This window comes from Pseudomonas sp. SB113, assembly GCF_040754745.1.
GTDB lineage: Bacteria > Pseudomonadota > Gammaproteobacteria > Pseudomonadales > Pseudomonadaceae > Aquipseudomonas > Aquipseudomonas grimontii.
Map to the genome: position 1 here is coordinate 1 of NZ_JBFMHW010000001.1, position 113,398 is coordinate 113,398.

Genomic DNA, 113,398 nt, shown 5'->3' on the forward strand with positions numbered 1-113,398 from the left:
GAGCCCGATCTACGTTACAGGCTAAAAGCCTAAGCAGCTGTGCGGCTTCCAAGCCCCTCCCTCGATGATCAGTCGAGAACTATTACTCCTGACGGAGCGATAGTCGAGATACAAGCAGCTGTCGAGCGCAAGCGAGGCTGCGTCAGGCGCGCTGCCGATTTAAGCTCGAGTCGCGGCCGACGCAGCCTCGCCGGGGCTCGACAGCTACGGAATTCACGTGTCGACCCTCTATTTCAGGTAACCATCCGCGCGCAGCAGGGTTTCCAGGCAGTGTTCGGAGATGTGATAGAACGCCTTGAGCGCCTGGATTTTCTCCAGCAACTGCGCGTTGTCCACCGGCTCCGCACGCTTGACCGCGAGAATCATCTTGTTCTTGTTGGTGTGCTCCAGGGAGATGAACTCGAACACTTTGGTCTCATAACCACAGGCTTCGAGGAACAATGCCCGCAAGCTGTCGGTGACCATTTCCGCCTGCTGGCCCAGGTGCAGGCCGTATTGCAGCATCGGCTTGAGCAGCGCCGGGCTCTGGATCTGCAGGCGAATCTGCTTATGGCAGCACGGCGAGCACATGATGATCGACGCGCCCGAGCGGATGCCGGTGTGGATTGCGTAATCGGTGGCGATGTCGCAGGCATGCAGGGCGATCATCACGTCGAGTTCGCTGGGCGCCACGCTGCGTACGTCGCCGCACTTGAACACCAGCCCCGGATGCTCCAGGCGCGCGGCGGCGGTGTTGCACAGGGTCACCATGTCTTCGCGCAGTTCAACGCCAGTCACTTCGCCCTCGGCCTTGAGGGTGTTGCGCAAGTAGTCGTGGATCGCAAACGTGAGGTAGCCCTTGCCCGAACCGAAATCGGCAACGCGCACCGGTTGGTCCAGCTTCAGCGGTGACGACGTCAGCGCATGGCTGAACACTTCGATGAACTTGTTGATCTGCTTCCACTTGCGCGACATCGACGGGATCAGCGCCTGCCTGGCGTCGGTCACGCCCAGGTCGGCGAGGAACGGCCGGCTCAGGTCGAGGAAGCGATTCTTCTCCCGGTTATGCTCGGCCGATGGCGCCTCGCGCAGTTGTTGCGGCTTGCTCCTGAACAGCGAGCTTTTGTTCTTCTTGCTGTATTCCAACTGGGCTTCGTCGGTCAGCGACAGCAGGTGCGCATTCTTGAACGACGCCGGCAGCAACTCGGCAATCGCCGCCACGCCATCGGCCAGCGCCAAGTTCTTGGTGATGTCGCGGGTCTTGTAGCGGTAGACGAAGGACAGGCACGGCTGCTCCTTGACCATCACCGCCTTGATAATCAGCCGCTGCAACTCGGCTTCGTCACCGACGTACTTGGCCAGCACCAGCTTGATAAAGGCGTTCTGCGCAAGGCTTGTGCTCAACAGTTCGATGAACTGGGCGTGATGATCCGGCGCAGGGCGGCCAGGTTGAGCGGTAACGGACATGAACAAAAACGCCTCGGACAGGGAATGCCGGGCATTTTAGGGGGGATGGGGGTTTAGGGCACGGGGTTATTTGATCAACGGTACTGCGCCTGACTACTTGGGACCCAATGTGGGAGGGGGCTTGCCCCCGATGGCGGTGTGTCAGCCAGCTCATTAGTGACTGATACTCCGCTATCGGGGGCAAGTCCCCTCCCACATTTGATCTCCAGTGTTGGATGTTCTATTCGAGTACGACCAGGCGGTTTGGCAACTCATTGCGGGTTTGTGTCACCGGTACATGCACCTTCAACAACTCTCCACACGCTTCAATGCACGCGATAAATCCCGCCAGCGTCTGCCCCTGTTTCACCTGCTGGGTAAACGCCTTGACGATCCCATCCCAATGACTGTCATCCAGGCGGCTGGAAATGCCGTCATCCACCAGGATCTCCACATAACGCTCGGCCTCGCAGACAAAAATCAGCACCCCGGTGCTGCCCAGCGTGTGGTGCAGGTTCTGCTCCAGAAACTGCCGACGCGCAAGGTTGGAGGCGCGCCAATGGCGCACCGAGCGTGGGATCAGGCGGGTGGTCACCTTGGGCAGGCGAAACAGCAGGCACAACACGATGAACGTCGCCCACTGCGCCAACAGCAAGGTGTACATGGTCAGGTAGCCCGACAGGTAATGCACCACGCCCGGCACCACCAAGGCGATCAGGCTGGCCCACAGCAAGGGGATGTAGGCGTAATCGTCGGCGCGGGCCGCCAGCACGGTGACCAGTTCGGCGTCGGTGGTTTTTTCGACCCGGGCGATCGCTTCGGCGACTTGGCGCTGCTCGTGTTCAGTCAGTAATGCCATGGTTGTAGATGCTCTTTTCTAGTTATTGTCATTACCAGCCGCCCGACGCGCCGCCGCCGCCGAAGCCACCACCGCCGCCTCGGAAACCGCCACCTCCACCTCCGCCGCCGCCGCGTCCACTGCTGCTGAGGATCGCCAGCAGGATCGCGCCCACCGGCAGGCCCATGCGATTGCACAGCCACAACACGCCGATCAGCAGGATGAACAGGCCGATGGAAAACCCGGGATTATCCTTGGCAAAGTTGGCATCCGCCACATGCGCCGGCACCGCCAGCGGTTCACCGCCGACCACTTGCACCATCGCCGCCACGCCGTCGCTGATGCCCTGGCTGAAATGGCCGGCCTTGAACTTGGGGGCAATCACCTGGTTGATGATCACCCAGGACTGCGCATCGGTGAGCACGCCCTCGAGGCCATAGCCGACTTCGATGCGCAACGTGCGCTCATCACGGGCGACGAGCAGCAACGCGCCGTTGTCCTTGCCCTTCTGGCCGATACCCCACTGGCGGCCCAGCTGGTAACCGTAGTCCTCGATGGGCACGCCCTGCAGGTCGGGCACCGTGACCACCACGATCTGGTCGCCACGGGTCTGTTCCAGCGCCTGCAACTGCTGGGTGAGGTGCTCGCGCGTGGCCGGGTCGATCATCTGGGCCGTGTCCACCACCCGTCCGCTCAACGCCGGGAACGTCAGCGCCGCCTGGGCCACACCCACGCCGGTCAGCAACCACAGCGCCAGCCCTATCCGTAATAAACGCATCGACACCTCAGTGCAGCCTTATTTGAACTTCACTTGCGGCGCTTTATCGGCATCGGCACTGGTGGCTTCAAAGGTGGCGCGGATCGGCAAGTCGCTGTACATCACGCTGTGCCACAGGCGGCCAGGGAAAGTGCGGATCTCGGTGTTGTACGCCTGCACGGCCTGGATGAAATCGCGACGAGCCACGGCGATGCGGTTTTCGGTGCCTTCAAGCTGGGATTGCAGGGCCAGGAAATTCTGGTTGGCCTTCAGGTCCGGGTAGCGCTCGGACACCACCATCAAGCGGCTGAGGGCACCGCTCAAACCGTCCTGGGCCTGTTGGAACTGCTTGAGTTTTTCCGGGTTATCCAGGGTGCTGGCATCCACCTGGATCGAGGTAGCCTTGGCCCGCGCCTCGATCACAGCGGTCAGGGTGTCTTGCTCATGGGCGGCGTAACCCTTGACCACTTCCACCAGGTTGGGGATCAGGTCGGCGCGACGTTGGTACTGGTTCTGCACCTGGCCCCAGGCGGCCTTGGCCTGTTCGTCCAGGGTCGGAATGGTATTGATACCGCAGCCGCTCAGTACTGTGCTGACCAATAGCAAAGCCGCGGCCTTGAAGCCCCAGCGGGAATAGTGTGCTGCTTGCATGGTGTTTCTCCTGCCCAAACTGGATGGAATGTGACGACTAACCCTAAAAACCACACGCTTGGGGCATAATCCGCCACCACTGGAATGCATCGAGCCAATCAGCTACAAAGATGCCCAGCGCGATAAAGAGTTCAGAGTGTGCTGCATTTATCTGAACAACACCCGAACAACAATAGACGCTCCCCACATTTTGGCCGATCAGCCTAATCGCTGTGCAGTGAGCCGAAAAAGGATATTCATGAAGAAGCTGTGTTTGCTCGGCCTTGTTGCCACTCTGGCCACCCACCCCGTCTGGGCAGAAACAAAGCCTGCTGCGCTCAAGGACAAGGACGCCTTCGTCAGCGACCTGCTCAAGCAGATGACCCTCGATGAAAAGATCGGCCAATTGCGCCTGATCAGCATCGGCCCTGAAATGCCCCGCGAGCTGATCCGCAAGGAAATCGCCGCCGGCCGTATCGGTGGCACGTTCAACTCCATCACCCGCCCGGAAAACCGTCCGATGCAGGACGCGGCCATGCGCAGCCGGTTGAAGATCCCGATGTTCTTCGCCTATGACGTGATCCACGGCCACCGCACGATCTTCCCGATCAGCCTGGCCCTGGCCTCGAGCTGGGACATGGACGCCATCGGCCGTTCCGGGCGCATTGCCGCCCAGGAAGCCGCCGCCGACAGCCTCGACATCACCTTTGCGCCGATGGTCGACATCTCCCGCGACCCGCGCTGGGGCCGCACGTCCGAAGGCTTCGGTGAAGACACCTATCTGGTCTCGCGGATCGCCGAGGTGATGGTCAAGGCCTTCCAGGGCACCAGCCCGGCGAATGCCGACAGCATCATGGCCAGCGTCAAGCACTTCGCCCTCTACGGCGCAGTGGAAGGCGGGCGCGACTACAACGTGGTCGACATGAGCCCGGTCAAGATGTACCAGGACTACCTGCCGCCGTACCACGCGGCGATCAAGGCCGGCTCCGGCGGCGTGATGGTGGCGCTCAACTCGATCAACGGCGTGCCCGCCACCGCCAACACCTGGCTGATGAACGACCTGTTGCGCAAGGACTGGGGCTTCAAGGGCCTGGCCGTCAGCGACCACGGTGCGATCTTCGAGCTGATCAAGCACGGCGTGGCCAAGGACGGGCGCGAAGCCGCCAAGCTGGCGATCAAGGCCGGCATCGACATGAGCATGAACGACTCGCTGTACGGCAAGGAACTGCCTGGGCTGCTCAAGTCCGGCGAGATCGAACAGAGCGACATCGACAACGCCGTGCGTGAAGTGCTCGGCGCCAAGTACGACATGGGCCTGTTCAAAGACCCGTACCTGCGCATCGGCAAGGCCGTGGATGACCCGGCCGACACCTACGCCGACAGCCGCCTGCACCGTGCCGAGGCCCGTGATGTGGCGCGCCGCAGCCTGGTACTGCTGAAGAACCAGAACGACACCCTGCCGCTGAAAAAGTCCGCGACCATTGCGCTCGTGGGCCCACTGGCCAAGGCGCCGATCGACATGATGGGCAGCTGGGCCGCTGCCGGTAAGCCTGCGCAATCGGTGACCTTGCTGGATGGTTTGAATGCGGTGATCGGCGAGAAGGGCAAAATCATCTACGCCCGTGGCGCCAACATCACCAACGACAAGGCCGTGGTCGACTACCTCAACTTCCTCAACTTCGACGCCCCGGAAGTCGTGGATGACAAACGCGCGCCGCAGGTGTTGATCGATGAGGCCGTCAAGGCGGCCAAGGATGCCGACGTCATCGTGGCCGCCGTGGGTGAGTCCCGTGGCATGTCCCACGAATCCTCCAGCCGCACCGACCTGAACATCCCGCAAAGCCAGCGCGACCTGATCAAGGCCCTTAAGGCCACCGGCAAGCCGCTGGTATTGGTGCTGATGAACGGCCGTCCGCTGTCGATCCTGGACGAGACCCAACAGGCCGACGCCATCCTGGAAACCTGGTTCGCCGGTACCGAAGGCGGCAACGCCATCGCCGACGTGCTGTTCGGTGACTACAACCCGTCGGGCAAGCTGCCGATCACCTTCCCACGTTCCGTTGGGCAGATTCCGACCTACTACAACCACCTGACCATCGGCCGGCCATTCACCCCAGGCAAGCCGGGCAACTACACCTCGCAGTACTTCGATGACACCACCGGGCCGCTGTTCCCGTTTGGCTATGGCCTGAGCTACACCACGTTCAGCCTGTCGGACATGGCGCTGTCGTCGACCACCCTGAACAAGACCGGCAAACTCGACGCCAGCGTCACGGTGCAGAACACCGGCAAGGTCGATGGCGAAACCGTGGTGCAGTTGTATATCCAGGACGTGGCGGGCTCGATGATCCGTCCGATCAAAGAACTGAAGAACTTCCAGAAGGTCATGCTCAAGGCTGGCGAAGAGCGCACCTTGCACTTCACCATTACCGAGGAAGACTTGAAGTTCTACAACACCCAGCTCAAGTTTGCGGCGGAACCGGGTGAGTTCAATGTGCAGATCGGGCTGGACTCCCAGGACGTACAGCAGCAGACGTTCGAATTGCTATAGGAGGCAGCTTCAAGTTGCAAGCTACAAGCGGCAAGGACGAGCAGTTCTGCTTTTAACTTGCAGCTTGCAGCTTGCCGCTGTTCCTAGCTCCTTCTGTCAAGAAGGTTCACCACCAACCGATCAATCCACCCCCACACCCGCTGCTTCACCCGCCGCCATAACGGCCGCGCCTTCCACGCCTCCAGGCTCATCGCCTGGCTCTGGGCAAAATCCCGTTCGAAACTGCCCGCCACCGCCGCCGTCAATTCGGGGTCCAACGCTTCGAGGTTGGCTTCCAGGTTGAAGCGCAGATTCCAGTGGTCGAAATTGCACGAACCAATGCTCACCCAATCGTCCACCAGCACCATCTTCAAGTGCAAAAAGCACGGCTGGTATTCAAAGATCTGCACGCCACCGCGCAGCAACCGCGGGTAATAACGGTGCCCGGCGTAGCGCACGGAGGGGTGGTCGGTGCGTGGGCCGGTGAGGAGCAAACGTACATCCACCCCTCGCCCTGCTGCCCGACGCAATGCGCGGCGCACACCCCAGGTGGGCAGAAAATACGGCGTGGCGAACCAGATACGCTGTTGGCTGTTGTTCAGCGCGCGAATCAGCGATTGCAAGATGTCGCGGTGCTGTCGGGCGTCTGCGTAGGCCACTCGGCCAAGGCCTGGCCCCGTCGCCGGCACCTTGGGCAAGCGCGGCAAACCGAAATGGGTGGCGGGCTTCCACGCACGGCGTGCGACATTCGCGTGCCATTGCCGCTCGAACAGCGCCTGCCAGTCCAGCACCAGCGGGCCGCTGATCTGCACCATCACTTCATGCCAGTCGGCGCTGTCTTGCCCCGGTGTCCAGAACTCGTCGGTGACGCCCGTCCCACCGACCACGGCGATTTCCTGGTCGATCAGCAACAGCTTGCGATGGTCGCGGTACAGGTTGCGCATCCAGCGGCGCCAGCTCAGGCGATTGTAGAAACGCAGCTCCACACCCACGTCGGTCAGGCGTTTACGCAGCCCGAGGGTAAAGGCCAGGCTGCCGTAATCATCAAACAAACACCGCACCCGCACGCCCCGCTCGGCCGCGAGCACCAACGCCTGCACCATCGCCTCTGCGCAGGCGCCGGCTTCCACCAGATACAACTCCAACTCCACTTGCCGCTCGGCCCGGGCAATGCCCACCAGCATCTGCGGAAAAAATTGCGGGCCGTCGATCAACAACTCGAAACGGTTGGCGCTGCGCCACGGGAACACTGCGCCGCTCACGTCAGCGCGCCGTAAAAATCAGCACCGCACCCACCGGCACCGACAAACTGATCGACGCCAGCCCCGCCGCCTTGCGCAACGCCGCCACCCCCGGCGCCAGCTCGAAGTCCTCGGCATGCAACACCACCGGTTCCAGGGTCACCACCTGGAAACGCCGATCATCCAGGCGCGTGGCCAACAACTCGGCGCTGTAGGTCTGGGTCTTGCCATGCAACGTGACGCTCATCGGCAGACGCAGCTCCAGTTGCGCGCCGGGGGCCAGGTCGTTGATGGGTTGCAGGTTGATCTGGGCACTGATCAGCGCCTCGGGGAAGGTCTTGATCTCGAACAGCTGATTGCGCATGCGCTCGTCACGCAGCGGGATGCCGCTGTTGACCGACTCCAGCTCCACCTCCAATTGCGCCGCGCCCTTGCTGTCGACCTTGCCATGCAGCACCAGGAAGCGATGGACCTCGGCGATCTCGGTGTTTTTGGTGGTGACGAACGACAGGCGCGAGGACTCGTTGTCCAGGTACCAGTCGGCGTGGGCAGGTACGGCGGCAGCGACCAGCAGGGCGAAGGCCAGGGATTTGATCAGGGGAGCGTTGAACATAAAGACTCGTAGGGAGGAAAAACCTGAACGAACCTTAACCGTGCCGCCAGCCAGGCGCAATGCACCTGCCACCGCGCCAACATGAGCGTTGTGGCACTTCAGGGATTCAGACGACAGCCCTGCCGATCCCCCAACCACCGCGCGCTGTGCGTACGCCCCAACCCACTGGCCGTTACTTCACTGCGCTCCGGGTTATCCCTGAACGCACTGGTCGGCACGTACTGCTTCACATAACCCCGGCAATAGTCGGCGGGATTATTCGCCACATACCGGCACGAGCAGTACTCCTTGGCCGTGTACGCCGCAATGATGTCGGGAAAGGCCTGCAGGTTGACGCGCTCGTGCCAAACCCAGCCCGACAGGGCGAGCAACAGCACCAGAAAAAGGCTGGTAAACGGCCGACGACGAATCATGGTTGCACCGCCGCAAGCACGCGCTTGAGCAGTTCGTTGTGGCGGTAGCTGCCGTCGCGATCATCGCCATAGCGCACGATGACCAGGTGTTCGTCGGGCATCACGTACAGCGCCTGGCCCCAATGACCGAGGGCGGCGAAGGTGTCGACGGGGGCGTCGGGCCAGGGTCTTGGGGCACCTTGGTTGAGCCACCATTGGCCGCCGGGGACGGCTTCGTCCTGGCCGGCGGTGTATTTGTCGAAGGGTTGGCGGTTGAAAGCGACCCAATCTTTGGGCAGCAATTGCTCGTCACCCCAGCGCCCGTCGCGCGCCATCAGCAGGCCGACACGCGCCAAGTCACGCGCGGTGAGGTAAGCGTAAGACGAGGCGACAAAGGTTTCGTCGGCATCGGTTTCCCAGGTGGCGTTGTGAATGCCCAGCGGCTTGAACAGCGCATCCCAGGGGTAACTCATGTACGCCTTGTGGCCGAGCATGCCCTTGAGCGCGGCGGACAGGATATTGCTGTCGCCGCTGGAATAACGAAAGACCTGGCCCGGTGCACTGAAGGATTCGGTGTTGGCGGCGAACTCGGCCATGTCCGCGCGCCCCCTGGTATAGAGCATCGCCACCACCGAGGATTTCAGCGGCGCGTATTCATAGTCTTCCTGCCAGTCCAGGCCCGAAGCCCAGTGCAGCAGGTCGGCCATGGTCACCTTGGGGTGTTGTTTCATCGGCGGGTAAAAGCGTGCTGCGGGGTCGGTCAACTTGAAGCGATTTTCACCGTAAGCCACGCCCAGCACGGTAGCCATCAGGCTTTTGCTGATGGACCAGGTCAGGTGTGGCGTGCTGGCCGTGGTCGGCGCGGCGTAGCGCTCATAGACAACCACGCCGTCGCGGATCACCAGCAGCGCATCGGTGCGAATGCCTTGGCGGGTAGTGTCGTCACGGGTTGGGAACGCATAGGCGTCAAGGGCTTCGACAGCGGGTCCTGCGAGCGGCGTGCCCTTGGCCCACTCCTTGTCAGGCCAGGTTTCGGCGCGGGCGATAACGGTGACGAACAACAGGGCAACGCACAGCAGGCCTCTGACCATGGACGCAAACTCAAGGGAGCATTCAAGCCCGCGAGCCTAGCCGAGGGCGATGACAGATTTGCTACAGGGGGGCTGTCATCCAAGCGTCACCATAACTTCATGGAGATGACACCGAGCCTACATAGCCTGAGTTTGGACAAACAAGTCGACCGGCCGGAACGTGGCTGGCACTCGGAGATTCGCCATGACTCAGATCGCCCGCATCAGCGACACCGGCAATGAACGCCGTCTGCAAGCCGAACGCCTGGTTGGCGCCAACGCTTTGCAGGAAGCCCAGGCCTTGCGTTTCAACGTCTTCAGCGGCGAGTTCAACGCCAAGCTGAAAGGCGCGGAACACGGCCTGGACATGGATGACTATGATGTTCACTGCAGCCACATTGGCGTGCGGGATTTGAACAGCGGTCGACTCGTCGCCACCACCCGTTTGCTCGACCACCAGGCCGCCAGCACCTTGGGCCGGTTCTACAGCGAAGAAGAATTCAGCCTGCATGGCCTGCTGCATTTGCAGGGCCCGATCCTGGAAATCGGCCGCACCTGCGTCGACCCGGCCTACCGCAACGGCGGCACCATCGCCGTATTGTGGGGCGAGTTGGCCGAAGTGCTCAACCAGGGCGGCTACAGCTACCTGATGGGCTGCGCGAGCATCCCGATGCACGACGGTGGTATCCAGGCCCACGCGATCATGCAGCGCCTGCGAGAACGCTACCTGTGCAACGAACACCTGCGCGCCGAGCCGAAAAAACCCTTGCCGGCGCTGGACCTGCCGACCAACGTGATCGCCGAGATGCCGCCGCTGCTCAAGGCCTACATGCGCCTGGGTGCGAAGATCTGCGGCGAGCCGTGCTGGGATGAAGATTTCCAGGTGGCCGACGTGTTCATCCTGCTCAAGCGCGATGAGCTATGCCCGCGTTATGCGCGCCACTTCAAGGCGGCCATGTGATGAGCCGCCTGCGCGTGTACGGGCGCATTGCCCGCGTACTGGTGGTCGTGGCGCTGGGCTTGAGCATGGCCAGTGTGTTTGGCCTGTTCGAACGCCTGGGCGTGGCCAACTCGATGGTACGGCGCCAGCGCTGGTCGCGGTTCTTCATGGCCAGGCTGACCAACGCCCTGCCCTTTCGCGTGACCGTGCACGGCGAGTTGCCGACGCAGCCAATGCTGTGGGTGAGCAACCACGTGTCCTGGACCGACATTCCGTTGTTGGGCGCAGTGGCGCCGATGTCGTTTTTGTCCAAGGCCGAAGTGCGTACCTGGCCGGTGGCCGGCTGGTTGGCGGCCAAGGCCGGTAGCTTGTTTATCCGTCGCGGTTCGGGTGACAGCCAATTGATCCGCAAGCAGATGACCCGCCATCTGGAACAACAGCACCCGTTGCTGATGTTCCCCGAAGGCACCACCACCGACGGCCGCAGCCTGCGTACCTTCCACGGGCGCTTGCTGGCCAGTGCGATTGACGCGGATGTGTCGCTGCAACCAGTGGCCATCCGTTATCTGCGCGATGGGCAGGTCGACCCGCTGGCACCGTTTATTGGCGATGACGATTTGCTCTCGCACCTGATGCGCCTGTTCGGCAATGACCAGGGCGATGTGGAAATCCACGTGCTCAAGCCGATTGCCTGCGCCGGGCAGGAACGCGCTGCGCTGGCGTTCCAGGCGCAGCAGGCGGTGCAGAAGGCGTTGTTTGGGCCGGTGCCGGAGACTGAACAAGTGCATGCTCGACCGGCTTTTGCAGCCTGAGATGTGAACACAGTTCAAATGTGGGAGGGGGCTTGCTCCCGATAGCAGTGGATCAGCCAGCATCAGTGGTGGCTGGCACACCGTAATCGGGAGCAAGCCCCCTCCCACATTTAGCTTTGTGTTGTCAGGTGGTTATGCGCGAAGGCTTGCAGTTCGGGGTAGAAGATCCGGAAGTCTTCACTCAACGGCTCATACAACTCACGCAATTCCTGCATCGCAAACCCTAATTCCTGGGGTTGCGTCAGCCGTCGCGAAATCCCGCGCAACACCTGCTCCATCACCGCAAACTCGCGGTACGCCCCCAACCAATCATCCGCGGCCATATACGGCGCAATCTGCGCCAGCCGTCCCGGCAACTGCGGTTCGGCCGCCAGCACGCGATACACCTGCGAAGTGAAGTGCTCCAGCGGCTGCTCGGCATACAGCGCCCAGTCCCGCGCCAGGCAATGGTCGAAAAACACATCAAGGACGATCCCGGCATAGCGCCGGCGGGTCAGGCTGAAGCGCGACAACGCCTCGCCCACCAAAGGGTGGCTGTCGGTAAAGCGGTCGATCGAGCGATGCAACTGGATCGCCGCTTCGATTTGCGGGCTGAACTGGCCCTGCAGGCGGCCTTTGACGAAGTCGCCATACAGGCTGCCCAGCAGTTGCGCAGGAAGTTGGCCGCCCAGGTGCAGATGTGCGAGATAATTCATGCCGCGCAGTTTAGCACTGCCACCAACGTATCGTTATAACCCGATATACCGATTTAGCCTGACCTCAGAGCAAAATCATATTGGTATATCGGGATATAACGATTTAAGGTTCGCCTCATCGCGATATAACGCTTTACGACACCGAGCACCTGCCATGTCCATCGACCTCGACGAAATAATAAAAGCCCTGGCACACCCAGTACGACGAGACATCCTCACCTGGCTGAAAGACCCGAAAGTGCAGTTCCCCGAGCAACTGCACAACCACGAATACGGCATCTGTGCCGGGCAGATCGACCAGCGCTGCGGCTTGTCCCAGTCGACCGTGTCGGCCCACCTGGCCACCTTGCAACGGGCGGGGTTGATCAGCAGCCAGAAGGCCGGGCAGTGGCACTTTTTCAAGCGCAATGAGGAAGTGATCCAAGCCTTCCTCGCGGCGCTTACCACTGAACTCAGCGCTGAAATCAGCGCGACGTTGTAACAAGGAAACGATAATGCCCCTCTCGCTACTCATACTGGCCCTGAGCGCCTTCGCCATCGGCACCACCGAGTTCGTGATCATGGGCTTGTTGCCCGATGTGGCAGCGGACCTCGGCGTGTCGATCCCCGGCGCCGGCTGGCTGGTCACCGGCTATGCCCTGGGCGTAGCCATCGGTGCGCCGTTCATGGCACTGGCCACCGCCAAGTTGCCACGCAAGGCGGCCCTGGTAGCGTTGATGGGCATCTTCATTATCGGCAATCTGCTCTGCGCCCTGGCCAGTGACTACAACGTGCTGATGTTTGCCCGTGTGGTCACTGCGCTGTGCCATGGCGCGTTCTTCGGGATCGGTTCGGTGGTCGCCGCCAACCTGGTGCCGGCCAACAAACGTGCTTCGGCCGTGGCCCTGATGTTCACCGGTTTGACCCTGGCCAACGTGCTCGGTGTGCCACTGGGCACCGCGTTGGGCCAGGAAGCCGGCTGGCGCTCGACCTTCTGGGCGGTGACGGTGATTGGCGTAGTGGCGCTGATCGGACTGATCCGCTTCCTGCCGGCCAAGCGTGAAGAAGAAAAACTCGACATGCGCGCCGAGCTGGCCGCCCTCAAGGGTGCCGGTATCTGGTTGTCGCTGGGCATGACCGCGCTGTTCGCCGCGTCCATGTTCACCCTCTTCACTTATGTTGCGCCGCTGCTCGGCGATGTCACCGGCGTGTCGCCCACAGGCGTGACCTGGACCCTGCTGCTGATCGGCCTGGGCCTGACCGTGGGCAACATCATCGGCGGCAAGCTGGCGGACAAACGCCTGGCGGCCACCCTGATCGGCGTGTTTATCAGCATGGCGGTGGTGTCCACCGCGCTGACCTGGACCAGCGTTGCCGTGATCCCGACCGAGATCACCCTGTTCCTGTGGGCCACCGCTTCGTTTGCCGCGGTACCTGCGCTGCAGATCAACGTGGTGACCTTCGGCAAGGCCGCACCGAACCTGGTGTCCACCCTGAATATCGGCGCCTTCAACATCGGCAACGCCCTCGGCGCCTGGGTGGGCGGCAGTGTGATTGCCCACGGTTTCGGCCTGACCAGCGTGCCGTTGGCGGCCGCAGCCCTGGCGATCCTCGCGCTGCTGGTGACCCTGATTACTTTCCGTCAGAGCGGCGATGCCGACCTGGCCCCTGCGACCAACTGATCAACTTCAAAGAGAAGGGTGTTTTCCCATGACGACTATTTTCGATCCGATCAAACTGGGCGACCTGGAATTGTCCAACCGCATCATCATGGCGCCGCTGACCCGCTGCCGCGCCGATGCCGGCCGCGTACCCAACGCGCTGATGGCCGAGTACTACGTGCAACGTGCTTCCGCCGGGCTGATCCTCAGCGAAGCCACCTCGGTGACGCCGCTGGGCGTAGGCTACCCGGACACGCCGGGCATCTGGTCCAACGACCAGGTGCGTGGCTGGTCTAACGTCACCAAGGCCATTCACGGCGCGGGGGGCAAGATCTTCCTGCAACTGTGGCACGTAGGGCGGATTTCCCACGAGTCCTACCTGAACGGCGAAACCCCGGTGGCGCCCAGCGCGATCCAGCCCAAGGGCCACGTCAGCCTGGTGCGCCCATTGGCCGACTACCCGACGCCGCGCGCCCTGGAAACCGCTGAAATCGCCGACATCGTCGACGCTTACCGCACCGGTGCCGAGAACGCCAAGGCCGCAGGCTTTGATGGCGTGGAGATCCACGGCGCCAACGGCTACCTGCTCGACCAGTTCCTGCAAAGCAGCACCAATAAGCGTACCGACAACTATGGTGGCTCCCTGGAAAACCGCGCGCGCCTGCTGTTGGAAGTGACTGATGCGGCCATCGAAGTCTGGGGCGCCGGCCGTGTGGGTGTGCATTTGGCACCGCGCGCCGATTCCCACGACATGGGTGACGACAACCTGGCGGAAACCTTTACCTACGTCGCCAGCGAACTGGGCAAACGTGGCATAGCGTTCATTTGCTCCCGTGAAAAGGAAGGCGCGGACAGCCTCGGTCCACAACTGAAAAAAGCCTTTGGCGGCGTGTACATCGCCAACGAACGCTTCACCAAGGACAGTGCCAATGCCTGGCTGGCCGAAGGCAAAGCGGATGCCGTGGCCTGGGGGGTGCCGTTCATTGCCAACCCTGACCTGCCAGCACGCCTGAAAGCCGATGCGCCGTTGAACGAAGCGCATCCGGAAACCTTTTACGGCCAAGGCCCGGTAGGCTACATCGATTACCCGACGCTGCCGCTGTAATCGCCCGAAACGCGAAACCAAATGTGGGAGGGGGCTTGCTCCCGATGGCGGTGCGTCAGTCACTGTATGTGTTGACTGAACCACTGCCATCGGGGGCAAGCCCCCTCCCACATTGTTGACACTATGTTGCCCTGGGAAACATTCCTTCACAGCCTTGCAACAAAATCCCTACAAAATACTTAGGCGGCTACCTATCAACCGCCCGCCAGCCCGTATATAAAGTCACCCCACCAATCAGGCAGAAGGACGATTGACTGTCCTTGGGCTTTACTGTTGACACACCCTGATGCAATTACGCATTTTGTCTTAATTGCGCAGGCTGGGGCTCCAGCGCAGCATGTCCAGCCCTGCATCTACCCAGCGCTCGGCTTCCTGATGTAACTGGAAGCTGTCGGGTACCAACAGCCACTGGCCAATCAGCCCGTTGATGTAGGCATGGATGCACACCGCGCCACGGGTGGTGTCGAGATTTTCCGGAAGTTGCCCGCGATGGACCGCATTACGCAGTGTCAGGCCGATACGCAGGTTGCATTCCAGGCTGTGGGTCTGGCGCTGTCGGCGCATGTCGCACATTTCATCGGTGAATTCGCACTTATGGAACAGGATCTCATTGATGCGCCGGGTTTTCGGGTCCAGGGCCACTTGATGAAACAGATGAATCAGCAGCTTGCGCATACAGCCCAGCGGGTCGATTTCGTCCTCGCTTTCGCTGGCCCGGGCCAATTCGTCCAACGGCTCGTGCAACGTATCGAGCAAGGCCTGCAACAGATCGGATTTATTACTGAAATGCCAATAGATGGCCCCCCGCGTCACACCGGCCAACGCGGCGATGTCCGCCAGCGTAGTGCGCGCAACGCCGCGCTCGTAGAAGGCTTGCTCGGCGGCATCGAGAATCTGGCTGCGCGTTTCCTGAGCTTCCTCTTTGGTGCGACGAACCATGGCAGTAAAACCTCAATCAGGACACTTGGGACTGACGTTAACGCAGCGTTAACTGGCGCTGACGATCATCTGAATAATTGTGGGACGACACCGTCATGGGCGCCGAACGTACTAAAATCGAGGCTTTGGGCGGTGCTTTGTCAGCATTGCGCGAAACCTGTCAAGAGTTTACAAACAACCATGAACGTAAGTATATTGCGTAGCAAGCTACTTATCCACTCACGGCTTGTTTTTTACCCTTCCACCCTTCTTGTGCGCACCCTGCGCGCCTGACCCGAGGATCTTCATGCAACTTAAGCCAGCTGTTACCGCTCTGGTCACTGCCGTCGCCCTGGCATCGCTGCTCAGCGGATGTAAAAAGGAAGAAGCGGCTCCGCCCGCTCAAGCCCCTCAGGTCGGCGTGGTCACCATTCAACCGCAAGCCTTCACCCTGACGTCCGAGCTGCCAGGCCGTACCACCGCCTACCGCATTGCGGAAGTTAGGCCGCAGGTCAACGGCATCATTCTCAAGCGCCTGTTCAAGGAAGGCGCGGATGTGAAGGAAGGCCAGCAGCTCTATCAGATCGATCCGTCGGTCTATGACGCCACGCTGAAAAGCGCACAAGCCAGCCTGACCCAGACCAAGTCCATCTCCGACCGCTACAAGCAGTTGGTCGATGAGCAAGCCGTCAGCCGCCAGGAATACGACACCGCCGTCGCCAACCGCATGACCGCGGAAGCAAACGTTCAAACCGCCCAGATCAACGTGCGCTACACCAAAGTGTTCGCGCCGATCTCCGGGCGTATCGGCCGTTCTTCGGTGACCGAAGGCGCGCTGGTCAGCAATGGCCAGGCCGATGCCATGGCCGTGATCCAGCAACTGGACCCGATCTACGTCGACGTTACGCAGTCTTCGGCAGAAATGCTGAAACTGCGCCGCGACCTGGAAAGCGGCCAGTTGGAAAAGGCCGGCGCCAATGCCGCCAAGGTCAAGCTGACCCTGGAAGACGGTAGCGACTACGGCCAGGACGGCAAGCTGGAGTTCTCCGAAGTGTCGGTCGACCAGACCACCGGTTCCGTGACCCTGCGCGCGGTGTTCCCCAACCCTGACCACACCCTGCTGCCGGGCATGTTCGTACACGCCCAATTGCAAGCCGGCGTGAACAGCAAGGCGATCCTGGCCCCACAGCAAGGCGTGACACGTGACCTCAAGGGCATCCCGACCGCGCTGGTAGTCAACGCCGACAACAAGGTCGAGCAGCGTGTACTGGTAGCCAACCGCACCTCCGGCGCCTATTGGCTGGTGGAAAAAGGCCTGAACGCTGGTGACCGCGTGATCACCGAAGGCCTGCAGTACGTCAAGCCGGGCGTGGAGGTCAAGGTCAAGGACGCTGACAACGCCAAGCCCGCCGGTTCCGCCGCTGCTCCTGCTGCCGCGCCTGGCCAGGGGGAGTAACCCATGTCGAAATTTTTTATCGACCGTCCCATTTTCGCCTGGGTAATTGCCCTGGTGATCATGCTGGTCGGGGCACTGTCGATCCTGAAGTTGCCCATCAACCAATACCCGGCCATCGCGCCAACCGCCATCGACATCCAGGTGACCTACCCAGGCGCGTCCGCACAAACCGTGCAGGACACCGTGGTGCAGGTCATCGAGCAACAGCTCAACGGTATCGACAACCTGCGTTATGTGGCCTCGGACAGTAACTCCGACGGCAGCATGACCATCACCGCGACGTTCAACCAGGGTACCAACCCGGACATCGCCCAGGTTCAGGTACAGAACAAGCTGAACCTGGCGACCCCACTGCTGCCGCAAGAAGTGCAGCAGCAGGGTATCCGCGTGACCAAGTCGGTGAAGAACTTCCTCATGGTGATCGGTCTGGTGTCGGAAGACGGCAGCATGACCAAGGATGACTTGTCCAACTACATCGTTTCCAACATCCAGGACCCGATTTCCCGGACCGCGGGTGTCGGTGACTTCCAGGTGTTCGGTTCGCAGTACGCCATGCGTATCTGGCTGGACCCGGCCAAGCTGAACAACTTCCAGCTCACGCCGGTGGATGTCAGCACCGCCATTGCCGCACAGAACGTGCAGGTGGCCACCGGTCAATTGGGCGGCCTGCCTGCCCTGCCCGGTAACCAGCTGAACGCCACCATCATCGGCAAGACCCGCCTGCAAACGGCGGAGCAGTTCGGCAACATCCTGATGAAGGTCAATGCCGACGGCTCCCAGGTTCGCCTGCATGACGTTGCGCGTATCGAACTCGGCGGCCAGAACTACAGCATCAGTGCACAGTTCAACGGCAACCCGGCTTCCGGTATGGCGATCAAGCTGGCATCGGGCGCCAACGCCCTGGACACCGCCAAGGCCATCCGTGCCACCGTGGCGTCCCTGGAACCGTTCTTCCCGCCTGGTATGAAGGCGGTGGTGCCGTATGACACCACCCCGGTCGTGACCGAGTCGATTTCCGGTGTGGTTGACACCCTGGTCGAAGCGATCGTGCTGGTGTTCCTGGTGATGTTCCTGTTCCTGCAGAACTTCCGCGCCACCATCATCACCACCATGACCGTACCGGTGGTACTGCTGGGTACCTTCGGGATCCTCGCGGCGTTCGGCTTCACCATCAACACCCTGACCATGTTCGGCATGATCCTGGCCATCGGCTTGCTGGTGGACGACGCCATCGTCGTGGTGGAGAACGTCGAGCGGGTAATGGCCGAGGAGCACCTGTCGCCGAAAGAAGCGACGGTCAAGTCCATGGGCCAGATCCAGGGCGCCCTGGTGGGTATTGCCCTGGTGCTGTCGGCGGTACTGTTGCCGATGGCGTTCTTCGGCGGCTCCACCGGTGTGATCTACAAACAGTTCTCCATCACCATCGTTTCGGCCATGGCCTTGTCGGTACTGGTTGCCCTGATCTTCACCCCGGCCCTGTGCGCCACCATGCTCAAGCCGATCGATCCGGAAAAACACGGCCAACCCAAGCGTGGTTTCTTCGGCTGGTTCAACCGCACCTTCGACCGTGGCGTACTCAGCTACGAGCGCGGCGTGGGCAACATGATCAAGCACAAGATCCCGGCGTTCCTGGTGTACGCACTGATCATCGCCGGCATGATCTGGCTGTTCATGCGCATCCCGGCTGCGTTCCTGCCCGATGAAGACCAGGGCGTGATCTTTGCCCAGGTGCAGACCCCGGTAGGTTCTTCGTCTGAACGCACGCAAAAAGTCATCGACGACATGCGCGCCTACCTGCTCAATGACAAAGAAGGTGAGCCAGGCGAAGGCAAAGGCGTGAAATCGGTATTTACCGTGAACGGCTTCAACTTCGCCGGTCGCGGCCAGAGTTCGGGCCTGGCCTTCGTGATGCTCAAGCCGTGGGACGAGCGTGATGCTTCCACCTCGGTGTTCGAGATTGCCAAGCGCGCCCAGGGTTACTTCATGCAGACCTTCCAGGACGCCATGGTGTTTGCCATTGTGCCGCCGTCTGTACTGGAACTCGGTAACGCCACCGGTTTCGACGTGTTCCTGCAAGACCAGGGCGGTGTCGGCCATGAAAAGCTGATGGCTGCACGTAACCAGTTCCTGGGCATGGCTGCCCAGAGCAAGATCCTGGCCGGTGTGCGCCCCAACGGCGTGAACGATGAGCCGCAGTACGAGCTCACCGTCGACGACGAGAAGGCCAGCGCCCAGGGCATCACGCTGTCCAACATCAACCAGACCCTGGCGATTGCCTTGGGTGGCAGCTACGTCAACGACTTCATCGACCGCGGTCGGGTGAAGAAAGTGTACGTACAGGGTGAAGCCGCCAGCCGGATGTCCCCGGAAGACCTGAACAAATGGTACGTGCGCAGCGACTCCGGGAAGATGGTGCCGTTGTCGGCAATCGCCTCGGGCAAGTGGATCTACGGCTCGCCGAAGCTCTCGCGTTATAACGGTGTAGCGGCGATGGAAATCCTCGGTACTCCGGCACCGGGCTACAGTACCGGTGACGCCATGGCTGAAGTCGAACGTATCGCCAAGCAACTGCCGGCGGGCGTGGGCTACGCCTGGACGGGCCTGTCGTATGAAGAACGCCTGTCCGGCTCCCAGGCGCCGGCGCTGTACGCGCTGTCGCTGCTGGTGGTGTTCCTGTGCCTCGCGGCACTGTACGAAAGCTGGTCGATCCCGATCGCGGTGATCCTGGTGGTTCCGCTGGGCGTGGTGGGTGCGTTGATCGCCACCAGCATGCGCGGCCTGTCCAACGACGTGTTCTTCCAGGTGGGCTTGTTGGTGACGGTGGGCCTGGCGGCGAAGAACGCCATTCTGATCGTCGAGTTCGCCAAGGAGCTCCACGAGCAAGGCAAAGGCATCGTCGAAGCCGCGATCGAGGCGTCCCGGATGCGTCTGCGGCCGATCATCATGACCTCCATGGCGTTCGTCCTCGGCGTATTGCCGCTGGCGATCTCCTCGGGCGCCGGCTCAGGCAGCCAGCACGCGATCGGTACCGGTGTCATTGGCGGTATGATCACGGCCACGGTATTGGCGATCTTCTGGGTGCCACTGTTCTTCGCAACCGTGTCCGCCATGGGCGAACGTAAAAAGACTGAACCTACGCACACTCCTAAAGAGGCTGGCCAATGAGCAAGTCGCTACTTTCCTTAGCCGTCACGGCATTCGTGCTCAGTGGCTGCTCGCTGATCCCTGACTACCAGCGCCCTGAAGCGCCGGTGGCAGCTCAGTTCCCGCAGGGGCCGGCGTATTCGCCGGCCCAGGCGCCGAACCAAGCCGCCGCCGAGCAGGGCTGGAAGCAGTTTTTCCACGACCCTGCCCTGCAACAGCTGATCAAGACCGCGCTGGAAAACAACCGTGACCTGCGCGTTGCGGCGCTGAACATCGACGCCTATGCCGCGCAGTACCAGATCCAGCGTGCCGACCTGTTCCCGGCCGTATCGGCCACGGGCAGCGGCAGCCGCTCGCGCACCCCGGCCAAGCTGTCGCAGACCGGCGAATCGACCATCACCAGCCAATACTCGGCCGGCCTCGGGATCAGCTCGTATGAGCTGGACCTGTTCGGCCGCGTACGCAGCCTGAGTGAAGAAGCGCTGCAAAAGTACTTCGCCACCGAAGAAGCGCGGCGCAGCACCCAGATCAGCCTGGTGGCCAGTGTGGCGACTGCCTACCTGACCTGGCAGGCCGACAAGGAACTGCTCAAGCTGACCCAGGACACCCTGGGTGCATACGAGCAGAGCTTCAAACTCACCTCGCGCAGTAACGAAGTCGGCGTGGCCTCGGCCCTCGACCTGAGCCAGGCGCGCACCTCGGTGGAAAACGCCCGCGTGGCACTGGCGCGCTACACCCGCCAGGTGGCCCAGGACGAAAACAACCTGACCCTGCTGCTGGGCACCGGCCTGCCGGCGAATATCGCCAGCAAGCCACTGTCGGATGACCTGCTCAGCGAAGTGCCGGCCGGTTTGCCGTCGGACCTGCTGCAACGTCGTCCGGACATCGTGCAGGCCGAGTACAACCTCAAGGCCGCCAATGCCAATATCGGCGCAGCTCGTGCAGCGTTCTTCCCGAGCATCACCCTGACGGCCAGCGCCGGCACCGCCAGCCCTACCCTGGGCGGCCTGTTCAAGGGCGGTTCGGGTACCTGGTCGTTCGCACCGCAGATCAACATCCCGATCTTCAACGCCGGCAGCCTGCGCGCCAGCCTGGATTACTCGAAGATCCAGAAAGAGATCAACGTGGCGAACTACGAGAAAGCCATCCAGACCGGCTTCCAGGAAGTCTCCGACGGCCTCGCCGCACGGGAGACCTACAAGCAGCAACTGGATGCCCAGCGCGGCTTCGTCGCAGCCAACCAGGATTACTACCGCCTGGCCGAGCGTCGCTACCGCATCGGGGTCGACAGCAACCTGACCTTCCTCGACGCCCAGCGCCAACTGTTCAGTGCCCAGCAATCGCTGATCACCGACCGCCTGGCGCAACTGACCAGCGAGGTCACCCTGTACAAGGCCCTCGGCGGTGGCTGGAGCGAGCAAACGGCGAAGAACGAGCCGTTGAAAGAAGAAGCACCGGCGTTGAAGTTGTTCTGATCACACCGCTGTAGACAAAACCGCTTCCCTCACTGGAAGCGGTTTTTTTATGCCTGGTCATCGGTGTTTGCCATGACCACAACGCTCTCCCGCCTTGCCTATCGCTCAACCTTTCAGGGTAAAATCAGTAACAGATTCTTACAGACCACAGAGGGAGCTTGTCGTAATGATCGTAGGAATCGACCTGGGGACCACCAACAGTCTTGCGGCAGTCTGGCGCGGCGATGCCGCCGAAATGGTGCCCAACGCCCTGGGCCAGTTGCTGACCCCAAGCGTGGTCGGGCTGGATGACCAAGGCCGCGTCCTGGTAGGCCAGGCCGCCAAAGAGCGCCTGCATACCCACCCGCACCTGACCACCTCGCTGTTCAAGCGCTACATGGGCAGCGCCACCGAAGTGCGCCTGGGCGACCGCTCGTTTCGCCCCGAAGAACTCTCGGCGCTGGTGCTCAAAAGCCTGAAGGAGGACATCGAGCGTACCTACGGCCAAACGGTCACCGACGCGGTGATCAGCGTGCCCGCCTACTTCAGCGACGGCCAACGCAAGGCCACGCGCATCGCCGGTGAATTGGCGGGGCTGACCGTTGAAAAACTGATCAACGAACCGACCGCCGCGGCCCTCGCCTACGGCCTGCATCAGCGTGATAAAGAAACCTCGTTCCTGGTTTTCGACCTCGGCGGCGGCACCTTTGACGTGTCGATCATCGAGCTGTTCGACGGGGTGATGGAAGTCCGCGCCAGCGCCGGCGACAACTTCCTCGGTGGCGAAGACTTCGACACCCTGTTGCTCGAACACTTTGTCGACAGCCAACGTAACGCCACGGGTTTCCCGCCCACCAGCACTGTGCTGCAAGCCCTGCGCCGCGAAGCCGAGCGCGTGCGCAAAGCCCTGGGCCAGGATGACAGTGCTGAATTTGCCCTGCGTGTCGACGGCCAGCAATGGGTGAAAACCATCACCCAACAGGAACTGGCCAAGCTCTACACGCCGCTGCTGGAGCGCCTGCGCGCGCCGATCGAACGCGCCCTGCGCGATGCGCGGATTCGGGTTGGCGACCTGGATGAAATCCTGCTGGTGGGCGGTACCACGCGCATGCCACTGGTACGTAAGCTTGCCGCAGGCCTGTTCGGGCGTTTCCCGTCCATCAGCCTCGATCCCGACCAGGTGGTGGCCCACGGCGCAGCGATCCAGGCCGCACTCAAGGCGCGCTCCGCCGCCCTCGAAGAAGTGGTGCTGACTGACGTTTGCCCCTACACCCTGGGCATCGAAACATCGAACCAGTACGGCGGCCATATCGAAAGTGGCCATTACCTGCCGTTGATCGAACGCAACAGCAGCGTGCCGGTGAGCCGGGTCAAAAGCGTGGTCACCCTGCACGATGACCAGACCCGTGTGCTGCTGAAGATCTACCAGGGTGAAAGCCGCCTGGTCAAAGACAACATCGAGCTGGGCCAACTGGATATTCCCGTGCCCAAGCGCAAGGCCGGCGAGGTCTCCCTGGACGTGCGCTTCACCTACGACAACAACGGTTTGCTGGAAGCCCAGGTGAATATCCCGCTGACCGGCGAGCAACATTCGCTGGTGATCGAGAACAACCCCGGCGTGCTCAACCCGCAGGAGATCCAGCAACGCCTGCAAGCCCTGGCGCAATTGAAGGTCCACCCGCGCGACCAGCAGGTCAACACCGTGCTCGTCGCCCGTCTCGAACGGCTCTACCAGGAAAACCTCGGCGAGCTGCGCGAACAACTCGGGCATTGGGCGGCGCAGTTCCAGCAGGTACTCGACACCCAGGACGAACGCCGCATCCGCGAAGCGCGCAGCGAACTGAGCCGTCAACTTGAGCAACTCGACAACGGGTTCTGGCGCTGAGGGAACACCGATGGATTGCTGGACCGTACTGCAACTGCCGGACGATGCCGACGAGCGCAGCATCAAGCGCAGCTACGCGCGCTTGCTGAAAAGCTGCCGCCCGGACGACGACGCCCAAGGCTTCCAGCGCCTGCGCGAGGCCTATGAACACGCCCTGAGTGAAGCACGCTGGCGGGCTGATAACGAAGAGGAAGAACGCGTCCAGGCGCCCGTGGCCGAAGCGGTCTACGCAAACCTGAATGACCTGGCCGAACTGATGAACATCAGCCCCGTCAGCCCTGCGCCCTTCGAAGCCCACACACCGGACCCGGCCCAGGCACTGCTCGACGACCTCAACGCGCGTAACCTCGATGAACGCTGGGTCCAGGCTCGGCAACAGGGCTGCACCGATGCGTTCCAGGCCGGCCTGTTGCGCCATTGTTTCGAAGCACCGGGTGAACGCAGCGCCATCGCCGGTTGGGCCGCCCAACACCTGGAATGGCTGACGCCCTGGCAGCAAGTGGCGATGACGTCCTGGCAATACGAAGCGCTGACCGGCGAACTGCTGCAAGACTACCGCCGCACCTTGCAGGAACTGCTGGAGCAAAAGGCCGAGCGCGAGTTCATCACCCAGCTCAATCAATACACCAACCAGCCCTGGCTGCGGGTGTTCGACCTGCAACAGCAGTGGCAGCGCATCGTCCTGCACCTGCTGCATGAAACCCAATGGAGCGTGCCGCTGTTCGAGCGGGTGTGCCAGGCATTCGGCTGGGACGACCAGAAAGGCGTCTACCCGGAACCGGCGTGGATATGGCGCGAATTGGTGTCGCGTTGCGAGCAGGAAAGTTTCTACGCCAACTTGCAAGACAAGGCCCAGGACACGCGGCGCACATCAGCCGATGCCCTGGCCGCGCGCCTGCTGCTGACGCCGATGTCCGCCACGCAACACAAACGCATGATCGATGGGTTTGGCGAAAACGAGTGGAACGCCTGCCAGCACCTGGCGCAAACACTGACCTGGCGCTATCCGCAACTGGTCGAGCGCCTGCCTCAAACAGACCTGTTCTTTTGGCGCAAATTCGTACCTCGGCCGATCTACACCCAGGTGTTTATCCGGCTATGGGCCGTCTTCGCCCTGGGGCTTGGCCTGAGCATCGCCCACGATAAGCCAGACAGAATGGACGGGATGTCGCTGGTCATTTTCATGCTGATGGCGTTCGTGCCGGCGGCCGTTGGCTTTCGCGTCACCCAAATGTGGGCCGGGATGAGTTCAACCTATCGGGTTCTGGATGTGTGGCTGAGCCAGTACCTGATCCCCAAGCGAATCAACCCCAATTACTACTGGCTGGTCATTCGCCACGGCGTACCGCAGGCGATCATGCTGGTGGCCTGCGGCTTGATGCTCGGCGTGCTGGGCATGTTCACCTACGCGGGTATGGTCCTGATCAACCTGTTGCACAAGACGCGTATCGGTCAGATGAGCCAGAAATTCAGCGAAGGCTACCCGTGGCTGAACGGTTTGCACTGGGCCTTCTGGAGCCCCCTGCAAGTGGTATTCCTGGTGGTGATGGTGGCGCTGATCGTAGCTGCGCAACACTACCTGCCAGCGGTGCCCTGGACCCACTTCGACCTGCCCAAACGATAACCCGCAAATGCCGGGCCTCAGCGCCCGGCAACTTGCGTTCGATCATCGCCCACAAACCGCCCACCCCCGATTGAACCGCCCCCGCACCGCCCCGCACCATGGCCGCCACCTGCATAACCCCAATAACAACAGGCCCACCACCATGAGCACTTTTCACCCGCGCCGGCTCCTGCTGGCCACCGCTATCGCCAGTCTTGCCCTGCCCGTCGTCGCCGAAGAACACGGTTTTCTCGAAGACGCCAGCGCCAACCTCAACCTGCGTAATTTCTTCTTCAACCGCAATTTCACCAACCCCACCAAAACCCAGGGTGGCGCACAGGAGTGGACGCAGAGTTTCATCCTCGATGCCAAGTCCGGCTTTACCCAGGGCACCGTAGGTTTCGGTGTGGACGTGCTGGGGCTGTACTCATTGAAGCTCGATGGCGGGCGCGGCACCGGTGGCACCCAACTGTTGCCGCTGGACCACGATGGCCGCCCTGCGGATGAATTCGGGCGCCTCGGCGTGGCGTTCAAAGCGCGTATTTCCAAGACCGAAGTGAAGGTCGGCGAATGGATGCCGGTGTTGCCGATCCTGCGTGCCGATGATGGCCGCTCCCTGCCGCAAACCCTGCGCGGCGGGCAGATCACGTCGAAGGAAATCGACGGCCTGACCCTCTACGGCGGCCAGTTCCGCGCCAACAGCCCGCGCGACGACAGCAGCATGTCGGACATGTCGATGGTCGGCAAAACCGCGTTCACCTCGGACCGCTTCAACTTCCAGGGCGGCGAATACGCCTTCAACGACAAACGTACGCAGATCGGCGTGTGGAACGCCCAGCTCAAGGACATCTACAGCCAGCAGTTCGTCAACCTGATCCACAGCCAGCCCCTGGGCGACTGGACCCTGGGCGCCAACCTCGGGTTCTTCTACGGCAAGGACGACGGCAGCGCCCGCGCCGGCGACCTGGACAACAAGACCTGGTCCGGCCTGTTCTCGGCCAAGTACGGCGGCAACACCTTCTACGTCGGCCTGCAAAAACTCACCGGCAACAGCGCGTGGATGCGCGTCAACGGCACCAGCGGCGGCACCCTGGCCAACGACAGCTACAACTCCAGCTACGACAATGCCCAGGAGAAATCCTGGCAAGTGCGCCACGACTACAACTTCTCCGCCCTTGGCGTGCCGGGCCTGACCTTGATGAACCGCTATATCAGCGGCAGCAACGTGCACACCGGCACGATCGCCGACGGCAAGGAGTGGGGTCGCGAAAGCGAATTGGGTTATACCGTGCAAAGCGGCGTGGTGAAAAACCTCACGGTGCGCTGGCGCAATTCGAGCATACGCCGCGACTACAGCAACAACGAGTTTGATGAAAACCGGTTGATCGTCAGTTACCCGATAAGTCTGCTGTAACCCGGCGCGGCACTTACTGTATCGTGCGCGCCTGCCGCTGCTGATTCGCCCAGCAGCGGCCTCTTATCCGAGCCTGCGCACATCATGAAATCCTTTGCCATCGCATCCGCCGTGCTTGCCCTGGCCTTGAGCCTCAGCGGCTGTATCAGCGCGCCCATCGCCCTGACAGCGCAGACCGAGCAACGCCTGCAAGCCCAGGCGCCGATCCGTTTTTTGCTGACCTTCGATGACGGCCCCAGCGCCTCGGGCTACAACAACCCCAGCCGTTCAGTGATCGCCGACCTGGCGCACAACCCGGTGCTGCCGGGGATCAAGGCGGTGTTCTTCCTGCAGACCGAAGCGGCCCGCTCCGGCGGCAGCTCCCGGGGGCGCAAGACCATGGAACGTGAGTATGCCGACGGCCATATCCTGGCCTTCCACACGGCCACGGCGTTTCATACCAACCATCGCTGGCTGAGCAATACCGAACTGGAAAGCACCCTCACCCAGGGGGCGGCGGATATCGCCTCGATCACCGGCGCGCCGCCCGTGCTGGTGCGCCCGCCGTTCTGGAACTACGACCGGCGCACCTTCGCCGCCTACCAGCGCCATGGCATGCAGGTCTTGCTGACCGACCTGAGCGCCAATGACGGCAAGATCTGGGGCTTCAACGGCAGCCCACGCCGCCGCGCCAACCTGTATCGACAACTGTCGGTGGTGCGCGAGCGCATCGCGCTGGGCGAGTTGCCCACGGTGGACGGCGTGATACCGGTGGTGGTGACCTTCCACGACATCAACCGCTACACCGCGCGGCATATGCAGGAATACCTGCAGATCCTGTTGGACAGCGCCCGAGTCAACGGCATGAAGACCGCAGCCGAACCGTTCTACACCGATACGGCCGCCCTGCAACGCGCGGCGCTGGCGCGTACGGTCAAAGACGTGAATGAAGCCGTGCATCTGCCGGGCGTGTGGAATTGGGTGTGGGACGCAGACTCCCACTGATCACTCACGCGACTCGACGCCCAATTCATCCCACACCGATTCAGCCAGGTGAAACGTGGCATTCGCCGCCGGAATCCCGCAATAGATCGCGCTCTGCATCAGCACTTCCTTGATCTCGGCGCGAGTCACGCCGTTACTGGCCGCCGCACGCAAATGCAGCTTCAACTCTTCACTGCGGTTCATGCCGATCAGCATGGCGATGGTGATCAGGCTGCGGGTATGACGAGGCAGCCCGGGGCGGGTCCAGATGTCACCCCAGGCGTGGCGGGTGATCATTTCCTGGAACTCGCTGTTGAACTCGGTCAAGGCATTGAGGCTGCGGTCGACATGGGCATCGCCCAGCACTTCGCGGCGCACTTGCAGGCCGTCGGCATAACGTTGTTTCTCGTCCACAAAAAACTCCCGGTTCAATTAGATTTCAGCTCGATTACCTGTGGCCAGCAGAAACTGGATCACCCGCTCACTGAACGCAGCACCGGCCTGTACGTTGGACAGGTGCGCGGCATAGAACTCGGCGTACTCGGCGCCCTGCACATGGTGCTGGATAAAGTGACCACCGGCCGGTGGGGTGACGGCATCTTCAGTGCCAGCAATCACCAGGCTCGGCGCCTTGATGTTTGCCAATTGCTCACGGAAATCCGCGTCACGCACGGCGGCACAGTTGGCTGCGTAACCCTCGGGCGAAGTCGCGGCAAGCATGTCAGTGATCTGCTTGGCCTGGTGCGGGTTGGTCGCGGCAAAATCAGCGGTGAACCAGCGCGCAATCGATGCATCGCGCAAGGCCACCATGGCTGCCGCGCCGTCGCGCAGGACCATCTCGATCCGTGGGTTCCAGATCTCCGGCGTGCCGATTTTGGCGGCGGTGTTGCACACCACCAGGCGGTGCAGGCGCTCACCGGCGTTAATCCCCAGCCATTGGCCGATCAAGCCACCCATGGATAGCCCGCAAAAATGCGCACGCTGAATATCCAGCGCATCCAGCAGCGCGATCACGTCGTGGCCCAGTTGCTCGATGCTGTAGGGTCCCTCAGTCACCAGGGATTTACCGTGGCCACGGGTGTCGAAACGCAACACCCGGAAATGCTCGGTCAATGCCGGGATCTGGATGTCCCACATGTGCAGGTCGGTGCCCAACGAGTTGGACAGCACCAGCACCGGCGCATCCACGGGGCCATCGAGTTGGTAATGCAGTTCGCCCTCGGCGAGTTGTACGAAAGCCACAGCGTTCTCCTTAGGCGGTCAATGCAAAGTGTTCGGTGACAGCGCGAGTGACCCAGGTGGTCGCCTGGCCCAGGTAGTGGGCCGGGTCGAGCAGGCGGTCCAACTCCGTGGCGGACAGCTCGGCGGTGACCTGCGGTTCGTCCGCCAGCACCGCGCGCAAGTGTCGCCCTTCTGCGACGGCGCGCTTGCAGCATTGCTCCAGCAGGTGGTGCGCGGTTTCCCGGCCCAGGCGTTGAGCCAGCACAATGCTGACGGCCTCGGCCAGCACCAGGCCCTGGGTCAGGTCGAGGTTATGCGCCATGCGCTCGGGGTCGACCTCCAACCCTTCGCTCACCAGCAGTGCTTGTTTCAAGGCCCCGGAAACCAGGCGGCAAATCTCCGGCAAGGTTTCCCATTCGGCGTGCCACAGGCCCAGGCTGCGTTCGTGTTCCTGGGGCATGGCGCTGAACATCGTCGCCACCAGGCCGGGCACGCGCGTGGCGGTGCTGATCAGCACAGCGGCGCCCACCGGGTTGCGTTTGTGGGGCATGGTCGACGAACCGCCTTTGCCGGGCGCCGACGGCTCGAAGACTTCGGCCGCTTCGGTTTGCATCAGCAGGCTGATATCGCGGCCCAGTTTGCCGAGACTGCCGGCGATCAGGCCGAGGACGGCGGCAAACTCCACCAGTCGATCCCGCTGGGTGTGCCAGGGTTGTTCGGGCACGCTCAGTTGCAACTCCGCCGCCAGCGCTTCGGCCACCGGCATGGCGTGTTCGCCGAGTGCCGCCAACGTCCCCGACGCGCCGCCGAATTGCAGTACCAGCAAACGCGGTTTCAGTGCTTCCAGGCGCTGGCGACTGCGCGTCACCGCGCCCAGCCAACCGGCAATCTTCATCCCCAGGGTGACCGGCGTCGCGTGCTGCAACCAGGTACGCCCGGCCAACGGTGTCGTCGCATAACGCTGGGCCTGGGCGGCGAGCACGTCGCCCAGACGCGCCAGGTCTGTTTCGATCAACCCCAGCGCCCGCCGCAGTTGCAGCACCAGCCCGGTGTCCATCACGTCCTGGCTGGTCGCGCCCAAGTGCACATAGCGCTCGGCACCCGCATCCTCACTGGCAATCAACTTGCCCAGGGCTTTCACCAGCGGAATCGCCGAATTCCCCGCTGTGGCAATTGCCACGCCGAGGGCATCCACGTCGTACAGCGACGCCAGGCACGCCTGGGCAATCGGCGCCACGGCGGCCTGCGGGATCACCCCGACCTGGGCCTGCGCCCGAGCGAGTGCAGCTTCGAAATCGAGCATGCCCTGCAAACGTCCCTGGTCGCAGAACACCTCGGCCATGCTGTCAGCGGTGAAGTAAGCGTCGAACAGTTGATTGCTCGTGCGCAGTGTCATAACTCATCCCTTACAAATCGTGATGCAGGTACGCCGCCTGTTTCGGCAGGCGCAAGCTGAACAGGAAAGCCACCGCCATCATCGCGGTGACGTACCAATAGAAGGTGTTTTCCATGCCGATGGATTTCAGGCTCAGCGCGACAACTTCCGCCGAACCACCAAACACCGCGTTAGCCACCGCATACGCCAGCCCCACGCCCAAAGCACGCACCTGGGGCGGGAACATCTCCGCTTTGACCAGGCCGCTGATGGAGGTGTAGAAGCTGACAATCGCCAGGGCCAGGGTGATCAGCACAAACGCCAGGAACGGGCTGGTGACGGTTTTCAAGGTCAACAGGATCGGTACCGTGAACAGGGTGCCGAGGCCTGCGAACCAGAGCATCGAATTACGTCGGCCGATCTTGTCCGCCAACATACCGAAGAGCGGCTGCATGCACATGTAGAGGAACAGCGCGCCGGTCATGATGTAGCTCGACGTCTTGGCGTGCATGCCCACGGTGTTCACCAGGTACTTTTGCATGTAAGTGGTGAAGGTGTAGAAAATCAGCGAGCCACCGGCGGTGTAGCCGAGCACCGTAACGAACGCTTTGCCGTGGTCGCGAAACAGCGCGACGATGCTGCCGGCGTCCTTGTCTTCACGTATTTCCTTGCTGGTGGTCTCCTTGAGGGTGCGGCGCAGCAGCAGGGAAATCACCGCTGCAATCGCACCGATCACGAACGGAATCCGCCAGCCCCAGGCGCGCAATTCTTCTTCGGTGAGGATCTGTTGCAGGATCACCACCACCAGCACGGCCAACAGCTGGCCGCCGATCAGGGTCACGTATTGGAACGAGGCGAAAAACCCACGCTGGCCCTTGAGCGCGACTTCACTCATGTAGGTCGCGGTGGTGCCGTATTCGCCCCCCACCGACAGGCCCTGGAACAGCCGCGCCACCAGCAGCAAGGCCGGGGCCCAGGCGCCGATGTCTTTGTAGGTGGGCAAAAAGGCGATGACCAGGGAGCCGGCGCACATCATCAGCACCGAGATCATCATTGAGTTCTTGCGCCCGTGCTTGTCGGCTACCCGGCCGAACAGCCAGCCACCGATGGGGCGCATCAGGAAACCGGCGGCGAACACGCCCGCAGTGTTGAGCAGTTGGACCGTGGGGTCGTCCGAGGGGAAAAACGCCGGAGCGAAGTAAATGGCGCAGAAGGCATAGACGTAGAAGTCGAACCATTCGACCAGGTTGCCGGAGGAGGCACCGACAATCGCAAAGATCCGTTTGCTGCGTTCTTCTCCGGTGTAGTGACTGGTGGTTGTTGTCATGGTTTTTTCACTCAGTGGGAACGGTTATAGCCTAGACATACTTTGCAACAACCGGAGGTAGTTGCAAGCAGCAAGCTATAAGCTGCAAGAGAAAAACCGACGCGGTCACTGCTCTTCCTTGTAGCTTGCAGCTTGAAACTTGCCGCCGCTACCGATCAATAATCGAAGAACACCGTTTCCTTATCTGTCCCCTGCAAAATCACATTCCACTGATGCACCCCAGCCGCATCCGGCTTGGCAATCAAAGTGCCGCGCCGCTCGGCAGGCACACACGCCAGCAACGGGTCATCCCCATTCAACGCCTCGCCATCGAAATAAATCCGCGTGAGCAGGTGCTTCACCAAGCCACGGGCAAACACCAGCACCACCAGGTGCGGCGCCTGGGTCGTACCTTGCAGTCCTGGCACGCTGCCCGGCTTGATGGTGGTAAAGCGGAAGCGCCCTTCGGCATCCACTGGCACCCGGCCAAAGCCTTCGAAGTTCGGGTCCAGCGCCTTGTCCTGCTCATCTTCAGGGTGGTCGTACTTGCCGGCGGCGTTGGCCTGCCAGACTTCGAGCATGGCGTCGTTGACAACATCACCGTTGCCGTCCACCACTTGCCCGCTGATCGCCACGCGCTCGCCAAGGGTGGCGGCGACGGTCAAGTCTTCGCGGTTCAGCCAGGTCAGGCCGATGTGGTAGTACGGCCCGACGGTGTGGGACGTGGTCGCGTTGAGTGTCATCTCATTTCTCCATCGGCGTGGCGTCGCGGCCGCGCAGGACGATGTCCCAGCGGTAGCCGAGGGCATAGGAAGGAATGGTCTTTTCCAGATCGAAACGGGCGATCAGGCGTTCCTTGGCGCTGGTATCCGGTACGCAGTTGTAGATCGGGTCATATTCCAGCAGCGGGTCGCCGGGGAAATACATCTGCGTCACCAGGCGCGTCAGTACGCTCGGGCCGAACAGCGAAAAGTGAATATGCGCCGGACGCCACGCGTTGTGGTGGTTGCCCCACGGGTAGGCGCCGGGCTTGATGGTCTGGAACTGGTACCAGCCATCGGCGTCGGTGACGGTGCGCCCGGTGCCGGTGAAGTTCGGATCCAGCGGCGCATCGTGCAGGTCACGCTTGTGGTTGTAGCGACCGGCGGCGTTGGCCTGCCAGATCTCCACGAGGATACCCGGCACCGGCAGGCCGTTTTCATCCAGCACGCGGCCGTGAATGATGATGCGTTCGCCCAGGGGCTCGCCGTCGTGTTGGGCGGTGAGGTCGTTGTCCTTCTCGCTGAGGCGTTCGGCGCCGATGGTCGGGCCGGTAATTTCCGACAACGAATGGGGCAGGAACACCAATGGCTGGGACGGCGAACGCAGGTTCGTCGACTGGTAGGCCGGGTGCAGGTAATCAGGCTGAGTGCCCGCTTGCGGGCGCCGGTAACCGGGCTTGTCACTCATGGAGCAGTCCTCTCTTATTAGATGCGTTCAATCGCCAGGGCCAGGCCTTGGCCGACGCCCACGCACATGGTCGCCAGGCCTTTACGGCCGCCGGTTTTTTCCAACTGATGCAGGGCCGTCAGTACCAGCCGTGCACCGCTCATGCCCAAGGGGTGGCCAAGTGCAATGGCGCCACCGTTCGGGTTGACCTGGGGTGCGTCGTCGGCGATGCCCAGTTCACGCAGCACCGCCAGGCCTTGGCTGGCGAAGGCTTCGTTGAGTTCGATCACATCGAAGTCAGTGACGGCCAGGCCCAGGCGCTCCACCAGCTTGCGCACCGCCGGCACCGGGCCCATGCCCATCACCCGTGGCGCGACAGCGGCACTGGCCATGCCCAATACGCGGGCGCGGGCAGTCAGGCCGTGTTTTTTCACTGCTTCGGCAGACGCCAGAATCAGCGCGGCCGCGCCGTCATTCACACCCGAGGAATTGCCGGCGGTGACGGTGTTGTCCGGGCCGTTGACCGGTTTGAGTTTGGCCAGGGCTTCCAGATGGGTGTCCCTGGGGTGCTCATCGTGCTCCACCACGGTTTCGCCTTTTTTATGGACGACCCGCACCGGTACGATTTCTTCGGCGAAGAACCCGGCAGCCTGGGCGGCGGCGGTACGTTGCTGGCTGCGCAGGGCAAAGGCGTCCTGGTCAGCGCGTGAAACCTGGTAGTCGTCGGCGACGTTATCGGCGGTCTGCGGCATGGCGTCCACGCCGTACTGGGCCTTCATCAACGGGTTGATAAAACGCCAGCCGATGGTGGTGTCTTCCAGCTTCATGTTGCGCGAAAACGCCGCATCAGCCTTGCCCATCACGAACGGCGCACGGGACATCGACTCGACGCCACCAGCAATCGCCAGCTCCATTTCGCCGCTGGCGATGGCGCGAAAGGCGGTGCCGATCGCATCCATGCCCGAGGCGCACAAACGGTTGAGGGTCACCCCCGGAATGCTCTCCGGCAGGCCGGCCAGCAACAGCGCCATGCGGGCGACGTTGCGGTTGTCTTCACCGGCCTGGTTGGCGCAGCCGAGGAACACCTCATCAACGGCCGACCAGTCAACCGAAGGGTTACGCTCGATCAGTGCCTTGATCGGCAAGGCCGCCAGGTCATCGGCGCGCACGGTGGACAGGCCACCGCCGAAACGGCCGATGGGGGTACGAATGGCATCGCAGATAAATACTTCGCGCATCAGGCTTCTCCCAGTGCTTGGCCATGGGCGGCGGCTGTGCGTGCTTCGAGGTCACGCAGGGCAGTCAACTCGACTTCGCTCGGCTCGGCGGTGGTGCTGACCTGCTCGGCAAATCGAATCGCCCAACCGGTGGCCGCTACGACTTGCTCGCGGGTCACGCCCGGATGGAGGGCGGTGACCACGAATTCATGGGTGCCCTCTTCCGGCTCCATGATGCACAGGTCGGTAATAATGCCGACAGGACCGGCACCCGGCAGCCCCAGGCGTTTGCGCGAATCGCCACCTTCGCCGTGGCCGACCGAGGTAATGAAGTCCAGTTTGTCGACAAACGAACGGGACGACTGCTTGAGGATAATCAGCACGCTCTTGGCCGAGCCGGCGATTTCCGGCGCGCCACCAGCACCCGGCAGGCGCACCTTGGGGTGGTGATAGTCACCGACCACGGTGGTGTTGATGTTGCCGAAGCGGTCGACTTGCGCGGCACCGAGGAAACCCACGTCGATACGCCCGCCCTGTAGCCAGTAGCGAAAAATCTCACCGGTCGGCACTACGGTGTCGGCGGTTTCCGCCAGCTCGCCATCACCGATCGACAGTGGCAGTACGTTGGGCTTGGCGCCAATTGGGCCGGACTCGTAGATCAGCACCACATCCGGCGACGAGGTCAGGCGTGCCAGATTGGCGGCCTTGGACGGCAGGCCGATGCCCACAAAGCAGACGGAGCCGTTCTTGAGGCGGCGCGCGGCGGCGACGGTCATCATTTCATTGGTCGAGTAAGCCATTACTTGGCCTCCTGCTGTGTGGTCAGCTTGGCCTGGAATTCACTGAAATCGGCAGTGCCGTGGATGTATTCGTCAATCCAGGCGGTAAAGGTCCCACGGTCGCGGGCGATTGGGTCCCACGCCTGGTAGAAGCGGTTATCACGCTCGTTGTAGCCGTGAGCGTAGGACGGATGTGCACCACCGGGTACATGGCACACTGAGGTCAGGGCCCAGGTCGGCAGCACGCAGCTGTTCATCGGCGCGTTCAGGTCATCGACGATTTCTTCCACGGTGACGATGCAGCGCTTGGCCGCCAGGGCCGCCTCCTTCTGCACGCCAAGGATGCCCCAGAGCAGCACGTTGCCCTTGCGATCAGCCTTTTGCGCGTGGATCACGGTGACGTCCGGACGCACCGACGGCACGGCTGCCAGCACTTCACCGGTGAACGGGCACGTCACGGTCTTGATCAGCGGGTTGACCTTGGGCAAGTCGGAACCCGCGTAGGCGCGCAGCACCGCGAATGGCAGGCCCGATGCGCCGGCGACGTAGGCATTGGCCAGGTCGGCGTGGCTGTGCTCTTCGATTTCCAACGGTTGCGGCCATTGCTTCTCGACCGCGTCACGCAGGCGATGCAGGGAGCCTACGCCGGGGTTGCCGCCCCAGGAGAAAATCAGCTTGCGAGCACACCCGGCGCCAATCAACTGGTCGTAGATCAGGTCAGGCGTCATACGCACCAGCGTCAGGTCTTTCTTGCCCTGACGAATGATTTCATGACCCGCTGCCGTCGGGATCAGATGGGTGAAGCCTTCCAGTGCGACAGTGTCGCCGTCGTTCACGAATTGCTTCACCGCGTCACGCAGCGCAAGAATTTCAGCCATGGGGTTGGGCTCCCGGTGTGGATCGAAAAGGCGCAGAAGTGGCGCCGAAGTGCTTGAAGATTAAGCCGGGGAAATGGGCCAAACAATCCGATAATCGACTCAGCGTTCGATTATCGAACAGATTGTTGTCTAGCTAATCTTCTAATGTGGGAGGGGGCTTGCCCCCGATAGCTGGGTGTCAGTTAACAAATTTACCGGCTGATCCAACGCAATCGGGGGCAGGCCCCCTCCCACATTTAAACCCTGCCAAGCTCAGGTGGCATCCGCATGGCTGACCATGCCTTTGATGACAACGGCTGCCGTGGCCAATGCGGCCGGAATCACCAGGGCGGTGAGCACCTGCTCGAAGTTCCAGCCCAGGCCCAGCAAGGTGGCGCCCATCCACGCGCCAAGGATCGCGCCGAAACGACCGATGCCGAGCATCCACGACACGCCGGTGGCGCGGCCTTGGGTCGGGTAGAAGCGTGCGGCCAGGGACGGCATCGCCGATTGCGCACCGTTGACGCACATCCCGGCGACCAGCACCAGGGTGGCCAATAGGGTGATATTGCCCAGGCTCTGCCCTACCGCGTAGGCAAACACCCCGGCCAGCAGGTAGAAGGTGCCGATGACCTTGTGCGGATTGAACCGGTCCATCGCCCATCCCACGCCGACCGCGCTCAATACGCCACCAAACTGGAACAGCGCCCCGATGAAGGCGGCCTGCTCCATGCTGGCGCCGCTGTCGCGCATCAGGGTCGGCAACCAGCTGGTCAGCAGGTACACGATCACCAGGCCCATGAAGTACGTCAGCCACAGCAGCAAGGTACCGGCGCTGTAGGTGCCCGAGAAAATCACCGCAAACACGTTGCGCGCCTTGACGGTTTTTTGTTCGGGCACGCTGAAGGCGCTGGCCTGGGCGACGATAGAGGGTTCGATGGGCAACAGGGTTTTGCGCACCTTGTCGGTACCGCGGTTGCGCACCACCAGGTAACGCGCCGACTCCGGCAGCCACACCAGCAGAACCACTGCGAGGATCAAGGGCAGGATTCCGCCGATCAGCAGCAGGCTATGCCAGCCGAACGCCGGGATCAGCTTGGCCGAGATAAACCCGCCACCGGCCATGCCCAGGTTGAAACCACAGAACATGCTGGTCACCAGCAGCGACTTGTGACGTTCGGGGGTGTATTCGGACAACAGCGTGGTGGCATTGGGCATACCCGCACCCAGGCCCAGGCCGGTGAGGAAGCGCAGCACCAGCAGTTGGTCGACATTACTGCTGTAGGCCGAAGCCAGGCTGAACGCGCCAAACACCAGCACTGCGCCCACCAGCACCACTTTACGGCCGAAGCGGTCGGCCAGCGGCCCGGAACCCAACGCGCCGAACACCATGCCGATCAACGCCGCACTCATCACCGGGCCAAGGCTGGCGCGGTCGATGCCCCAGTCCTGGGACAGCGCGGGCGCGATAAAGCCCATGGCAGCGGTATCGAGGCCATCGAGGAAGACGATCAGGAAACACAGGATCACCACGCGCCATTGATAACGGGACAGTGGCTGGGTGTTGATAAAGGACTGCACGTCCAGGGTGGTACCGACAGAAGGCTGATTCATTATTCTTATTCCACACCGATGGCGGGCCAACGGCCTGGGGCCGTCATTATTATTGGGGCGCCCTCAAGAGCGCTGCCGCACAGTAATAAGCCGGGGGAAACATCGTCAATTCATCAAGCGGGGATCTGTGCGGTCACCGAACACCTTAGGCAAACAGCTGCGCACTCAACTCACGGCTGGCACTGAGCATGCTCGGCAGGAAACGCTGCTCCAGCTCGCTGCGGCTGACCCGCCCAGCGTGGGTGCTGACATTGAGCGCTGCCAACACCTGGCCCGACGCGTCATACACCGGCACGGCGATGGAGCGCAGGCCCTGTTCCAGTTCCTGGTCGACAATGCACCAGCCCTGCTGTCGCACTTGTTGCAGGCATTCGAACAAGGCTTCGGGGGTGGTCAGGGTGCGGCTGGTCTTGGTTTGCAGGTCGGCGTGGTCGAGGTAGTCCTGCAGCGAGGCGTCATCCAATGCGGCGAGCAGGATGCGGCCCATGGAAGTGCAGTAGGCTGGCAGGCGCCCACCCACCGATAGATCCACGGAAATCAGGCGCTGGGTGGTGGCCGAACGGGCGATGTAGAGGATGTCGTCGCCTTCGAGGGTGGCCATGTTGCAGGCTTCGTGAAGTTGCTCGCTCATACGGTCCAGATAAGGCTGGGCCGACACCGCCAATGGCGTGGATGACAGGTAGGCATGGCCCAGGGTCAGGACTTTGGGCAGCAATGAATAGGTGCGCCCATCGGTGGTGGCGTAGCCGAGTTTGATCAGGGTATGCAGGCAGCGGCGTACGGCGGCGCGCGGGATCTCGGTGCGGTGGCTGATCTGGGCGATGGTCAGGTGGCGCTTGCGCTCCTGGAACGCCTGCACCACGGCCAGGCCGCGGGCCAGGGAGGTCATGAAGTCCGGGTCACCGGTAAACGCCTGGATACGCTTGGCTGGCGAGGCAACGATCGGTGGCGCCGCTGACGCGAAAGAGTTGCGCAATTGATCGTTCATGCCAGGTTCCTTTCTCTTATTGTCAACCGCAGGGGATTGGGCTGCTATTACAAGCCGCGCCGGCCGTGATGCACAAGGCAGGCCCAGCAACATCGGGCGATTATCGGACAATCATGCGATTATCGCAATTTGGCGCCGTATCTGCGCCGCCGGTTTCACGATCATGTGCCCTGGCAAAGTTAAGGCGGTCATTTAAATGGCCTGATCCCTTGTTGAGTTTATGACGCCAGAATTTCAGCAAATACTGACGTGTCCGTGTAACAAAACGCTCACACAAAGTTGACGCTTTTTAACTTTATGCCGATAGTGTTATTCAAATGCGCCGCTATAATGCACCCTATGCGGAGGTCAACCCGGTTTCATTATCGGGGCCGGATCTCGCAAAACCATGCACAGGCCGTGCATGGACGGTCGCAACTACCTGCCTGGAATGACTGCCACAACAGTGGCCTCTCGTTTCTATTTCAAACTTGAACACTTCATGGGTTCAATTTGGAACAGCCCGAGGACAGTATTCAGGCATAACGCTGCTACGTATTTACACTCAACTCAATTAGGTAACAATGTGACGAAAGATGAACTGCGCGCGGAACTTGAGCGCCAGGAACAACGTTACAAGGATGTTTACGGCGGAGAAGTCACCACCTACGCCGCCCAGCCTGAACCTGAACGCAAACCATGGCGCAAGCGAGCCAGCCTGCTCGACCAGGCATTTGCCCAGGAAATCCAAAAGATTGAACAGGAGCTCAAGGCCGAAGAGCCATAAGCGTTTCGGATTGAGCCCAGGGTCCCGTCTGGAATGCTGCCACTTAGCCAGCTTCCAGGCGACCTGAATCCCACCATCACCTGTAAAATTTCATACAAATGTTTCAAGTATGACGATTGGGTGACAAAACCGTGTCTTTTCAGCCCTGCACTTTATAAATCAAAGACTTGCCAAAGCCCCGAAAACCCTGGGATAGCCAGCTTTCGCCCATGCCGATTCAATGAAGATTGTTACCGATGAGCAGCTAGTGCATCGATTAGCGAGGTTTTCTGGCATAATCGCGCCCCCTTACGACCGGGTCAGAAAACCTTCATGATCGATTTATTCAGCGGACTGGATGCTTGGGTTCTCGTGAGCCTGTTGCTCGCCCTGGCCTTTGTCCTCGCCTTCGAGTTCATCAATGGCTTTCATGACACCGCTAACGCGGTGGCCACAGTCATCTATACCAAAGCCATGCCGCCGCATCTGGCCGTGTTCTTCTCCGGGGTGTTCAACTTCCTCGGCGTGTTGCTCGGCGGTGTCGGTGTTGCCTACGCCATCGTGCACTTGCTGCCCGTGGAGTTGCTGATCAATGTGAACACCGGCCATGGTTTGGCGATGGTCTTCTCGTTGTTAGCCGCAGCGATCACCTGGAATCTGGGCACCTGGTACTTCGGTATCCCCGCGTCCAGCTCCCACACGCTGATCGGTTCGATCCTCGGTGTCGGCCTGGCCAATGCCCTGATCAACGACATCCCCCTGGCTGACGGTGTGAACTGGCAGAAGGCCGTCGATATCGGCGCATCCCTGGTGTTCTCGCCCATAGCCGGCTTCCTGGTCGCAGCCCTGGTGCTGATCGGCCTGAAATGGTGGCGTCCGCTGTCGAAGATGCACAAGACCCCGGACCAGCGCCGCAAGCTCGACGACAAAAAGCACCCACCGTTCTGGAACCGCCTGGTCCTGGTGATTTCGGCCATGGCCGTGAGTTTCGTGCACGGCTCCAACGATGGCCAGAAAGGCATCGGCCTGATCATGCTGGTGCTGATCGGTATCGTGCCGGCGCAGTTCGTACTTGACCTGGGCAGCACCACCTACCAGATCGAGCGCACCCGCGACGCCACGTTGCACCTTAACCAGTTCTACCAGCGCAACCACGAGACCCTGGGAGAGTTCCTGGCCCTGGGCAAAAGCGTGAAAGACGACCTGCCAGGCAAGTTCCGCTGCAATCCGCAGCAGACCGAGCCCACCATCAATGCCTTGCTGGATACCTTGAAAGGCGTCTCCGACTACCATTCGCTGAGCGCCGATCACCGCATCGAAGTGCGTCGCTACTTGCTGTGCCTGGACGACACCGCGAAAAAAGTCGGCAAGTTGCCGGGCCTGGAAGCGCGTGAGAAGTCCGACCTCGACAAGCTGCGCAAAGACCTGACCGCCACCACCGAGTACGCGCCATTCTGGGTGATCCTCGCGGTCGCACTGGCCCTGGGCCTGGGCACCATGGTGGGTTGGAAGCGTGTGGTACTGACTATCGGTGAGAAGATCGGCAAGCAGGGCATGACCTATGCCCAGGGCATGTCGGCACAGATCACCACCGCCACCATGATTGGCTTTGCCAATATCTTCGCCCTGCCGGTCTCCACTACCCATGTGCTGTCTTCCGGCGTAGCGGGCACCATGGTCGCCAACAAAAGCGGTCTGCAAGGTGGCACGGTCAAGACCATCCTGATGGCTTGGGTGTTGACGCTGCCTGCGACCGTAGGCCTCTCGGCCGGGTTGTTCTGGCTGGCCTCCAAGGCACTGGGCAACTGATAGCAAGGCGCTGAAAAAAAGGTGCGGCCTCTGTGAGGACCGCACCTTTTTTTATGGATCAGAATTAACCGACTTCATTAAATACCAGGCAAAAAAAAGGGCGACCGAAGTCGCCCAAAATGCCTTGCGTGCTCATGTAACCCGGAAAGACCTAAGGTTTTTTACGCTTGTTTGCGTCTTTCCAGATAAAAAATCCAAACCCTACAAAAAACAGCACCATGAGGCCTACAGTCAGCACTCCGGCGAATACCACATTATCTATAAACATGACCGGCCTCCTGCACTTGCCTTGTTGCGATAGGGCTAAGTTAATGGAGAAGGCGGATTGAAAAATTGACGGGGATCAATGTCGCCCGCAACGGGGCGTAAAGAAGGGTAATAACTGACCTGCATCAATAGATGCAGGTCGTTTTAACGCTTTTTGGGTTTGTTCTTTGATTTTTTCTTGGCTTTGCCTAACGGCATCGCCTGTTCAAACGCCTGGCGCACTTCATTCAGGCGCTTGTCATTAAGGTCATGCACCCGCTTGGCGCGTTCGGCGTTCAGGTCGATCAGCTTGTCGTCATCACTCATGGCTTGGCTTACGTCGTGGCGAGTAAGGCTCAATAATGCGGGCTCCTGCGCCCGACGGCAAATCAACGCGCGACAAAAGGCAGGCCGTCGACCAAAATCGGCATTTCCCCCTCCAGGAAGCGCATTCAGGTGGCACTGCACAAGGATCTTCCGCCGTTGCTGGCCCTGCGCGCCTTTGAAGCCGTGGCCCGGCACTTGAGCTTTATCAAGGCAGCACAGGAATTGTCCGTGACCCAGAGCGCCCTGAGCCATCAGGTGCAGAAGCTCGAACAGCATCTGGGTAAACCACTGTTTATCCGACGCACCCGCGCGATCGATCTGACGGCAGACGGCCAACAGTACTACGACGAAGTCCGTCCAGCCCTTGACGCCATTGCCGCCGCGACCCGCGCCCAACGGGTGCTGCCCAGCGCCACGGTGTTACGGGTCGGCCTGCTGGCGTCTTTCGCCACCCTGTGGTTGGCGCCGCGCCTGGCCGGTTTTCTCAACCGCTATCCGCATATTCGGGTGGAGTTGCTGCCGGCGATTCAACTGGCCAACGTCGCCGCTGCTGAAGTCGACCTGGCCATTCGCTACGGCAAAGGCGATTGGCCCGACGTGCAGGCCACCCGACTGATGCCGGAAGTGATCTCACCGGTGTGCAGCCCGGCGTTCAAGGCCAGCCAACCGCACAACGGCGCACTGTTGATGGCGACTTCGCACCGGCCTTTTGAGTGGACGGATTGGTCTCGTCATTATCAAATCGACCTCAAGCAGCACCCTCGCGTCATGCTCCACGACTACAACATCGTGGTCGAAGCCGCTGTGGCTGGCCAAGGCATTGCCATGGGCCGTCACCGCCTGATCCAACGCAGGCTCGAGGACGGCAGCCTGGTGGAAGCCTTCGATTGGCCGCCCTATCACAGCGAGATAGGCTACTGGTTAATTGCGCCGCACGGCCCTGCCAGTGACGCCGCGCGGTGTTTCAGCGAGTGGTTGAAGGACATCTGCAGCGACACGTGAGTCATTTCGATACGTCGGATGAGATCTATCCGTTTGTCGACAATCCCCCTGCCCCACATGCTGAGACCTCCTGACCAAGAGGATTCACCATGAGCGACTCCCTGCGCCACCGCGTGCAAGCCCTTGGCCTGACGCTGCCATCTCCCAGCCAGCCGATTGCCAACTACATCAACCACGTGGTCAGCCAGAACCAGTTGTTTATCTCCGGGCAAATCCCGCTGATAGACGGCAAGCCCGCCTATGTGGGCCGCCTGGGCGAATCCCTCAGCGAGGAAGAAGGTGTCCAGGCAGCAGAGCTGGCTGCACTGGGCTTGCTCGCACAATTGAGTGATGCCCTGGGTGATGACCTGTCGCGCCTGGTGCGCATCCTGCGCCTGGGGGTGTTTATCGCCAGCAGCGGCGAGTTCCAGCGCCAGGGCGCGGTGGCCAATGGGGCGTCCAACCTACTGGTGAATGCCCTCGGCGAAAAGGGCCGTCATGTGCGCACAGCAGTGGGTGTTTCCAGTCTGCCGGCCGGCGTGGCGGTGGAGGTTGACGCGATTTTCGAGTTGCAGCCGTGAGCCCGCTTGAAGTGCAACATCTGCGCGAGGGTACTCCTGGCTGCCAATCGGGCATCGTGCACTTCAACCATGCCGGTGCGTCCTTGCCGAGCCAGGCAACCCTCGATGCCATCATCGATCAACTCCAACGCGAAGCCCGCGACGGCCCGATGGAGGCCGGCGAGCAGGGCGCGTTGCGGGTGGAAGAAGCCCGCCGCGCGGCCGGGCAGTTGCTCAACGCGCCCACCACTTCCATCGCCTTTGCCAGCAGCGGCTCGACCGCCTGGAGCATGGCGTTCCAGGCCCTCGGCCCGTGGCAGCCGGGTGATCGCATTCTGGTAGGGCGCCACGAATGGGGCGGCAATCTGGCGAGTATGCAGTTGGCGGTGCAAGCCGGCGCACGGGTGGAAGTCATCCCCTGCGATGCCTCCGGCGCGGCTTGCCCCGTGGCATTGGAAGCCATGATCGATTCAAGCGTAAAGCTGATCGACCTCACCTGGCTTCCCGCCAACGGCGGCCTGATCAACCCCGCCCAGGCCATCGGCGAAGTGGCCAGGCGTCATGCTATCGCCTACTTTATCGACGCCGGCCAAGCCGTCGGCCAGGTGCCGGTGGATGTGCAGGCGTTGCAGTGCGATGTGCTCAAAGCGGCCGGTCGCAAGCACCTGCGCGGGCCACGGGGGACAGCGTTGCTGTATGTGCGGCCGGATTTCCTCCCGCACCTGAACCCTGCCCAACGCGACGTGTTTTCCGCCCCCTGGACCGCCGACGGTTTCGACCTGCGCAACGACGCCCGACGCTTTGAAACCAGCGAGGTGTCCTTTGCCCTGTTGGCGGGCCTGGGCAATGCGCTGCAGGAGATGAATCGGTTGGGGATCGAGCGTGTGTGGGAAAGTGTCACGCAAACCAGCAGGCGAATCCGCGAAGCATTGCGTGAGATTGCGGGTATTTCCCTGCATGACCTGGGCACGGTTCAATCAGGCTTGATCGCCTTCAACCTCGCCGGCTGGGATGCCTTCGAACTCAAACGGCAATTGGGGTTGAAACGGATCAATATCGGCGCCAACGGCATGGCCTATACCCCGTTGGATATGCAGGCCCGTGGCCTGACCAGCATTGCGCGGATCTCCGTCAGCCCGCTCAACAACGATCACGACATCGCGTTGCTGATGAAGGCCCTGCGGGAGCTGCGTGGTTAAACCTCGACGTCCACCCACAAGCCCTGGCGCGGCGCGTCTTCGATCAGCGGCACGACCGGTACGGTGTTGTCGGCATTGAGCAGGTCGCCCGGGATCGCCAAGTGCTGGTCCGGGTCTTCATCGGCTTCGCGCCGGCGTTTCTGTTGTTCCTGCTGGCGGCGTTGCTCTTCGCGCAGCAAAAAGGTCGACTGCTCGGCATCGCCCTTTTTCAGGTCGATGGAGCTTTCGTTGGAGCCCGCTTGCACGGGGACCACAGGCGGAATATCGGGTTTCTGGCGGACCGGGTCGAGTTGCGACGTAACCGGTACAACGCTGACGGGCAGCATAGGTGGAAGCATGATAGTTGTTCTCCTGTCAGCAGGCTGTCGGCGGGCCGGGTGGCGACTTGAGCGCAGGTTCGCCAACCTGTGACCCAGTCGACACTCACAAGTGCCCGCCACCCGTCGATTCCGCACTCACCCAGCCACTCAAACAGAGTAGTTTTTGTCAGAGTCCTTGGGCGTGGGGCCTTGTTCCGTTAACATAGTCGGCTTTTTCACGGCGGGAGTCAGGCAGCATGGCGCAGCAGTATCAACCGGGGCAACGCTGGATTAGTGACAGCGAAGCAGAGCTGGGGTTAGGCACCGTTCTGGCACAGGACGGCCGCTTATTGACCGTGCTCTATCCGGCCACTGGCGACACCCGCCAGTATGCGCTACGGAATGCGCCCCTCACCCGCGTGAGGTTCTCGCCGGGTGACTCCATCACCCATTTCGAAGGCTGGAAAATGACCGTGCAGGAAGTCGACGACGTCGACGGCCTGCTGGTCTACCACGGCCTCAATGGGCAGAACGAGCAGGTCACCCTGCCGGAAACCCAACTCTCCAACTTTATCCAGTTCCGCCTGGCCAGCGACCGTCTGTTCGCCGGGCAGATCGACCCGCTGGCCTGGTTCTCGCTGCGTTATCACACCCTGGAACACACCAGCCGCCAATTGCAATCCTCGCTGTGGGGCCTGGGCGGCGTGCGTGCGCAACCTATTGCCCACCAATTGCATATCGCCCGTGAAGTCGCTGACCGTATCGCACCACGGGTCTTGCTGGCGGACGAAGTGGGCCTGGGCAAGACCATCGAGGCCGGCCTGGTAATCCATCGCCAACTGCTCTCGGGCCGCGCCAACCGCGTACTGATCCTGGTACCGGAAAACCTGCAGCACCAGTGGCTGGTAGAAATGCGCCGCCGCTTCAACCTGCAAGTGGCGCTGTTCGATGAAGAACGCTTTATCGAAAGCGATGCCGCCAACCCGTTCGAAGACACCCAACTGGCCCTGGTCGCGCTGGAATGGCTGGTGGACGATGAGAAGGCCCAGGACGCGCTGTTTGCCGCCGGCTGGGACCTGATGGTGGTCGACGAAGCTCACCACCTGGTCTGGCATGAAGAAAAAGCCAGCCCGGAATACGCGCTGGTCGAGCAGCTTGCCGAAGTGATTCCCGGTGTGCTGCTGCTCACCGCCACCCCGGAACAGCTGGGCCAGGACAGCCACTTCGCGCGCCTGCGCCTGCTGGACCCGAACCGTTTTCACGACCTGCACGCCTTCCGCGCCGAGAGCGAGAACTATCGCCCGGTGGCCGAAGCCGTGCAGGAACTGCTCGACAAGGGCCGCCTCTCCCCCGCCGCGCACAAGACCATCCAAGGTTTCCTCGGCAACGAAGGCGAAGCGCTGCTGACCGCCGTCAACGATGGCGACGCCGAAGCCAGCGCGCGCCTGGTGCGTGAGCTGCTCGACCGCCACGGCACCGGCCGCGTGCTGTTCCGTAACACCCGTGCCGCCGTGCAGGGCTTCCCGGAGCGTAAGCTGCACGCCTACCCGCTGCCGAACCCGGACGAATACCTCGAGTTGCCTCTGGGCGAACACGCCGAGCTGTACCCGGAAGTCAGCTTCCAGTCGCAACCGGACGTCGACGAAGAAAACCGCTGGTGGCGCTTCGACCCGCGTGTCGAGTGGCTGATCGACCAGCTGAAAATGCTCAAGCGCACCAAGGTCCTGGTGATCTGCGCCCACGCCGAAACCGCCATGGACCTGGAAGACGCCCTGCGCGTACGCTCCGGCATCCCGGCCACGGTGTTCCATGAGGGCATGAACATCCTCGAGCGTGACCGCGCCGCTGCTTACTTCGCCGATGAAGAATTCGGCGCCCAGGTGCTGATCTGCTCGGAAATCGGCAGTGAAGGCCGCAACTTCCAGTTCTCCCACCACCTGGTGCTGTTCGACCTGCCGTCCCACCCCGACCTGCTGGAACAGCGGATCGGCCGTCTGGACCGGATCGGCCAGAAGCATGTGATCGAACTGCACGTGCCGTACCTGGAAACCAGCCCGCAACAGCGCCTGTTCCAGTGGTACCACGAAGCGCTGAACGCATTCCTCAATACCTGCCCGACCGGCAACGCCTTGCAGCATCAGTTCGGCCCGCGCCTGCTGCCACTGCTGGAAAATGCCGACGACAGCGAGTGGCAAGCGCTGATCGACGAAGCCCGTGCCGAGCGCGAGCGCCTGGAACAGGAACTGCACACCGGTCGCGACCGCTTGCTGGAGCTCAACTCCGGCGGCGCCGGTGAAGGCGATGCGCTGGTGGAGGACATCCTCGAGCAAGACGACCAGTTCGCCCTGCCGATCTACATGGAAACCCTGTTCGACGCCTTTGGCATCGACAGCGAGGACCATTCGGAAAACGCGCTGATCCTCAAGCCGAGCGAGAAGATGCTCGACGCCAGCTTCCCCCTGGGCGACGACGAAGGCGTGACCATCACCTACGACCGTAACCAGGCGCTGTCCCGCGAAGACATGCAGTTCATCACCTGGGAACACCCGATGGTGCAGGGCGGCATGGACCTGGTGCTGTCCGGCTCCATGGGCAACACCGCCGTGGCGCTGATCAAGAACAAGGCGCTCAAGCCAGGCACCGTGTTGCTGGAACTGCTTTACGTCAGCGAAGTAGTGGCCCCGCGCGCGCTGCAATTGGGCCGCTACCTGCCGCCGGCGGCACTGCGTTGCCTGCTGGATGCCAATGGCAACGACCTGTCCGGCCGCGTCTCGTTCGAAACCTTGAACGACCAGCTGGAAAGCGTGCCACGGGCCAGCGCCAACAAGTTCGTGCAGGCCCAGCGCGATCAACTCACCCCGCGGATCAACGCCGGTGAAGAGAAGATCACACCGCGTCACGCCGAACGTGTGGCCGAGGCCAAGCGTCGCCTGGCGGCAGACACCGACGAAGAACTGGCGCGCCTGACGGCCTTGCAAGCGGTCAACCCGACCGTACGTGACAGCGAGTTGGTTGCCCTGCGCAACCAACGCGAACAAGGCCTGGCCATGCTGGATAAAGCGGCGCTGCGACTGGAGGCGATTCGGGTGTTGGTCGCCGGTTGATTACCGCCCTGCCCTGTTGAATAGAGGCCCGCGCAATGCGGGCCTTTTTTATTCACTTGAGAACCCCGTTGGCGTTGCGGGCCTCATCGGGGGCAAGCCCCCTCCCACATTGATCAGTGGTCGACATGACAACTCGGTCAACTGTGGGAGGGGGCTTGCCCCCGATGGAGTCACCGCGGTTTCAAGCCGTCGCTGCCGCAGCCGGCACCTCAACAGCCACCAATCCCTCCTTCATCCGCTTGGCATCACGCACAAAACTGCGTGACGCCTGGAACAGAAACAACATGGTCAAAAACAGCGCCACCGGAATCAGGTACATGGCGTCATGCAAGCCCACCGCCTTGTAAGCCTCGGTCATCTGCTCCGCCCCCGCCGCGTACATCGCCGAATGGGCAAAATGGTCGGACAACCCACCCACCACGATTGGCCCCATGCCCCCGCCCAGCAAATACAAACCGGCAAAGAACAACGCCATCGCCGTGGCCCGCAAGCGAGGCTCGACCACGTCCTGGATCGCCGTGTACACACAGGTGTAGAAGTTATACGCAAACAACCAGCCCACACTGAACAACGCCACAAACACACCGATCTCGATACGCCCGGCATGCAAGGCCCAGGCGGTGGTGACGGTGGAGATGATCAGGCTGCACGCCGCAAACAGCAGTCGGCCATTGGCAACGCGTTGATGGATCTTGTCGGCAATCCAGCCACCCAGGGTCAGGCCCACCAGGCCGGTCAACCCGACGATCACTCCAGTGGCGACCGCCGCGTCCTGCAGCGGCATGAGGAAATAGCGCTGCAGCATCGGCACCAGGAACGAGTTGCACGCGTAGGTGGCGAAGTTGAAGCACAACCCGGCCAGCACCAGCCACAGGAAAGTCGGCACGGCCAGCACGCGGCGGATCGGGCGATCGACGCGCTCCTGGGAGACTTGTACGGCTTCGGCGGCGCCGCGCTTGGGTTCCTTGATATAGAACATGAACACCGCAAGGATCAGCCCCGGCACGGCGGCGATAAAGAATGGCGCGCGCCAGCTGTCGAACGCCTTGACCATCCAGCCGATTGTGAAGAATGCCAGCAACAGGCCCAAAGGCAGGCCCAGCATAAAGATCCCCATGGCCCGGGCACGACGGTGCGCCGGGAACAGGTCGCCGATCAGCGAGTTGGCGGCCGGCGCGTAGCTGGCCTCACCGATACCGATGCCCATGCGCACCAGCAAAAACGTCCAGAAACTGCCGACCAAACCGTTAACCGCTGTCAGCCCGCTCCACGCGAACAGACCCCAGCCCATCAGCTTGCTGCGCGAGCCGGTATCGGCCAGACGCCCCAGCGGCAAGCCGGCAATCGCGTAGACGATGGTGAACGCGGTGCCGATGATGCCGAGCTGGAAGTCGCTCAAGTGCCACTCCATGCGGATCGGCTCGATGATGATCGCCGGAATGGTGCGGTCGAAGAAGTTGAACAGGTTGGCCAGGAACAGCAGGAACAGAATGCGCCAGGCATTCGCCGCTTGGGTCGAGTTCTGCATGGGTCCGTCTCTTTTATTGTTATGAGAGCTGCGATGCCCGATGCATCCTGCCCGGTACGTGCAACATAGTCAGGCGGGCCGTGGTTGTCTGTAATGATTCGTAAAGCTGATAGGGCATGATTTCGCCCGGAGCCAGGGGACTTTGCCGACAAAAATATAAGTGCACGCCCCTCTTCCCAACGGCCATGACCCGATTAGAATGGCGAGCCTTCCCGTCGTACCCCACTCTTACTTTTCTTATCGATGACGCCCATGTCCGAAGCCAGTCCGTGTCTGAGTTGCGGTGCCTGCTGTTCCTACTTCCGTGTGTCTTTTTTCTGGGGTGAGTGCGCCTCATCGGGCGGCACGGTGCCCGATGACCTGGTGGTGCAGATCAATCCGACCCGCGTGGCGATGATCGGTACCGACCAGAAGCCCGCGCGCTGCTGCAGCCTTGAAGGCGAAGTCGGCAAAGGCACGAGCTGCTCGATTTATGAGCAACGCTCAAGCCCCTGCCGAGAGTTCGATGCATCCTGGAGCCAGGGTGTGCAGAACGTTGATTGCGATGCTGCCCGGGCCGCATTTGGGCTGCCCCCCTTGGAGCAACCTTTTGAACTGAACCTGCCCATCAGCGCTTAGCATCAAACGCTATTGGCGCCATGTCAAAATCGCAGCAAGCAAAATGCCATTATCGAGCCACTGGGTATTGCGCCATGCCTGCCATGACTTGAGCCGCTCCGGATCCAACTGCGTAGTCAGGCCAATCCGCTGACGTCGAATCTTTGGCAATTCGCCATCATTTACCTAAAGATCGCCGACAAACGGCCGATTCATCAGAGTCCGGCCAGGTTTTTCCTGAGCACACTGGGTAAGCCTGATCGTTCCGGACAAGGACGCACTGTAAAGTCGCGAACTCCCATTCCGTGATGGCTTTTTGATACTTTTTTAGCCATCCGCCCAGGCACATGGCGCACAATGACTTCTAAAAATAACTCTGGCACCGTGGTATCCGATGTGTTGCTCCCAGCTCCTGCGGAAAAGCCCTCAGGTTCAAAGTCATTGAGCACCGCCCGCCCGCTGGCCACCCAGCAATACCTGTACTTCACCGAAACCAATACCGACCGCATCCTCGATAACCTCGACGGCCTGCGCGACATGGTGTTCCCGCGCCCACCTCACCTGGAAGGCGACAGCGAGCAGCACAGCGAGCAGGAATTCCCCTCGGTGTGCCTGATCGGCCTGGGCCGCTGCGGTTCGAACATCGCGCTGGACGTGGCGGAGCTGGTGTACAACGCGCGCAAGTTCTACCTCAACGAATTCAGCACCGAAGACAAATCCTTGGATAAGGGCTACAGCCCGGCCCAGTGGATTCGCAACAACCTGCGCCTGGGCGGCGGCAAGGCCAGCAAGCCGGTGTTCCTGGTGGAACCGCTGGTGATGCTGGGCGACCTGGACAAGGACATCGCCGGGCGTATCCGTTTCTCGCGCAAGGGCGAAAAAAGCGGCTTCCTGCGCGACTACAGCAAGATGAAAATCATGGACCTCTCCGAAGTCCATGCCGGTGGCGCCGGGAATGCGCCGATCCTCGGCCAGTACCTGGCCAAGATCATCCTCAACAAAGACACCCAGCGCTTTTCCAGCCCCGACTGGAAGATGATCCACTCGTACCTGATCGACTCCTGCGGCATCAAGGCCAACCAGTCGCGCCTGTACTTCTCGATCTTCAGTGCCGGCGGCGGTACCGGTTCGGGCATGGCCTCGGAGTTCGGCCTGGCGCAGCAACATTCGTACATGAACAAAACGTTCGACACCAAGCCCGCCGACGAGCACGACAGCAAGAGCGGCCACGCTTTCGTCTTCGAGCCGATCTTCACCAGTGGCATTTGTGTGCTGCCGAACATCTCCGACCACCGCAGTGAAATGTCCGAGGCGCTGCATATCAACGCCGGACGCTTGCTGTGCAAATACCTTTCGGAAGAATGGGACTTCTCGTACAACTTCGACAACGAAGACAGCAGCGAAGCCAGTGTGAAGGGGCGTATCCGCCCGTGGAACGCGATGATGCTGATCTCCAACGACATCATGCGTTACGCCGAAGAGAGCGATGACGGCAATATCCAGAACATTGACGTCAATGCCATGGAAAAACACGCCAACCAGTACATCTCCCAGCAGATTTTCAACATCCTCACCGCCCAGGCCGTGACTACCGACTACGACCAGAACTATTTCCGTCGCGCCGGCATCGACATCGGCGAAACCATCCGCCTGGACGCCAATGACCTGTTCATGAGCCTGGCCGGGCCGGTGGCGATTGCCTACGCCGAATCCGTCGTACCGGAAACCCCGGCACCGTCGAATGACAAGTTCAAAGTCTTCGAGAAAGAGCCCCAGCGCCTGAACATCGACGACCTGTTCTTCCGCTCCATCGACCTGCCGCATTTCAACAAGGTCACCCAGGCCATCGAAGGCATCAGCCTGTTGCCGATCGAGTCCAAGCGCTACAAGGCGTCCCTGGAGCAGTACAAGAACTCCGGCTACGACGCGGCGGCGCTGCATGACCTGCACTTCTTCAAGAACTGCTCGTCGGTGGTGTCGATCGTCTCGCTGCCCAAGGACTACAAGCTGTCCTACATGGACCTGAACCGGCTCAAGACCCACCTCAACAGCCTGTTCCCCAACACCACGCTAAAGCGCTATGCCCTGGTGATCGGCGCGTCGGCCAACCTGTCGCTGACCACCCTGATCGCCAAGAGCCCGTGCCTGTCGGATGACTTCCTGACACTGATCGTGGCTTTTATCAAACGCTGCTTCGCGCGCAATCCGTACCGCTTCGACGACACGCTGGATAACTCGATCCTGGATTTCATCATCCACGAGGACTTCGACGAAGACCGCATCGACGAGCTGCTCAACGAGTTCGAAAACCCGGCAAAGATCCTCGATACCAACTGGTACGCGATCAAGCCGATGTATGAGAAGAAGTACCGCGAGTTGATCAACGACAAAGAGAAGTTCGTGTCGATCAATGACATTCGCCTGTCACGGGATTGCGTGAAGAAAGCAATCAAGTACCTGCGCGAGATCTACCGTCACCGCATCGGCAAGACCAAGGTTATTTCGTTGAATAACCATACCGGCAAGACCGCCTAGCACGGTGCGACGGCGCCACCTGGCGCCGTCGCCACCTCAGTGCGTCATCCGTTGGCGCAGGAACGCAATGATGGTCTTTTCGTCAGCGCGCTTTACAGGCCGGGGCAAATGCTTCGGCCAGCCGGATTTTTTCGCGCCGAAGAACCTCTTCTGCTCCGCCTCATCCCAGCCACGAATCTCCCGCGAAGCCGATTCCCACCACCCGTGTCGGCACACGTCGTAGTACGGATGCGCAGGCGCCGAACTGCCATAGAGCAAATCGCGACCGACCTTTTTCACGTGCTTGTGATGATTGCGCAGCTGCCATTTGATGCGCAGCCGCTGCCACGGCGAGGGCACCGGCTTGACCCGCGGCACATCCAGGCAACGCGCTACCAGCTCAGGGCCGAACGCCTCACCGTGAAGGGTGAAGAAGTGCGCCTGCATGGCATGGAAGAAACGCTTGTCGGCAAAGTAGTGATGAACGAACTTGTGGGCCTCGCGCACCTTTTGGCCGCGCATCGCGAAGGAAATCGCGATTTGCTCGATGGTGTGGATATCGAAGGCGTTCCGGGTCCACTCGTCGATCAGGCGGATGGACGTTTCGAGCAGCGGCGAATCGCTGGCACGGACACCGCACAGGCCACTGTTGTAGAGCTTGAAACTGTTATCTGCAGAAATGCCATGGGCCTGTAGGTGCTCGCCCAACTTGAGGTAGTCCGGGCGCTTGCAGACATAGCTCCAGTCGTATTCGAAGCCGTCCATCACATACTGGCCCGGCGCGATCAGCTCGAACACACGATGGGGGGACTTGAGGAACAGCGTGTCGGTGTCGACGAACAGGGTCTTGTCCGCCAGCGTCAGCCCTTGGGCGATCGCGCAGGCCTTGCGGCGATGGGGGTAATCGTTTTCACCCTGCCATTGGGCCAGGGTCTGCTCGTCCAGGGCGATGGTTTCAACCGGCCAGCCGATGTAGTCCTGGGGGCGATCGGTCATGACCCGGATGCACAGCGACTCGCCCGCTTTAAGTTGGGACAGGGCGGTGAGGATGCTGAACTTGGCTTCGCGCCGATAAACGTCCTGATGACCGTAGATAAGGTAAAGCAGTTGGTGCGAAGGCTTCGCTAAAGAGGGCAGCGCTGACGGCATGACTAGCTCCGGGTAACAAGCGGCGAACTTTACCGGAATTCACCGTTTACTACGCCATGATCTGACAGCCACCAGCCCTTTATTCACACCGAGAAACAATTCTCCCGCCGATTCACCCGCGAGAAAACTGTTCCCATGACGTGCGCGTCACCCTGCGCTGTGACCTTTCTCCACGGCAAGATGCCATCACGGCGCCAGCGGTTACTCAGCTACACACTTTTAAAACGGAAAATCATGCACCTTTTAAGTGCAAAGACTTATCGCGCCGCCCTTTCCTGGATCAGTATCCACGGCGAAACCACCACCGCCCACAAGCTCGGGTCACGCTCCACCAGGTCCAATGCCCGCGTCGCAGACACTTCGCACAGGGTGCCCGAGGCCAACCAGGCAGCGACTTTATCGCGGTTGTCTTCGGCCATTCCCTCGGCGGCCTCGATCAAATCCAGGCCCGCATCGACCCACAATAGGGCACCCTTGGCAAAGAACGGTTCAAGCTCCTTCCAGGAGATTTCGGCGGTTTCACCGAGCAGCTTGGCATAGAGGGTGCTAGGTTCTTGCGTCATGGGAATTCACCTGAGAAAAAAATCGGCGCAATCATAGCGTCGTGCCTTTCGTATAAAAAGCCAGGTAGAAAAACCCAGTTGCAAATGAGTCATCGACTGAAAGTGTCAGGAAAGCCAAGGATTGCCCGGAACTCTGGCATCACCCCGCCGCAATTCTGTCTTTTTCTTTCATTTAAGCGACACGCCCGGGTTTTGCCCCCAGTAGCCAGCTTTTCAAGCGATGAACCGGCGCTCTACACTGTACCGGTACAGTTGCCAGGGCACTGCCGGGGGGATATCCGAGATATCTGATCCGGTTCTGCAGCTCACAAGGCCGCTAGAACTATAAAAAATACAACAGTAAGAGTGGAGCACTATGAATAAGGCTACTAAGCAGATTTCCAAACTGTTTGCCGCTATGGTCCTGGCTGGGGTTGCCGGCCATTCGTTCGCAGCTGACACCATCAAGATCGGCATCGCCGGTCCGAAAACCGGCCCAGTAACGCAATACGGCGACATGCAATTCATGGGTGCCAAGCAGGCCATCGCCGACATCAACGCCAAGGGCGGCGTCGACGGCAAAATGCTCGAAGCCAAGGAATACGACGACGCTTGCGATCCTAAACAAGCCGTGGCCGTGGCCAACAAAGTGGTCAACGATGGCGTCAAGTTCGTGGTCGGTCACCTCTGCTCCAGCTCCACTCAGCCAGCGTCCGATATTTATGAAGACGAAGGCGTGATCATGATTACCCCGGCAGCCACCAGCCCGGAAATCACCGCCCGTGGCTACAAGCTGATCTTCCGCACCATCGGCCTGGACAGCGCCCAAGGCCCAGCGGCTGGCAACTACATCGCCGACCACGTGAAGCCGAAAATCGTTGCCGTCCTGCACGACAAGCAGCAATACGGTGAAGGCATCGCCACCGCCGTCAAGCAGACCCTCGAGAAGAAAGGCGTGAAGGTTGCCGTCTTCGAAGGCCTGAACGCCGGCGACAAAGACTTCTCCTCGATCATCCAGAAGCTCAAGCAAGCCAACGTCGACTTCGTCTACTACGGCGGCTACCACCCGGAGCTGGGCCTGATCCTGCGCCAGTCCAAGGAAAAAGGCCTGAACGCCAAGTTCATGGGGCCAGAGGGCGTCGGCAACGATTCCATCTCGCAAATCGCCCAGGGCGCTTCCGAAGGCCTGCTGGTGACCTTGCCTAAATCCTTCGATACCGACCCGGCCAACAAAGCCATCGTTGACGAGTTCGCCAAGAACAAGCAGGACCCAACCGGTCCGTTCGTGTTCCCGGCCTACTCGGCCATTGAAGTCATCGCCGGCGGTATTACCGCTGCCAAGAGCGAAGACACCGCCAAAGTGGCTGCCGCCATCCACGCGGGCACCTTCAAGACCCCTACCGGCGAGCTGAGCTTCGACGCCAAGGGCGACCTGAAGGACTTCAAGTTCGTGGTCTACGAATGGCACTTCGGCAAACCAAAAACCGAAGTTTCCCCTCAGTAAGCCAGGCGTTACTGGTCCAACAAGCCCACTGTGAGAGCAGTGGGTTTTGTTTTACGAGGTTTATGGGCCTGTCACCCGCGATCCGGGCGCTGGCTCACCTGAAAATCTTAAAACCGTCACCAGCGGTTCGCTGGCAAACGCTTTGTGCAAATGTGCTCACAGAACACAGCATGGGGCCGGAACATGACTCCACCAGTGAAATGCGTATCGGGTTTTTAGGAGCGCTGTAATGCCTGAGATCTATCATTTTTTCCAACAGCTGGTTAATGGCCTGACCATTGGCAGCACCTATGCCTTGATAGCCATTGGCTACACAATGGTTTACGGCATCATTGGAATGATTAACTTCGCCCATGGCGAGGTGTACATGATTGGTTCCTACGTGGCCTTCATCGCCCTTGCCGGGCTGGCCATGATGGGTATCCACTCCCTGCCGCTGTTGATGACCGCTGCGTTCCTTGCGTCGATCATCGTAACCAGTGCCTATGGCTACAGTATCGAGCGCGTTGCCTACCGTCCCTTGCGTGGCAGCAACCGTTTGATCCCGCTGATTTCCGCCATCGGCATGTCGATTTTCCTGCAGAACACCGTATTGCTGTCCCAGGACTCCAAGGATAAATCCATCCCCAACCTGATCCCGGGGAGCTTCTCCTTCGGTCCGGGTGGTGCGGAAGAAGTCCTGATTTCCTACATGCAGATCCTGGTCTTCATCGTCACCCTGGTGGCCATGCTGGGCCTGACCCTGTTCATCTCACGTTCCCGTCTGGGGCGCGCCTGCCGGGCCTGCGCCGAAGACATCAAGATGGCCAACCTGTTGGGCATCAACACCAACAACATCATCGCCCTGACCTTCGTGATCGGTGCCGCGCTGGCAGCCGTCGCGGCGGTACTGCTGAGCATGCAGTACGGCGTGATCAACCCCAACGCCGGTTTCCTGGTAGGCCTCAAGGCCTTTACCGCAGCAGTATTGGGCGGCATCGGCAGTATTCCGGGCGCGATGCTCGGCGGCCTGGTGCTGGGGGTGGCCGAGGCGTTTGGTGCCGATATTTTCGGCGACCAATACAAGGACGTCGTCGCGTTCGGCCTGTTGGTTCTGGTGCTGTTGTTCCGCCCGACCGGCATCCTGGGCCGTCCGGAGGTTGAGAAAGTATGAGCAGATATCTTAAATCGGCGTTTTTCAGCGCCTTGCTGGTGTGGGCGGTGGCCTTCCCGGTACTCGGCCTCAAGCTGAGCATTGTCGGCATCAACCTTGAAGTGCATGGCACCGGCCCCGTGACCCTGACCATCATCGCCCTGTGTTCGGTGCTGATGTTCCTGCGCGTGCTGTTCACCCAGCAGGTCGGCGCTCTGTTCAAGAGCAACCGTGGCCCGTTGGTCTCGCCCAAGGTCAGCCAATTCCTGACCCTGCCACGCACCCAGCGCTACATCATCATCGGGCTGATCGTGGCCGCGTTGATCTGGCCGTTCTTCGGCTCGCGCGGTGCGGTCGACATTGCTACCCTGATCCTGATCTACGTGTTGCTGGGCCTTGGCCTGAACATCGTGGTGGGCCTCGCCGGCCTGCTCGACCTGGGTTATGTGGGCTTCTACGCCGTGGGTGCCTACACCTACGCGCTGCTGTCGCACTACCTGGGCTGGAGCTTCTGGATCTGCCTGCCGCTGGCCGGCATGGCGGCAGCTACGTTTGGCTTCCTGCTGGGCTTCCCGGTACTGCGCCTGCGCGGTGACTACCTGGCCATCGTGACCTTGGGCTTCGGGGAAATCATCCGTCTGTTCCTGCGTAACCTGACCGACATCACCGGTGGCCCCAACGGCATCAGCAGCATCCCCAAGCCGACCTTCTTCGGTCTGTCGTTCGACCGCACCGCTGCCGAAGGCATGCAGACCTTCCACGAGTACTTCGGGATCGACTACAACCCGGTGAGCAAAGTGGTGTTCCTGTACCTGGTGGCACTGTTGCTGGCGCTGGCGGCACTGTTCGTGATCAACCGCTTGCTGCGCATGCCCATCGGCCGTGCCTGGGAAGCGTTGCGCGAAGATGAAATCGCCTGCCGTGCCCTGGGCCTGAACCCGACCATCATCAAGCTCTCGGCTTTCACCCTGGGTGCCGCGTTCGCCGGTTTTGCCGGCAGCTTCTTCGCCGCTCGCCAAGGCCTGGTGACCCCGGAGTCGTTCACGTTTATCGAGTCGGCGATCATCCTCGCCATCGTGGTATTGGGTGGCATGGGCTCGCAACTGGGCGTGATCCTGGCGGCGATCGTGATGATCCTGCTGCCGGAAATGATGCGTGAGTTCAGCGAATACCGCATGTTGATGTTCGGCGCCATGATGGTGCTGATGATGATCTGGCGACCTCAAGGCCTGCTGCCCATGCAACGTCCACACATGGAGCTGCGCAAATGAGCCGCGAGATCCTGAAAGTCGAAAACTTGAGCATGCGCTTCGGCGGCTTGCTGGCGGTCAACGGCGTCGCCCTGACCGTGAAAGAGAAACAGGTGGTGGCATTGATCGGCCCCAACGGCGCCGGCAAGACCACGGTGTTCAACTGCCTCACCGGTTTCTACAAGCCGAGTGGCGGCAGCATCCTGCTGGACGGCCAACCGATCCAGGGCCTGGCCGGTCACGAGATCGCCCGCAAGGGCGTGGTGCGAACCTTCCAGAACGTGCGGCTGTTCAAGGACATGACGGCGGTCGAGAACCTGTTGATCGCCCAGCACCGTCACCTGAACACCAACTTCTTTGCAGGCCTGTTCAAGACCCCGGCGTTCCGCAAGAGCGAGCGCGAGGCCATGGAATATGCGGAGTACTGGCTGGACAAGGTCAATCTCACCGAGTTCGCCAACCGCCCCGCCGGCACCCTGGCCTATGGTCAGCAACGTCGCCTGGAAATCGCCCGCTGCATGATGACCCGCCCGCGGATCCTGATGCTCGACGAACCGGCCGCCGGCCTGAACCCCAAGGAAACCGAAGACCTCAAGGCGCTGATCGGCGTGTTGCGTGAGGAAAACAACGCCACGGTGCTGTTGATCGAACACGACATGAAACTGGTCATGAGCATTTCCGACCATATCGTGGTAATCAACCAGGGCACGCCGCTGGCGGACGGGACGCCGGAGCAGATCCGCGACAATCCTGAAGTGATCAAAGCCTATCTGGGGGAAGCGTAAAATGCTGCAATTCGAAAACGTTTCCACTTTCTACGGCAAGATCCAGGCCTTGCACAGCGTCAACGTGGAAGTGCGCCAGGGTGAGATCGTCACGCTGATCGGCGCCAATGGCGCCGGCAAGTCGACCTTGCTGATGACCTTGTGCGGCTCGCCGCAGGCCCACAGCGGCAGCATCCGCTACATGGGTGAAGAGTTGGTGGGCCAGCAGTCTTCGCACATCATGCGCAAGAGCATTGCCGTGGTGCCGGAGGGCCGTCGGGTGTTCTCGCGCCTGACGGTGGAGGAGAACCTGGCCATGGGCGGGTTCTTCACCGACAAGGGCGACTACCAGGAGCAGATGGACAAGGTGCTGCACCTGTTCCCTCGTCTCAAGGAGCGCTTCAGCCAGCGCGGCGGCACCATGTCCGGCGGCGAGCAGCAAATGCTCGCCATCGGCCGGGCGCTGATGAGCAAGCCCAAGCTGTTGCTGTTGGACGAACCCTCCCTGGGCCTGGCACCGATCATCATCCAGCAGATCTTCGACATCATCGAACAGCTGCGCAAGGACGGTGTGACGGTGTTCCTCGTGGAGCAGAACGCCAACCAGGCGCTGAAAATCGCCGACCGTGCCTACGTGCTGGAGAACGGCCGGGTGGTGATGCAAGGCACTGGCGAGCAGTTGCTGACCGATCCGAAGGTACGTGAGGCGTACCTGGGCGGCTAAGAGACGGTTGCTGAACAAACCGGATCTAATGTGGGAGGGGCGGTGCGACGATTCGACTTGCCCCCGATGGCGGTCTATCAGTCACATGCTCTGTGCCTGACACCCCGCCATCGGGAGCAAGCGCCCTCCCACATTTTTTTGCATTGTTTGAAATTATCTCGTCTGACCTTGTAACGAACATCGTCCTCCCGCCTCTAGTGGTGCAAGCAGGCATTCAAGCCCGCTCCTCAACCTACTGCTGGAGATCCACCATGACGACCAAACTGTCCGCCGCTTCCCTCGTCCTCGCCCTGGGTTCGGCCTTGAGCCTGTCCGCCCTGACCACCACCGCCCACGCAGCAGACGACATGCAGAAATGCTTCGGCGTCGCGGAGGCCGGCAAGAACGATTGCGCCGCAGGTGCAGGCACGTCCTGCGCCGGCACCTCGAAAACCAAGGACCAGGCCAACGCCTGGAAACTGGTCCCGGCCGGCACCTGCACCCAAACTCCAAGCTCCACCTCGCCGACCGGTTTCGGCCAGGAAGCTGCCTTTACCGCCAAATCCTGAAACCTCGATAGCCTGAGTACGGATGATGACGCTTTCACTCCTGCCCACAGTCTCACCGGTTCAGGTGCCCGGCCTTCCCTCTCGGGCCGGGTTGGGGCTGAAGCACGAGCACTTCAATGAAGTGCTCGATACTTCCCCCGATGTCGGTTTTTTTGAAGTACACGCCGAAAACTACATGGTGGCCGGCGGACCGTTTCATCACTACCTGGGGTTGATCCGCGAACAGTACCCCCTGTCGTTGCACGGGGTGGGCCTGTCCATCGGTGGCGAAGGCCCGCTCAACCGTGAGCACTTGGGGCGCTTGGCCGCCCTGATCGAACGCTACCAGCCCCACGCCTTTTCCGAACACCTGGCCTGGTCCAGCCACGGCCCGGTGTTTCTCAATGACCTGCTCCCCCTGGCTTATGACACCGCCACCTTGAATCGGGTATGCGAACACGTCGATCAGGTGCAGAGCACCCTCAAGCGGCCGATGCTGCTGGAGAACCCATCGACCTACCTGCAGTTCCAGCGCTCCACCTTGGACGAGACCGACTTCATCAGCGAGATCATCCGCCGCACCGGCTGCGGCCTGCTGCTGGACGTGAACAACGTCTACGTGTCATGCATCAACCACCAGCGCGACCCACAGACCTACATCAACGCCCTACCGTTGCACGCCGTGGGAGAGATTCATCTGGCCGGTTTCGCCGAAGACACAGACAGCCTGGGTGACCGCCTGCTGATCGATGATCACGGTGCGCCCATCGATAACGCGGTGTGGCAGTTGTACAAACAGGTGCTCGCGCGCATCGGCGCGGTGGCAACGCTGATCGAACGAGACAACCAAGTGCCAGCCTTCAGCATGCTGCTGGCCGAAGCCGAGCACGCCGAACGGCATCTGTCGCAGGTACGCCCATGAGCCTTCAAGACGCGTTTGCCAGCGCCCTGCTGGCGCCCGATCAAACCTGTCCCGACGGGTTGTTCAGCAGCAACGGTGCCGATCCGGCCAGCCGTTTTGCGGTGTACCGCAATAATGTGCACAACGCATTGATCAATGCGTTGGCGACGGCGTACCCGGTGACGCTGCAATTGGTGGGCGACGATTTTTTTCGCGCCATGGCTCGGCTATATGTACAAGCCTGTCCACCCACCAGCCCAATGATCAGCGAATACGGCAGCGGTTTTGCCCGCTTCATCCAGGGTTTCGACCCGGCGGCCAGGGTGCCTTACCTTGCTGATGTCGCCCGCCTTGAGCGGCTGCGAGTGCGCGCCTATCACGCTGCGGATACGCCGCCGCTGGAGCAGCATGCCCTGATCCATACGCTGAGCGGCCAAACGGACCTGGGCCAGTTGCGCCTGCAACTGCATCCATCCCTCGCCACGTTGAATTCCGCCTATGCCGTGGTGGCGATCTGGGCGGCGCACCGGATAGAGGGCGGCATGGCCACGCTGAATCCCTGGCACGCCCAAGGCGCGCTGGTGCTGCGCCGAGGCCTGGAGGTCAAGGTGTTCGCCATCGACAGCGGCTCGGTAACGTTCATCAATAGCTTGAACCACGGCAAGGCTTTGGAATTGGCCGTGGCAGATGCGCTGCAAGCCTCGGACGAATTCGACCTGCACCAATGTCTTTCGTTGCTGATCAACCACCACGCCATCACTCATCTGCTCCCAGCACAAAAGGTATCGTCATGAATACGCCCCCTTCCTGCCTGATCAAACGGGCCATCACGCTTTTCGAGCACATCCCCTACAGCCTGATCGCCTTTATTGCGCGCTTCTCCATTGCCGCAGTGTTCTGGAAGTCCGGGCAGACCAAGGTCGAAGGTTTTGCCATCGACCTGCTCAACGGCACTTTCCAGCTTGGCGAACCCAAGCTTGCGGCCTCGACATTGCCGCTGTTTCGCAGCGAATACCACGTGCCATTGCTGTCGCCGGAGGTGGCTGCGTACATGGCGGCGTTTGCCGAACACTTTTTCCCGCTATTGATTCTGATAGGGCTCGCCACGCGTTTCTCGGCCCTGGCGTTGATCGGCATGACCCTGGTCATTCAACTCTTTGTCTACCCGGACGCTTACCCTACCCACGGCACCTGGATTGCCTTGCTGCTGCTGTTGGTTGCCAAGGGGCCGGGCTGCCTGTCGGTTGATCAACTGATTGCTCGCCGCTACCACTAAAGCCGATCCAGCGCCTCACCGCTGCGCTTGAACCAATCCACCAGATAGTCGGCCAGCACCTGGGTGCGACGCGGCAGCCCACCGTGATAGGGATGGACCAGGTACATCGGCATGCTCCGCGTCTGATAATCGCGCAGGAGCCAGCGCAATCGGCCGTCAGCCAGTTCTGCCGGAAGTACGTAGGACGGCAGGCGAGCGATACCAGCCCCCACCAAGGCGGCCTTTTTCAACAAGTTGTAATGGTTGGAGGCAAACGTACCACTGACCCGCACCCGCATTAATTCGTGCTGCTGGTGGTACAGCCACTCTTCACGGCCGCTGTAGTGGCTGTTAAGCAGGCAACGGTGTGCGGCCAGGTCCGCCGGGGTCTGGGGTTCGCCGTATTGCGCGAGGTAGGCCGGGCTGGCACAGGTCATCTCGTGCCAGGCCAGCAACGGTTTGGCCACCAACCGCTCATTTTCAATCGCCCCTGAGCGCACCCCCAGGTCAAAACCATCCCGCGCCAAATCACGGTAGCTGTTGTTCAGCTCCAACTCGATCTGCACCTGCGGGTATTGCTTGGAAAACTCCAGCAACAAGCCGTCGAAGAACGTTTCTCCCAACGACACCGGAACCGTCATACGTACCGGCCCGGCCAGATCATCCTTGAGCCGAGCCAATGCCTGGCGGGCGCGATCGACCTGCACCACCAACGCCTGAGCCTGGGGCAATAACGCCGCGCCGGCAGCAGTGAGGCTGAGCTTGCGCGTGGTGCGGTGCAGCAGCACCACCGAATATTGCGCTTCCAACAGGCTGATGCGCTTGGACAACTGCCCCTTGCTACACCCCAGTTGCTCGGCCGCTACGGTAAAGCTGCCGGCTTCAATCAGAACGGCAAACGCTGCCAGGTCATCCATTTCGCTCATGGATTGTTTCCATTTGAAAACCAAAGGTTGCCTATTAGCACGTTTATCCACTGAAAAAGCCACTCTAGACTGACCTCTCACTTCCCCCTCGGAGAACTACCACCATGAAAATTCTATTGATTGGCGCCAGCGGTACCATCGGCTCGGCAGTGAAGGCAGAACTGGCCCAGCGTCACGACGTGATCAGCATCGGCCGCAGCAGTGGCGACTTCCAGGTGGACATCAGCGACAGCGCCTCGATTCGCAAGCTGTTCAAACAGACCGGCAAGTTCGACGCTTTGGTCTGCGCGGCGGGCAACGTAAACTTCGTGGCGTTGGGTGACATGAGCGAAAGCGATTTTGAGCTGGGCTTGCGTGACAAGCTGATGGGCCAGGTCAACCTGCTGTTGATCGGCAGCGAGTACGCCAATGATGGCGCCTCATTCACCTTCACCAGCGGCATCCTCAACCGCGACCCGATCCGTACCGGAGCGTCGGCTGCCCTGGTCAATGGCGCGTTGGATGCGTTCGTAAAAGCCGCTGCGATCGAATTGCCACGCGGTTTGCGCATTAACTCCGTAAGTCCTACCGTCTTGCAGGAAGCCATGGACAGCTACGCACCGTATTTCCGTGGCTACAAGCCGGCCGCCGGTGCCGATGTAGCATTGGCCTACGCGAAAAGTGTCGAAGGCTTGCAGACAGGCCAGACCTTTATCGTGGGTTAAGCGTTTTTTGCGGCGCGGGTGAATCAGCGCCGCGAACCGCTACTGCATCAGCGACGGCATCATTTCCAGGAGCATCTCCCTGGGAATAGCGATTCTAAACTTCCCCGTGTCCAGTACACTTCTGACCCTGGATGTGCTTACTGCTCGTCCATTGAGATAGAGCGTCAGCGACTTGTCTATAGCCCGCGCGCTCAACGCTTCAGTACGGGCTTTGGCTTCTGGGCTGAGGACTACGTGCATTTCGATGTAACTGGGATTGGCGTTATGCTCATTTTTTAGCCACAGCTGCATGTCTACAAAGTCCGTCTGCGAATTGTAGTAAAGCTGCACGGGTTCTTCTGCCCAAGCGGTGGATAACACTAGCAATAAAAATGCGCACAGGGCTGTTCGAACGGGCATGGTTCAAGCTCCAGATGTAAAGCAAGAGCGTTGCACATAATTTCGCACCTGGCTGTAGGACAAGCCCGCGCTTTTTCTTACGGCACCGGTTCGTATTACTGACTTGTGATGCGTCGCCAGCCTGCGTAACGTGGCGGCACTTGTCTGGAGACCCCTTATGCGTGCCGCCCGTACCCTCGCTCTGTTTGCCCTGCTTCCTTTGTTTGCCGCTTGCCAGGTATTCGAAAACGAGCCGACCAAGCCGTCTACCGCCGGGCTTACCCGCATGCAGGGTGAACTCACGGCGGTAGGTGGCAAGCTGCTGTTCCAGCCGTGCGACGATAAACGCAACTATGTCGTCAACGACACCAGCGGCACCAGCATCCTGCAGGAAGCGGCCTCCCTGGCCGGTCAGCAAGGTGCATTGTTTGCCGACTTGCGTGGCAAGTTCTCGGGCGTCGCCAGCGGCACCCAGGGCAGCGTCGACCTGCAACAGCTCTACCGTGTGGAGCGCTCGACTTCTGCCTGTACCGACCCGGACTTCAAGCGTATGACCCTGCGGGCCAACGGCCACAAGCCGGCCTGGGCAATGAACGTCACCGCCAAGGGCATGGTGCTTGAGCGTGAAGGTCAGCCGCCACTGGCGGTGCCTTATGTCGAAGAGCAAATCGGCGACGGCCGCTTCAACCTGATGACCGAAGCCAACAACCAGCACATCGAACTGTGGGTAGCGCCGCAACGCTGCATCGACAGCGTCAGCGGCAGCCTGCAACACATGACCGCGGAATTGCGCGTCAACGGCCAGGTACAGCGCGGTTGCGCGGCGTTTGGTGGTTCCCGGGACGACTGATTCAGCGATGTGCTGTTTTAACCTGACGGAAAACCGCCATTGAGGCTTATAATCGCCGGTTTGCAAAACAGCCGGCCTCTTTGTCCGCCGCCTACCGGATCCCGTCATGTTACGAATCACCGAACTCAAGCTGCCCATCGACCATCCCGAAGAAGACCTGCGGCCTGCCATCGTGCAGCGCCTGGGCATCGCCAGTGATGACCTGCTCGATTTCACTTTGTTCAAACGCAGCTACGACGCCCGCAAGAAGTCGTCGGAACTGTGCTTCATCTACACCGTCGACCTGGATGTGAAAGGCGAAGCCGCCCTGCTGCTCAAGTTCGCCGATGACCGCAACGTCAACCCGGCACCGGACGTCAGCTACAAGGTGGTCGGCCAGGCCCCGGAAGGCTTGGTCGAGCGGCCTGTCGTCGTCGGTTTTGGCCCGTGCGGTATCTTCGCCGGACTGCTGCTGGCACAGATGGGCTTCAAGCCGATCATCCTCGAACGTGGCAAGGAAGTGCGCCAGCGCACCAAAGACACCTGGGGCCTGTGGCGCAAAAGCGTGCTCAACCCCGAGTCCAACGTGCAGTTCGGTGAGGGCGGCGCCGGGACCTTCTCCGATGGCAAGCTCTACAGCCAGATCAAGGACCCGAAATTCCACGGCCGCAAAGTCCTGCACGAGTTCGTCAAGGCCGGCGCGCCGGAAGAAATCCTCTACGTCAGCAAGCCGCACATCGGCACCTTCCGCCTGACCGGTGTGGTGGAAAACATGCGCGAGCAGATCATCGCCCTGGGCGGTGAAGTGCGTTTCGAGCAGCGGGTGACCGACGTGCTGATCGAAGACGGCCAGTTGAATGGCGTCGTCATCGACGGTGGAGAACAGATCCTCTCCAAGCACGTAATCCTGGCCCTCGGCCACAGCGCCCGCGACACCTTCCGCATGCTCCACGGCCGTGGCGTGTACATGGAAGCCAAGCCGTTCTCGGTGGGTTTCCGAATCGAACACCCGCAATCGCTGATCGACGCCGCGCGCCTGGGCAAATATGCCGGGCACCCAAAGCTGGGCGCCGCCGACTACAAGCTGGTGCACCACGCCAAGAATGGCCGTTCGGTCTACAGCTTCTGCATGTGCCCGGGCGGCACCGTGGTGGCCGCGACCTCAGAGCCGAACCGTGTGGTGACCAACGGCATGAGCCAGTACTCGCGTAACGAGCGCAATGCCAACTCCGGCATCGTGGTCGGCATCACGCCGGAAGTGGATTACCCTGGCGGCCCGCTGGCGGGTATCGAGCTGCAGGAGCGCCTGGAGTCCCACGCCTACATCCTCGGCGGCAGCAACTATGAGGCCCCGGCACAGTTGGTCGGCGACTTTATCGCCGGTAAGCCGTCCACTGCGATCGGCAGTGTGGAACCGTCCTACAAGCCAGGGGTGGCCCTGGGTGACCTGGCCCTGGCCTTGCCGGACTTCGCCATCGAAGCGATCCGCGAAGCACTGCCGGCGTTCGAGAAGCAGATCAAGGGCTACTCGCTGCACGATGCCGTGTTGACCGGTATCGAGACGCGCACCTCGTCGCCGCTGCGGATTACCCGCGACGAATCGATGCAGAGCTTGAACGTGAAAGGCCTGTTCCCGGCCGGTGAAGGCGCTGGCTATGCGGGCGGGATTCTGTCGGCCGGGGTTGATGGGATTCGGATTGCCGAGGCGTTGGCGCGGGATATGCTCGGCATCAAAGCCTGAGAACAGCGCAAATTAAATGTGGGAGGGGGCTTGCTCCGGTAGCGGTGAATCAGTCGCAGGATAAGTTGACTGAAACACAGCTATCGGGGGCAAGCCCCCTCCCACATTGGTTTTGCGTTGTATCAGATATTCGCGCGCAGGATGTTGGCTGGTAATGGCTCGCCCTGCTCCACACTGGCCGCAACGGCCGAGATCAAACCTGCCAGCGAATAACCCTGCCCCGCCAACCACGCCTGATCGTAATAGGTGGTGGCATACCGCTCCCCCCCATCACACAAAATCGCCACGATCGAACCTGACTCCCCCGCCGCCTTCATCTGCTGCGCCGCCACCAATGCGCCAATCAGGTTGGTCCCGCTGGAACCGCCGACACGCCGCCCCAAGCGCTCAGCCAGGTAATGCATGGCTGCCAGCGACAGCGCATCCGGCACCTTGACCATCGCATCGATCACCTTGGGCAGAAACGACGCCTCGACCCGAGGCCGGCCAATGCCTTCGATACGTGAACCGCAGTCCAGGCGCAGGCTGGCGTCGCCACTCTGGTAGAAATCGAAGAATACCGAGCGCTCGGCATCGGCACACAACACGCGAGTGCAGTGCTGGCGATAACGCACATAACGACCGAGCGTGGCGGTAGTGCCACCGGTGCCGGGGCTGGAAATCAACCAGCTCGGCTCCGGGTGCCGCTCAAAACGCATCTGCTGGAAGATCGATTCGGCGATGTTGTTGTTCGCCCGCCAGTCGGTGGCACGCTCGGCATAGGTGAACTGATCCATGAAATGACCACCGCTTTCCTGCGCCAAGCGTTCGGACTCGGCGTAGATCTGCGTCGGATCCTGTACCAAATGACTCTTGCCGCCGTAGAAGGCAATCTGCGCGATCTTTTCCTGGGAGGTGGTGGCGGGCATTACCGCGATAAACGGCAGGCCAAGCAGGCGAGCGAAGTAGGCTTCGGAGATCGCCGTAGACCCGCTGGACGCCTCTATCACTGGCGCGCCGGGCTTGAGCCAGCCATTGCACAGCGCATACAGGAACAGCGAGCGGGCCAACCGGTGTTTCAGGCTGCCGGTGGGGTGGCTCGACTCGTCCTTGAAGTACAACTCGATGCCCGGCAAACCTGGCAGCGGCAAGGGGATCAGGTGCGTGTCGGCGCTGCGCTGGAAGTCCGCTTCAATGATGCGAATGGCTTCACGGGCCCAGGGGCGTTGGTCGCTCATAATGGGGTTCTCTAAGAATTTCGATGTCAATATTAGGATCTTTCCTACACTCGACACAGATACAGTAGCGACTCAATTGGACACACAATCTCCACGCCCTGGCGCAACACTAAACCCGCCCGCTTCTTATAACAAATAAGAATATAACTTTTGTTTTAACAACTAACGGTACGGGTTAGGGTACCCACCTATTGAATCCGGATTGGAGAGCATCCCTTGGCTCTGCGTAGCACTTTCACCCGTTTCTTCCAGCTGGAAGCCGCCAGCGGCCTGTTGTTGATCGCCGCGGCAGCCCTGGCACTGATCATCAACAACTCACCGTTGTCGCACCTGTACGGCGCGTTTCTCGACGTGCCGGTGGTGGCCCAGATTGGCGCGCTGCAAATCGCCAAGCCCGCGCTGTTGTGGATCAACGATGGCCTGATGGCCCTGTTCTTCCTGTTGATCGGCCTGGAGGTCAAGCGCGAGCTGCTTGACGGCCACCTGTCCAAGCCTTCGCAAGTGGTCCTGCCTGGCGCAGCTGCCATCGGCGGTATGGTGGTGCCGGCGCTGATCTACTGGGCCATCAACAAGGACTACCCCGCCGCACTCTCCGGCTGGGCAATCCCGATGGCCACCGACATCGCCTTCGCACTGGGTGTCCTGGCACTGCTGGGCAAGCGGGTGCCGGTGTCGCTGAAGCTGTTCCTGATGACCCTGGCTATCATCGACGACCTTGGCGCGATCATCGTTATCGCCGTGTTCTATTCCGCCGACCTGTCCGGTGCGGCCTTGGCCGGCGCGGGCGCCTGCTTGATTGCCTTGATTGCAATGAACCGCCTGGGCGTGATCAAGCTTGGGCCCTACCTGATCATCGGCCTGATCCTGTGGGTGTGCGTACTCAAGAGCGGCGTGCACGCCACCCTGGCGGGCGTGACGCTGGCGTTCTGCATCCCGATGCGCACCAAGAACGCCGAGCCCTCGCCGCTGCTCACGCTGGAGCACGCCCTGCATCCGTGGGTGGCCTACGGCATCCTGCCGCTGTTCGCCTTTGCCAACGCCGGGGTGTCACTTACCGGGGTCAGCCTGGAAAGCTTCACCCACCACGTGCCGATGGGCATTGCCGCCGGCCTGCTGATCGGCAAGACCATCGGCGTGTTCGGCCTCACCTGGCTGGCCATCAAGACCGGCCTCGCAGCACTGCCCAGTGGCGCCAATTGGGGCCAGGTCTTCGGCGTGGCAATCCTGTGCGGCATCGGCTTCACCATGAGCTTGTTCGTAGGCTCCCTGGCGTTTGTGCCGGGTGCCAGTGAGTTTGCCGGGGAGGATCGAATGGGGATTCTGACCGGGTCGATACTCGCAGCGTGTATTGGGTATGTGGTGACGGCGATGGCGAGTCGCAAAAAAGCCTGAGCAGACTGAAATGCAGCCCATAAAAAACCCCAACCGGTCACCCGGTTGGGGTTTTTTATTTGCCTGCAGCTACCGATCAGCGAGTAACGCGGCTGGTGCCATCAACGGTCATGATGCGTACGCGATCACCGATGCGGAAGATTTCATTTTCCTGCACGGCTTGTACGTAGGCACGCATGCTGCCGTCGTCTTCGCGAACGGTGATTTCCACGCCTTGGGTGCGGGTCAGGCCTTCTTCGGTGGCCGAGCCCAGCAGGCCGCCGGCAACGGCGCCGATCACGGCAGTCACGATACTGCCACGGCCACCGCCGATGGCGCTGCCGCCAACACCACCGATGACCGCGCCAGCAGCGCCGCCGATTGGGGTCTTGGTGCCTTCGATTTTTACCGGACGCAGGGATTCAATGGTGCCCATGCGAACGGTCTGTACACGACGCGCTTCGTCACGGGAGTACGAGTCGCCGGTCAGACTCGAGGCGCAGCCACCCAGCAGCAACGACAGCGTGGTAAAGCAGGCAACCAGTAAAACGGACTTACGCATAGCATCAACTCCAAAGGACAGGTATTCATTAGACGCTGCAGCTTGACGCCTGTCACGACAAGCCCGGCAGGAAATTGCTTTCATTCAGCCTCAGTACAGACTGTCCGTACCAAAAATACCGACCAACGGTAGCTCTCTCATCGTAACCAGGAACTTCATGGACTATTTCATCATTGTAGTCATTACCGCCGCCGGCCTGTACTTCCACGGCTGGCTGTACCTGCGTATCCGGCGTTGGATAGACCGCGACCTGGCATTGTCCCTGGCGGGCGAAGACCTGCGCAAACGTGCCTTCATGCTGCAACAACTGGAGCAGGCGCGGGTGTCGAAGATCAAGCGAAGCGACTTGCCGCAGTGGCTGAAAAATGCCGCACAGCACTACACAGCCGAAGCCTCTTCAGCAGAGACTTCGGTGTGATCGACATCATTCCAGTGAGGTGACGAAAGGTGCCGCTCAGGGCGCCAGGCGCTCGCGGGCCCATTCGGTCCCTTGCAGGCGGTAGTTCAGGCGGTCATGCAGGCGGCTGGAGCGGCCTTGCCAGAACTCGATACGCTCGGGGAGTAAACGGTAGCCACCCCAATGCTCGGGGCAATCGGGCTGGGTGTCGCTGAAACGCTGTTCGGTGGCCTTGAGCAGGTCCTGCAGCTCCTCACGGTCACGAATGACCTGGCTCTGCGGGGACGCCCACGCGCCTAAACGGCTACCCAGGGGGCGGACCTGGTAATAAGCGTCCGACTCCTCAGGTGTAACCTTGACCACCCGTCCTTCAATGCGCACCTGGCGCTCCAGGGTCGGCCAGAAGAACGTCATGGCCGCAAACGGCCGCGCCGCGAGCTGTTCACCCTTGGCGCTCTGATAGTTGGTAAAGAAGGTAAAGCCCTGCGCATCCAAGCCCTTGAGCAGCAGGATGCGGCAGTGCGGGCGACCGTCCTGGTCGACCGTAGCCAGGGTCATGGCATTGGCTTCCACCGGTGGCTGCTCGGTTTTCACCGCATCGGCAAACCACTGGTGGAACAACGCAAACGGCTCATTCGGGGCCTGGGCCTCGCTCAAACCGTCCCGAGTGTAGTCACGGCGCATATCGGCCAGTGCCTGGGTCATGCGGCTTTATCCTTCTGGTTCAGCGGATCAGTTTTTCGCCTGGTCGTTCGCAGCCGGTGCAGCAGCCTTGGCTTTGGCTGGGGCCGGTTTCTTGGCAGCTGGCTTGGCCGGGGCTTTTTTAGCCGCTGGCTTGGCAGCAGCTTTTTTGGCGGCGGGTGCCTTTTTAGCCGGTGCTTTGGCGGCCGGGGCTGGAACGTCCTGCACCGCAACCATTTCGGCTACAGGCGGGGTCTTGCCCGATTGATACTTGCTCAACAGTGCCAGCATGGTCGTGCGCTGGGTGAACATGATTTCCATACGACGGTTCAAGGCACGGCCCTGGGTACTGTCGTTGGCGGCACGCGGCATCAGGTCACCCATGCCACGCAGCATCAGGCGGTCCTGTTTCAGGCCGCTGAGGCTGAAGATCGAGGCAATGGACTGCGCGCGCTCCTTGGTCAGGGCCTGGCTGGCAGGCGCGGTACCAGTGGCATCCACATGACCCAGCACCAACACGGCGGTTTTTGGATCGGCTTCAACCGCCTTGGCAACGCGAGTGAACGGCCCCAAAGTAACCGGCAGCAGCATCGCCGGGCGTTTTGGGTTGTAGGAGCCGTCTACCGGAGCAATCACGACGAGCACGTTGTCGCGACGTTCCAGTTGCAGGTTGCTGTCCTTGATAGCGGCGCGCAGGCGCGGCTCATAGTCGTCCAACCAGGCCTGGGTGATTTTCGGGTCAGGCATCGGCACATTGGTCACGTCGACCTTGGCCAATGGCTTGGGTTTGCTTTCGAACGGCCACCACCAGTGGGTCTCGGTGTCGGTCTTGGCGACGATAGGGGCAGGCTCCGCGGCCTTGAGGTCGGCTTTCAGGTCAGCCTTGGCATCAGCGGCCTTCTCGTCGGCGCTCTTGGAGGAGAACGGCCACCAGCTCGAACCGGTATCAGCCTTGGCGGCTGGCGCTGGCGCGGCGGCAACAGGCGCAGCAGCAGCGGCTACAGGTGCGGCAGGCTTGGCGCCGGCAGCAGGCTTGGCATCGGTTTGGGTCACGGCGTCCTTGGTAGTGGCCTTATCCGATCCAAATGACCACCAATGCCCACCCTCGGCATCATTTTGTGGAGTTTGTGCGCAACCGGTAATAGTGAGGCAAAGCGCCAGAGCCAAGGACTTGTTCGATAACATGAGATATCCACAAAATGAGAAAAGAAACGGGGGTCTCGATGACCCGTTAAACAGACGCTTACAGAACATTAAAGTTACATCATTTCGTTCAGCGTCTTCTTATAGTTGCCTTTGTAACAAAAAAATGTGAAACAGCAAGGGGTTTACAGACAACCGGCCAATATTCCGACCAACTTCTGCGCACGCGGGTCCATAAGTACATAAGGCCCCAATGTATTAGTCACGAAACCAAACGCTACATCATGCTCAGGGTCGGCAAACCCCACCGAGCCGCCGGCGCCGGGATGCCCGAAAGCGCGCGCGCCAAGGCCAAACGTAGCATTGGGCAACTGCGGTTGATCCAACATGCAGCCCAGGCCGAAGCGGGTTTGTGTCAATAATGTTTTATCCGGCCCGATACTGTGTTCACGGGTCAATTCTTCGAGCATGTCGGCTTCCAGCAAACTACCGTCCAACAAACCACTATAAAAACCGGCCAGGCTGCGTGCATTACCGTGACCATTTGCCGCTGGCTGCTGCATGCGTCGCCATTCAGGTTTATTAGTACTGGTGAGAATAGACGGCGGATTGGCAAATGCCCGCGTCGTCATGGCGGTGGGCTCACGCATCATTACTTGCAGTAAACGTTGCGCGGCTTCATCGCCCATATTGCCTTTGCTGCGCGCTATATGTGCAACACGATAAAACTCTTCATCGGCCAGGCCCACATGGAAGTCCAGCCCCAGCGGCCGTGCCACCCGCGCCACAATGGACTCACCCGGCCCACGCCCATCGGCGCGGCGCAGCAATTCGCCGACCAGCCAGCCGTAGGTGATCGCCTCGTAGCCATGACCCTGGCCCGGTGTCCACCACGGGGCTTCGGCTGCCAGGGTGTCGACCATCAATTGCCAGTCATACAGGGCTTCGGTGGGCAGCATCTCGCGGATTGCCGGCAACCCGGCCTGATGGCAGAGCAACTGGCGCAGCGTAATGTTTTCCTTGCCGGCAGCAGCGAACTCGGGCCAGTACCTGGCCACTGGCACGTCCAATTGCAACTTGCCCTCGGCCACCAGTTGCAGGGCCGTGACAGCGGTGAAGGTCTTGGTGCAGGAAAACAGGTTGACGATGGTGTCGCTGTGCCAGGCCTCGGTACCATCCTTGTCGGCGGTACCGGCCCACAGGTCGACCACGGTTTCGCCGCCGATCTGGATGCAGAGCCCGGCACCACGCTCCTGCGGGTCATCGAACAACGCGGCAAACGCTTCACGCACCGCTTCGAACTGGAGCTCGTAATGACCCTGAACCTGCACCTAAGCCCCCTCGGAAAACACCGTAAAAAGTGGCCGACATTGTTCCAGCCATTATGGGATTTGTGAACCCGTCAACGATGAATCAATGACCATTTCCTGAGTGCCCACCGGCGTGTCCGGCGCCCTGCCCCGGGCCTTTGCCATCATGCCCAGGCTTGCTGCCTTCGCTTTCACGAACGGTGCTGGCGGCCTTGGCCTTTTCTGCTTCCTTGCCCAGTTGATCCACCGCCGCCAGGTTGCTTCTACGCACACTGTCAACAAAACCCTGGAACGGTACGTCGGTGATGCCCACCAGGCCGAAGTGGCCGTTTTCACCGTCCAGCAAACGGCCGGTCACCGGCTGGTCCAGGTACTGAAACCAATGCACGCCGACAATTGACGGCTCGGCCATGGCTTGCTTGAGGAAGTTGGCATACGCCGCGCCACGCTCTTCTTCCCTGGCCACCTGGGTCACGCCGCCCCAGAACGGGCCACGGTCCGCAGAGCCGAAGTTGAATTCAGTGATCAACACCGGTTTGTCCAGTGCGTGAAGCGCGGCAAAGTCATAGCCGTCCTGGGGTTTGAGCGTGTACATGTTGAAGCTCAGCACATCGCAATACTGCGCGCATGACGCTACGGCTTCCGGCGTACTCACCGCATAGCGCCCGCCCAGCAGTAGTTGGTTGGGTGCGTGCCATTTCAGCGAGTCGGAGATGGTCTTGAAGTAGGCATCGGCAAAGGTCTTCTGGAAGTACTTGAAGTCAGCTTCGATTTCCGGGTGTTCAGGGTTGGGCATAGGCGGTTCGAAACCTGGATCTTCCATCAACTCCCAACCCGCCAACTCGATGCCCCAGGCTTTCGACAGGCCTTGCTCGTTGCGGTATTTGTCACGCAATTGCTTGAGGAACGCGCGCTTGGCCGGTACGTCGGTGGTCATGCGCAAGGTGCCGTAGGCCAGGGCGTAGCGAGATTTCGGGTCATCGCCGGGGCCGGCCCAGGCCAGTTCGTTATCGGCAAAGAAGCCGATCAGCCAGGGGTCGTCGCGGTGGTCGCGGGCGGCAATGGCCACCGCGCGCTCGGTCGCCATGGCGAAACGCGGATCGAACGGATCGGGCATGCCGCCCCACCAGTCGGTGCCAGTGCTGATGCTGGCGTAGTCGCCAACGATCGACAACGGCAAGGTGTACGGCACACGGTCGGCAGTGGCCAACGCGCCGGCGCTCCAGTTGCCGACGGTATTGAAGCCCCAGGCTTGCAGGCGATCTAGGGTATGGGTAACCCAGCGTTTCTGGTCAAACCCTTCGCCGCCATAAGTGCGCTGCAAGTTGGCGCCGTAAAAATCGTACCAACGTCCGGCACCAAAGCTACGACCTTCACCCGCACCATTGCCGGTGCGGTTATCGCCGCTGCCGTAGTACTTGTCGAAGGGCTCTCCGGCCTTTGGCAGCGCCGCAAACATCCACTCACGACCCGCCACGTAGGTCTGGCTGTTGTCCGGGGCCACGGTATTGACGCCCAAGGAATAGAACGGATGGCCTTCAGGGGTGACCAGGTACCAGCGACCGTCGCGCTTTTCGGTGCGGAAAAAGCCACTGGCCTTGAACGCCGGCCCTTTGTTCCAGCCACCGAATTTATCCAATGCGGATTTATCACGCGCGGCCAGCCAGCCCTGCAATTGGGTTTGCTCCTTTGCCGCGGCCGCCTTGAGTTGTTCGTCGCTGCTGACCTTTTCCGGCCAGCGCGCGCGGGTGGACTGGCCATAAGCATCCACCAGTTCGCTGTAGGCCGCCTTCAGCACCGGCTCGCTGTCCTGCACGCCAAAGCGTTCCAGCAGGATGCTTTGCGCGGCGTTGGGCTTGATCATCGACAGGGTCACCGAGACCACCTGGCTGCGGTCGATTTCGCCGATGCTGCTGGCCAGCAACACACGCTGGCCATCCACGGTGATCGGCATCGGCGGGCCGGCCTTCATGCCCTGGCTCAACGGCGAGTTGGCTTGCAGCGGGACCAGCAAGGTCTGGGCCGGCCCGGCCGGCAGGTCGATGCGGCTGACCAGGGTCTTGCCATCGCTGCTCTGCACCTTGACGTAGAGGGTCAGCGCCCAGTCCATGGCGCTCTGGATACGCAGGCTCATGGCACCGGACTGCGACCAGTCCCAGGTACCGGCCTGTGGGCTGAGCACCAGGCTCGGCTCGGCGGCCGGATTGAAGGTGATGCGGCGCAACACCTCGCCTTCAGGGGTTTGTTCGGCATTGTATTGCGGCAGGCTGGCGTCCTGGGTCGCCACCTTGACCACATCGGCAGGCCGGACGAAGTTGAACAATGTCTGTTGCCCCGCGGGCGCGGCCATCAAGGGCGCAGTGAACAGCAGGGCAAAAAGGGCGGGCAGCGTGCGAATCATACGAACAAGGTTCTCCCAAACGGCCGGTGAATGGCCTGATGACAAAAATCGATAGCAGTGAGATAGACCACGAGGTGGGCGAATTCGCCCACGGCGGCTTAAGAAATTTCGCGCCGGAACGGCGGCAACGCATTCAGGATCGCCTTGCCATAGCGCTGGGTAACCAAGCGGCGGTCGAGCAAGGTGATGGTGCCCCGGTCTTCCTCGGTACGCAGCAAGCGACCGCAGGCCTGCACCAGTTTCAAGGAAGCATCCGGCACCGAGATCTCCATGAACGGGTTACCGCCCCGCGCTTCGATCCATTCGGCCAATGCGGCCTCGACCGGATCATCCGGTACCGAGAACGGGATCTTGGCGATCACCACGTGTTCGCAGTAGGCACCGGGCAAGTCCACGCCTTCGGCAAAACTCGCAAGGCCGAACAGCACGCTGGAATCGCCGCCATCGACCCGTGCCTTGTGCTTGTTCAGGGTTTCCTGCTTGGACAGGTTGCCCTGGATAAACACCTGTTTGCGCCAGTCGCGGTCAAGGCCGTCGAACACGTCCTGCATCTGTTTGCGCGACGAGAACAACACCAGGGTGCCGCGCGAACCTTCCACCAGGGATGGCAGGTCGCGGATGATCGCCGCGGTGTGCGCCGGTGCATCCCGTGGGTCGGCCTTGAGGTCGGGCACCCGCAGCACACCGGCGTCGGCATGATGAAACGGGCTTGGCACCACCGCAGTGACGGCCTTTTTCGGCAAGCCCGCGCGCATGCGGAAGCGGTCGAAAGTGCCCAGGGCGGTCAGCGTGGCGGAGGTCACCAGGCAGCCATACGCCACGTTCCACAGGTTGCGGCGCAGCATCTCGGCGGCGAGGATCGGGCTGGCGTTGACCTCGATATCAAACAGCGCACCGCTTTCCGACAGGGTCAGCCAGCGGGCCATGGGCGGGTTGTCTTCGGGGTCTTCGACGGTAAAGGCCGTCCACAGCTCCCAGTTGCCCTGGGAACGGGACAACAGGCTGCCGAACAGCGGGTACCATTCCTCGGCCTGGTTGCTGGCGATGCCGATGTTGACCTCACCGTCCATGCCTTCCTTGAGCAAGTCAGTCAGACGGGTGAACAGGTCGGTGAGGCGGGAAAAGCCTTTCTTCAGCTCGATCCCCATTTCGCGCATATGCTCGGGGATCATCCCACCGACAAAGCGGTGACGCGGGCGCTCACGGCCTTCCACATCTTCACCGGGCTTGAAGTCGGCCACCTGCTCGCAGGCGCTGAACATGAACTGTTGCTGGGTCTTGATCTCCCGCGCCAGCTCCGGCACCTGTTCGATCAGCTTGCCCAAATCGCCGGGCAGCGGGTGCTGGGCGAGCAATTTGGTGAGGTTCTTCGCGGTGGTCTCCAGCCAGTCGGCGGTGGAGCGCAGGCGCGTGTAGTGGGCGAAGTGGCCGATAGCCTTGTCGGGCAGGTGATGCCCTTCGTCGAACACATAAAGGGTGTCACGCGGGTCCGGCAACACGGCGCCGCCGCCCAGGGCCAGGTCGGCCAGGACCATGTCGTGGTTGGTAACGATCACGTCGACCTTGCCCATGCCTTCGCGGGCCTTGTAGAAGGCGCACTGGCCGAAGTTGGGGCAATGGCGGTTGGTGCACTGGCTGTGGTCGGTGGTCAGGCGCGCCCAATCGGCATCTTCGAGGGCCGTGGGCCAGCTGTCGCGATCGCCGTCCCATTTATTCCCGGCCAGTTTCTCGATCATGCTGGTAAACAGCTTCTGGCTGACCTCATCAACCTCGATCTTGAAGCCTTCTTCCTCGAACAACGACGCCGTGGCGGTTTGCGCATGGCCTTCCTGCAGCAGCACGTCGAGCTTGGACAGGCACATGTAGCGGCCACGGCCCTTGGCCAGGGCGAAGGTGAAGTTCAGGCCGCTGTTGCGCATCAGGTCGGGCAGGTCTTTGTAGACGATCTGCTCTTGCAGGGCGACGGTGGCGGTGGCGATCACCAGGCGCTTGCCGGCGGCCTTGGCGGTAGGGATCGCAGCCAGGCTGTAGGCCACGGTCTTGCCGGTACCGGTGCCGGCTTCGACGGCCACGACGGCGGGCTCACCTTCGCGGCGGCCTTCGTCGTCGGTGTCGATATCCCCGAGGACCTTGGCCACTTCGGCGATCATCAGGCGTTGGCCGTAGCGCGGTTTCAAGCTCTTGGCTTCGAGAAAACGCGTGTAGGCGCCCTGGATCGTGGTTTTGAGTTCAGTGCTGATCATGGATAGTCGGGCGCAAAAAACGCTGGATAAATTTTCAGTGGTTCGGATCGGCCGCTATCATACCCCGCTAATTAATCCCGCGCAGAACGGAGTACCACAATGACCGCGTTTAGCCTCGCTTACACCCTGCATGTATTGGCCGCCCTGATCTGGGTCGGCGGTATGTTTTTCGCCTGGATGATCCTGCGCCCCGCCGCTGTGGCGGCCCTTGAAGGGCCGGCCCGACTCAAGCTGTGGGCAAATGTGTTTCAACGTTTTTTCGTGTGGGTATGGGTGGCGGTGCTGGTTTTGCCGATCAGCGGTGTCGGCCTGCTGCAACTGCGGTTCAGCGGGTTTGAAACCGCGCCGCGCTATGTGCAGGTGATGATGGGTTTGTATCTGGTGATGACGGCGTTGTTTATCCGTATCCAGGCGTTGAAGTTTCCGCAACTGAAGGCGGCGGTGGCGGCTGAGGATTGGCCGGCGGGTGCGGCTGCACTGGGGCAGATTCGCAAGCTGGTGGGGATTAACCTGATCGTGGGGTTGGTGGTGGTGGCGATTGCTTCGGCTCGGCCGATGTTTTGAGTACAGCCGCAAGCTGCAAGCTCGAAGCTTGCAGCTCTTTAAAGCTTAGAGCCGCTGAATAGTCACGGTACCCGCAGGCCCAGCTGGCCCCGGCTGCCCTTCCAACCCTGGTCGGCCCTTCTCGCCACCATCGGCGCGGTACACCAGGCAGCCTTTGGACTCGCCGCCTTTGCCCGGCTTGCCGGCCGTACCGGCCAAACCGCCAGCACCGCCATCCACCCAGACCTTGATGTGTTCAGCCGGAAAGTCCTTCGGCAACTCCACGCGGACCTGTGCACCCGCCCCACCCGGCAAGCCATCGCCGCCGTTATCACCATTAAAACCGCGACCCGCCGCCCCCCAGGTACACCCAGGATCTACGCCATTGGCGCCATCCAGCCCGGCATATCCTTGGGCACCGGCGCCGCCACGGGCATCCACCGACAACTCTTCAGCCGTCAGCGAATTGATGCGCAAGCTCAGGTCACGCCCAGCCTTGGCCGGTTTTTCATGGGTGCCGGGGGCACCGCGCGAGGTGATCTGGCTGCCATGCTCAAGTTGCGCATGCCGCACCTGCAATTGCAGCGCGGTATTGCCAGGAACAATCGCGATGCGTGCGTCGCGGCCCAGGTGCAGTTCATCCACCGTGACCTGGCTGATGGTGGCGGGAATCAGCAAAGTGCCGTAGTCCGCCACGTCCAGGCGCTCCAGTTGCAACACGCTGGTGCTGGAGGGAAGGCGCATCAATGAGTTGGTTTCAACACTGACGCTCTGGGCCAGGGCAACGGGGCTGACCAACAGGGCCAACAGAAAAACCTTACGCATCATGGGGCTCCTGAGTGTTTTCAAATTTTTCTTTGGACGCACAGTAACGACTTCTACAGGCGATTTGCCAGTGAAGGTTCAAAAAAATTGAGGGGGCCGCGATTTGAGCGAGGATCGCCGGCAATGCCCCTGTGGATACCACAGGGGCAAGGGCTGTCAGCGGTTGATCTGGATTTCCGTGCGGCGGTTCAGGGCGCGGCCTTCAGCGGTCTTGTTGTCGGCCACCGGATGGCTTTCGCCCGCACCGGTAACAGACACAAAGGCACTGCGAGGCACGCCGGCGCCGATCAGGTAATCGGTGACCGAATGCGCGCGTTTTTCCGAGAGTTTCTGGTTGTAGGCGTCTTTTCCGACGCTGTCGGTGTGACCACTGACCCGCAACTGGGCACTTGGGGCTTCCTGTTTCAGGCGCGTGGCAATGGTGTCGAGTTTGGTTTTATCCGCCGCCGTCAGCTTGGCTGAGTCGAACTGGAAGTGCACATCGCGGATCACGATGGTTTCTTCCTTGACCACGACCACTTCCTCGACCACCGCCGCCGGCGGCGCCGGTGGGCAACCATTAGCGTCGACCTGCACGCCTTTCGGGGTGCCTGGGCACTTGTCGCGGCTGTCCGGTACGCCATCGCCATCTTCATCGCCATCGCCGTGCACCCAGCAATAGGCGCCGGCCATGCCGCCGACCAGCAACGCGCCATAGCCTGCGTAGGCTGAGCTTTCAGTCGCACCGATCGCCGCACCGGTCACACCGCCGACAGCGGCGCAGGTAGGCCAATCGGTTTTTTGCAAGCCTGCGCAACCTGTCAATACTCCGGTTAGCAGAACCAAGGGTAGAGCTGTCCGCATGATGCTCATTTGACTTTCTCCTGAGGGGATCGGCGGGGGCCGATGGGTGGAGTAAAGACCGCTCTTTTCAACTGCGCCACTACGCCACACCCCCGTATTCATTGAGGATGGCCGCCCACGTAGGACTTTTCGCAACCGCCCGCTCTAGGCCCGCACGCTCAGCCGCGCTAGTCTCTACGGTCCTGATATGAGGATCTCTGATGACCGCTGGTATTTCTGCCCGTACCCCCCAGCAAGCGCTGGCCGCCTTGCTCGACCTGCACCAGCCCAAACGCCTGCTGCTGTTGGGTGCCAGCCAGTTCCCGGCGCTGGACGCCTTTAAGGACGCACACCCGGACACCCAGGTGTTCTGCGCCGCGCCAGGGCCATTGCCGCAAGCACTGGCGGCCCAGCGTTTTGATCTGGCGCTGGTGGTCGATTGCCTGGAGCACCTGCCAAAACCCCAAGGCCTGACCTTGCTCGGCGGCATCCGCAACCTCAACGCCAGCCGCATTGCGGTGCTGGTGGACCTGGGCGCCTGCGGCTGGAAAGAAACCGACTTCTTCTCCCTGGCCCTGCAGGCCGGCGAGCGTTTCCAGCGCGATGAACAGGTCCTGACGCTGTTTACCTACGATCTGCTTGACTATAAACAGGTGCCGGACTGGCTCAACGCCCGTTTTTGGGCCAACCCGGAAAACTTCGGAAAGTATTGGTGGTAACCCGATGAGTACATCCATTTGCCCATGCGGCAGTGGCAACCTGCTGGATGCCTGCTGCGGCCACTATCACGCCGGGCACCCGGCCCCCTGCGCCAGCGCCCTGATGCGTTCACGCTACAGCGCCTATGTGCTGGGCCTGGTGGACTATCTGGTCGCCACGACCTTGCCCGCGCAACAGGCCGGCCTGGACCGCGAGGCCATCGGCGCCTGGAGCGCCCAGAGCACCTGGCTCGGCCTGGAGGTTGAAAGCTCCGAGGTGTTCGGCGGCCAGCCGGAACATGCTTTCGTGACCTTTACCGCACGCTGGCATGACAGCACCGGCGAACATAGCCACCGCGAGCAGTCTTCTTTCGTACAGAATGAAGGGCGCTGGTACTTCATCGACCCCACGGTGGAAGTAAAAGCCGGACGCAACGATGCGTGCCCGTGCGGCAGCGGGCAGAAATTCAAGAAGTGTTGTTCCAGCTACCTCTAACTCTCACAGGACTAACGCCATGCTTCGGATCTACAGTTTGATGCTGGCGTTAATCTTTGGCCTGAGCGGTTGCGCTTCCTGGTTCGAAGACAATTCGCCCCCGCCCCACGTCTCCCTGGTGAAAGTCGAAGTGGTGCGGGCCAAGTTGCTGGAGCAGAAATTCAAGCTGTACTTTCGCGTGGATAACCGCGACGACTCCGACCTGACCGTGCGCGGCCTGATCTACAAGGTCACCCTGAGTAATTTTGTGCTGACCGAGGGCGAGTCGGATGAATGGCTCACCGTCCCGCCGCGCGGCCACGCATTTTTCAAGGTATCGGTGCGTACCAACCTCTGGCCGCAGATACGCGATGTGGTGCAACTGCTGAAAAAACCCGACCAGCCCGTGCCGTATCGCCTGGAGGGTGAGCTGAAAACCGGATTATTCATCGGTTATGACGTGCAGGTGAATCACAATGGCGAGATAATCCCCGGCGATTTTATTCCGGAGCGACATCGATGACTCAGCAACCCCATGTCCATGGTCCTGACTGCAACCACGATCACGATCACCATGATCACGACCACGGCCATGTCCACGGCCCGAACTGCGGCCACGCTCACCAGGAGCCGGTGCGCAATGCATTGAAGGACGTTGGTCGCAACGATCCTTGCCCGTGCGGCAGCGAGAAGAAATTCAAGAAGTGCCACGGGGCGTAAATCGCACTGAAGGCCCATGTGTGTGAGGGAGTTCGCTCCCTTCCACAGCTGCCTCGCATTCCAAATCGAAAGCGTCTAAGGGTAGACGCAAATGTTTGATTGAATTTCCCCCCTCCCACCTTTACCTATACCTACAGGCATTCGCTCAAGCATCACCACTTTTGGAGAGCTTCATGATCGACCTGTATTACTGGACCACCCCCAACGGTCATAAAATATCGCTGTTCCTGGAAGAAGCCGGCCTGCCCTACAACGTGCACCCGATCAACATCAGCCAGGGCGACCAGTTCAAGCCGGACTTCCTGAAGATTGCTCCCAACAACCGCATCCCGGCCATCGTCGATCAGAACCCGAGCGACGGCGGCGCGCCGATTTCGCTGTTTGAATCCGGCGCAATCCTGCTGTACCTCGCGGAAAAAACCGGCCAGTTCATTACAAAAGACCTGCGTGGCCGCCAGGAAGCGCTGCAATGGTTGTTCTGGCAAATGGGCGGACTCGGGCCAATGGCGGGTCAGAACCATCATTTCAGCCAGTTCGCAGCGGAGAAAATCCCCTACGCGATCAAGCGCTACGTAGATGAAACCGCCCGTCTATACGGTGTGCTGGACCGACGTTTGGCGGACCGTGCATTCGTAGCGGGTGAGGACTACAGCATTGCCGATATGGCGATCTATCCGTGGATCGTTTCCCACAAGTGGCAGAGCCAGCGCCTGGAAGACTTCCCACATGTTCATCGCTGGTTCAACAGCATCAAGGAACGGCCGGCGACGGTTCGGGCGTATGAATTAGTCCAAAAGGTCAATCCGCCTAAATCCTGACCTGAAACCGCGCCGCCCCTCCCACATTTGATTTGCATAACACTCAAGATCCAATGCTTTACCAAAACTCCTGCTTGCGTCGTTTCGCCGCGCTCACTAACGTAGCGCCTTTACTGACGCTACCCCCCGCAGGAGCTTTGCCATGGCCTCGCCAGCCCTCTCACATTTTCTTCCCCGGTTCGGCGTTGCCGCGGCAGTGGCCAGTGCGTTAAGCCTGGCCGGTTGCCAGCTCCAGAGCACCCAGGACACCCTGCCGCCGACGGCCGGCGTGCAGCCGATCAAGGGCCTCGCACAGAATGTTTCGATACGCCGCAACGCCCAGGGCATGCCGCTGATCGAAAGCAACACCTTCCACGACGCCCTGTTCAGCCTCGGTTATGTACACGCCAGTGACCGCATCACCCAGATGGTCACCCTGCGCCTGCTGGCCCAGGGCCGCCTGGCGGAAATGTCCGGGCCAGAGGTTCTGGATGTGGACCGTTTCATGCGTGCGGTCAACCTGAAAAAAAGCGCCGGCGAGCTGTATAACGCCTCGTCGCCGCGCCTCAAGCGCTTCTTTGAAGTGTATGCCCGCGGCGTCAACGCCTACCTGTTCCGCTACCGCGATAAGCTGCCGCCGGACCTGGCCCAGACCGGCTACAAGCCGGAATACTGGAAGCCGGAAGATTCGGCGCTGCTGTTCTGCCTGCTGAATTTCAGCGAGTCGGCCAACCTGCAGGAAGAGCTGGCTTCGCTGCTGCTGGCGCAAAAGGTCGGCGTGGACAAACTCGCCTGGCTGACGCCAAGCGCACCGGATGAGCCGATCCCCCTGGCCGAGGCCGAGAAACTCAAGGGCGTGAACCTCAGCCAGATCACCGGCCTGGCCGGGCTGGACACGGTCAGCCAGCAATTGAGCAGCCTCAACTCGTTGGCAGTCACCACGTCGAGCAACTGGGCCATCGGCCCACAACGCAGCCGCAGCGGCAAAAGCCTGCTGGCAGGCGATCTTGCCGCCCAGCCACAGGCGCCGTCACCGTGGAGCTACGTGCAGATTCGCGCACCGAAATACCAGGCCGTCGGCGCCTCGATTGCCGGCCTGCCGACCCTGTTGTCCGGTTTCAACGGCAACGTGGCGTGGAGCATGAGCACGGTCAAGGGCGATACCCAGGACCTGTTCCTGGAAAAGGTCAAACGCCAGGGCAGCGCGCTGTACTACGAGAACAACGGAAAATGGCTGCCGGCGGCGGTGCGTAACGAAACCTTCTTCGTCCAGGGCCAACGCTCGATTCGCGAAGTGGTGTACGAAACCCGCCACGGCGCCCTGCTCAACAGCAGCCAGGCCCTGACCAGCGGTTTTGGCCTGGCCCTGCAAACCGCCGACTTCAAGGATGACAAGAGCCTCGATGCGTTCTTCGACCTGTCCCGCGCGCAAAACGCCGGCAAGGCCTCGGACGCAACCCGGAACATCCGCGCCATTGCCTTGAACATGGTCTTCGCCGACGCCGGCAGCATTGGCTGGCAGGTCACCGGCCGCTTCCCCAACCGCCGCGAAGGCGAAGGCCTGCTGCCCTCGCCCGGCTGGGATACACGCTTTGACTGGGACGGTTACGCCGACGCGATGCTGCACCCCTATGACCAGGACCCGGCCCAAGGCTGGATCGGCACTGCCAACCAACGCACCGCGCCGCGCGGCTACGGCATGCAGCTGTCCAACTCCTGGGATGCGCCGGAGCGCAGCGAGCGCCTGGCGCAACTGGCCAATGCGGGCAAACACGACAGCCGCAGCATGATCGCCATGCAATACGACCAGACCACCACCTTCGCCGCCAAGCTCAAGACCATGTTCCAGGCGCCGGGCATGGCCCAGCCATTGAAGCAGGCGATTGATACGTTGCCGGCGCCCGAACAGGCCAAGGCACGGGAAGCACTGAAGCGTCTGATGGCGTTCGATGGTCGCCTGGTGTCGACGTCCGCCGACGCAGCGCTCTACGAACTGTTCCTGCAGGAAAGCACCCGGCAGATCTTCCTCGACGAGCTGGGGCCGGAAAACAGCGCCAGCTGGAAAGCCTTTGTCAGCAACGCCAACCTGTCCTATGCCGCCCAGGCCGACCACCTGCTGGGCCGCGAAGACAGCCCGTTCTGGGACGACGTGCGCACCGCGCAAAAAGAAGACAAACCTGCCATCCTCGCTCGCAGCCTGGCCGCCGCGATCACCGCCGGCGACAGCCAACTGGGCGCTGACCACAAGGCCTGGCAGTGGGGCAAGCTGCACAGCACCACCTGGAAAAACACCAGTGGCCAAGCGATTCGCGGCCCACTGGCGTCCGGTGGCGACCACAACACCTTGAACCCGGCACCGTACAGCTGGGGCCAGGACTTCAACACCACCCAGGTGCCGGCGCTACGCATGATCGTCGACTTCGGCCAGCTGGAACCGATGATGGGCCAAGGTGGTATCGGCCAATCCGGCAACCCGGCGAGCCCGAACTATGCCAATGGCATCGACCCGTCGCTCAAGGCGCAATACCTGAGCTTCCCGATGCAGCCGCAGAACTTCGAGAAGGTGTATGGCAAGGCCAGGTTGACCCTGACCCCCGGCAAGTGACCTGACTTCCACCTGACGAAACCGGATCCAAATGTGGGAGGGGGCTTGCCCCCGATAGCGGTGTGTCAGTCACCGATGTTTTGACTGAACCACTGCTATCGGGGGTAAGCCCCCTCCCACATTTGGCCTGCATGCATCCGATAGAACTTCTGCGCTCGCCCCAGCCTCATAAATAACAAGCCCATCTCCCGGTCACCCCATGGACCTCGTCATCGCCCGGCCCGAAGGCCTCTACTGCCCCGCCGGAGATTTCTACATCGATCCCTGGCGTCCGGTGGAACGCTCGGTCATCACCCACGCCCACGGCGACCACGCCCGCAGCGGCAACCAGCACTACCTGGCCGCCGCCCCCGGCGAAGGCATCCTGCGCTCGCGCCTGGGCCAGGACATCAACCTGCAAACCCTGGCCTATGGCGAAAAACTCCTACACCACGGCGTGACCCTGAGCTTTCACCCAGCCGGGCATGTACTCGGCTCGGCCCAGGTGCGCCTGGAATACCAGGGCGAAGTCTGGGTGGCGTCCGGCGATTACAAGGTCGAACCCGACGGTACTTGCGCGCCCTTCGAGCCGGTGCGTTGCCATACCTTTATCACCGAATCCACCTTTGGCCTGCCGATCTACCGCTGGCAGCCCCAGGCGCAAATCTTTGCCGGGATCAACGACTGGTGGCAGGCCAATATCGCCGCCGGCAAAGCCAGCGTGTTGTTCTGTTATTCCTTCGGCAAAGCCCAACGCATCCTGCATGGCATCGACGCCAGCATCGGCCCGATCCTCAGCCACGGCGCGGTGGAGCCGCTGAACCGGGTGTACCGCGAGGCCGGCATCTACATCCCCGAAACCCTCTACGCCGGGGACTTCAAGAAAACCGACCCACAGCTGCGCCAAGCCCTGATCATCGCCCCGCCCTCCGCCGGTGGCAGCAGCTGGATCAAGCGCTTCGGCGACTACAGCGATGCCTTCGCCAGCGGCTGGATGCGCCTGCGCGGCACCCGGCGGCGGCGTGGAGTGGACCGAGGTTTCGTGCTGTCGGACCACGCCGACTGGCCCGGACTGTTGTGGGCCATCGAACAAACCGGCGCCGAACGGGTGATGGTCACCCACGGTTCCGTCGGTGTATTGGTACGCCACCTGCGGGAAAAAGGCCTGGACGCCCAAGGCTTCACCACCGAATACGGGGATGACGAAGAAGAGGCCACGGCATGAAAGCCTTCGCCGAGCTATACGCCAACCTCGACGCCACCACCTCCAGCAATGCCAAGCTCGCGGCCCTGCAAACCTACTTCCTGCAAGCGCCCCCGCAAGACGCCGCATGGGCCGTGTATTTCCTGTCCGGCGGGCGCCCGCGGCAATTGGTGCCGACGCGCCTGCTGCGGGACATGGCCACCGAAGCGGCCGGTATCGAACCGTGGCTGTTCGAAGAAAGCTACCAATCTGTAGGCGACCTGGCCGAGACAATTTCCCTGCTCCTGCCGGAATCCACCTACACCTCCGAGGACGGCCTGGCTATATGGCTGGAAGAAAAACTCCTGCCACTGCGTGGCCTGTCGCCCCTGGACCTGGCCGAACGGTTGCCGGCGTTATGGGCGCAACTGGACCAGCCGAGCCTGATGGTGTGCATCAAGTTGATCACCGGCAGCTTTCGCGTCGGCGTGTCTAAATTGCTGGTCACTCGCGCGCTCGCCGCCATGGCCGACCTCGACAGCAAACGCGTGGCACAGCGGCTGGTGGGCTACACCGATTTATCCAACCGACCGACAGCCGAAGGCTATCTCAAGCTGATCGCTGCCGAATCATCCGACGAACATGCGCAACGGGGCGGACAACCTTATCCGTTTTTTCTCGCCCACGGGCTGGCGCAACCGGTGGCGCAATTCGACGCCGTGCTCGGTTCCCCCGCCGACTGGCAGGTGGAATGGAAGTGGGACGGCATTCGCGCGCAACTGGTCAAGCGCGAAGGCCGGCTGTGGATCTGGTCACGGGGCGAAGAGTTGGTGACCGAGCGTTTTCCCGAACTGCACAGCCTCGTCAGTGGCTTGCCCGATGGCACGGTGATCGATGGCGAGATCGTCGTCTGGAAACACTCGGTGCAGCCCTTCGCCCTGCTGCAACAGCGTATTGGCCGCAAGACCCTGAGCAAAAAGGTACTCGACGATGCACCGGTTGCGGTCCTCGCCTATGACCTGCTGGAACACCAGGGCAATGACTGGCGTAACCACACCCAGGCCGAACGCCGCGCCCAACTGGAACAGGTGATTGCCCAGTGCAACCAACCTGTGTTGCAACCCTCGCCCCTGCTGACAGGCGCCACCTGGCAGGACCTGGCACAGCAACGCGAAGCCTCCCGCAGCCTCGGTGTGGAGGGGATGATGCTCAAGGCCCGCGACGGCCTGTACGGCGTGGGCCGCACCAAGGACATGGGCCTTTGGTGGAAGTGGAAAGTCGACCCCTTCAGTGTCGATGCGGTGTTGATCTACGCCCAACGCGGCCATGGCCGGCGTGCCAGTCTCTACAGCGACTACACCTTTGCGGTGTGGGATGGTCCGCCCGGCAGCGAACGCACGCTGGTGCCCTTCGCCAAGGCCTATTCGGGGCTGACCGACGAAGAGATGCGCAAGGTCGACGCCATCGTGCGCAAGACCACCGTGGAGAAGTTCGGCCCGGTCAGCAGCGTGACGCCAAGCATGGTGTTCGAGTTGGGGTTCGAAGGCATTGCCCTGTCCAAGCGGCATAAGAGCGGGATAGCGGTGCGGTTCCCGCGGATGTTGCGTTGGCGGCAGGATAAGACGGTGGACGAGGCAGACAACCTTGCCACCCTGCAGGACTTACTGGCCTGACACAGAACACCGCCCTCCCACAATTGGACCTCCAAATGTTCCGAAATGGTGCGATCAATTTTCAGCGCCCACTTTCGGGCATCTCCTACACTCATGACTCCCTTGTCCCACCTTTTAAAACGCTCATTCGGAACTATGGTGCAGAAATTGCTACTCGTGATCCGTCTGACACCGTTCAGTAACAGTCCTAAAACGCGCCACAAGCGCTTATCTTGGTTTCCAGGGATTACATAATGAAAAAAGCATTGCTGACCCTTTCTGCACTGGCTCTGTGCATGGCCGCTGGTACCGCGCTGGCCAAGGAATACAAGGAACTGCGTTTTGGTGTCGATCCGTCCTACGCGCCGTTCGAATCCAAGGCGGCCGATGGCAGCCTGGTGGGCTTCGATATCGACCTAGGCAATGCGATCTGCGCCGAACTGAAAGTGAAGTGCAAGTGGGTTGAAAGTGACTTTGACGGCATGATTCCAGGCCTCAAAGCCAACAAGTTCGACGGTGTGATTTCGTCCATGACCGTGACCCCGGTGCGTGAAAAGGCCATCGACTTCTCCAGCGAACTGTTCTCCGGCCCGACCTCGCTGGTGTTCAAGAAAGGCGCGGGTTACTCGACGCCAGAATCCCTCAAGGGCAAATCCGTGGGCTACGAGCAAGGCACCATCCAGGAAGCCTACGCCAAGGCCGTACTGGATAAAGCCGGGGTGACCACCAAGGCCTACGCCAACCAGGACCAGGTTTATGCCGACCTGACTTCCGGCCGTCTCGACGCCTCCGTACAGGACATGCTGCAAGCCGAACTGGGCTTTTTGAAGTCCCCGGCCGGTGCCGGCTATGAAGTCAGCGCCGCCATTGATGACCCACTGCTGCCATCGAAAACCGCCATCGGTATCAAAAAAGGTAACACTGAACTGAAGGCCCTTTTGGATAAAGGTATCAAAGCGTTACACGATGATGGCACCTACGCCACCATCCAGAAGAAACACTTTGGCGATCTGAACCTGTACAGCGGCAAATAATGCCTGGGGCGCCCCTCCTGTGGAGGGGCGCTTTTTTATCGCCATAGGTCCCGATTTATGTTCGAAGAACTGTTGCAAACCCTCGGGCTGAGCGCACTCAGCTTGAAGGGTTTCGGCCCGTTGTTGCTGCAAGGCACCTGGATGACCATCAAGTTGTCGGTGCTGTCCCTGGCCGTCAGCGTATTGCTGGGCCTGCTCGGCGCCAGCGCCAAGCTCTCCAGCCTGCCCTTCCTGCGCATCCCCGCCCAGCTCTACACCACACTGATTCGCGGTGTACCCGACCTGGTGCTGATGCTGCTGATTTTCTACAGCCTGCAAACCTGGCTCACCGGCCTGACCGACTTCATGGAATGGGAATACATCGAGATCGACCCATTCAGCGCCGGGGTGATCACCCTGGGCTTTATCTACGGTGCTTATTTCACCGAGACGTTTCGCGGCGCGATCCTCGCCGTCCCCCGTGGCCAGCTGGAAGCCGCCACGGCCTATGGCCTCAAACGCGGGCAACGCTTTCGCTACGTCACCTTCCCGCAGATGATGCGCTTTGCCCTGCCGGGTATCGGCAACAACTGGATGGTGATGCTCAAGGCCACGGCCCTGGTGTCGATCATCGGCCTGGCGGACCTGGTCAAGGCTGCCCAGGATGCCGGCAAAAGCACCTACCAACTGTTCTATTTCCTGGTGCTCGCCGCACTGATCTACCTGTTGATCACCAGCGCGTCGAACTTTGTCCTGCGGCGTCTTGAACGTCGCTACTCCGCAGGCTCACGGGAGGCGGTGCGATGATCGAACTCTTGCAGGAATACTGGCGCCCCTTCCTTTATAGCGACGGCCAGCACATCACCGGTCTGGCCATGACCATGTGGCTGCTCAGCGCCGCCCTGGTCATCGGCTTTGTGGTGTCGATCCCGCTGTCCATCGCCCGGGTATCGCGCAACCCGCTGGTGCGCTGGCCGGTGCAGTTCTACACCTACCTGTTTCGTGGCACACCGCTCTATATCCAGTTGCTGATCTGCTACACCGGCATCTACAGCATCGCCGCCGTACGTGAACAACCGGTGCTCGATGCGTTCTTTCGCGATGCGATGAACTGCACGATCCTGGCTTTCGCCCTCAACACCTGCGCCTACACCACGGAGATTTTCGCCGGGTCCATCCGCAGCATGGCCCACGGCGAAGTCGAGGCGGCCAAGGCCTATGGCTTAAGCGGCTGGAAGTTGTACGCCTACGTGATCATGCCTTCGGCGTTGCGCCGCTCGTTGCCCTACTACAGCAACGAAGTGATCTTGATGCTGCACTCGACCACGGTAGCGTTTACCGCGACGATTCCAGACATCCTCAAGGTGGCGCGGGACGCCAACTCGGCGACGTTCATGACGTTCCAATCATTCGGTATCGCCGCGCTGATCTACCTGACCGTGACCTTTGCCCTGGTCGGTCTGTTTCGTCTGGCGGAGCGTCGATGGCTGGCGTTTCTCGGACCAAGCCATTAAGGAGCCTTCATGCGTCATCAGGTACACGATCTGATCGCGCCGGTGCCAGGCACGGCGCGGCAGATTCACAGTTTCCACTTCGGCCCCGAACACGCCGAGGGCAAGATTTACATCCAGTCATCGCTGCATGCCGATGAGCTGCCGGGCATGCTGGTGGCCTGGCACTTGAAGGTGCGCCTCGCCGAATTGGCGGCCGCCGGGCGGTTGCTGAGCGAGATCGTGCTGGTGCCCATCGCCAACCCGACAGGCCTGGAACAGGTGTTGATGGACATCCCCCTGGGCCGCTACGAGCTGGAAAGCGGGCAGAACTTCAATCGCCTGTTTGTCGACCTCAGCGACGAGGTGGGCGACCAGGTCGAAGCGTTACTCGGGGATGATCCCCGGCACAATGTCGAACTGATCCGTGCCGCGTTGAGCACAGCCCTCGCCGGGCAAGCCGCCACGACCCAATTGCACTCCCAGCGGCTGGTGCTGCAACGCCTGGCCTGCGATGCCGACATGGTGCTGGACCTGCACTGCGACTTCGAAGCCGTGGCGCACCTCTACACCACGCACGAAGCCTGGCCGCAGGTGGAACCGCTGGCGCGCTATATCGGCTCGGAGGCCAACTTGCTCGCCACCGACTCCGGCGGGCAGTCGTTCGATGAGTGCTTCACCCTGGTGTGGTGGCAGTTGCAACAACGCTTCGGCGCGCGCTTCCCGATTCCCATGGGCAGTTTTTCGGTAACCGTCGAACTGCGCGGCCAGGGCGACGTCAACCACGGCCTGGCCAGCCTCGATTGCCAGGCGATCATCGACTATCTGATCCACTTCGGCGCCATTGCCGGTGACGTAGCGCCGCTGCCGGCACTGCCCTACCCCGCTACGCCACTGGCGGGCGTCGAACCCGTGGCGACACCGGTGGGCGGCTTGCTGGTGTTCAGCGCCCTGCCCGGTGAATACCTGGAAGCCGGGCAACTGATCGCCGAAATCATCGACCCCATTACCGACCGCGTAACGCCTGTGCACTGCCAAAACGCAGGCCTGCTTTACGCCCGTTCGCTGCGCCGCATGGCCACTGCCGGGATGGTCGTCGGCCATGTCGCCGGCACCGAGGCCTACCGCAGCGGCTATCTACTTTCGCCTTGAGGATGCACGCCCCATGTACAAATTGACCGTTGAAGGCCTGCATAAAAGCTATGGCGACAATGAGGTGCTCAAAGGTGTCTCGCTCAAGGCCAAGACCGGTGATGTGATCAGCCTGATCGGCGCCAGCGGCTCGGGTAAGAGCACCTTTTTGCGCTGCATCAACTTCCTGGAAACCCCCAACGACGGCGCCATGACCCTCGACGGCCAAACGATCCGCATGGTCAGCGACCGCCACGGCATGCGCGTGGCCGACGATGCCGAACTGCAGCGCCTGCGCACGCGGCTGGCGATGGTGTTCCAGCATTTCAACCTGTGGAGCCACATGAGCGTGCTGGAAAACATCACCATGGCCCCGCGCCGGGTGCTGGGCTGCAGTAAAAAGGACGCAGAAGACCGCGCCCGTCGCTACCTGGACAAGGTAGGTCTGCCCGCACGTGTAGCCGACCAATACCCGGCGTTCCTGTCCGGTGGCCAGCAGCAAAGGGTGGCCATCGCCCGCGCCCTGGCCATGGAACCGGAAGTGATGCTGTTCGACGAACCCACCTCGGCCCTCGACCCGGAACTGGTGGGTGAAGTGTTGAAGGTAATCCAGGGCCTGGCCGAGGAAGGCCGCACCATGATCATGGTGACCCACGAAATGAGCTTTGCGCGCAAGGTGTCCAGCCAGGTGCTGTTCCTGCACAAGGGCCTGGTGGAAGAGCAAGGCGCGCCAGAGGATGTGCTGGGCAATCCGAAGAGCGAGCGGCTGCAACAGTTCCTGAGCGGCAATTTGAAGTAAACCTTTGCGACGCCTGGAGGGTCTGTGGGATAGACCCCTCCAGAGCGTTCGCTGCCGCATGGCAAAACCCCTCGACTTCGCCAAACAGTGGTTTGCCGCCAAAGGCTGGAAGCCGTTCGCCTTCCAGAAAGACGTATGGACAGCGGTCAAGGACGGCCGGTCGGGCTTGCTGCACGCCAGCACCGGCGCCGGCAAAACCTACGCCCTGTGGTTTGCCGCCCTCAATCGTTTCGCATTCACCCGCCCGCCCGCCATCGGTAAACGCAAACCGCCGGCTGAGCCGCTGACTGTGCTGTGGATCACGCCCATGCGTGCGTTGGCCGCCGACACCACACGCGCCCTCGAAGCGCCGCTTGAGGCCTTGCAGATTCCCTGGAGCGTCGGTCTGCGCACCGGCGATACCAGCAGCAGCGAGCGTGCCCGGCAAACCCGGCGCCAGCCCACCGCACTGGTCACCACCCCGGAAAGCCTGACCCTGATGCTCGCCCGCGCCGACAGCGAAACGAGCCTGGCGCACCTGCGCATGGTGGTGGTGGATGAATGGCATGAGCTGATCGGCAACAAGCGCGGCGTGCAGTTGCAACTGGCGTTGGCGCGGCTGCGGCGCTGGCATCCCGAACTGATGGTGTGGGGCATTTCGGCCACCCTCGGTAACCAGTCCCACGCCTTGGAAGTGCTGGTCCCACAAGGGGACGGGATTAATGTACAGGGGCAAACGACCAAGCAGTTGCACGTCGACACCTTGCTGCCGCCCATCGCCGAGCGGTTTCCGTGGGCCGGGCATATCGGCTTGAAGATGCTGCCGCAGGTGGTGGCTGAGGTCGACGCCAGCAGCAGTTGCCTGGTGTTTACCAATACGCGGGCGCAGTCGGAAATCTGGTACCAGGCATTGCTGGAGGCGCGGCCCGATTGGGCCGGGGTGATTGCCCTGCACCATGGCTCGCTGTCCCGAGAGACCCGCGACTGGGTGGAGCGGGCGTTGAAAGACGGTCAACTCAAGGCGGTGGTGTGCACCTCCAGCCTGGACCTGGGGGTGGATTTTTTGCCGGTGGAGCGCGTGCTGCAAATCGGCTCGGCCAAAGGCGTGGCGCGTCTGATGCAACGCGCCGGACGCTCCGGCCATGCACCCGGACGGCCGTCGCGTGTGACCCTGGTGCCGACCCACAGCCTGGAACTGGTGGAAGCCGCTGCGGCCCAGGACGCGATCGCAGAGCAGCGTATCGAAGCCCGCGAATCGCCCCACAAGCCTTTGGATGTGCTCGTACAACATTTGGTGAGCATGGCCCTCGGCGGTGGCTTTACGCCGCAGGCATTGCTGGCTGAGGTCCGTGGCGCCTGGGCCTATCGCGACCTCACCGAGGCCGATTGGGCCTGGGCTCTGGGGTTTGTAAGGCATGGCGGCCTGTCGCTGAGCGCTTACCCGGATTACCGCCGCGTGGAGCCGGACGAGCATGGCATCTGGCGTGTTCCCGATGCCCGGCTTGCGCGACGCCATCGCATGAGCGTGGGTACCATTGTCAGTGACGCCAGCATCCAGCTGAAATTCTGGAGCAAGGGCGGCGGCGGCAAGAACCTGGGCAGTGTTGAAGAAGGCTTTATTGCGCGGCTCAAGCCGGGGGATGGTTTCTTGTTTGCCGGGCGCCTGTTGGAATTGGTGCGGGTGGAAAACATGACCGCTTATGTGCGCCGCAGCAGCGCCAAAAAAGCCGCCGTACCGCGCTGGAATGGCGGGCGCATGCCCCTTTCCAATGAGCTGGGCCAAGCCGTGGTGGAGCGCTTCGATGCGGCGGCGCACGGGCTCTACGAGGGCCCCGAAATGCAGGCGGTGCAACCGCTGCTGCAGACGCAGTTGCGCTGGTCCGGCCTGCCGACACGCGCGCACTTGTTGGCCGAAGCCTTGAAATCGCGGGAGGGTTGGCACCTGTTCCTCTACCCGTTTGCCGGCCGCCAGGTGCACCTGGGGCTGGCGAGCCTGCTGGCGTGGCGGGTCAGCCAGCAGCAGCCTGTGACATTCTCGATTGCCGTCAACGATTACGGCTTGGAGTTGCTCAGCGCCACCGAGGTGGATTGGCCGCGTTTACTGAATGAGGCGTTACTGAGCCCGAAGCAGTTGCTGGCAGACGTCGCAGCTAGCCTGAACGCCGGAGAACTCGCCCTGCGCCGCTTTCGCGAGATTGCGCGTATCGCCGGGCTGGTGTTTGCCGGTTACCCCGGCGCGCCGAAAAGCACGCGCCAGGTGCAGGCGTCCAGCGGGTTGTTCTTTGAGGTGTTCAAGCAATATGACCCGCAGAACCTGTTGCTGGCCCAGGCGGGTGAAGAAGTCCTGCGCGATGAGTTGGATATTCGTCGGCTGGAAGAGACCTTGCTTCGCCTCTCGACGCTGACACTGAACCTGCATGTGATCGAACGTCCTACGCCCCTGGCCTTTCCGCTGCTGGTAGAGCGAATGCGCGAAAGTATGAGTTCGGAAAAACTCTCCGACCGCATTGCGCGGATGGTCAAGGACTTGGAAAAAGTCGCTGATAACGGGAGACGCTGATGGTTTGCCCAGTCACGCTGGAGGGCGAAGAACTGTGGCTGCTGGCGGATAAGGCACTCTACTGGCCCGCGCGCCAGTGCCTGCTGATTGCCGATGCACACTTTGGCAAGGCATCGGCCTATCGCAGCCTGGGCCAGCCGGTACCGCAAGGCACCACCACCGAGAACCTTCTGCGCCTGGATCGGTTGTTGGCGGCCGTGCCGTGTGCCCAGGTGATCTTTCTCGGCGACTTCCTCCACGGGCCCGGCTCCCACGCCAGCGGCACCCTCAGCGCCTTGAGGGCCTGGCGAGCACGTCATTGCGACCTGTCGATGACCTTGATTCGCGGTAATCACGATAAACGCGCGGGCGACCCGCCGGCTGACTTGAGCATCGAAGTGGTGCCGGAGCCACTGCTGATGGGCCCTTTCGCCCTGCAACACGAACCGCATGCCCATGCCAGCCACCATGTGCTCGCAGGGCATGTGCACCCGGTGTATCGCTTGCGCGGCAAGGGCCGGCAAAGCCTGCGGCTGCCGTGCTTTCAGATCGGTACGCGCGTCAGCTTGCTGCCGGCGTTTGGGGCGTTTACCGGGGGGTATGCAGTCGATCAGGAAAATGACCGCCGAATCTTTGTAATCGGCGATCACCAGGTGTGGCAGGTTCGCTGACCGGCCCTGCGGGCATCAGGCGACCGGCGCGGGAGGCGGCTCATCCGGAAGGGTTGGCTCACCGGGCTCGGTGGGCTGCTGCGGCCAATCTTCATCGGGTTGGCCGGGGATGCCGCCCGCATACGCGGGGTCGGCCATCAGGGACCAGGCCAGAACGCCAATCTGGTTGGGTTCAAGCCGGGCAAGTTCTGCGCTGATTCGCGGGTCGATCTTCATAAGGCACTCCTCAAGCGTGGCTCGGCGCGTTTTGCACGCACCGAGGCATTACACCCAATAGAGTCACTTTCTGCGGACTAATTCCCTTTACGCGTAGGACCTTTCGATCAAGCGCGTGGCAAGGTGACGCCGCGCTGGCCCTGGTACTTGCCGGCACGGTCTTTGTAGGACACTTCACAGGCCTCGTCTGACTGCAGGAACAGCATCTGCGCCACGCCTTCGTTGGCGTAGATCTTCGCAGGCAGGGTGGTGGTGTTGGAGAACTCCAGGGTCACGTGGCCTTCCCACTCAGGCTCAAGCGGCGTCACGTTAACGATAATGCCGCAACGCGCGTAGGTGCTTTTACCCAAGCAGATGGTCAGCACGTCGCGGGGAATACGGAAGAATTCCACGGTGCGTGCCAGGGCAAAGGAGTTTGGCGGGATAATGCACACGTCGCTTTTCACGTCGACGAAGCTCTTTTCGTCGAAGTTCTTCGGATCGACGATCGCCGAGTTGATGTTGGTGAACACCTTGAACTCATCGGCACACCGCACATCGTACCCGTAGCTGGAAACGCCGTACGAGATCACGCGGTCATCGCCTTCGCCACGAATCTGGCGCTCGACGAACGGTTCGATCATGCCGTGCTCTTGCGCCATGCGGCGAATCCACTTGTCCGATTTGATGCTCATGGCGGGTGTCCTGAATAGCGAGGTGGAAAAATTCTGTGTGGCATCTTACCGGGGCCGGCGTTGGGGTTCAAAGGGCGTGGGGCTTTTCTTAATGAATGCGCCGGCTGCTATAAGGCGCAGCCAGCGGGGCCGGGACCCGTATTGCCGCAACCGGTGCCTGTAAATACCACCGCCAGTCACGAAAATAGAGAAACCTTCGGAAATACCATTGGCACGTCCCGGAAAAAGGGTTAAGGTGGCGCCACTGTGCTGCTTGTGTCACTGAGAATCTCTACACGATATGTTGAATTTCGATCCAACCATCTCCAAGAATTTTTCCTGCTCTTTGCACTCAGTCTCGGCCAGGGCTTTTCCTGAGTCGCAGTTAACTTTGTCCAAGGAGATACACCATGTCTAATCGCCAAACTGGTACCGTTAAGTGGTTCAACGATGAAAAAGGCTTCGGCTTCATCACTCCACAATCCGGTGACGACCTGTTCGTTCACTTCAAAGCTATCCAATCCGACGGCTTCAAAAGCCTGAAAGAAGGCCAACAGGTTTCTTTCATCGCTACCCGCGGTCAGAAAGGCATGCAAGCTGAAGAAGTTCAAGTTATCTAACTTGTACTGACTTAGTCGAAAAAACCCCGCCCTTAAAAGCGGGGTTTTTTTATGCCTGGGATTTGGGCATACATGAATAAAAAGCCAGGCGCAAAAAAGTGGGAGGGGCTCGCTCCCGATGGCGGCGGATCAGTCGATATTTGCATTGACTGGCACACCACTATCGGGGGCAAGCCCCCTCCCACCTTCAATCTGCGCCGTTATTGAAACAACGACTCACTCGACAGGCCATTCTTCTCCAGGATCTCACGCAAGCGCTTGAGCCCTTCCACCTGGATCTGCCGCACCCGCTCGCGGGTCAGGCCGATCTCCAGGCCTACGTCCTCCAGCGTGCTGCTCTCATGGCCACGCAGGCCGAAGCGGCGAATCACCACCTCACGCTGCTTGTCCGTGAGCTCCGACAGCCACTGGTCAATGCTTTGGGAAAGATCATCGTCCTGCAGCAGTTCGCAGGGATCCGTAGGACGATCATCCGTCAGGGTGTCCAGCAGGGTCTTATCCGAATCCGGACCCAGCGAGACGTCGACCGAAGACACCCGCTCGTTAAGACCAAGCATGCGCTTGACCTCCCCTACCGGTTTTTCCAGCAGGTTGGCGATTTCTTCGGGCGAGGGTTCATGATCGAGTTTTTGAGTGAGCTCGCGCGCTGCCCGCAGGTAGACGTTGAGCTCCTTGACCACATGGATCGGCAACCGGATCGTGCGGGTCTGATTCATGATCGCCCGTTCGATGGTCTGGCGAATCCACCAGGTAGCATAGGTCGAGAAGCGGAAACCCCGCTCAGGATCGAACTTCTCCACCGCCCGGATCAAGCCCAGGTTGCCCTCCTCGATCAGGTCCAACAGGGACAGCCCACGATTGACGTAGCGTCGGGCGATCTTCACCACCAGGCGCAGGTTGCTTTCAATCATGCGCTTGCGCCCAGCCGGATCACCCTTTTGCGACAAACGCGCAAAATGGACTTCTTCTTCGGGAGTAAGCAGAGGGGAAAAGCCGATTTCATTGAGGTACAGCTGGGTCGCATCGAGGGCCCGCGTGTAATCAATGTATTTATGTTGCTTTAACGCGGTGGAGTTCTTGGATTTGGTGCGAACTGAAGGTACAGCAGGTCCCTCATTCGACATCGATTCCGTAGCGATGCCGGTCTCCATAAGGAGAACCTCATCGTCGATGTCAAACTCCGGCGCTTCTTTACTGAGAGCCATTGTTATAGTCCTTTGGTGAGTTCGACCTCAAGCTCAAGCGACGCCTTTATCCTTGGCAACGCTGGAGCCTGTTCCTTCTACGTGAGGAACAGGCTGTGCAACACATCAACGACGGGGTAGGAATTGCAGTGGATCTACAGGCTTCCCTTGACGGCGAATCTCAAAGTGCAGTTTCACCCGGTCTGTACCAGTTGACCCCATTTCGGCAATTGTCTGTCCGACTTTGACTTGCTGCCCCTCCCGAACCAACAGCCTACGGTTGTGGCCGTAAGCACTGACGTAGGTATCGCTGTGTTTGATGATGACCAGCTCGCCGTAGCCCCGCAAACCACTCCCGGCGTACACCACCGTCCCATCAGACGCAGCTAAAACAGGCTGTCCCAAATCCCCGGCAATATCAATGCCTTTATTCAAACTGCCGTTTGAAGAGAATTTTCCAATTAAAACTCCATTTGAGGGCCATCCCCAACCGGTCGGCGCAGGCCCTGCCGGGGGTAACGGCGCGGGTGCCGGCTTGCTCGCGACACTCGGCGAAGCGGTACCGGCAGGCCGGGTAATGATGGTGGTTCTGCTCGACGACGACGGCGAAGATCCGGTGTTTGTCACAACTGCCGTAGGGGTAGAACCGGTGCGACCGTCAAAGCGAATCGTCTGACCCGGATGTATCGTGTAGGGCACAGGAATATTGTTGCGGGCTGCGAGTGCCTTGTAGTCCCAACCATAACGGAAGGCGATCGAGAACAACGTGTCGCCCTTGCGCACTACATATTGCCCGGTGGTCACCGTCGGCTTTTGCGGTGCTGCATTATTGCGGTCAACGACCCGTGCACCGCTGCTTGGCGAGCTGGAACACCCTACCAGAAGGGAACCAAAGACAAGGCCAAGCACCAGTCGCTGAAAACTTGTTTTACTCATACGCTGCGCAAGACCTGTGAGACTCACCCGCCGCTCCCTTTGTGGTGGCTGAACATGAATGCCTGTATCAGGCTTGAAATATGACGCAAGTATAACTGGGCATTGAAGTTTTACCGTCACGCGACTGGAACGAATCATTCAGCGCGTTGAGTCGCCCTGCCCATCATGTTGACTTGATAGACCCCGCCGTAAGACACATCCTCACCAACAGAATTCACTGCCAGCGAAAAATGATCAGGCCAGCGGGCCATTGAGCAACGGAACAAAGCGCACGGCGCCCAGTACATGCCGGGAAAAACCGTCGTCTTCACGGACAATAAGCATCAATTGTTGCACTTCACCGGATCCCACCGGAATGACCAGGCGCCCCCCCGGGGCCAACTGGTCGAGCAGCGCTTGGGGCACATCGGTGGCCACGGCCGTGACGATAATCCCGTTGTAAGGTGCCAGTGCCGGCCAACCCTCCCAACCATCGCCCCAGCGGAATACCACGTTACGCAGGTTCAACTCCACCAGGCGTTCCTTGGCGCGATCCTGCAGCACCTTGATGCGCTCCACCGAGAACACCCGCTCCACCAGTTGCGACAGCACGGCCGTCTGGTAGCCGGAACCGGTGCCGATCTCCAGCACCTTGTCCAACGGTCCCGCCGCCAGCAGCAGCTCACTCATGCGCGCAACCATATAAGGCTGGGAGATGGTCTGGTTATGGCCGATGGGCAATGCCGTGTCTTCATAGGCACGATGGGCCAAGGCCTCGTCGACAAAGAGGTGCCGAGGCGTACGCCGGATCACTTCCAACACCTGGGCGTTGGAAAGCCCCTCTTCGTACAGGCGCTGGATCAAACGCTCACGGGTGCGCTGGGAGGTCATCCCGATGCCCCGGCGCAGCAGGTCGTCTTGTTCACGAGCCATCAGCGCAGCCCCTCCAGCCAGCCATCGAGACCACTGAAGGCATCACTGAAGGTGCGATCAAGTTGCAATGGGGTAATCGACACATAGCCTTGCATCACCGCGTGAAAGTCCGTGCCTGGGCCACCGTCTTCGGCATCACCCGCAGCCGCGATCCAATAGCCTTCCTTGCCACGCGGGTCGACCACCTTTAACGGCGCTGCCGCACGGGCACGATGGCCCAGGCGCGTAAGCTGGATGCCGCGAATGTGGTCGAGGGGCAAATTGGGAATGTTGACGCTGAGCACCGTGCGCGGTGGCAGGTCCAGGGAGCCATGGGCCTCCACCAGCTTGCGCGCGAAATAGGCCGCGGTGGGCAGGTTGTCCAGTTGGCGCGATGCCAACGAAAACGCAAACGAGGTCCGGCCGAGGAAGCGCCCTTCAAGCGCCGCCGCCACCGTGCCGGAATACAGCACGTCGTCGCCCAGGTTGGCGCCGAGGTTGATGCCCGACACCACCAGGTCCGGCTCCTGATCCAACAAGCTGTTGATCGCCAGGTGCACGCAGTCGGTGGGGGTGCCGTTCACACTGATGAAGCCATTGGCCAGAACCTGCGGGTGCAGCGGACGGTCGAGCGTCAGCGAACTGCTGGCGCCGCTCTTGTCCTGGTCGGGGGCAACCACCACGCACTCGGCGTAATCTTCCAGCGCAGCATAGAGCGCGGCAAGACCGGGTGCGGTGGCACCGTCATCGTTTGATATCAGAATACGCATGGGCTGTCCGTCTGCCCCACCGGCACCAGATCAACAAGCTCGCGCACCAAGACAGTGGCGAAGCATCCGGCCGGCAGGACGAATTCCAATTGCAGAATGTCAGGCCCGGGATAATGCCACGTCAACCCGCCAATGGGCAGTCGCAGAATGCGACGTTCCTGGCTCATGCCGGCATTCACCAGCCAATCACGCAGGTCGGCTTCCCCGGCGGCAACCGCCTGCTCCAACTCAAACGTGGCGCCCGTCGCCGGAGAATCACCCTCGCCCCACTGCGGCCCGGTGGGGTGCAGGTCCAGGATCGCCAGGCGCGGGTCGCTGCACTCAGCCTCTCCCGCCGGAAAAAAGCTGCGGCTGTCGGTAAACGCCAGCAGATCACCCACTTGCGCGCGCTGCCAGGAACCGTCGGCAACGCGTGCCGCCAATACTTTGTTGAAGAGGAAACTGCGCGCGGTGGACAACAACCGCGAACGCACATTGCGCTGCTCCGGCAGGGCCTTGCGCGCAGCCCATTCACGGGCATCGACGACATTGCCACCGTTGTGGCCAAAACGCTGGGTGCCGAAATAGTTGGGAATGCCGTACTGGGCAATCAATTGCAGCCGCGCGTCGATGGCGGCGGTATCACCGGCCAATTGGGTCAGGCGCAAGGTAAAGCCGTTGGCCGAGTGCGCGCCACGCTGCAGCTTGCGCTTGTGGCGAGCGGTTTTCAGGATCTTGAGGGTGTCGTTTTCCGCACTGCTCATGTCCGGATCGGCCTTGCCCGGCAGTTGTACGCTGAACCACTGCCGGGTCAGCGCCTGGCGGTCCTTGAGCCCGGCATAGCTGACGGTGCGCAACGGCACGCCAGCTGCCTTGGCGATACGCCGCGCGGCTTCCTCAGTATTGAGCCCGCGCTTCTCAACCCACAACCACAGGTGCTCGCCTTCGCCGGTGAGCGGAATATCGAGCACTTCGTCGACCTGGAAATCTTCAGCAGTGGCCTTCAGGACCGCGCTGCCCAGGGCCTCGCCATAGGCACGCGGGCCCAGCAGTTGCAGGTCGTTCATGCGCGCAGCAACAAGGCGACGGAGTGCACCGCGATGCCCTCTTCACGACCGGTGAACCCGAGCTTTTCGGTGGTGGTGGCTTTCACGTTGACTTGATCCAATTCAATTTGCAGGTCTGCGGCAATCAGTGCGCGCATGGATTCGATATGCGGGGCCATTTTCGGCGCCTGGGCCACGATGGTGTTATCGACGTTGCCGACCTTCCAGCCTTTGGCGTGGATCAGGCCGACCACATGGCGCAGCAAGACACGGCTGTCCGCGCCCTTGAAGGTGGGATCGGTATCCGGAAAGTGCTTGCCGATATCGCCCAGCGCCGCCGCACCGAGCAAGGCATCGCTCAAGGCATGCAATACAACGTCGCCGTCGGAATGAGCCAGCAACCCATGGTGGTGCGCAATGCGCACGCCGCCCAGGGTGATGAAATCGCCTTCAGCGAAACGGTGCACATCGTAGCCGTGGCCAATACGCATAAAAAAACGCCCCGATTTAATTCAGGGCGTGATTCTACCTACTTTTGTCTCACATTAACCGAGCAAAGCACGACCATGATGTCGCAAATGATCTTCGATAAAGCTGGCGATAAAGAAGTAGCTGTGGTCGTAACCAGGCTGCAGACGCAGTTCCAGGGGATGGTTCGCCGCCTTGGCCGCTTGCTGCAAGGCTTCGGGCTTGAGCTGCACGGCGAGGAAATCGTCGCGATCGCCCTGATCCACCAGCAACGGCAGCTTTTGCGAGGCTTCGCTGATCAGCACGCAGGCATCCCATTCGCGCCATTTGGAACGCTCTTCGCCCAGGTAACGGGAGAAGGCTTTCTGGCCCCACGGGCAATCCATCGGATTATTGATCGGCGAAAACGCCGACACCGACAGGTAGCGCCCGGGGTTGCGCAAGGCACACACCAACGCACCGTGGCCGCCCATGGAGTGGCCGCTGATGCCGCGTTTGTCCGAAGCCGGGAAATGCGCTTCAACCAACGCCGGCAATTCCTGCACCACGTAGTCATGCATCCTGTAGTGCTTGGCCCAAGGTTCCTGGGTGGCATTCAGGTAGAAGCCGGCACCCAGGCCAAAATCCCAGGCGTTGTCCGGGTCGCCCGGCACACCGGGGCCACGGGGGCTGGTGTCGGGCGCGACAATGATAAGCCCCAGTTCTGCGGCCATGCGCTGAGCACCGGCTTTCTGCATGAAGTTCTCATCGGTGCAGGTCAAGCCGGACAGCCAGTACAGCACCGGCAGCTTGCCGCCCTGCTCCGCTTGCGGCGGCAGGTAGACGGCAAAGGTCATGTCGCAGCCGAGCACATCGGAGTGATGCTTGTAGCGTTTATGCCAGCCGCCGAAGCTCTTCTGGCAGGAGATATTTTCCAGGGTCATGGGAGTGCTCCCAGCTGCAAGTTGCAAGCCTCAAGCGGCAAGTAAGGCGTACACCCACTTGCTGCTGATAGCTTGCCGCTTGCCGCTGCTTCAAAAGTGAATGACGGTACGAATGCTCTTGCCTTCATGCATCAGGTCAAACGCTTTGTTAATGTCCTCCAGGCCCATGGTATGGGTGATGAACGTGTCCAGCGGGATCTCGCCGGCCTGGGCCATTTCCACATAGCTTGGCAACTCAGTACGGCCGCGTACGCCACCGAACGCCGAGCCACGCCAGACGCGGCCGGTCACCAGTTGGAAGGGACGCGTGGAGATTTCCTGGCCGGCACCGGCAACGCCGATGATCACCGACTCGCCCCAACCTTTGTGGCAGCACTCAAGCGCGGCACGCATCAGTTGCACGTTGCCGATGCACTCGAAGGAAAAGTCCACGCCGCCGTCGGTCAAATCGACAATCACGTCCTGGATCGGGCGGTCGTAGTCTTTCGGGTTGATGCAGTCGGTGGCGCCCAGTTGCTTGGCGATCTCGAACTTGGCCGGGTTGATGTCAATCGCAATGATACGGCCGGCCTTGGCCTTGACCGCACCGATCACGGCCGACAGGCCGATACCACCGAGACCGAAGATGGCCACGGTGTCGCCCGGCTTGACCTTGGCGGTGTTGATCACCGCACCGATGCCGGTGGTGACGCCACAGCCGAGCAGGCAGACCTTCTCCAGCGGCGCCTCTTTTGGAATCTTGGCGACGGAAATTTCCGGCAGCACGGTGTACTCGGAGAAGGTCGAAGTACCCATGTAGTGGAAAATCGGCTGGCCCTTGTAGGAAAAACGCGTGGTGCCATCCGGCATCAGGCCTTTGCCCTGGGTGGAACGAATGGCCTGGCACAGGTTGGTCTTGCCCGACAGGCAGAATTTGCACTTGCCGCATTCAGGGGTGTACAGCGGGATCACATGGTCGCCTACCGCCACCGAAGTCACGCCCTCGCCGATGGCTTCGACCACCGCACCGCCTTCATGGCCAAGGATGGACGGGAAGATGCCTTCCGGGTCAGCGCCGGACAGGGTGTAGGCATCGGTGTGGCAAACGCCGGAGGCCACCACGCGCAGCAGGACTTCGCCCGCCTTGGGCATGGCCACATCCACTTCGACGATCTCCAGTGGTTTTTTAGCTTCAAAGGCGACAGCTGCGCGTGACTTGATCATCCGGGTTTCTCCAGGGGCTGAAAATTGAGAACAACAGTGTAAAACATGCCTCTTTGATTAATAATCCAGCCAAAAGCAAAACATTATTGCTGTATAGGGACAATCATAATGTTGGAAAACCGCTGGGAAGGTATCGACGAATTCGTTGCCGTCGCCGAATGCAGCCAATTTACCGCGGCTGCCGAGCGGCTGGGTGTGTCTTCGTCCCACATCAGCCGCCAGGTGGCGCGCCTGGAAGAGCGCCTGCAAACGCGTTTGCTGTATCGCAGTACCCGTAAGGTGACGCTGACTGAAGCGGGTCAGACCTTTCTGCAACATTGCCAGCGCCTACAGGACGGCCGCGAAGAAGCCCTGCGCGCCGTGGGTGACCTCACCAGCGAACCGAAAGGCATGTTGCGCATGACCTGCGCGGTGGCCTATGGCGAGCGGTTTATCGTGCCACTGGTGACGCGGTTCATGGGCCTGTACCCGCAATTGCGGGTGGACATCGAACTGAGCAACCGTCAATTGGATCTGGTGCACGAAGGACTCGACCTGGCGATTCGCCTGGGGCGATTGCAGGATTCGCGCATGGTCGCCAGCCGCCTCGCGCCTCGGCGCATGTACCTGTGCGCGTCGCCGTCCTACCTGGCCCGGTATGGTCGGCCACATAGTTTGTCGGAATTGAGTCGGCATAATTGCCTGATCGGCAGCTCGGACATTTGGCAACTGGCTCAGGACGGGAGGGAATTTTCCCAGCGAGTGCAAGGCAACTGGCGCTGCAACAGTGGGCAAGCGGTGTTGGATGCGGCGTTGCAAGGGGTGGGATTGTGCCAACTGCCGGACTATTACGTACTGGAGCATCTGCACAGCGGCGCGCTGGTGTCGCTGCTGGAGGCGCATCAGCCACCGAATACGGCGGTGTGGGGGCTGTATCCGCAACAACGGCACTTGTCGCCGAAGGTCAGGAAGTTGGTGGATTTCCTGAAAGAGGGACTCTCAAATAGAGCAGAGTACTGTTCGCAAACATAATTATATGCCAAGCACAACTGTCAACAATGACAGTTGTGCTCATAAACCGACAGTGTTTCCCTTATCATTCTCTTACCACGCTTGTTGAAGCAAGAAATTTAATTAAATAGTCATAAGCTGGCAGGAGTACCTCATTTAATTAGATAGGTAACCCGCGATGAACAACGACGACAAAGAACGGATCATAGAGCAGTTTAATCGGAGCCTCGCCCAAAAAAAACGGCATGGCAAAAAAACCGAGGGGGCAGCCAACGCGACCTTTACACTCAACGAGCAAGTTGTGGCCGAGGACATATGGTTCGAACGTCATGACATGGATCGTGAACAGATTATTATCATTTTGGCCCTTCCAACCATTGGCATGCATCCCTACGGCTTATCTGCCGGGCTTTTGTCGTATCAAAAACCATTTGAGAGCGGCGATTTCGATTTACTCGAAAACGACACCTTTCATTTTGAAGTTTTTTATACAACGCAAGGCCCAGCCGAAATCACAAGCGGCAATGTAAACCTGGAAGTTACAGATCGAGAAATAAAAGGTCGTATAACTTGTAAACTTTCCCGAGATGGCTATGAACTTAATGTGGTCATGCACTTCAACGTCAGAAAGACTTAATACAGCGCCCTAAAACTGCCGCGTTTCCGTGCCCATAAATGTTGTATGGGCACCGTAAATCAATTGCCAGCATCAGCCCACACGAAAAAATCAGCGACTGGTGACGCCCTCAAACAGGCATTATCACCGGTTAGCCCAGCGCAACCGCAGCCACTCCAGGTCTTCCGGCCGGGTCACCTTGATATTGTCCGACCGTCCTTCGATCAAACGCGGCGCCTGTCCTGACCACTCCATGGCCGAGGCTTCATCGGTGATCACCGCATCGGCCACCAGACTGTCGGCCAAGGCGCGATGCAGCGCACCCAGGCGGAACATCTGCGGCGTATAGGCCTGCCAGATCAGACTGCGGTCGACGGTCTCGACCACACGACCATGCTTGTCGACACGCTTGAGGGTATCGCGGGCCGGCACGGCCAGCAGACCGCCGACCGGGTCGTCCGCCAGTTCGGTGAGCAACTTATCCAGATCATCGCGACTCAGATTCGGCCGCGCCGCATCGTGGACCAGCACCCAATCGTCATCGCTGGCGCCCAGGGCATTGAGTTGCAGCAACGCATTGAGCACCGAGCCCGAGCGTTCCGAACCACCGTCCGCACGCACGATACGCGGGTCAGCGGCACATGCCAGGCTTGGCCAATACGGGTCATCAGCAGCAAGACTGACCACCAACCCCTTGAGGTTGGGATGATCGAGAAAACAGCCAAGGCTGTGTTCCAGAATAGTGCGCCCGCCCAACTGCAAGTATTGCTTGGGACGGTCCGCGGCCATACGGGCACCGACGCCCGCGGCAGGTATCACGGCCCAGAAGGCCGGCAAACAATGGTTCATTGGGCCAACTGGTAGAGGGTTTCGCCCTCCTTGACCATGCCCAACTCATGACGGGCCCGCTCTTCAACGGTCTCGGTACCTTTTTTCAGCTCAAGCACTTCGGCATCGAGGACGCGGTTGCGTTCCAGCAGGCGTTCGTTCTCGGCGTGCTGGTCGGCAATTTGCTGGGTCAGGTCTTTTACTTGCGCAAAGCTGCCATTACCCACCCATAGGCGGTACTGCAGGCCAGCCAGCAACAAGAGCAAGACGAGGAACAACCAATTGGGACTGCGCATCGAATATCGGGTATCCAGTGAAAAAAGACGCCATGCAAAACTTTTACAGCAACTGATAGCACGAAGCCTGGAAGAACCAGGCTTGTGCTTGATAGCCATCAGATTAGCGTCGAAATGTTCACTATCGTGAATTTTCCGACGCAATCCGCCGACTTTTTACCATGCCTTACCATCAAGTAGCGATCAGCCGCGAAACTCGCCGCGACCGTTGTACTTGGCTTTGCCGGCCAGTTGCTCTTCGATACGCAGCAATTGGTTGTACTTGGACACACGGTCAGAACGGCACAGGGAGCCGGTCTTGATCTGGCCCGCCGAAGTGCCCACGGCCAGGTCGGCGATGGTCGAATCTTCGGTTTCGCCGGAGCGGTGGGAGATCACGGCGGTGTAGCCCGCAGCCTTGGCCATCTGGATGGCTTCCAGGGTTTCGGTCAGGGTGCCGATCTGATTGAACTTGATCAGGATCGAGTTGGCGATCTTTTTGTCGATGCCTTCTTTCAGGATCTTGGTGTTGGTCACGAACAAGTCGTCACCTACCAGTTGGACTTTTTCGCCGATCTTGTCGGTGAGGATCTTCCAGCCATCCCAGTCGGACTCGTCCAGGCCGTCTTCGATCGAGATGATCGGGTAGCGCTGGGTCAGGCCCTTGAGGTAGTCGGCAAAACCTTCGGAGTTGAACACCTGGCCTTCGCCGGACAGGTTGTATTTGCCATCTTCGTAGAACTCGCTGGCGGCGCAGTCCAGGGCCAGGGTCACGTCGGTGCCCAGTGTGTAGCCAGCGTTAGCCACGGCTTCGGAGATCACTTTCAGTGCATCTTCGTTGGACGCCAGGTTCGGCGCGAAACCACCTTCGTCACCCACGGCAGTGCTCAGGCCACGGGCCTTCAGCACGGCTTTGAGGTGATGGAAAATCTCGGTGCCCATGCGCAGGCCTTCGGAGAAGGTCTTGGCGCCGACCGGCTGCACCATGAATTCCTGGATGTCGACGTTGTTATCGGCATGCTCGCCACCGTTGATGATGTTCATCATCGGAACCGGCATCGAGTAGACACCCGGGGTACCGTTCAGGTTGGCAATGTGGGCGTACAGTGGCAGGTCCTGGTCCTGGGCGGCGGCCTTGGCAGCAGCCAGGGACACGGCGAGGATGGCGTTGGCGCCGAGGCTGCCTTTGTTTTCAGTACCGTCGAGCTTGATCATCGCGTGGTCCAGGGCTTTCTGGTCCAGCGGGTCTTTGCCCAGCAGCAGGTCACGGATCGGGCCGTTGATGTTGGCTACAGCCTTGAGGACACCCTTACCCAGGTAACGGCTCTTGTCGCCATCACGCAGTTCCAGCGCTTCGCGCGAACCTGTGGAAGCACCGGACGGCGCGCAGGCGCTGCCGATGATGCCGTTATCGAGAAGCACGTCGGCTTCGACGGTGGGGTTGCCACGGGAGTCGAGAACTTCACGACCTTTGATGTCGACGATTTTTGCCATTGTTGTAAACACTCCAAAGTTGACGAAAACGACGCAGCTGAAGGAAATCTTTTGACCGACCGCAAGGGTGGAACAACGGGGCAGGCTTGCAGGCGACAAGGCTCAGGCCCGAGGGCCTGAGCATTTAGCGTGGGATACTTTACCGGAGAAATGGCAGTTACGCGGTCTCTACTGTCGGAAAACTCTTGACCAGTTCGTCCAACTGCTTGAGTTGGGCCAGGAATGGTTCCAACTTGTCCAGGCGCAGGGCGCAGGGACCGTCGCATTTGGCGTTATCCGGGTCCGGGTGGGCTTCCAGGAACAGGCCAGCCAGGGACTGGCTGATGCCGGCCTTGGCCAGGTCCAGTACCTGGGCACGGCGCCCACCGGCAGAGTCGGCGCGACCACCAGGCATTTGCAGCGCGTGGGTCACGTCGAAGAACACCGGGTATTCGAACTGTTTCATGATGCCGAAACCGAGCATGTCCACCACGAGGTTGTTGTAGCCGAAGCTAGAACCACGCTCGCAGAGGATCAACTGGTCGTTACCCGCTTCCACGCACTTGTTCAGGATGTGTTTCATTTCCTGAGGTGCAAGGAACTGGGCTTTCTTGATATTGATCACCGCACCGGTCTTGGCCATCGCAACGACCAGGTCGGTCTGGCGCGACAGGAAGGCCGGCAACTGGATGATGTCGCACACCTCGGCGACCACGGCAGCCTGTTCAGGCTCGTGGACGTCGGTGATGATCGGCACGCCGAAGGCTTGCTTGATGTCCTGGAAGATCCGCATGCCTTCTTCAAGGCCCGGGCCGCGATAGGAGGTCACGGACGAACGGTTGGCCTTGTCGAAGCTGGCCTTGAACACGTAAGGGATACCCAGTTTCTCGGTAACCTTTACGTACTCTTCACAGACCTGCATCGCCATGTCACGGCTTTCCAGCACGTTCATGCCGCCGAACAACACCATGGGCTTGTCGTTGGCAATCTCGATGTCGCCTACGCGAATGATCTTCTGGGCCATCAGGTTTACGCCTTCTTCTGATGTTGCGTCAGTGCGGCTTTGACGAAACCGCTGAACAGTGGGTGACCGTCGCGCGGTGTCGAGGTGAACTCAGGGTGGAACTGGCAAGCGACGAACCATGGATGATCCGGGGCCTCGACCACTTCAACCAGCGCGCCATCACCCGAGCGACCGGAGATCTTCAGGCCAGCCTCTTTGATTTGCGGTAGCAGGTTATTGTTCACTTCGTAGCGGTGACGGTGACGCTCGACGATCACGTCCTTGCCGTAGCAATCGTGAACCAGGGAACCCGGCTCCAGCAGGCAGTCTTGCGCGCCAAGGCGCATGGTGCCGCCCAGGTCGGAGCTTTCGGTACGGGTTTCGACGGCGCCGGTGGCGTCTTCCCACTCGGTGATCAAGCCCACGACCGGGTGGCCGCTCTTGCTGTCGAACTCGGTGGAGTTGGCGTCTTTCCAGCCCATCACGTTACGGGCGAATTCAATAACGGCCACTTGCATGCCCAGGCAGATGCCCAGGTACGGCACCTTGTTCTCGCGAGCATACTGCACGGCAGTGATCTTGCCTTCCACGCCACGCAGGCCGAAACCGCCTGGAACGAGGATCGCATCGACACCTTCGAGCAGCGCGGTGCCCTGGTTCTCGATGTCTTCGGAATCGATGTAGCGCAGGTTGACCTTGGTACGGTTGCTGATGCCCGCGTGGCTCATCGCCTCGATCAGCGACTTGTACGCATCCAGCAGTTCCATGTACTTGCCGACCATGGCGATGGTGACTTCGTGCTCAGGGTTGAGCTTGGCGTCAACCACGGCTTCCCACTCGGACAGGTCCGCGCCGTTGCATTGCAGGCCGAAACGCTCGACCACAAAATCATCCAGGCCTTGCGAATGCAGGATGCCCGGGATCTTGTAGATGGTGTCGGCGTCTTCCAGGGCGATCACCGCACGTTCTTCAACGTTGGTGAACTGCGCGATCTTGCGACGCGAGGAAATATCGATCGGGTGATCGGAGCGGCACACCAGCACGTCCGGCTGCAGGCCGATGGAACGCAGTTCCTTGACCGAGTGCTGGGTAGGCTTGGTTTTGGTTTCGCCAGCGGTGGCGATGTACGGCACCAAGGTGAGGTGCATCAGCATCGCGCGCTTGGCGCCGACTTCGAAACGCAACTGGCGGATGGCTTCGAGGAACGGTTGGGATTCGATGTCACCCACGGTGCCACCGATCTCGACCATCGCCACGTCGGCATCGCCTGCACCCTTGATGATGCGGCGCTTGATTTCGTCGGTGATGTGCGGGATCACCTGGATGGTTGCACCCAGGTAGTCACCACGGCGCTCTTTGCGCAGCACGTGCTCGTAGACACGGCCAGTGGTGAAGTTGTTGTTCTGGGTCATGGTCGTGCGGATGAACCGCTCGTAATGGCCCAGGTCCAGGTCGGTCTCGGCGCCGTCGTGTGTGACGAACACTTCACCGTGCTGGAACGGGCTCATGGTGCCCGGGTCGACGTTGATGTACGGGTCCAGCTTGAGCATGGTGACTTTAAGCCCCCGCGCCTCCAGGATGGCCGCCAATGAAGCGGAGGCAATGCCTTTCCCCAATGAAGAAACAACACCGCCCGTGACGAATATGTAGCGCGTCATGAAAAACCCTAGAAGTCTGCGTTAAAGCGGTCCGAGCCGCCGGGGAAAGCGAAGAGAGGCCGAAGCCCCCGATCACCTGCATTAATCACAGTGCACCTTTCAAAAAAACCGCCGCGTTGTGACAGACCAGCAATGAAACGCCGGTACGTTGATCGCTACACATTTTTTGGAATCGCCCAGCAAAGACTGCTTGGTAATCGGCAACTGCTGCGATTCAGGCGAATCCACAGAAGTTGTATCAAGAAGGGAGCGTAGTCTACCGGAAAGGCTCTATCAGCTCAAACCTTGATCGCAGCTCTGTGGCATCCAATGTAATTGCCAGCCTTCATTCGGTGCGGCCCAGAGTCCAATGAGGTTGGGCACGCCGAGCAATTGCTCGCCCCGGTACAGCAGCGGCAATCTGCCACGGACGAAGCCCGGCACTCCATGTTCATTAAGCAGGCGCTTCAAGTCACGCCGGCCTCGGCCTGGTACTTCAAGCATTTCGCCGCCCTGGCGATAACGAACCTCCAGCGGGCCTTCGGGCACCTTGCCGATAATTTCCAGCAGGCCATTGCCGGGTAACTCTAGTGGGTTTTGCGGGCGAGGCCAGCTCACCGACGCGTGGGAAAATTCCGACCAGGCGTGAGGCAACCACCAGATGCGTTCGCCACAACGGTGCAATTCCCCATCGGCCAGACGCCATAAGGGCTGTGCGTCGCCCTTGGCATCGCGTAGGGAATACCAGCCAGCCCAGTGGTCGCTGTCGGGTAAACGGGTCAGCGGCGCCAGCCAATGGCGCAGGACGTTGCGCTGACGCGCATCGGAAAGTTCGCGCAGTGGGTCAAGAGCCAATGAAGGCAAAACCAGCCAAGGAAACCGTGAAGGTTGATCGGCGACTTGCAGGTCCATGCAGGCTAACTCACCCAGTAAAGCTTGCGCCTCACCAAGATGGTCGGCAGTGCGGGCCAGGCTGGAGACGGCTTGGGGCCAACGCGCCGTCAGCGTCGGGATCACGCAGTGACGCAGGTAATTACGGGAGAAGCGTGGATCGGCATTGGAAGGATCTTCAATCCACTTGAGTTGATGATCAGCGGCATAGGCTTCCAACTCGGCACGCGAGACATCCAGCAACGGCCGCACCAAATGGCCACCCGCCAATGGACGGTGCACAGGCATTGCCGCCGCCCCCCGCACGCCGGCCCCGCGCAACAGGCGAAACAGCAGGGTTTCAGCCTGATCGTCGCGATGCTGGCCTGTGAGCAACACCCCCCCTGCCCCGATCATCTCGGTAAACACCCGGTAACGCGCATCACGCGCTGCACGCTCAAGGCTGGCGCCGGGCTGCACATGCACACGCATTACGCGCAGGGGCACGCCCAGCCTGTCGCAAATGGACTGGCAATGGCTCGGCCAGGTGTCGGCGGCGGCTTGCAGGCCATGGTGGACATGGACAGCGTCGAGCGGCGGGAAATTTTCGGTTTTGGCCAGGGAGGCGAGGAGGTGCAGCAGGACGGTGGAGTCAAGACCGCCGGAGAACGCGATATGCCAGGCCAGGGCGTTGCGCCAGGGGGCTAGGGCGTGCAGGAGTTTGGCGGATAAAGTCGGTTTCATCACAGGTTACCGCCGCAAATCTGGAATACCCAAGCCAAGCATACACAAAGCTAATGTGGGAGGGGGCTTGCCCCCGATAGCGGAGCATCAGCCAGTGAATACAGTGACTGACACTCAGCAATCGGGGGCAAGCCCCCTCCCACATTAGTACCGCTGCGGCCTTAGAGACCGTAGCTCATCAGGCGCTCGTAACGACGGGCCAGCAGCGCTTCGTTATCCAGTTTCTTGAGCATCGCCAGCTGCGAACCCAACTCGGCACGGATAGTAGCGGCGGCGGCAGCC

The 113,398-nt window shown here is 60.9% G+C and carries 109 protein-coding genes (1 of these 109 cut by a window edge); 54 read left to right on the forward strand and 55 right to left on the reverse strand.

Annotated features, from left to right (window positions below; all coding sequences use genetic code 11):
- Window positions 1-228: 228 nt before the first annotated feature.
- The 4 genes from AB1462_RS00005 to AB1462_RS00020 form a co-directional block, all read right to left on the reverse strand.
- Window positions 229-1,446, reverse strand: a complete 1,218-nt coding sequence (locus tag AB1462_RS00005) for an SAM-dependent methyltransferase (RefSeq protein WP_315335468.1) — start codon at window positions 1,444-1,446, stop codon at window positions 229-231.
- A gap of 220 nt (window positions 1,447-1,666) precedes the next feature.
- Window positions 1,667-2,284 carry a TPM domain-containing protein gene (locus AB1462_RS00010; protein WP_090408247.1) on the reverse strand — a complete coding sequence of 206 codons (618 nt, stop codon included), beginning with the start codon at window positions 2,282-2,284 and terminating at the stop codon, window positions 1,667-1,669.
- A gap of 31 nt (window positions 2,285-2,315) precedes the next feature.
- Window positions 2,316-3,041 (reverse strand): YgcG family protein, encoded by a 726-nt coding sequence (locus AB1462_RS00015; RefSeq protein WP_367245917.1) that lies wholly within the window; start codon window positions 3,039-3,041, stop codon window positions 2,316-2,318.
- 18 nt (window positions 3,042-3,059) lie between these two features.
- The gene (locus AB1462_RS00020) at window positions 3,060-3,671 is read right to left on the reverse strand and encodes a LemA family protein (RefSeq protein ID WP_090408253.1); all 612 of its coding nucleotides are present in this window, start codon (window positions 3,669-3,671) and stop codon (window positions 3,060-3,062) included.
- Window positions 3,672-3,909: 238 nt separating this feature from the next.
- On the opposite strand from AB1462_RS00020, the gene bglX reads away from it, so the two are divergent.
- Complete coding sequence (bglX, locus tag AB1462_RS00025) at window positions 3,910-6,201, forward strand: beta-glucosidase BglX (RefSeq protein WP_090408257.1); 2,292 nt, start codon at window positions 3,910-3,912, stop codon at window positions 6,199-6,201.
- Between the two features lie 83 nt (window positions 6,202-6,284).
- On the opposite strand, the gene AB1462_RS00030 is transcribed toward bglX, so the two are convergent.
- The 4 genes from AB1462_RS00030 to AB1462_RS00045 all read right to left on the reverse strand — a co-directional run bounded on the left by AB1462_RS00030 (window position 6,285) and on the right by AB1462_RS00045 (window position 9,517).
- Window positions 6,285-7,442, reverse strand: coding sequence for a phosphatidylserine/phosphatidylglycerophosphate/cardiolipin synthase family protein (locus AB1462_RS00030; protein ID WP_259192695.1), 1,158 nt, complete (start codon window positions 7,440-7,442; stop codon window positions 6,285-6,287).
- 1 nt (window position 7,443) lies between these two features.
- Window positions 7,444-8,034 (reverse strand): YceI family protein, encoded by a 591-nt coding sequence (locus AB1462_RS00035; protein ID WP_259192696.1) that lies wholly within the window; start codon window positions 8,032-8,034, stop codon window positions 7,444-7,446.
- A gap of 98 nt (window positions 8,035-8,132) precedes the next feature.
- Entirely contained in the window at window positions 8,133-8,447 is a 315-nt protein-coding gene (locus AB1462_RS00040; protein ID WP_090408267.1) for an amidase, read from the reverse strand.
- On the reverse strand, window positions 8,444-9,517 hold the full coding sequence (locus tag AB1462_RS00045; RefSeq protein ID WP_259192697.1) for a serine hydrolase: 1,074 nt from the start codon (window positions 9,515-9,517) through the stop codon (window positions 8,444-8,446). Before AB1462_RS00045 ends, AB1462_RS00040 begins: the two co-directional genes overlap by 4 nt.
- 184 nt (window positions 9,518-9,701) lie before the next feature.
- Between AB1462_RS00045 and olsB the strand changes: the two genes are divergently transcribed.
- Both olsB and AB1462_RS00055 read left to right on the forward strand, forming a co-directional pair.
- Window positions 9,702-10,457, forward strand: coding sequence for an L-ornithine N(alpha)-acyltransferase (olsB, locus tag AB1462_RS00050; protein WP_090408273.1), 756 nt, complete (start codon window positions 9,702-9,704; stop codon window positions 10,455-10,457).
- Window positions 10,457-11,248: a lysophospholipid acyltransferase family protein gene (locus AB1462_RS00055; protein ID WP_367245922.1), complete on the forward strand. Its 792-nt coding sequence runs from the start codon at window positions 10,457-10,459 to the stop codon at window positions 11,246-11,248. Before olsB ends, AB1462_RS00055 begins: the two co-directional genes overlap by 1 nt.
- Before the next feature lie 110 nt (window positions 11,249-11,358).
- Here the strand turns inward: AB1462_RS00055 and AB1462_RS00060 are convergent, their stop codons facing one another.
- Complete coding sequence (locus AB1462_RS00060) at window positions 11,359-11,943, reverse strand: ACP phosphodiesterase (protein WP_090408279.1); 585 nt, start codon at window positions 11,941-11,943, stop codon at window positions 11,359-11,361.
- 154 nt (window positions 11,944-12,097) lie between these two features.
- Here AB1462_RS00060 and AB1462_RS00065 point away from each other — a divergent pair, with 154 nt between their 5' ends.
- From AB1462_RS00065 to AB1462_RS00075, 3 genes are read left to right on the forward strand one after another with little or no spacing between them, the layout of a single operon-like run.
- Complete coding sequence (locus AB1462_RS00065; protein ID WP_065938836.1) at window positions 12,098-12,424, forward strand: helix-turn-helix transcriptional regulator; 327 nt, start codon at window positions 12,098-12,100, stop codon at window positions 12,422-12,424.
- 13 nt (window positions 12,425-12,437) lie between these two features.
- A complete protein-coding gene (locus tag AB1462_RS00070; RefSeq protein ID WP_259192700.1) occupies window positions 12,438-13,604 on the forward strand; it encodes an MFS transporter in 1,167 nt (388 codons plus the stop codon).
- A 28-nt stretch (window positions 13,605-13,632) separates the two neighbouring features.
- Entirely contained in the window at window positions 13,633-14,688 is a 1,056-nt protein-coding gene (locus AB1462_RS00075; protein ID WP_090408285.1) for an alkene reductase, read from the forward strand.
- 306 nt (window positions 14,689-14,994) lie between these two features.
- Here the strand turns inward: AB1462_RS00075 and AB1462_RS00080 are convergent, their stop codons facing one another.
- Complete coding sequence (locus AB1462_RS00080) at window positions 14,995-15,627, reverse strand: TetR family transcriptional regulator (RefSeq protein ID WP_090408288.1); 633 nt, start codon at window positions 15,625-15,627, stop codon at window positions 14,995-14,997.
- A gap of 286 nt (window positions 15,628-15,913) precedes the next feature.
- On the opposite strand from AB1462_RS00080, the gene AB1462_RS00085 reads away from it, so the two are divergent.
- The 7 genes from AB1462_RS00085 (at window position 15,914) to AB1462_RS00115 (ending at window position 27,546) form a co-directional block, all read left to right on the forward strand.
- Window positions 15,914-17,062 carry an efflux RND transporter periplasmic adaptor subunit gene (locus AB1462_RS00085; RefSeq protein WP_090408290.1) on the forward strand — a complete coding sequence of 383 codons (1,149 nt, stop codon included), beginning with the start codon at window positions 15,914-15,916 and terminating at the stop codon, window positions 17,060-17,062.
- 3 nt (window positions 17,063-17,065) lie between these two features.
- Complete coding sequence (locus AB1462_RS00090; protein ID WP_090408293.1) at window positions 17,066-20,227, forward strand: efflux RND transporter permease subunit; 3,162 nt, start codon at window positions 17,066-17,068, stop codon at window positions 20,225-20,227.
- A complete protein-coding gene (gene adeC, locus AB1462_RS00095) occupies window positions 20,224-21,681 on the forward strand; it encodes an AdeC/AdeK/OprM family multidrug efflux complex outer membrane factor (protein ID WP_090408295.1) in 1,458 nt (485 codons plus the stop codon). The genes AB1462_RS00090 and adeC overlap by 4 nt, the downstream gene beginning before the upstream one ends.
- A gap of 166 nt (window positions 21,682-21,847) precedes the next feature.
- Window positions 21,848-23,545, forward strand: coding sequence for a molecular chaperone HscC (locus AB1462_RS00100; RefSeq protein ID WP_259192707.1), 1,698 nt, complete (start codon window positions 21,848-21,850; stop codon window positions 23,543-23,545).
- 10 nt (window positions 23,546-23,555) lie between these two features.
- Window positions 23,556-25,169 carry a J domain-containing protein gene (locus AB1462_RS00105; protein WP_367245926.1) on the forward strand — a complete coding sequence of 538 codons (1,614 nt, stop codon included), beginning with the start codon at window positions 23,556-23,558 and terminating at the stop codon, window positions 25,167-25,169.
- 142 nt (window positions 25,170-25,311) lie between these two features.
- Window positions 25,312-26,562, forward strand: a complete 1,251-nt coding sequence (locus AB1462_RS00110; RefSeq protein ID WP_367245928.1) for an OprD family porin — start codon at window positions 25,312-25,314, stop codon at window positions 26,560-26,562.
- Window positions 26,563-26,646: 84 nt separating this feature from the next.
- Window positions 26,647-27,546 (forward strand): polysaccharide deacetylase family protein, encoded by a 900-nt coding sequence (locus AB1462_RS00115; protein WP_367245930.1) that lies wholly within the window; start codon window positions 26,647-26,649, stop codon window positions 27,544-27,546.
- Here AB1462_RS00115 and pcaC read toward each other — a convergent pair whose 3' ends face one another.
- The 11 genes from pcaC to pcaR form a co-directional block, all read right to left on the reverse strand.
- Window positions 27,547-27,939 carry a 4-carboxymuconolactone decarboxylase gene (gene pcaC, locus AB1462_RS00120; RefSeq protein WP_024073913.1) on the reverse strand — a complete coding sequence of 131 codons (393 nt, stop codon included), beginning with the start codon at window positions 27,937-27,939 and terminating at the stop codon, window positions 27,547-27,549.
- Between the two features lie 18 nt (window positions 27,940-27,957).
- Window positions 27,958-28,767, reverse strand: a complete 810-nt coding sequence (pcaD, locus tag AB1462_RS00125; RefSeq protein ID WP_367245932.1) for a 3-oxoadipate enol-lactonase — start codon at window positions 28,765-28,767, stop codon at window positions 27,958-27,960.
- Between the two features lie 10 nt (window positions 28,768-28,777).
- The gene (locus tag AB1462_RS00130) at window positions 28,778-30,142 is read right to left on the reverse strand and encodes a 3-carboxy-cis,cis-muconate cycloisomerase (RefSeq protein WP_090408311.1); all 1,365 of its coding nucleotides are present in this window, start codon (window positions 30,140-30,142) and stop codon (window positions 28,778-28,780) included.
- 10 nt (window positions 30,143-30,152) lie between these two features.
- Window positions 30,153-31,448: an MFS family transporter gene (locus AB1462_RS00135; protein ID WP_065928279.1), complete on the reverse strand. Its 1,296-nt coding sequence runs from the start codon at window positions 31,446-31,448 to the stop codon at window positions 30,153-30,155.
- Window positions 31,449-31,603: 155 nt separating this feature from the next.
- Window positions 31,604-32,170 carry a protocatechuate 3,4-dioxygenase subunit alpha gene (gene pcaG / locus AB1462_RS00140; RefSeq protein ID WP_090408314.1) on the reverse strand — a complete coding sequence of 189 codons (567 nt, stop codon included), beginning with the start codon at window positions 32,168-32,170 and terminating at the stop codon, window positions 31,604-31,606.
- Between the two features lies 1 nt (window position 32,171).
- Window positions 32,172-32,876 (reverse strand): protocatechuate 3,4-dioxygenase subunit beta, encoded by a 705-nt coding sequence (gene pcaH, locus AB1462_RS00145; protein WP_065928281.1) that lies wholly within the window; start codon window positions 32,874-32,876, stop codon window positions 32,172-32,174.
- Window positions 32,877-32,893: 17 nt separating this feature from the next.
- Window positions 32,894-34,096, reverse strand: coding sequence for a 3-oxoadipyl-CoA thiolase (gene pcaF, locus AB1462_RS00150; RefSeq protein WP_186731502.1), 1,203 nt, complete (start codon window positions 34,094-34,096; stop codon window positions 32,894-32,896).
- Entirely contained in the window at window positions 34,093-34,872 is a 780-nt protein-coding gene (locus AB1462_RS00155; protein ID WP_367245934.1) for a CoA-transferase subunit beta, read from the reverse strand. The genes pcaF and AB1462_RS00155 overlap by 4 nt, the downstream gene beginning before the upstream one ends.
- Window positions 34,872-35,729 (reverse strand): CoA transferase subunit A, encoded by an 858-nt coding sequence (locus AB1462_RS00160; protein ID WP_367245936.1) that lies wholly within the window; start codon window positions 35,727-35,729, stop codon window positions 34,872-34,874. The genes AB1462_RS00155 and AB1462_RS00160 overlap by 1 nt, the downstream gene beginning before the upstream one ends.
- Window positions 35,730-35,981: 252 nt before the next feature.
- Window positions 35,982-37,322 carry an MFS transporter gene (locus AB1462_RS00165; protein ID WP_367245937.1) on the reverse strand — a complete coding sequence of 447 codons (1,341 nt, stop codon included), beginning with the start codon at window positions 37,320-37,322 and terminating at the stop codon, window positions 35,982-35,984.
- A gap of 145 nt (window positions 37,323-37,467) precedes the next feature.
- Entirely contained in the window at window positions 37,468-38,310 is an 843-nt protein-coding gene (gene pcaR, locus AB1462_RS00170) for a pca regulon transcriptional regulator PcaR (protein WP_012722667.1), read from the reverse strand.
- Window positions 38,311-38,875: 565 nt separating this feature from the next.
- On the opposite strand from pcaR, the gene AB1462_RS00175 reads away from it, so the two are divergent.
- Both AB1462_RS00175 and AB1462_RS00180 read left to right on the forward strand, forming a co-directional pair.
- Window positions 38,876-39,076: a hypothetical protein gene (locus AB1462_RS00175; RefSeq protein WP_003172389.1), complete on the forward strand. Its 201-nt coding sequence runs from the start codon at window positions 38,876-38,878 to the stop codon at window positions 39,074-39,076.
- 312 nt (window positions 39,077-39,388) lie between these two features.
- The gene (locus AB1462_RS00180; RefSeq protein WP_259192716.1) at window positions 39,389-40,864 is read left to right on the forward strand and encodes an inorganic phosphate transporter; all 1,476 of its coding nucleotides are present in this window, start codon (window positions 39,389-39,391) and stop codon (window positions 40,862-40,864) included.
- Between the two features lie 151 nt (window positions 40,865-41,015).
- On the opposite strand, the gene ccoM is transcribed toward AB1462_RS00180, so the two are convergent.
- On the reverse strand, window positions 41,016-41,132 hold the full coding sequence (ccoM, locus tag AB1462_RS00185; RefSeq protein ID WP_010563588.1) for a cytochrome c oxidase subunit CcoM: 117 nt from the start codon (window positions 41,130-41,132) through the stop codon (window positions 41,016-41,018).
- Between the two features lie 143 nt (window positions 41,133-41,275).
- A complete protein-coding gene (locus AB1462_RS00190) occupies window positions 41,276-41,470 on the reverse strand; it encodes a hypothetical protein (protein ID WP_131697188.1) in 195 nt (64 codons plus the stop codon).
- A gap of 96 nt (window positions 41,471-41,566) precedes the next feature.
- Between AB1462_RS00190 and AB1462_RS00195 the strand changes: the two genes are divergently transcribed.
- From AB1462_RS00195 to AB1462_RS00205, 3 genes are all read left to right on the forward strand, one after another.
- The gene (locus tag AB1462_RS00195) at window positions 41,567-42,439 is read left to right on the forward strand and encodes a LysR substrate-binding domain-containing protein (RefSeq protein ID WP_367245939.1); all 873 of its coding nucleotides are present in this window, start codon (window positions 41,567-41,569) and stop codon (window positions 42,437-42,439) included.
- A gap of 89 nt (window positions 42,440-42,528) precedes the next feature.
- On the forward strand, window positions 42,529-42,999 hold the full coding sequence (locus AB1462_RS00200) for a RidA family protein (protein ID WP_090408339.1): 471 nt from the start codon (window positions 42,529-42,531) through the stop codon (window positions 42,997-42,999).
- Window positions 42,996-44,177, forward strand: a complete 1,182-nt coding sequence (locus AB1462_RS00205) for an aminotransferase class V-fold PLP-dependent enzyme (RefSeq protein ID WP_367245940.1) — start codon at window positions 42,996-42,998, stop codon at window positions 44,175-44,177. The genes AB1462_RS00200 and AB1462_RS00205 overlap by 4 nt, the downstream gene beginning before the upstream one ends.
- Here AB1462_RS00205 and AB1462_RS00210 read toward each other — a convergent pair.
- Complete coding sequence (locus tag AB1462_RS00210; protein WP_259192718.1) at window positions 44,174-44,515, reverse strand: aspartate-semialdehyde dehydrogenase; 342 nt, start codon at window positions 44,513-44,515, stop codon at window positions 44,174-44,176. The genes AB1462_RS00205 and AB1462_RS00210 overlap by 4 nt on opposite strands.
- A gap of 218 nt (window positions 44,516-44,733) precedes the next feature.
- On the opposite strand from AB1462_RS00210, the gene rapA reads away from it, so the two are divergent.
- The gene (gene rapA, locus AB1462_RS00215; protein ID WP_090408349.1) at window positions 44,734-47,580 is read left to right on the forward strand and encodes an RNA polymerase-associated protein RapA; all 2,847 of its coding nucleotides are present in this window, start codon (window positions 44,734-44,736) and stop codon (window positions 47,578-47,580) included.
- A gap of 181 nt (window positions 47,581-47,761) precedes the next feature.
- Here the strand turns inward: rapA and AB1462_RS00220 are convergent, their stop codons facing one another.
- Window positions 47,762-49,108: an MFS transporter gene (locus AB1462_RS00220; protein ID WP_090408353.1), complete on the reverse strand. Its 1,347-nt coding sequence runs from the start codon at window positions 49,106-49,108 to the stop codon at window positions 47,762-47,764.
- A 252-nt stretch (window positions 49,109-49,360) separates the two neighbouring features.
- Here AB1462_RS00220 and AB1462_RS00225 point away from each other — a divergent pair, with 252 nt between their 5' ends.
- Entirely contained in the window at window positions 49,361-49,726 is a 366-nt protein-coding gene (locus tag AB1462_RS00225; RefSeq protein ID WP_090408358.1) for a YkgJ family cysteine cluster protein, read from the forward strand.
- Between the two features lie 336 nt (window positions 49,727-50,062).
- Window positions 50,063-52,240: a hypothetical protein gene (locus tag AB1462_RS00230; RefSeq protein ID WP_090408360.1), complete on the forward strand. Its 2,178-nt coding sequence runs from the start codon at window positions 50,063-50,065 to the stop codon at window positions 52,238-52,240.
- 36 nt (window positions 52,241-52,276) lie between these two features.
- Here AB1462_RS00230 and AB1462_RS00235 read toward each other — a convergent pair whose 3' ends face one another.
- Together AB1462_RS00235 and AB1462_RS00240 are read right to left on the reverse strand one after the other, a co-directional pair.
- Window positions 52,277-53,368, reverse strand: coding sequence for a hypothetical protein (locus AB1462_RS00235; protein WP_367245941.1), 1,092 nt, complete (start codon window positions 53,366-53,368; stop codon window positions 52,277-52,279).
- Window positions 53,369-53,625: 257 nt separating this feature from the next.
- A complete protein-coding gene (locus AB1462_RS00240; protein WP_090408369.1) occupies window positions 53,626-53,931 on the reverse strand; it encodes a DUF2288 domain-containing protein in 306 nt (101 codons plus the stop codon).
- Window positions 53,932-54,286: 355 nt separating this feature from the next.
- On the opposite strand from AB1462_RS00240, the gene AB1462_RS00245 reads away from it, so the two are divergent.
- From AB1462_RS00245 to AB1462_RS00285, 9 genes are all read left to right on the forward strand, one after another.
- Entirely contained in the window at window positions 54,287-55,414 is a 1,128-nt protein-coding gene (locus tag AB1462_RS00245) for a branched-chain amino acid ABC transporter substrate-binding protein (RefSeq protein WP_090408372.1), read from the forward strand.
- 229 nt (window positions 55,415-55,643) lie between these two features.
- The gene (gene livH / locus AB1462_RS00250) at window positions 55,644-56,567 is read left to right on the forward strand and encodes a high-affinity branched-chain amino acid ABC transporter permease LivH (protein ID WP_090408374.1); all 924 of its coding nucleotides are present in this window, start codon (window positions 55,644-55,646) and stop codon (window positions 56,565-56,567) included.
- The gene (locus AB1462_RS00255) at window positions 56,564-57,817 is read left to right on the forward strand and encodes a high-affinity branched-chain amino acid ABC transporter permease LivM (RefSeq protein ID WP_012722653.1); all 1,254 of its coding nucleotides are present in this window, start codon (window positions 56,564-56,566) and stop codon (window positions 57,815-57,817) included. Before livH ends, AB1462_RS00255 begins: the two co-directional genes overlap by 4 nt.
- A complete protein-coding gene (livG, locus tag AB1462_RS00260; protein WP_012722652.1) occupies window positions 57,814-58,581 on the forward strand; it encodes a high-affinity branched-chain amino acid ABC transporter ATP-binding protein LivG in 768 nt (255 codons plus the stop codon). Before AB1462_RS00255 ends, livG begins: the two co-directional genes overlap by 4 nt.
- Before the next feature lies 1 nt (window position 58,582).
- Complete coding sequence (locus AB1462_RS00265) at window positions 58,583-59,284, forward strand: ABC transporter ATP-binding protein (RefSeq protein WP_017844798.1); 702 nt, start codon at window positions 58,583-58,585, stop codon at window positions 59,282-59,284.
- Window positions 59,285-59,535: 251 nt separating this feature from the next.
- Window positions 59,536-59,832 (forward strand): DUF2282 domain-containing protein, encoded by a 297-nt coding sequence (locus AB1462_RS00270; RefSeq protein WP_090408380.1) that lies wholly within the window; start codon window positions 59,536-59,538, stop codon window positions 59,830-59,832.
- A gap of 22 nt (window positions 59,833-59,854) precedes the next feature.
- A complete protein-coding gene (locus AB1462_RS00275; protein WP_367245943.1) occupies window positions 59,855-60,733 on the forward strand; it encodes a DUF692 domain-containing protein in 879 nt (292 codons plus the stop codon).
- Complete coding sequence (locus tag AB1462_RS00280; RefSeq protein WP_259192726.1) at window positions 60,730-61,506, forward strand: DUF2063 domain-containing protein; 777 nt, start codon at window positions 60,730-60,732, stop codon at window positions 61,504-61,506. Before AB1462_RS00275 ends, AB1462_RS00280 begins: the two co-directional genes overlap by 4 nt.
- Complete coding sequence (locus tag AB1462_RS00285; protein WP_090408389.1) at window positions 61,503-61,988, forward strand: DoxX family protein; 486 nt, start codon at window positions 61,503-61,505, stop codon at window positions 61,986-61,988. Before AB1462_RS00280 ends, AB1462_RS00285 begins: the two co-directional genes overlap by 4 nt.
- On the opposite strand, the gene AB1462_RS00290 is transcribed toward AB1462_RS00285, so the two are convergent.
- Window positions 61,985-62,893: a LysR family transcriptional regulator gene (locus AB1462_RS00290; RefSeq protein WP_090408392.1), complete on the reverse strand. Its 909-nt coding sequence runs from the start codon at window positions 62,891-62,893 to the stop codon at window positions 61,985-61,987. The genes AB1462_RS00285 and AB1462_RS00290 overlap by 4 nt on opposite strands.
- Before the next feature lie 104 nt (window positions 62,894-62,997).
- Between AB1462_RS00290 and AB1462_RS00295 the strand changes: the two genes are divergently transcribed.
- Window positions 62,998-63,597, forward strand: a complete 600-nt coding sequence (locus AB1462_RS00295; protein WP_090408395.1) for a short chain dehydrogenase — start codon at window positions 62,998-63,000, stop codon at window positions 63,595-63,597.
- A gap of 39 nt (window positions 63,598-63,636) precedes the next feature.
- Here AB1462_RS00295 and AB1462_RS00300 read toward each other — a convergent pair whose 3' ends face one another.
- Entirely contained in the window at window positions 63,637-63,996 is a 360-nt protein-coding gene (locus tag AB1462_RS00300; protein WP_367245945.1) for a hypothetical protein, read from the reverse strand.
- 157 nt (window positions 63,997-64,153) lie between these two features.
- Between AB1462_RS00300 and AB1462_RS00305 the strand changes: the two genes are divergently transcribed.
- Together AB1462_RS00305 and AB1462_RS00310 are read left to right on the forward strand one after the other, a co-directional pair.
- The gene (locus AB1462_RS00305) at window positions 64,154-64,825 is read left to right on the forward strand and encodes a COG3650 family protein (protein WP_090408400.1); all 672 of its coding nucleotides are present in this window, start codon (window positions 64,154-64,156) and stop codon (window positions 64,823-64,825) included.
- A 106-nt stretch (window positions 64,826-64,931) separates the two neighbouring features.
- Window positions 64,932-66,545 (forward strand): NAD(P)/FAD-dependent oxidoreductase, encoded by a 1,614-nt coding sequence (locus AB1462_RS00310; RefSeq protein ID WP_090408403.1) that lies wholly within the window; start codon window positions 64,932-64,934, stop codon window positions 66,543-66,545.
- 122 nt (window positions 66,546-66,667) lie between these two features.
- Here the strand turns inward: AB1462_RS00310 and AB1462_RS00315 are convergent, their stop codons facing one another.
- Window positions 66,668-67,762 carry a PLP-dependent cysteine synthase family protein gene (locus AB1462_RS00315; RefSeq protein ID WP_367245947.1) on the reverse strand — a complete coding sequence of 365 codons (1,095 nt, stop codon included), beginning with the start codon at window positions 67,760-67,762 and terminating at the stop codon, window positions 66,668-66,670.
- Between the two features lie 216 nt (window positions 67,763-67,978).
- On the opposite strand from AB1462_RS00315, the gene nhaA reads away from it, so the two are divergent.
- On the forward strand, window positions 67,979-69,154 hold the full coding sequence (gene nhaA, locus AB1462_RS00320; RefSeq protein WP_090408411.1) for a Na+/H+ antiporter NhaA: 1,176 nt from the start codon (window positions 67,979-67,981) through the stop codon (window positions 69,152-69,154).
- A gap of 76 nt (window positions 69,155-69,230) precedes the next feature.
- Here the strand turns inward: nhaA and AB1462_RS00325 are convergent, their stop codons facing one another.
- A complete protein-coding gene (locus AB1462_RS00325) occupies window positions 69,231-69,695 on the reverse strand; it encodes a glycine zipper 2TM domain-containing protein (RefSeq protein ID WP_003189251.1) in 465 nt (154 codons plus the stop codon).
- A gap of 157 nt (window positions 69,696-69,852) precedes the next feature.
- On the opposite strand from AB1462_RS00325, the gene AB1462_RS00330 reads away from it, so the two are divergent.
- Window positions 69,853-70,113 (forward strand): hypothetical protein, encoded by a 261-nt coding sequence (locus tag AB1462_RS00330; RefSeq protein ID WP_090408413.1) that lies wholly within the window; start codon window positions 69,853-69,855, stop codon window positions 70,111-70,113.
- A gap of 36 nt (window positions 70,114-70,149) precedes the next feature.
- Here the strand turns inward: AB1462_RS00330 and pdxH are convergent, their stop codons facing one another.
- From pdxH to dinG, 5 genes are all read right to left on the reverse strand, one after another.
- Window positions 70,150-70,797 carry a pyridoxamine 5'-phosphate oxidase gene (gene pdxH / locus AB1462_RS00335; protein WP_090408416.1) on the reverse strand — a complete coding sequence of 216 codons (648 nt, stop codon included), beginning with the start codon at window positions 70,795-70,797 and terminating at the stop codon, window positions 70,150-70,152.
- A gap of 27 nt (window positions 70,798-70,824) precedes the next feature.
- Entirely contained in the window at window positions 70,825-71,958 is a 1,134-nt protein-coding gene (locus AB1462_RS00340; RefSeq protein WP_367245948.1) for an OmpA family protein, read from the reverse strand.
- Between the two features lie 143 nt (window positions 71,959-72,101).
- Entirely contained in the window at window positions 72,102-73,247 is a 1,146-nt protein-coding gene (locus tag AB1462_RS00345) for a serine hydrolase domain-containing protein (RefSeq protein WP_367245949.1), read from the reverse strand.
- An 82-nt stretch (window positions 73,248-73,329) separates the two neighbouring features.
- A complete protein-coding gene (locus AB1462_RS00350; RefSeq protein ID WP_259192733.1) occupies window positions 73,330-75,627 on the reverse strand; it encodes a beta-galactosidase in 2,298 nt (765 codons plus the stop codon).
- A gap of 98 nt (window positions 75,628-75,725) precedes the next feature.
- The gene (gene dinG / locus AB1462_RS00355) at window positions 75,726-77,870 is read right to left on the reverse strand and encodes an ATP-dependent DNA helicase DinG (protein ID WP_027604440.1); all 2,145 of its coding nucleotides are present in this window, start codon (window positions 77,868-77,870) and stop codon (window positions 75,726-75,728) included.
- Between the two features lie 99 nt (window positions 77,871-77,969).
- On the opposite strand from dinG, the gene AB1462_RS00360 reads away from it, so the two are divergent.
- Window positions 77,970-78,434, forward strand: a complete 465-nt coding sequence (locus AB1462_RS00360; protein WP_090408429.1) for a CopD family protein — start codon at window positions 77,970-77,972, stop codon at window positions 78,432-78,434.
- 45 nt (window positions 78,435-78,479) lie between these two features.
- Here AB1462_RS00360 and AB1462_RS00365 read toward each other — a convergent pair whose 3' ends face one another.
- Window positions 78,480-79,238, reverse strand: a complete 759-nt coding sequence (locus AB1462_RS00365; protein WP_090408432.1) for a hypothetical protein — start codon at window positions 79,236-79,238, stop codon at window positions 78,480-78,482.
- A 156-nt stretch (window positions 79,239-79,394) separates the two neighbouring features.
- Window positions 79,395-80,090, reverse strand: a complete 696-nt coding sequence (locus tag AB1462_RS00370; RefSeq protein ID WP_027604443.1) for an OmpA family protein — start codon at window positions 80,088-80,090, stop codon at window positions 79,395-79,397.
- Between the two features lie 191 nt (window positions 80,091-80,281).
- Between AB1462_RS00370 and AB1462_RS00375 the strand changes: the two genes are divergently transcribed.
- The 15 genes from AB1462_RS00375 (at window position 80,282) to pdeM (ending at window position 95,791) form a co-directional block, all read left to right on the forward strand.
- On the forward strand, window positions 80,282-80,779 hold the full coding sequence (locus AB1462_RS00375; RefSeq protein WP_027604444.1) for a DUF6231 family protein: 498 nt from the start codon (window positions 80,282-80,284) through the stop codon (window positions 80,777-80,779).
- Window positions 80,780-80,783: 4 nt separating this feature from the next.
- The gene (locus tag AB1462_RS00380) at window positions 80,784-81,254 is read left to right on the forward strand and encodes a YchJ family protein (RefSeq protein WP_090408434.1); all 471 of its coding nucleotides are present in this window, start codon (window positions 80,784-80,786) and stop codon (window positions 81,252-81,254) included.
- Between the two features lie 19 nt (window positions 81,255-81,273).
- A complete protein-coding gene (locus tag AB1462_RS00385; protein ID WP_090408437.1) occupies window positions 81,274-81,756 on the forward strand; it encodes an LEA type 2 family protein in 483 nt (160 codons plus the stop codon).
- A complete protein-coding gene (locus AB1462_RS00390; protein ID WP_003189235.1) occupies window positions 81,753-81,953 on the forward strand; it encodes an SEC-C metal-binding domain-containing protein in 201 nt (66 codons plus the stop codon). Before AB1462_RS00385 ends, AB1462_RS00390 begins: the two co-directional genes overlap by 4 nt.
- Window positions 81,954-82,126: 173 nt before the next feature.
- Window positions 82,127-82,771, forward strand: coding sequence for a glutathione binding-like protein (locus AB1462_RS00395; RefSeq protein WP_367245952.1), 645 nt, complete (start codon window positions 82,127-82,129; stop codon window positions 82,769-82,771).
- A 142-nt stretch (window positions 82,772-82,913) separates the two neighbouring features.
- On the forward strand, window positions 82,914-85,355 hold the full coding sequence (locus AB1462_RS00400; protein WP_367245953.1) for a penicillin acylase family protein: 2,442 nt from the start codon (window positions 82,914-82,916) through the stop codon (window positions 85,353-85,355).
- Between the two features lie 199 nt (window positions 85,356-85,554).
- The gene (locus AB1462_RS00405) at window positions 85,555-86,559 is read left to right on the forward strand and encodes a ligase-associated DNA damage response exonuclease (RefSeq protein WP_367245955.1); all 1,005 of its coding nucleotides are present in this window, start codon (window positions 85,555-85,557) and stop codon (window positions 86,557-86,559) included.
- Complete coding sequence (locus AB1462_RS00410; protein ID WP_259192742.1) at window positions 86,556-88,190, forward strand: ATP-dependent DNA ligase; 1,635 nt, start codon at window positions 86,556-86,558, stop codon at window positions 88,188-88,190. The genes AB1462_RS00405 and AB1462_RS00410 overlap by 4 nt, the downstream gene beginning before the upstream one ends.
- Window positions 88,191-88,423: 233 nt before the next feature.
- The gene (locus tag AB1462_RS00415) at window positions 88,424-89,203 is read left to right on the forward strand and encodes a transporter substrate-binding domain-containing protein (protein WP_027604451.1); all 780 of its coding nucleotides are present in this window, start codon (window positions 88,424-88,426) and stop codon (window positions 89,201-89,203) included.
- 57 nt (window positions 89,204-89,260) lie between these two features.
- A complete protein-coding gene (locus tag AB1462_RS00420; protein ID WP_053137181.1) occupies window positions 89,261-89,989 on the forward strand; it encodes an ABC transporter permease in 729 nt (242 codons plus the stop codon).
- Entirely contained in the window at window positions 89,986-90,696 is a 711-nt protein-coding gene (locus tag AB1462_RS00425) for an ABC transporter permease (RefSeq protein WP_090408453.1), read from the forward strand. Before AB1462_RS00420 ends, AB1462_RS00425 begins: the two co-directional genes overlap by 4 nt.
- A 9-nt stretch (window positions 90,697-90,705) precedes the next feature.
- Window positions 90,706-91,824 carry a succinylglutamate desuccinylase/aspartoacylase family protein gene (locus tag AB1462_RS00430; protein WP_367245957.1) on the forward strand — a complete coding sequence of 373 codons (1,119 nt, stop codon included), beginning with the start codon at window positions 90,706-90,708 and terminating at the stop codon, window positions 91,822-91,824.
- Between the two features lie 13 nt (window positions 91,825-91,837).
- Window positions 91,838-92,602: an ABC transporter ATP-binding protein gene (locus tag AB1462_RS00435; protein WP_090408459.1), complete on the forward strand. Its 765-nt coding sequence runs from the start codon at window positions 91,838-91,840 to the stop codon at window positions 92,600-92,602.
- A gap of 58 nt (window positions 92,603-92,660) precedes the next feature.
- Window positions 92,661-95,141, forward strand: a complete 2,481-nt coding sequence (locus AB1462_RS00440) for a ligase-associated DNA damage response DEXH box helicase (protein WP_367245958.1) — start codon at window positions 92,661-92,663, stop codon at window positions 95,139-95,141.
- Window positions 95,141-95,791: a ligase-associated DNA damage response endonuclease PdeM gene (gene pdeM / locus AB1462_RS00445; protein ID WP_090408465.1), complete on the forward strand. Its 651-nt coding sequence runs from the start codon at window positions 95,141-95,143 to the stop codon at window positions 95,789-95,791. The genes AB1462_RS00440 and pdeM overlap by 1 nt, the downstream gene beginning before the upstream one ends.
- A 15-nt stretch (window positions 95,792-95,806) precedes the next feature.
- Here pdeM and AB1462_RS00450 read toward each other — a convergent pair whose 3' ends face one another.
- Both AB1462_RS00450 and dcd read right to left on the reverse strand, forming a co-directional pair.
- A complete protein-coding gene (locus AB1462_RS00450) occupies window positions 95,807-96,007 on the reverse strand; it encodes a hypothetical protein (protein WP_027604457.1) in 201 nt (66 codons plus the stop codon).
- Between the two features lie 107 nt (window positions 96,008-96,114).
- A complete protein-coding gene (gene dcd / locus AB1462_RS00455; RefSeq protein ID WP_003172320.1) occupies window positions 96,115-96,681 on the reverse strand; it encodes a dCTP deaminase in 567 nt (188 codons plus the stop codon).
- 389 nt (window positions 96,682-97,070) lie between these two features.
- Here dcd and AB1462_RS00460 point away from each other — a divergent pair, with 389 nt between their 5' ends.
- On the forward strand, window positions 97,071-97,280 hold the full coding sequence (locus tag AB1462_RS00460; RefSeq protein WP_002554837.1) for a cold-shock protein: 210 nt from the start codon (window positions 97,071-97,073) through the stop codon (window positions 97,278-97,280).
- Window positions 97,281-97,480: 200 nt separating this feature from the next.
- Here the strand turns inward: AB1462_RS00460 and rpoS are convergent, their stop codons facing one another.
- The 8 genes from rpoS to AB1462_RS00500 all read right to left on the reverse strand — a co-directional run bounded on the left by rpoS (window position 97,481) and on the right by AB1462_RS00500 (window position 104,680).
- Window positions 97,481-98,485 carry an RNA polymerase sigma factor RpoS gene (gene rpoS, locus AB1462_RS00465; protein WP_025855149.1) on the reverse strand — a complete coding sequence of 335 codons (1,005 nt, stop codon included), beginning with the start codon at window positions 98,483-98,485 and terminating at the stop codon, window positions 97,481-97,483.
- Window positions 98,486-98,590: 105 nt separating this feature from the next.
- Entirely contained in the window at window positions 98,591-99,427 is an 837-nt protein-coding gene (locus tag AB1462_RS00470; RefSeq protein ID WP_090408468.1) for a peptidoglycan DD-metalloendopeptidase family protein, read from the reverse strand.
- Between the two features lie 207 nt (window positions 99,428-99,634).
- Window positions 99,635-100,270 carry a protein-L-isoaspartate(D-aspartate) O-methyltransferase gene (locus tag AB1462_RS00475; protein WP_169899534.1) on the reverse strand — a complete coding sequence of 212 codons (636 nt, stop codon included), beginning with the start codon at window positions 100,268-100,270 and terminating at the stop codon, window positions 99,635-99,637.
- 41 nt (window positions 100,271-100,311) lie between these two features.
- Window positions 100,312-101,061 (reverse strand): 5'/3'-nucleotidase SurE, encoded by a 750-nt coding sequence (surE, locus tag AB1462_RS00480; protein ID WP_367245961.1) that lies wholly within the window; start codon window positions 101,059-101,061, stop codon window positions 100,312-100,314.
- Window positions 101,049-102,107 (reverse strand): tRNA pseudouridine(13) synthase TruD, encoded by a 1,059-nt coding sequence (gene truD / locus AB1462_RS00485; RefSeq protein WP_259192748.1) that lies wholly within the window; start codon window positions 102,105-102,107, stop codon window positions 101,049-101,051. Before truD ends, surE begins: the two co-directional genes overlap by 13 nt.
- On the reverse strand, window positions 102,104-102,577 hold the full coding sequence (gene ispF, locus AB1462_RS00490; protein WP_012722614.1) for a 2-C-methyl-D-erythritol 2,4-cyclodiphosphate synthase: 474 nt from the start codon (window positions 102,575-102,577) through the stop codon (window positions 102,104-102,106). Before ispF ends, truD begins: the two co-directional genes overlap by 4 nt.
- Window positions 102,578-102,631: 54 nt before the next feature.
- Window positions 102,632-103,477 (reverse strand): S-formylglutathione hydrolase, encoded by an 846-nt coding sequence (gene fghA / locus AB1462_RS00495; RefSeq protein WP_367245962.1) that lies wholly within the window; start codon window positions 103,475-103,477, stop codon window positions 102,632-102,634.
- A gap of 90 nt (window positions 103,478-103,567) precedes the next feature.
- Complete coding sequence (locus AB1462_RS00500) at window positions 103,568-104,680, reverse strand: S-(hydroxymethyl)glutathione dehydrogenase/class III alcohol dehydrogenase (RefSeq protein ID WP_090408476.1); 1,113 nt, start codon at window positions 104,678-104,680, stop codon at window positions 103,568-103,570.
- 108 nt (window positions 104,681-104,788) lie between these two features.
- On the opposite strand from AB1462_RS00500, the gene AB1462_RS00505 reads away from it, so the two are divergent.
- Both AB1462_RS00505 and AB1462_RS00510 read left to right on the forward strand, forming a co-directional pair.
- The gene (locus AB1462_RS00505) at window positions 104,789-105,691 is read left to right on the forward strand and encodes a LysR substrate-binding domain-containing protein (RefSeq protein WP_259192753.1); all 903 of its coding nucleotides are present in this window, start codon (window positions 104,789-104,791) and stop codon (window positions 105,689-105,691) included.
- A gap of 157 nt (window positions 105,692-105,848) precedes the next feature.
- Window positions 105,849-106,307: a hypothetical protein gene (locus AB1462_RS00510; RefSeq protein ID WP_367245964.1), complete on the forward strand. Its 459-nt coding sequence runs from the start codon at window positions 105,849-105,851 to the stop codon at window positions 106,305-106,307.
- Window positions 106,308-106,430: 123 nt separating this feature from the next.
- Here AB1462_RS00510 and ispD read toward each other — a convergent pair whose 3' ends face one another.
- The 7 genes from ispD to AB1462_RS00545 form a co-directional block, all read right to left on the reverse strand.
- Complete coding sequence (gene ispD, locus AB1462_RS00515) at window positions 106,431-107,135, reverse strand: 2-C-methyl-D-erythritol 4-phosphate cytidylyltransferase (protein WP_367245965.1); 705 nt, start codon at window positions 107,133-107,135, stop codon at window positions 106,431-106,433.
- Entirely contained in the window at window positions 107,132-107,410 is a 279-nt protein-coding gene (gene ftsB, locus AB1462_RS00520; RefSeq protein ID WP_003172294.1) for a cell division protein FtsB, read from the reverse strand. Before ftsB ends, ispD begins: the two co-directional genes overlap by 4 nt.
- Window positions 107,411-107,593: 183 nt before the next feature.
- A complete protein-coding gene (eno, locus tag AB1462_RS00525; protein ID WP_027604464.1) occupies window positions 107,594-108,883 on the reverse strand; it encodes a phosphopyruvate hydratase in 1,290 nt (429 codons plus the stop codon).
- Window positions 108,884-109,040: 157 nt separating this feature from the next.
- Window positions 109,041-109,886, reverse strand: a complete 846-nt coding sequence (gene kdsA, locus AB1462_RS00530) for a 3-deoxy-8-phosphooctulonate synthase (protein WP_010212442.1) — start codon at window positions 109,884-109,886, stop codon at window positions 109,041-109,043.
- 5 nt (window positions 109,887-109,891) lie between these two features.
- Window positions 109,892-111,523, reverse strand: coding sequence for a CTP synthase (locus AB1462_RS00535; protein ID WP_053137224.1), 1,632 nt, complete (start codon window positions 111,521-111,523; stop codon window positions 109,892-109,894).
- Between the two features lie 273 nt (window positions 111,524-111,796).
- A complete protein-coding gene (tilS, locus tag AB1462_RS00540; protein ID WP_259192757.1) occupies window positions 111,797-113,116 on the reverse strand; it encodes a tRNA lysidine(34) synthetase TilS in 1,320 nt (439 codons plus the stop codon).
- Between the two features lie 161 nt (window positions 113,117-113,277).
- On the reverse strand, window positions 113,278-113,398 hold the 3' portion of the coding sequence (locus AB1462_RS00545; protein WP_003172288.1) for an acetyl-CoA carboxylase carboxyltransferase subunit alpha. Its footprint extends 827 nt past the window's final position; only the last 121 of its 948 coding nucleotides appear in the window; its start codon lies beyond the right edge, outside the window; it ends in the stop codon at window positions 113,278-113,280.

What these genes read in the sequence shown, in the direction of transcription:
- AB1462_RS00005 (WP_315335468.1), bottom strand. Translation starts at nt 1,446, where the DNA reads ATGTCCGTTACCGCTCAACCTGGCCGCCCTGCGCCGGATCATCACGCC.
- AB1462_RS00010 (WP_090408247.1), bottom strand. Translation starts at nt 2,284, where the DNA reads ATGGCATTACTGACTGAACACGAGCAGCGCCAAGTCGCCGAAGCGATC.
- AB1462_RS00015 (WP_367245917.1), bottom strand. Translation starts at nt 3,041, where the DNA reads ATGCGTTTATTACGGATAGGGCTGGCGCTGTGGTTGCTGACCGGCGTG.
- AB1462_RS00020 (WP_090408253.1), bottom strand. Translation starts at nt 3,671, where the DNA reads ATGCAAGCAGCACACTATTCCCGCTGGGGCTTCAAGGCCGCGGCTTTG.
- bglX (WP_090408257.1), top strand. Translation starts at nt 3,910, where the DNA reads ATGAAGAAGCTGTGTTTGCTCGGCCTTGTTGCCACTCTGGCCACCCAC.
- AB1462_RS00035 (WP_259192696.1), bottom strand. Translation starts at nt 8,034, where the DNA reads ATGTTCAACGCTCCCCTGATCAAATCCCTGGCCTTCGCCCTGCTGGTC.
- AB1462_RS00040 (WP_090408267.1), bottom strand. Translation starts at nt 8,447, where the DNA reads ATGATTCGTCGTCGGCCGTTTACCAGCCTTTTTCTGGTGCTGTTGCTC.
- AB1462_RS00045 (WP_259192697.1), bottom strand. Translation starts at nt 9,517, where the DNA reads ATGGTCAGAGGCCTGCTGTGCGTTGCCCTGTTGTTCGTCACCGTTATC.
- olsB (WP_090408273.1), top strand. Translation starts at nt 9,702, where the DNA reads ATGACTCAGATCGCCCGCATCAGCGACACCGGCAATGAACGCCGTCTG.
- AB1462_RS00055 (WP_367245922.1), top strand. Translation starts at nt 10,457, where the DNA reads ATGAGCCGCCTGCGCGTGTACGGGCGCATTGCCCGCGTACTGGTGGTC.
- AB1462_RS00060 (WP_090408279.1), bottom strand. Translation starts at nt 11,943, where the DNA reads ATGAATTATCTCGCACATCTGCACCTGGGCGGCCAACTTCCTGCGCAA.
- AB1462_RS00065 (WP_065938836.1), top strand. Translation starts at nt 12,098, where the DNA reads ATGTCCATCGACCTCGACGAAATAATAAAAGCCCTGGCACACCCAGTA.
- AB1462_RS00070 (WP_259192700.1), top strand. Translation starts at nt 12,438, where the DNA reads ATGCCCCTCTCGCTACTCATACTGGCCCTGAGCGCCTTCGCCATCGGC.
- AB1462_RS00075 (WP_090408285.1), top strand. Translation starts at nt 13,633, where the DNA reads ATGACGACTATTTTCGATCCGATCAAACTGGGCGACCTGGAATTGTCC.
- AB1462_RS00080 (WP_090408288.1), bottom strand. Translation starts at nt 15,627, where the DNA reads ATGGTTCGTCGCACCAAAGAGGAAGCTCAGGAAACGCGCAGCCAGATT.
- AB1462_RS00085 (WP_090408290.1), top strand. Translation starts at nt 15,914, where the DNA reads ATGCAACTTAAGCCAGCTGTTACCGCTCTGGTCACTGCCGTCGCCCTG.
- AB1462_RS00090 (WP_090408293.1), top strand. Translation starts at nt 17,066, where the DNA reads ATGTCGAAATTTTTTATCGACCGTCCCATTTTCGCCTGGGTAATTGCC.
- adeC (WP_090408295.1), top strand. Translation starts at nt 20,224, where the DNA reads ATGAGCAAGTCGCTACTTTCCTTAGCCGTCACGGCATTCGTGCTCAGT.
- AB1462_RS00100 (WP_259192707.1), top strand. Translation starts at nt 21,848, where the DNA reads ATGATCGTAGGAATCGACCTGGGGACCACCAACAGTCTTGCGGCAGTC.
- AB1462_RS00105 (WP_367245926.1), top strand. Translation starts at nt 23,556, where the DNA reads ATGGATTGCTGGACCGTACTGCAACTGCCGGACGATGCCGACGAGCGC.
- AB1462_RS00110 (WP_367245928.1), top strand. Translation starts at nt 25,312, where the DNA reads ATGAGCACTTTTCACCCGCGCCGGCTCCTGCTGGCCACCGCTATCGCC.
- AB1462_RS00115 (WP_367245930.1), top strand. Translation starts at nt 26,647, where the DNA reads ATGAAATCCTTTGCCATCGCATCCGCCGTGCTTGCCCTGGCCTTGAGC.
- AB1462_RS00130 (WP_090408311.1), bottom strand. Translation starts at nt 30,142, where the DNA reads ATGACACTGCGCACGAGCAATCAACTGTTCGACGCTTACTTCACCGCT.
- AB1462_RS00135 (WP_065928279.1), bottom strand. Translation starts at nt 31,448, where the DNA reads ATGACAACAACCACCAGTCACTACACCGGAGAAGAACGCAGCAAACGG.
- pcaG (WP_090408314.1), bottom strand. Translation starts at nt 32,170, where the DNA reads ATGACACTCAACGCGACCACGTCCCACACCGTCGGGCCGTACTACCAC.
- pcaH (WP_065928281.1), bottom strand. Translation starts at nt 32,876, where the DNA reads ATGAGTGACAAGCCCGGTTACCGGCGCCCGCAAGCGGGCACTCAGCCT.
- AB1462_RS00155 (WP_367245934.1), bottom strand. Translation starts at nt 34,872, where the DNA reads ATGGCTTACTCGACCAATGAAATGATGACCGTCGCCGCCGCGCGCCGC.
- AB1462_RS00160 (WP_367245936.1), bottom strand. Translation starts at nt 35,729, where the DNA reads ATGGCTGAAATTCTTGCGCTGCGTGACGCGGTGAAGCAATTCGTGAAC.
- AB1462_RS00165 (WP_367245937.1), bottom strand. Translation starts at nt 37,322, where the DNA reads ATGAATCAGCCTTCTGTCGGTACCACCCTGGACGTGCAGTCCTTTATC.
- pcaR (WP_012722667.1), bottom strand. Translation starts at nt 38,310, where the DNA reads ATGAACGATCAATTGCGCAACTCTTTCGCGTCAGCGGCGCCACCGATC.
- AB1462_RS00180 (WP_259192716.1), top strand. Translation starts at nt 39,389, where the DNA reads ATGATCGATTTATTCAGCGGACTGGATGCTTGGGTTCTCGTGAGCCTG.
- ccoM (WP_010563588.1), bottom strand. Translation starts at nt 41,132, where the DNA reads ATGTTTATAGATAATGTGGTATTCGCCGGAGTGCTGACTGTAGGCCTC.
- AB1462_RS00200 (WP_090408339.1), top strand. Translation starts at nt 42,529, where the DNA reads ATGAGCGACTCCCTGCGCCACCGCGTGCAAGCCCTTGGCCTGACGCTG.
- AB1462_RS00210 (WP_259192718.1), bottom strand. Translation starts at nt 44,515, where the DNA reads ATGCTTCCACCTATGCTGCCCGTCAGCGTTGTACCGGTTACGTCGCAA.
- rapA (WP_090408349.1), top strand. Translation starts at nt 44,734, where the DNA reads ATGGCGCAGCAGTATCAACCGGGGCAACGCTGGATTAGTGACAGCGAA.
- AB1462_RS00220 (WP_090408353.1), bottom strand. Translation starts at nt 49,108, where the DNA reads ATGCAGAACTCGACCCAAGCGGCGAATGCCTGGCGCATTCTGTTCCTG.
- AB1462_RS00225 (WP_090408358.1), top strand. Translation starts at nt 49,361, where the DNA reads ATGTCCGAAGCCAGTCCGTGTCTGAGTTGCGGTGCCTGCTGTTCCTAC.
- AB1462_RS00230 (WP_090408360.1), top strand. Translation starts at nt 50,063, where the DNA reads ATGACTTCTAAAAATAACTCTGGCACCGTGGTATCCGATGTGTTGCTC.
- AB1462_RS00235 (WP_367245941.1), bottom strand. Translation starts at nt 53,368, where the DNA reads ATGCCGTCAGCGCTGCCCTCTTTAGCGAAGCCTTCGCACCAACTGCTT.
- AB1462_RS00240 (WP_090408369.1), bottom strand. Translation starts at nt 53,931, where the DNA reads ATGACGCAAGAACCTAGCACCCTCTATGCCAAGCTGCTCGGTGAAACC.
- AB1462_RS00245 (WP_090408372.1), top strand. Translation starts at nt 54,287, where the DNA reads ATGAATAAGGCTACTAAGCAGATTTCCAAACTGTTTGCCGCTATGGTC.
- livH (WP_090408374.1), top strand. Translation starts at nt 55,644, where the DNA reads ATGCCTGAGATCTATCATTTTTTCCAACAGCTGGTTAATGGCCTGACC.
- AB1462_RS00255 (WP_012722653.1), top strand. Translation starts at nt 56,564, where the DNA reads ATGAGCAGATATCTTAAATCGGCGTTTTTCAGCGCCTTGCTGGTGTGG.
- livG (WP_012722652.1), top strand. Translation starts at nt 57,814, where the DNA reads ATGAGCCGCGAGATCCTGAAAGTCGAAAACTTGAGCATGCGCTTCGGC.
- AB1462_RS00265 (WP_017844798.1), top strand. Translation starts at nt 58,583, where the DNA reads ATGCTGCAATTCGAAAACGTTTCCACTTTCTACGGCAAGATCCAGGCC.
- AB1462_RS00270 (WP_090408380.1), top strand. Translation starts at nt 59,536, where the DNA reads ATGACGACCAAACTGTCCGCCGCTTCCCTCGTCCTCGCCCTGGGTTCG.
- AB1462_RS00275 (WP_367245943.1), top strand. Translation starts at nt 59,855, where the DNA reads ATGATGACGCTTTCACTCCTGCCCACAGTCTCACCGGTTCAGGTGCCC.
- AB1462_RS00280 (WP_259192726.1), top strand. Translation starts at nt 60,730, where the DNA reads ATGAGCCTTCAAGACGCGTTTGCCAGCGCCCTGCTGGCGCCCGATCAA.
- AB1462_RS00285 (WP_090408389.1), top strand. Translation starts at nt 61,503, where the DNA reads ATGAATACGCCCCCTTCCTGCCTGATCAAACGGGCCATCACGCTTTTC.
- AB1462_RS00290 (WP_090408392.1), bottom strand. Translation starts at nt 62,893, where the DNA reads ATGAGCGAAATGGATGACCTGGCAGCGTTTGCCGTTCTGATTGAAGCC.
- AB1462_RS00295 (WP_090408395.1), top strand. Translation starts at nt 62,998, where the DNA reads ATGAAAATTCTATTGATTGGCGCCAGCGGTACCATCGGCTCGGCAGTG.
- AB1462_RS00300 (WP_367245945.1), bottom strand. Translation starts at nt 63,996, where the DNA reads ATGCCCGTTCGAACAGCCCTGTGCGCATTTTTATTGCTAGTGTTATCC.
- AB1462_RS00305 (WP_090408400.1), top strand. Translation starts at nt 64,154, where the DNA reads ATGCGTGCCGCCCGTACCCTCGCTCTGTTTGCCCTGCTTCCTTTGTTT.
- AB1462_RS00310 (WP_090408403.1), top strand. Translation starts at nt 64,932, where the DNA reads ATGTTACGAATCACCGAACTCAAGCTGCCCATCGACCATCCCGAAGAA.
- AB1462_RS00315 (WP_367245947.1), bottom strand. Translation starts at nt 67,762, where the DNA reads ATGAGCGACCAACGCCCCTGGGCCCGTGAAGCCATTCGCATCATTGAA.
- AB1462_RS00325 (WP_003189251.1), bottom strand. Translation starts at nt 69,695, where the DNA reads ATGCGTAAGTCCGTTTTACTGGTTGCCTGCTTTACCACGCTGTCGTTG.
- AB1462_RS00330 (WP_090408413.1), top strand. Translation starts at nt 69,853, where the DNA reads ATGGACTATTTCATCATTGTAGTCATTACCGCCGCCGGCCTGTACTTC.
- pdxH (WP_090408416.1), bottom strand. Translation starts at nt 70,797, where the DNA reads ATGACCCAGGCACTGGCCGATATGCGCCGTGACTACACTCGGGACGGT.
- AB1462_RS00340 (WP_367245948.1), bottom strand. Translation starts at nt 71,958, where the DNA reads ATGTTATCGAACAAGTCCTTGGCTCTGGCGCTTTGCCTCACTATTACC.
- AB1462_RS00350 (WP_259192733.1), bottom strand. Translation starts at nt 75,627, where the DNA reads ATGATTCGCACGCTGCCCGCCCTTTTTGCCCTGCTGTTCACTGCGCCC.
- dinG (WP_027604440.1), bottom strand. Translation starts at nt 77,870, where the DNA reads ATGATCAGCACTGAACTCAAAACCACGATCCAGGGCGCCTACACGCGT.
- AB1462_RS00360 (WP_090408429.1), top strand. Translation starts at nt 77,970, where the DNA reads ATGACCGCGTTTAGCCTCGCTTACACCCTGCATGTATTGGCCGCCCTG.
- AB1462_RS00365 (WP_090408432.1), bottom strand. Translation starts at nt 79,238, where the DNA reads ATGCGTAAGGTTTTTCTGTTGGCCCTGTTGGTCAGCCCCGTTGCCCTG.
- AB1462_RS00370 (WP_027604443.1), bottom strand. Translation starts at nt 80,090, where the DNA reads ATGAGCATCATGCGGACAGCTCTACCCTTGGTTCTGCTAACCGGAGTA.
- AB1462_RS00375 (WP_027604444.1), top strand. Translation starts at nt 80,282, where the DNA reads ATGACCGCTGGTATTTCTGCCCGTACCCCCCAGCAAGCGCTGGCCGCC.
- AB1462_RS00380 (WP_090408434.1), top strand. Translation starts at nt 80,784, where the DNA reads ATGAGTACATCCATTTGCCCATGCGGCAGTGGCAACCTGCTGGATGCC.
- AB1462_RS00385 (WP_090408437.1), top strand. Translation starts at nt 81,274, where the DNA reads ATGCTTCGGATCTACAGTTTGATGCTGGCGTTAATCTTTGGCCTGAGC.
- AB1462_RS00390 (WP_003189235.1), top strand. Translation starts at nt 81,753, where the DNA reads ATGACTCAGCAACCCCATGTCCATGGTCCTGACTGCAACCACGATCAC.
- AB1462_RS00395 (WP_367245952.1), top strand. Translation starts at nt 82,127, where the DNA reads ATGATCGACCTGTATTACTGGACCACCCCCAACGGTCATAAAATATCG.
- AB1462_RS00400 (WP_367245953.1), top strand. Translation starts at nt 82,914, where the DNA reads ATGGCCTCGCCAGCCCTCTCACATTTTCTTCCCCGGTTCGGCGTTGCC.
- AB1462_RS00405 (WP_367245955.1), top strand. Translation starts at nt 85,555, where the DNA reads ATGGACCTCGTCATCGCCCGGCCCGAAGGCCTCTACTGCCCCGCCGGA.
- AB1462_RS00410 (WP_259192742.1), top strand. Translation starts at nt 86,556, where the DNA reads ATGAAAGCCTTCGCCGAGCTATACGCCAACCTCGACGCCACCACCTCC.
- AB1462_RS00415 (WP_027604451.1), top strand. Translation starts at nt 88,424, where the DNA reads ATGAAAAAAGCATTGCTGACCCTTTCTGCACTGGCTCTGTGCATGGCC.
- AB1462_RS00420 (WP_053137181.1), top strand. Translation starts at nt 89,261, where the DNA reads ATGTTCGAAGAACTGTTGCAAACCCTCGGGCTGAGCGCACTCAGCTTG.
- AB1462_RS00425 (WP_090408453.1), top strand. Translation starts at nt 89,986, where the DNA reads ATGATCGAACTCTTGCAGGAATACTGGCGCCCCTTCCTTTATAGCGAC.
- AB1462_RS00430 (WP_367245957.1), top strand. Translation starts at nt 90,706, where the DNA reads ATGCGTCATCAGGTACACGATCTGATCGCGCCGGTGCCAGGCACGGCG.
- AB1462_RS00435 (WP_090408459.1), top strand. Translation starts at nt 91,838, where the DNA reads ATGTACAAATTGACCGTTGAAGGCCTGCATAAAAGCTATGGCGACAAT.
- AB1462_RS00440 (WP_367245958.1), top strand. Translation starts at nt 92,661, where the DNA reads ATGGCAAAACCCCTCGACTTCGCCAAACAGTGGTTTGCCGCCAAAGGC.
- pdeM (WP_090408465.1), top strand. Translation starts at nt 95,141, where the DNA reads ATGGTTTGCCCAGTCACGCTGGAGGGCGAAGAACTGTGGCTGCTGGCG.
- AB1462_RS00450 (WP_027604457.1), bottom strand. Translation starts at nt 96,007, where the DNA reads ATGAAGATCGACCCGCGAATCAGCGCAGAACTTGCCCGGCTTGAACCC.
- dcd (WP_003172320.1), bottom strand. Translation starts at nt 96,681, where the DNA reads ATGAGCATCAAATCGGACAAGTGGATTCGCCGCATGGCGCAAGAGCAC.
- AB1462_RS00460 (WP_002554837.1), top strand. Translation starts at nt 97,071, where the DNA reads ATGTCTAATCGCCAAACTGGTACCGTTAAGTGGTTCAACGATGAAAAA.
- rpoS (WP_025855149.1), bottom strand. Translation starts at nt 98,485, where the DNA reads ATGGCTCTCAGTAAAGAAGCGCCGGAGTTTGACATCGACGATGAGGTT.
- AB1462_RS00475 (WP_169899534.1), bottom strand. Translation starts at nt 100,270, where the DNA reads ATGACCTCCCAGCGCACCCGTGAGCGTTTGATCCAGCGCCTGTACGAA.
- surE (WP_367245961.1), bottom strand. Translation starts at nt 101,061, where the DNA reads ATGCGTATTCTGATATCAAACGATGACGGTGCCACCGCACCCGGTCTT.
- truD (WP_259192748.1), bottom strand. Translation starts at nt 102,107, where the DNA reads ATGAACGACCTGCAACTGCTGGGCCCGCGTGCCTATGGCGAGGCCCTG.
- ispF (WP_012722614.1), bottom strand. Translation starts at nt 102,577, where the DNA reads ATGCGTATTGGCCACGGCTACGATGTGCACCGTTTCGCTGAAGGCGAT.
- fghA (WP_367245962.1), bottom strand. Translation starts at nt 103,477, where the DNA reads ATGACCCTGGAAAATATCTCCTGCCAGAAGAGCTTCGGCGGCTGGCAT.
- AB1462_RS00500 (WP_090408476.1), bottom strand. Translation starts at nt 104,680, where the DNA reads ATGATCAAGTCACGCGCAGCTGTCGCCTTTGAAGCTAAAAAACCACTG.
- AB1462_RS00505 (WP_259192753.1), top strand. Translation starts at nt 104,789, where the DNA reads ATGTTGGAAAACCGCTGGGAAGGTATCGACGAATTCGTTGCCGTCGCC.
- AB1462_RS00510 (WP_367245964.1), top strand. Translation starts at nt 105,849, where the DNA reads ATGAACAACGACGACAAAGAACGGATCATAGAGCAGTTTAATCGGAGC.
- ispD (WP_367245965.1), bottom strand. Translation starts at nt 107,135, where the DNA reads ATGAACCATTGTTTGCCGGCCTTCTGGGCCGTGATACCTGCCGCGGGC.
- ftsB (WP_003172294.1), bottom strand. Translation starts at nt 107,410, where the DNA reads ATGCGCAGTCCCAATTGGTTGTTCCTCGTCTTGCTCTTGTTGCTGGCT.
- eno (WP_027604464.1), bottom strand. Translation starts at nt 108,883, where the DNA reads ATGGCAAAAATCGTCGACATCAAAGGTCGTGAAGTTCTCGACTCCCGT.
- kdsA (WP_010212442.1), bottom strand. Translation starts at nt 109,886, where the DNA reads ATGGCCCAGAAGATCATTCGCGTAGGCGACATCGAGATTGCCAACGAC.
- AB1462_RS00535 (WP_053137224.1), bottom strand. Translation starts at nt 111,523, where the DNA reads ATGACGCGCTACATATTCGTCACGGGCGGTGTTGTTTCTTCATTGGGG.
- tilS (WP_259192757.1), bottom strand. Translation starts at nt 113,116, where the DNA reads ATGAAACCGACTTTATCCGCCAAACTCCTGCACGCCCTAGCCCCCTGG.